The sequence below is a fragment of the Onishia taeanensis genome, assembly GCF_013349955.1.
Classification (GTDB): domain Bacteria; phylum Pseudomonadota; class Gammaproteobacteria; order Pseudomonadales; family Halomonadaceae; genus Onishia; species Onishia taeanensis_B.
The window spans coordinates 1-115,075 of the sequence record NZ_JABVXC010000009.1; the positions used below are offsets into that span (position 1 = coordinate 1).

Below are 115,075 nucleotides of genomic sequence, written 5' to 3' on the forward strand. Positions count from 1 at the left end.
TGGAAGACCCCGCCAACACCGGCCGCCTGTTGGCCACCGGCTATTCCTGCCGCAGCCAGGCCAAGCGACTCTCCGACGCGTCATTGCCTCACCCCCTGCAGGGGCTGCTGGAGACGCTGCGCGGCGCCTGACCGGATGGTGCTGCCCTGCAATACGCCCGGTCGCACAAGGCCGGGCGGCAGGATAGGCATTCTCCGACACTTATCCTTTTTCGTCCTATCCTTGGTCGCTGCATACATCGACGCAGGAGCCGCGTCATGCCGGGCATCATGGCCGGCCACTAAGCGCGCCGACAGCTTCGGTGTCATCGGGAACACATCGACACCGTTTAGTGTTTGCATGTGACTTGCTGCGAAGATAGGCTTCGCGGCTTTCTGACACTCACCGGAGCATCCTCATGGAGCATGCAGCCCTCCAACTGGCGGGAATCGGCCTGCTGGCCCTGATCTGCCAATGGATCGCCTGGCAGCTACGGTTACCGGCCATCCTCACGCTGCTGGTCGCCGGCATTGCCGCGGGCCCCGTCACCGGCGTACTCGCCCCGGACGCCCTGCTCGGCGAGCTACTCTTTCCGCTGGTCTCACTGGCAGTGGCGGTGATCCTCTTCGAGGGTGCGCTGACCCTTAGCTTTCGCGAACTGGGCGGCCATGGCCGCACCGTACGACGGCTGGTGACCTGGGGCGTGCTGATAACCGGGCTGATCGGCACCGGGGCCGCCTACCTGCTGCTGGACCTGTCCTGGCAGATGGCGAGCGTGCTCGGCGCGCTGCTGGTGGTCACCGGGCCCACCGTGGTGCTACCGCTGCTGCAGACGCTTCGCGCCAAGGAGAACCTGACCCAGATTCTACGCTGGGAAGGCATCCTGATTGATCCGGTGGGCGCCATCGGGGCGGTCCTGGTCTACGAGTTCGTGGCACTAGGGGGCTCGGTCGATGCCGGCAACGCCGCCGCGCATACGCTTCTGCTGTTCGGCAAGACGGCGCTGATCGGCTTCGGCCTGGGCATCACCGGTGGCTATCTGTGGGGCCTGGTGCTTCGTCACAACTGGCTGCCCCGCAAGCTTCACAGCTTCGGCACCCTGATGATGATGCTGACGCTGTACTCGATTTCCAACACCCTCTTCCACGAGTCGGGGCTGCTGACCGTCACCGTGATGGGGGTGTGGCTGGCCAACATGCGTGGCGTGCCGACACAGCCGATCATCGAGTTCAAAGAGACCCTCTCGATTCTGCTGATCTCGGGGCTATTCATCCTGCTCGCGGCACGCCTCACCACCGACCAGCTGTCGTTGCTGACTTGGCCGGCCTGGGCCTTTCTGGCCGTCCTGGTGGCGGTGGCACGCCCACTGACGGTCTGGCTATGCACCCTGGGCAGTGGACTCGACTGGCGCGAGAAGACACTACTGGCCTTCATCTCGCCTCGCGGGATCGTGGCCGCCGCCGTCGCCTCGCTGTTCTCACTGCGCCTGACGAGCATGAACATGCCTGGCGCCGAACTTCTGGTGCCGGTGACCTTCCTGGTGATCATCAGCACAGTGGTCATGCAGAGCCTGATGGCTCGCCCACTGGCCGGCCTGCTGAACCTGAGCCGCCCCACGCCGCGTGGCTTCCTGATCATCGGCGCCAACCCCGTGGCCCGGGCAGTGGCCAGCACACTGCAGGAGAACGGCTTCAAGGTATTGCTCACCGACAACAGCTGGGATGCCGTCCAGGAGGCTCGAGCCGTGGGGCTGCCGGTCTACTATGGCGACCCGCTTTCCGAGCATGCTGCCCAGCACCTGGAGCTGACCGGCATCGGCCACTTGCTGCCGCTGTCTCCCTATCGCGAACTCAACAACCTGGCGGCCCTGCACTTCGAACCCCAGGTCGGCGAAGGCAAGGTCTACCGGCTGGCCGTCAAGGCCGGCAAGAAGCCGCAGCCCCGCCACGACCAGGCACTGGGCCATTTGCCAGTAGCCTTCGGTGAAGACGTGACCTTTGCTCGCCTGTCGAGCCTGATCGCCCGCGGCGCGGCCATTCAGTGCATGCCGATCTCCACCACCATGAAGATCGAGGACTACCGCACCAGACACCGGGATCGACTCCTGCCGCTGTTTGCCTTCACTCCCGGGGGACGCATCCGTATCGCCACCGCCGAGGAAAGCTTCGTGCCGCGCAGCGGTGAAACCCTGATCGGGCTGACCTATGCCGAAACCGGCAGCGAGGTCATGGAAGCGCAGCGTACCGAACGCCGCCGCCCCGTCGCTTGAGGCAGCGTCGGTTACTCCCCGCCGCACGAAACAAAAGGGCTGCCAAATGGCAGCCCTTTTGTTTCGTGCGGACACTGTCTACCTGAACCCCTGATCCCCGCTGGACAGGCGCCATGAAGCTAGAAGTGCCACTGGGTCACTCAGTAGAACATCGCCTGCAGCCCGGCGCCGGGGTCCTCCACGCGCATGAAGGCCTCACCGACCAGGAAGCCATGCACGCCACGCTCGCGCATCCGCGCGACATCATCGCGACCATGGATACCGGACTCGGTGATGACCGTCACGCCCTTGGGAATTCGCTCGAGCAACTCGAAGGTGGTTTCAAGGCGGGTCTCGAAGGTGTGCAGGTCGCGGTTGTTGATGCCGACCAGGGTCAGATCCAGCGCCAGCGCTCGCTCCAGTTCATCGGCATCGTGCACTTCCACCAGCACATCCATGCCCAGCGCCACGGCCTGGTCATGCAGCATCTTCAAGCGGGCGTCATCCAGCGCCGCGACAATCAGCAGAATGCAGTCGGCACCGATGGCCCGGGCCTCGACGACCTGGTAGCCGTGGGTGATGAAGTCCTTGCGGATCACCGGCAAGCCACAGGCCTCCTGCGCTTCGGCCAAGTAATCCTCGTGGCCCTGGAAGAAGTCGGCATCGGTGAGTACCGACAGGCAGGCTGCGCCACCACGCTCATAAGAGCGGGCGATATCGGCGGGACGAAAGTCCTCACGCATGACGCCCTTTGAAGGTGAAGCCTTCTTGACCTCGGCGATCACCGCCGGATCTCCGACCGCGATACGCGCTTCCAGGGCGGCAACGAAGCCACGCGGCGGCGCCTGGCGAGCGGCCAGATCGTGAAGTTCATCCTCGCTGACGGCCCGCCGGCGCTCGGCGACCTCCTCGTCCTTACGCGCCAAGATGCGGGCCAGGATAGTCGGCAGGCCATCTTGAGACGCACAGCCTTGAGCATGCATATCTTGCGCTTGGGTCATAGCAGACGTTCCTAGGTTTCCAAAGGCCATATTCAAGAACCGTACCCAAAGGCCGCAGTCAGACGGCAAAGACTCGGGTGAAATCGGCGAGCTCCTTGAGTTTCTCCGCAGGCAGCTTCGAGGCCTGTGAGTCCTGTGCCATCAGGACACCTTCCTTGAGCGTATCGGCCACACCGGAGGCATACAGCGCTGCCCCGGCATTCAGGGCGACGATATCCGCCGCCGGCCCCTCGCCCACCAGCGACTGCTTGACCAGCGCCAGGCTCTCTTCGGCGGTCGACACCTTGAGCGAGTTAAGTGACTGACGCTGGATACCGAAATCTTCGGGAGTGATGGTGTACTCGGTGATTTCGCCATTCTTGAGCTCGGCCACATGCGTCGGGGCCGCAAGCGAAATCTCGTCGAGACCGTCTTCGGCGTGAACCACCAGCACGTGTTCGCTGCCCAGTCGCTTGAGCACCTCGGCCATCAACGGCAGCAGCTTCGCCGAATAGACGCCCAGCAGCTGATTCGGCGCGCTGGCCGGGTTAGTCAGCGGTCCCAGGATATTGAACAGGGTACGCACGCCCATCTCCCGACGCGGTCCCACCGCATAGCGCATGGCCGTGTGGTGATGGGGGGCAAACATGAAGCCGACCCCGACCTGATCGATACAGCGCGCCACCTGATCGGCGGCCAGGTCGAGATTGATCCCGGCGACGCTGAACAGGTCGGCACTGCCCGATGAGGAGGACACACCGCGATTGCCGTGCTTGGCGACGTGCGCTCCAGCCGCCGCGACCACGAAGCTCGACGCCGTCGAGACGTTGAACAGATTGGCGCCGTCTCCGCCGGTACCGACGATATCGACGATATTCTCGCCATGCACCGTCACCGGAATCATCAGCTCACGCATCACCTGAGCAGCGGCGCTGATTTCTTCGACGGTCTCGCCCTTCACGGCAAGCCCCACCAGGAAACCGCCGATCTGAGCGTCGGTTGCCTCGCCGGTCATGATGGCATGCATCACGCTGTGGGTCTGTTCATAGCTCAGGCTCTGGCCGCGCATCACGGCGTCGATCGCCTCTCGCATCTGCATCTTGTCTCTCCTTGCGATCCATGTCGTGGTGTGGCGATCAACGTTCAACCACGTTGCAGAAAAGTGGCCAGCAACTCGTGGCCCTGCCGGGTGAGAATCGATTCGGGATGGAACTGCACGCCCTCGATATCCAGTTCCTTGTGCCGCAGCCCCATGATCAGCCCCGGGGTGACATCGCCGTCATCGACCCAGGCAGTAACCTCGAGGCAGTCCGGCACGCTGTTCGCATCCACTACCAGCGAATGATAGCGCGTCACCTCCAGAGGGTTCTCGAGGCCAGTAAACACGCCGGTATTCAGATGACGCACCCTGGAGGTCTTGCCATGCATTACCTGGGGGGCGCGCACCACCTGGCCGCCGAATACTTGACCGATGGCCTGGTGACCCAGGCAAACGCCGAGGATGGGTACCCGCCCGGCGAAATGGCGAATCACCTCAAGCGAAATACCGGCTTCACTGGGCGTGCAGGGCCCCGGTGAAATCACGATATGGCTCGGCGCCATAGCTTCGATCTCTTCGATCGTAATAGCGTCGTTACGATGGGTATCGACCTTCGCCCCCAACTCGGCAAGATACTGCACCACGTTGTAGGTGAAGCTGTCGTAGTTATCGATCATCAGCACGGACATGGCTATAAGATCCTGTTTCTACTCGTCATCAGTGTGGCTATCAGCCTGCGTTACCCAGATTCTTACTCAGGTTGAAGCAAGTGCTCATATCCGCCGTGCAGGGAACCAGCAGACACAAAAATGCCGCCCTGACGGCGGCATTTTCTCCAAAACGTCAGCGTGCCGCCCCTTGTTTAGGACTGCCACCACTGCTGGTTCGGATGTGTGTGATCTGGTGATTTCATAGGGCAATAGTGCTGGGCAGGCGGCGCCCCTGTCAAGGCGCAACATCGGCCTAGCACCTCACGATAGGCACGGAGCCGGCATGCCCTGCCGGACCAGGCCGGGAATGTCCTCGGCCGGACGTGCGGCGCTCAGCAGAAACCCCTGGCCAAAATGACAGCCGATAGCGCCAAGCTGCTTGTTCTGTGCCTCGGTTTCGATCCCTTCCGCCACCGTTTTCAACGACAGGTGCCGCCCAAGCTCCGTGATCGCGCTGACAATGCGCCCGCCAGCGCCCTCTTCTTCCAAGCGATCAATAAACATCTTGTCGATCTTGAGGGTATCCAACGGCATCGACTGTAAACGTGCCAATGATGAATACCCCTGGCCAAAGTCATCCAATGACAGACGAAATCCCGCCTCGCTTAGCCAGTGCATCGCCTCGGACACCTCATTCGGCGCATGCATCAGGGTATCCTCGGTCAGCTCCAGCGACCACCAGCCTGGTTCCGTGCCTTCCGCCATCACCATGTCGCGAATATGCATCGCTGCCTTCTTGCCCTGCAACTGGCTAACCGATAAGTTGACCCCCATCCAGATATCGACTCCGTCCCGGCGCCAGTCAGCTATCTGCCGCGCCGCTGTGATCAGAACCCAGTCTCCAATGGAGTCGATCAACCCAATCTCTTCGGCCAAAGGAATAAAAGTCCCCGGAGAGACCATCTGTCCGTCGGGCTTTTTCCACCGGATCAGCGCCTCGACTCCCACGATGTTGCCACCGGCGATCTCCCAGATCGGCTGGTAATGGAGGAGGAACTGGTTGGCCTCTAACGCATCATAGAGCTCAGCCTCCAGGGTCAAGCGTTTCTGACGTTCGCTTCCCAGGTCGTCGGAGTAGAACACCAGCGGCAACCCGGACGACTTGGCCTGGTACATCGCCATGTCGGCCTGCTCGACCACGGTCTCTACCTCGGAGCCATAGTAGGGAAACAGGCTGACGCCGATGCTAGCACCAAGATGATGCCGGTATCCCTGAATATCGAACGGCCGTTGCAGGGCCTCATGAATCCTGCCGGCCAAGGCCTCGGCGCCTCGAGAAAGGCGCTCGATACCATCATTCTCCTCAAGCGATGGCTGATGCGGATCATCGACCATGACGACGATGAATTCATCGCCTCCCTGTCGGCCCACCAAGTCACCCTGCCGCAGCGTATGCTGAATGCGTTGTGCCACATGCTTGAGCACTTCATCGCCTGCCGCATGGCCGAGGGCGTCGTTGATCAGTTTGAAATCATTGAGATCGATGAACAGCACCGCCGCAATGCGATCACGCCCGTCATCGGCGGCAACCCGTTTGAGCAAGTGCATGAGAGAGCGCCGGTTCGGCAAGGAGGTCAGGGTGTCGTTGTAGGCGAGGCGTCGTATTTCCTGCCCTTGACGCTCACGCTCACGTCGCATCCGCAGCTTATCCAACCCGAAGGCAAGGTTGTCTGACAGGCGCTCAAGAAGCTCATGCACCTCGTCTTCAAAGTCGCTCAAGTTCCGGGAATACACGACCAAAATGCCAGTCGGCGCTGACTGGGTCCGTAGCGGCAACAAGATGGCACTTCTCAACCCCCAGGCCTCGATCTGAGGCCACCAGGGCGCCATGCGCCGGTCCATGATCAAGTCAGGGATGACCTGAGGGTGGCCACTGGAAAGTGCCGCACTGACGGCGGCACTACCTCGTGGGCTGTCTTCCCAGCGCACTTCAAGATTGTCGGCATAGCCTGCCGCCGGGCCCGATACCTCGGAAATAGCGATGGCCGTGGTCCCCTCTTGAACGAAGCCGACCCAAGCTAGGTCATACCCCTCCGACTGGGTGATCATCTGGCAAACGGCACTGACTAAGCCGCGCTCATCCGATTCCCGCAGCATTACCTCATTGCATGCATGCAGCGTCTTCAAGGCACGACTCACCCCAGCGAGGGCCTGGCGTGTAAGGTCATGTTCCCGGGACTGGCGGTGAGACAAGTCTCGCAGGCGCAACAAATTGCGGATTCGTGCGAGAATTTCCGGACCTGTCGTCGGCAGGCGCAGCACATCCTCTACGGCTTGTCCAAGCTCTTGCTTGATTGCGCCAGGCGATCCGCGTTGCGCCGGTGCCAGCAAGAGCACTGGCAATATCACCGGATGGGCATCGGCACGTAATTGGGCGACATGCTTGCGCTGGTGCTGCAGTGTCGAGGGGTCAAGGATGAGAAGATCCGCATCGCCGCTGAATGATCTTCCACGCTCGAGCCCGACAGGCTCCAGACCCTCATCTCCGCCGAGGGTCTGAATCAGAAGATCGCGGTCCGCGCTGGACTGAAGGGCGATTTCGACTCGCCACGGCTGGCTTTGCAGTGCGCTATCTTCCATTATCCGCCGGCCCTCGAAAAACTCCGCTAGCGCTCATCTCTGGGTCGCCCCGCAGGATACCGCGCAGACCGGCCAAGGGCTTACCCACCTTAAGCCCGTCTGCGGTAATATCGAACTCACGAAGCGTCTTCTCGAAGTCCCCCGTGCGTTTCTTCAACATGCCAATGGTCTTGCGTATTTCGCCATCGAATTCGATATAGCGCAGTATCAGCACGGCATCGGCCAGGTAGCTGATGCCGAGTTCGCTTACACGCATTTCCCCGCCAGCAATCGACCCGACCTCGTTGATGAGCAGCACGGTCACGCCCATATTGGCCAAGTAGCGGCACAGAGCATGGGCATGGGTGACCACGTCTTCGCCTCGCACCGACTGCCGATATCCCGAGAGGCTGTCGATCATGACCATCGTGGCTCCCCGTTCCTCGACTTCACGGCGAACACGCCAGGCAAATTCATCCGGTGTATAGCGCAGCGGCTCGACCGACTCCACCGCGAGTGAGTCGTCGCGCATCATCTTTCCCAGCGGTATGCCGACATGCTCACAGCGGTGACGAATCGTCGCCAGGCTTTCCTCGAAGCTGAAGATGACCGAACGCTCTCCGCGGCTTGCCGCCTCGCGCATGAACTGCACACCGAGCGAGGTCTTGCCTACGCCGGTGGGGCCAGAAATGATCGTGACCGTGCCTCGCCCGATGCCACCTCCAGAGAGAGCATCCAGTTCGGCCACCCCAGAGGGAATCGACTCGGCAACGAAGGGTTGGCCGTGCTCCCCCGGTACCAGGCGCTCGAAGATACTCATGCCATGATCGCTCAAGCGAACGGTATGCCGGCCCTCGGCGAAGCCGGAACCGCGAAACTTGACGACAGAAAGCGATCGACCGGACTCCGTGCGGTCAAGCTGCAAGATGCCATCACCGAGATACTGCAGGTCTTCGTCTGCCTGAGAGCCGCGCTCCGAGGTGAACAGCAGGGTCGAGCCGGCATGCGTCAGATACTCCAGCAGCGCCATCACCTGCTTGCGGAACTGAAAGGTATCCGGCACCAGGTGGCGAAACTGACTGAGTGCATCGATGAAAACGCGACGCGGAGGGCCTTCCGGAAACGCCTCTTCAATACGAGAGCGGATGTCGGGTGGTTCCGCTTCCCAGGGTTCAAGAAGGCTATAAGCCGATTGTCCACCGGTTTGCGCGGTGGGCGAGAGATCGATGGTGACCACTCCCTCGAGCGCCATGCCAATGCTCGCCGCATCATTGCGAATATTGCGGTCTGCCTCGCCGAGACTAACCAGCAAGGCCTGCTCTCCCTCCGGTTTGGCGGAAAGGAAATGCAGACCCAGCGTCGTCTTACCCGTACCGGGCCCACCTGACACCAGGTAGGAGCGTCCGGGCAGGAAGCCTCCGTAAAGGATTTTCTCCAGTCCCGGAATAGCTGTCGTGATGCGTGGCGACGAATGGCTTTTCATGATTCTCCCTAGCGTGATCTCTTCGCCTCGATAAAAGCTGCTGGACCGGCGGCACCTTATGTACTCAGGCTGATATGACCCTTGAAGCCGTGACGAAGTGATGTCAGCCATGGAGCCAACCTTTGCCCGGTGAGAGCTTAAACCATACGCAAGCGACTAGGGAAAGCAACTTGGCCAGTTTCACGGTCGACAAGGTGCGCCACGGCAATCTTTATGCGGACTGTCTCCATGAACCCAAAACCCCGCCACCGGCGGGGTTTCACAAACGAGATATGCGTCGCTAATCGCCAAAACTGGCGGCCTGAAAACTCCGTCCTACTCCAGGTTGTCCAGCCCCCGCTCGGCCATGGCCACAGCACGGAACAGGGCACGGCCCTTGTTGAGGGTCTCCTGCCACTCGAGCTCGGGCACCGAATCGGCGACCACCCCGGCCCCCGCCTGGACATGCAGCTGGCCGTCCTTGATGACGGCGGTGCGAATGGCGATGGCGGTATCCATGTTGCCGTGCCAGGAGAGATAGCCCACGGCGCCTGAATAGATGCCACGCTTGACCGGCTCCAGCTCGTCGATGATCTCCATGGCACGGATCTTGGGCGCCCCTGACAGCGTGCCCGCCGGGAAGGTCGCGCGCAGCACATCCATCGCCGACAGCCCCGGCTTCAGCTTGCCGGTAACGTTGGAGACGATATGCATGACGTGGGAATAACGCTCCACCGCCATTTGATCCGTGACCTTGACGGAGCCTGTTTCGCTGATCCGACCCACGTCGTTGCGGCCCAGATCGATCAGCATCAGGTGTTCGGCGATCTCCTTGGGATCGGCCATCAGGTCGGCTTCCAGCGCCTGGTCCTCAGCCTCGGTAGCACCACGCACACGGGTACCGGCGATCGGGCGCACGGTCACCTCGCCGTCTTCCAGGCGGGTCAGAATCTCTGGCGACGAGCCCACTACATGATGATCATCGAGATTGAAGAAAAACATGTACGGCGAGGGGTTAAGGCTACGCAGCGCCCGATACAGATCGAGTGGCGGTGCCTGGTAGGGAATCGACATGCGCTGCGATGGCACACATTGCATGACATCGCCGGCCAGCACGTATTCCTTGATCTTCTCGACGGCGGCCTTGAAGCCTTCTTCGGTGAAGCCAGAGTTGAAGTGGCCTTCCTCTACGGCGCGCCTGCCGGTGCCAGGGCTCTGCGTCGTGATGGTGGCGCTGCGCAGCTGAATCTCGAGGCGTTCGAGGCGCTCACGGGCCATGCCATAGGCCTCCTCGACAGCCGGATCGGCATGGGTCCAGAGGGTCAGGCGGCCGGAGAGATTGTCGAACACGACCAGGTCATCACAGACCATTAGCAGGATATCCGGCACCCCCAGAGGATCGGGCTTGTCGACGCCGGCAAGACGTGGTTCGGCATAGCGCACGGTGTCATAGCCAAAATATCCAACCAGGCCACCATCGAAGCGCGGCTGATCGTCGAGTCGAGGCACCTTGAAGCGCGCCTGGAACTGTTCGATCCACTCCAGAGGATCCTCGACCCGACTTGCGCCCAGTACCTCGTCACCCTTTAGGTGACGCACGTCGTAACCGCGTACTTCGATACGTTCGCGGCTAGGCAGTCCGATGATCGAATAGCGCCCCCACTTCTCTCCGCCCTGCACCGACTCGAGCAGAAAGGTCCAGGGTGCGTTGGCCAGCTTCAGATAAGTGGAAAGTGGGGTATCGAGATCGGCGAGGACCTCACGGGTTACCGGAATACGGTTATAGCCGGCATCGGCCAGCTCTGCGAAGTGTTCAGGGGTCATCATGCCCGGCAGTTCCTTCAGAATGAATCACTTGAGCGGGGGCGCTTATGCTAATAACAAGGGGCGTGGCTATCGCATTGCACTGAAGCATGCATACGCACCTCTCACGCGCCAGGTACAGATCGATATGCGAGTGTGTTAACGCGCTAGGCCGGCATCACCATCGCCAACGCTTGACGTCTCGCATCAGGCCCGCGAGGCCCTGGCAACGAACATCTTGAAGGAAATGACGGGTGTAGAGCGTCATGAGGGAATCCGTTATAGCAGGATCTTATTGATTCGGCAGGTTTTATACCGCCATGCTCGAATCACACTAAACGAGTTCGGAAAGCGATTCAACTACGGCATCGGGGCAGCTGGCGGTCACCGATTCGCCGTGATTATAGCCGTAAGGCACGGCCAGTGTTCGAAAGCCCGCGCGCTTGCCCGCTTCGATGTCATGACGCGAATCACCCACCATCAGGCAGACCTCTGGCGATACTCCAAAATGCGACGCCGCGTGCAGCAAGGGGGCGGGATCGGGCTTCTTTTCGTCCAGAGAGTCGCCCCCTAAACACAGGCCGAAGCAGCCTGTCAGATCAAAGTGCTCGAGGATCGGCGCGATGAAGGCCTTGGGCTTGTTGGTGATCAGTGCCAGTGACAGGCCCCGGGCAACTAGGCCATCGATGGCCTCCCGCGCACCGGGATACAGCTTAGTGAGCGCCACCGGTGAGGCATGGTAGTGCGCGAGAAAGCGTGCATGGCAGGCCTCTAGCTCGTCCTCATCGACCGGGCGCTTGAGCACATCGCCAAGGGCGCTCTCAACCAAACGCCGAGAGCCGTTACCGACCCAGTCTCGCACCCGCGCCTCGCCGACCGGGGCCATGTCCTGATCCCCCAAGGCGGCATCGAGCGCCGCAGCCAGATCGGGAACCGAGTCGATCAAGGTACCATCGAGATCGAAGGCCACCAGACGCATGTCGCGAACCAGGTCATGCATAACAAAGTCCTTTCTAATCAATGCGTTTTGCACGTATAGCCGATGAACATCCATTTCATGCATGTAATATTACGAAAAAACATGATCAAAACTCACCTTTGCCCATAGGCATCCGTCGAACAGAGGCATATCCTAGACACCAGCCGTCGCCGCTACCAGGTGGAGAGCCCTCGGGGATCGACGTTAGCGCATTGCCGCGTTCAGCGCCCCTCATGAGACGCCCTGCCTGACTCAGGCGATTCTCGCGTTTCTCAACCTTCACATTCATCAACGGAGTGTCTCATGTCTCTACCACGCATTGTGGTGGTCGGCGGTGGCGCCGGCGGGCTCGAACTCGTGACACGGCTCGGCCGCAAGCTGGGTAAACGCCAACGCGCCGAAATCGTACTGGTCGACCGAAACCCTACCCATATCTGGAAGCCGCTGCTTCATGAAGTGGCCACCGGGGTCCTCGACTCCGGCCTTGACGAGGTGTCCTACCAAGGCCATTCCAAGGCCCACGGCTATCGCTTTCAACGCGGCACCCTGAGCGATCTGGATCGCGACGCCAAGAAACTGACCCTGGCGCCGATTATCGATGACGACGGCGAGACGGTGGTACTGCCTTCCCGTGAGCTTGACTACGATTACCTGGTCATGGCCCTGGGTAGCGTATCCAACGATTTCGGCACGCCTGGCGTGGCCGAACATGCCCACTTCCTCGATAGTCCGCATCAGGCGGAAGCCTTCCGCCATGACATGCTCAATACCTTCCTGCGCTATAGCGACCCCGAACGCCGCATTCATCCCAAACTGGCGGTGGGTATCGTCGGGGCCGGCGCCACCGGCGTGGAGCTGGCAGCCGAGCTGTATGGCGCCTCGAAGATGCTCAACAGCTATGGCTTTACTTCCCTTGAGAGCACGCAGCTAGAGGTTCACCTGATCGAGGCGGCCCCGCGCATTCTGCCGGCCCTGCCCGAGCGCATCAGCCAAGCGGTGCACAAGGAGCTCGAAAACCTGGGCGTCAATCTGCACGTGGATACCAAGGTGACCTGTGCCGATGAAGAAGGCTTCATGACCGCCGACGGCACTCGCATAGAGACCGATCTCAACGTCTGGGCAGCAGGCATCAAGGCGCCGGCTTTTCTCTCCGAGCTGGGACTGTCGACTCAACGCAACCATCAGCTCAAGGTCGAACGAACCCTGCAGAGCGTCGATGATCCACATATCTTCGCCTTTGGCGATTGCGCCAGCTGCCCTCAGGAAGATGGCAAGACAGTGCCACCAAGGGCTCAGGCCGCTCACCAGCAGGCAGGCACGCTCTTCCATAACCTGGTCGCCACTCTCAATGGCAAACCGCTCAAGGACTTCACCTTCCATGACCGCGGCTCGCTGATCTCGCTTGCCCACTTCGACGCCGTGGGTTCGCTGATGCGTGGTGCCTCAGCTCGCTCGCTGTTTATCGAAGGGCGCCTGGCCAAGGTCTTCTATGCCTCGCTGTATCGCATGCACCAACTCGCCATCCACGGCACCGTGAAGACCGGCATGACGGTGGTCGTCGACGGCCTCAACCGCTTCCTCAAGCCCAAGATGAAGCTGCATTGACGCCACTGGTGGGAACAGACAGCCTGAGCATGAGATGACATCTTGAATATGCGATCACGCCTTTAAAGCAAGGCCGGGGGGGTAAGACATGGATCGTTTCTACAATGCGCCGGAAAACGTCGTCGATGAAATACTCGGCGGTGTCGCAACGACGGCCCCACTGCGCATGGCCGAGCCGGAAAGCGGTCTGCGCATCCTGGTCCGGAAGGAATGGGACAGACAGCAACAGGGCCGAGCGCAGGTCGCGGTGCTCTCCGGAGGGGGTGCCGGCCACGAACCCGCCCACGCAGGCTTTGTCGGCGAAGGCATGCTGACCGGCGTCATTTCCGGCAGCCTGTTCGCTTCCCCCAGCGTCGAGGCGGTGCTCGCGGCGATCCGTGAGGTCTGCGGTGATGCCGGCTGCCTACTCGTGGTCAAGAACTACACCGGCGACCGCCTGAACTTTGGCCTCGCCGCCGAACGCGCCCGTGGCGAGGGGCTGGATGTCGCCATGGTCATAGTGGGCGACGATGTTGCGATCGACGGGGCACCCCAGCCGCGCGGCATTGCCGGCACCCTGCTGGTCCACAAGCTAGCGGGCTACCTGGCAAGCCGGAAGGTCCCACTCGACGAGATTCGCGCCCAGGCCGAATCGCTGTGCGCTCACATGGGCTCGATGGGCATGGCGCTGCGACCGGCGGCTCAGCCGGGCCACGATCCGGCGGCGCGCTCTCCGGAACTGGGCCTGGGCATCCACAATGAGACCGGCACCCGTGAAGTCGCCCCTCAGAGCGCCGACGACGCCATGCGCCTGGTGCTGGATCCCCTACGCCAGCAGCTTACAGGACGCCAACTATCCGGGCCGTGGATCGTCATGCTCAACGACCTGGGCAGTTGCTCGACTCAGGAACTCGGGGTGTTGGCCGATAGCCTGTTACGTCAGTTGGGTATCGAGCAGATCACTCACTTGATCGGACCGGCACCGCTGATGACGTCGCTGGACATGCATGGTTTTTCCGTCACCCTGCTCTCGGCACAAGAGGCCTTCGTGACCGCGCTGACCGCACCGACCCAGGCACCTGCCTGGCCGGGGCTGAAGACTGTCGCCCCTCCCGAGTATTTCACGCCGGATAGCCGTCAGGAGCGAGATTCGCTGAGCGACAATGCCCCTCAGGACGACAGGGTTATCGCCTCGCTTAAGCGCGTGATCGACACCCTGCGCCAAGCACGCGAGGATCTGGACGCTCTGGATGCCAAGAGTGGTGATGGCGATGCTGGCGCCAGCATGCGCAGTGGCGCCGACGCCATTGCCGCGGCACTCGAGGCAAGGCGACTCAATACGCGGGCGCTGCCGTCACTGTTTGCCGGCATCGGACAGCTTCTGTCTCGCGACATGGGCGGCTCCAGCGGCGTGCTGCTGTCGATCCTGTTCACCGCCGCCGGCGCCGCATTGGATCAGCGCGGCGATCTCGGCACAGCCCTTGCCGCTGGTGTCGAGAAGATGCAGGCCTATGGCGGCGCCAAGCCCGGTGACCGCACCATGATCGATGCACTGGTGCCGGCCATTGAGGCCCTGCAGCGTGGCGAATCGCTCCAACAGGCGGCGCAAGCGGCCCGGAATGGGGCAGAGGCCACAGCAGCCCTGACCCAGGCCAATGCCGGACGTTCGGCCTATGTCCCGGAAAGCGCTCTAAGCGGTGTAGTCGACCCCGGCGCCGAAGCGGTCGCACGCGTTTTCGAGGCGCTGGCCGCTTCATAGCACCTGTTCATAGCACCTGACGGTCATCGCATGTTGCAGCACCAACACTAAAAGGCCGCCGAGCACCCTCGGCGGCCTTTTAGTGTAAAAAGAATGGTCAGACGCTTGCCATTGCCGTTGCTATTACCGTTATCAGGGCAATCGTCGTCAACCCGCCAAAGACGGAGCGACAACGCGGGCCTCAGAGACCGCCCTGCTCATCCTTTTGCTCATCATGGTGATAAACGTGCACGTCCCGCTGCGGGAAGGGAATGCTGATGCCCTCGGCATCGAATCGCCGCTTGATCTCCTCGGTCATCTCCCAGTAAACGTCCCAGTAATCACTGGCCTTGACCCAGGGCCGCACGATCCAGTTGACGCTGGAGTCCAGCATCGCGCTCATGCGGATATTGGGCGCAGGCGACGCCAGTACCCGGGCATCATTGGCCACCACCTCTTCCAGCACCCGGCGCACGACATCGATATCGGCGTCATAGCCGACACTTGCCACCAGATCGACCCGGCGCGTGTCGTGAGACGAGTAATTGGTAATCGCGCCACTCATCATCTGACCGTTGGGCACGATGATCTTGCGGTTGTCGCCGGTCTTGAGCTCGGTGGTAAAGATCTGCACGTCATCGATGGTGCCGGCCACGCCGCCGGCCTCGACGTAATCGCCGATCTTATAAGGCCGGAAGATGATCACCAGTACCCCGGCGGCGAAGTTGGCAAGCGAGCCCTGCAGCGCCAGACCGACGGCCAGACCGGCCGCGCCCAGCACCGCGATCAGCGAGGTGGTCTGGATGCCAAGCTGACTGATAGCGGCAAGGACCACCACGATCAGCAACAGGGTTCTCAGGATGTTGCCAAGAAACTTGACCAACAGTGGCTCGACCTTGGCCCGCTCCATGGCCTTGGTGCTTAGGCGGTGTACCAGCGAAATCACCCAACGGCCGATCACAAAGATGGCGAGTGCCGCCACCAGATCGACAGCAAAGCTGGTACCGGTGGTCTGCAGGTAGGTCATAAGGGAATCCATTTCCATTGCGGTTCCTCGACGAATCAGGCGGCATGCAAGCCGCTGGGGTTGGTCAGTGATCAATGAGCAGGCATCGGCGACATGACATCACCAACAGGCATGGCAATACGTCCGCTGCCCACCGCTCATCCTTGTTGTATAGAGCATCGCAGCCGTTATGGCAGCTTTTGCGGCACTCTATCAGTATCAGGCTGGCCCGAGCGGCGCGCCTCCAGCCAGGCGCGCTTGCCCGTCGCCGACAGACGCTTCACCTGTGCCTCGAGTCGCAGCGCATCGCCCTGCTCGCCGACGGCCTCATGGTGCAAAAGCGTCAGCGGCCCCTTGCCACGCAGCGCCTTGGCACCACGCACGCCGTCATGGTGTTCCTTGAAGCGCCTTGCCACATCGGTGGTAATGCCGGTGTAGAGGTGACCGGCGGCGGTTCTGAGTATGTAGAGATGCCAGCACGGCGATGCCGTCATGCCGATCAGACCGTTGCCAGTTCGTCGCGGAAGGCCTGCATCACGCTGTCATAGCGGTGCGGGTCGTCGTCGCTGCGCGCCTTGAATACAGCGGAACCGGCAACGAAGGTATCGGCCCCGGCACGGGCGATCTCGGCGATGTTGTCGACCTTCACCCCGCCGTCGATTTCCAGGCGGATATTGCGGCCGCTGGCATCGATTCGCTGGCGGGCCTCGCGCAGCTTGTCGAGGGTGCCGGGAATGAACGACTGGCCGCCGAAGCCTGGGTTGACGCTCATCAGCAGCACCATGTCGAGCCTGTCCATCACGTAGTCCAGATAGTGCAGTGGCGTAGCTGGGTTGAATACCAGGCCCGCCTGGCAGCCGCCGTCGCGGATCAGCTGCAGCGAGCGATCGATGTGATCGGAGGCCTCAGGATGGAAAGTGATATAGGTCGCCCCGGCATCGATGAACTGACGAATCAGGTCGTCCACCGGCTTGACCATCAGATGGGCATCGATGGGCGCGGTGACACCATGCTTGCGCAACGCTTCGCAGACCATTGGGCCGATGGTCAGGTTAGGCACGTAGTGGTTATCCATGACGTCGAAATGGACGATGTCGGCGCCGGAGGCGAGCACGTCATCGACCTCTGCGCCGAGGCGGGCGAAGTCGGCAGAAAGAATCGAGGGCGCGATCTTGAAGTCTGGCGTTGCGTCGCTCATGGGCAGGGCAGGCTCCTGAAAAACAAAAGAGTGGCAAGGTGACAGGCCGCCATTCTAGCAGCAAGCCAGCGTGTCGGCGTCCCTTACAGACTCGGACTGTCGGCGCCGTGTGCCGCTGCCTCGCCTGGTCGAGGTTTCATGCAGCCTTGCTTGCCCTCTCCTTGCGCCCTTCGCACATAGCAACAATAGTGGAGAACGACACATCACCAAGGAGACGGTCATGCCCCTGTTCCCCCTGCGACACTCACTCGCCTTCGGCCTACTGGCCGGCACCCTCTCATTCGCACCTGGCCTCTTCGCTCAGGAAGCGATTCTCGAGGGTGAACGCTTTCACCCTGAAGTCGGCACTCAGGGCATGGTCGCCACCAGCCATTTTCTCGCCTCCCAGGTGTCGCATGACGTGCTGGCGGCGGGCGGCAATGCGGTAGATGCAGCCGTCAGCGCCGGTTTCGCCCTGGCGGTCACCCAGCCCCGGTCGGGCAATATCGGTGGCGGGGGGTTCATGCTGATTTCGGATGAAACCAGCGGTGAGGTCATCGCTATCGACTACCGCGAGATGGCGCCATCCGCCGCCACCGAGACCATGTTCCAGGATGCCGACGGCAACGCGGTCACCGAGCGTTCACGCTTCACTCACCTGGCGGCCGGGGTGCCCGGCACCGTCGCCGGCCTGGCAATGGCCCTTGAGCAATACGGCACCATGAGTCTGGCAGAGGCCTTGGCACCGGCCATCGATCTAGCTGAAAACGGCTTCCCGCTGCCCCAGCGTTTTGTCGACGGCATCCGGGATGCACGCATGAACTTCGAGCCCTGGGAAGCATCGCGAGCAAAATTCTTCAAGGCAGATGGCAGTGACTATCAGGTGGGCGACATCTTCCGCCAGCCGGACCTCGCCGCCACCCTCAAGCGCATCGCCGAGAAGGGCGCCCGAGAATTCTATGAAGGCGAGACGGCGCAACTGATCGTCGCCGAGATGCAGGCCCACGACGGCCTGATCACCATGGAAGACCTAGCCGCCTACCAGCCGATCATTCGCGAACCCAGCCATGGCACCTATCGCGGCTATGACATTTACGCCATGAGCCCGCCCTCCTCCGGTGGTGCCCATATCGTGCAGATGCTCAATATTCTCGAGGACTATGATATCGGTGCAATGGGCTTCAACTCCGCCGCCACCATTCATGTGATGGCCGAAGCCATGAAACGCGCCTATGCCGACCGCTCCGAGTACCTGGGCGATACCGACTTCGTCGACGTGCCGCTTAAGGGCATCACCTCGAAGGCCTACGCCGACGAACTGCGCCAGGGCATCAGCATGGACGAAGCCACGCCCAGTAGCTCTCTGGCACCCGGCAACCCGCTGCCCTATGAGTCCAACGAGACCACCCACTTCTCGATCGTCGACGACAATGGCCTGGCGGTGTCCAACACCTACACCATCAACTTCAGCTACGGCTCGGGGATCGTAGTCGACGGAGCCGGCTTCCTGCTCAACAACGAGATGGATGATTTCTCGGCCAAGCCAGGCGTACCCAACGCCTATGGATTGATCGGCGGCGAGGCCAACAAGGTTGAGCCCGGCAAGCGCATGCTGTCGTCGATGACGCCTACCATCGTCAAGAAAGATGGCGATAACTTCCTGATTACCGGCAGCCCCGGCGGCTCACGGATCATCACCACCACCCTGCAGGTGCTGATGAACGTCATCGATCACGGCATGAACATCCAGTCGGCGGTCAGCGCCCCGCGCATCCACCACCAGTGGCTGCCGGACGAGATTCGCATCGAAGATGGCATCAGCCCGGATACGATCGCGCTACTCGAGGCCAAGGGCCATACCATCAGCCTGCAGGACGCCATGGGGGCTGCCCAGTCGATCATGATCCTCGATGGGGAGTATTTCGGCGGTGCCGATCCGCGGCGCTCGACCTCTTCGGCCATGGGGCTCTAATATTCCACGAGACCTTGCTCTAGGCTTTACCTTAGATTGACGGCCCGGCACCGCCGGGCCGTTTCATTTTCCCACTCGCTCTGGTGCTCATGCCCACCCTGATTCTTGCCATCGCCGAGCTGTTCGGCACCGCGCTATGGTTCACGCCCAACGCCGTGCTTCCGGAGCTGATGACCTTATGGTCATTGGCCCCATCGGACCTGGGCTGGTTGACCGGCGCCGTTCAAGGCGGGTTCCTGCTCGGCACCCTGACCATCGGCCTTACCGGTCTCGCCGACCGCCTCGATGCCAGCCGACTCTTCGCCGCCTGCTGTCTGCTCGGCGCGCTCTCCAATGCACTGCTGCCGATGGCCGGCGGCCTGGATATGGCGGTAACGCTCAGGGTGATCACCGGCCTGTGTCTAGCAGGCATCTATCCGGTCGGCATGAAGCTGATGGTGGGCTGGACGCCGGGACGTAGCGGCGTGGGTCTGGCCTGGCTGGTCGGCATGCTGGTATTGGGCACCGCCCTGCCCCACGGCCTGCGCACCCTTACCGCTCTCGATGAGATCACCCTATCCTGGCGAGGCGGCATCTGGAGCGCGTCGCTGCTAGCGGTGCTGGGTGGCGTCATGGTCTGGCGACTCGGCGAGGCACCGCGTCCGGCAGGTGCCAGTCCTGAGCCTGCGGCTAGCCCCAATGGTGGCACGAAGCCTGGCCTGCCCCTGGGTGGCCTCGCGGCCTTTCGCATCCGCAACTTCCGCCATGCTGCCGGTGCCTACTTCGGCCACATGTGGGAGCTCTACACCCTCTGGGCATTGTTACCCCTGATGCTCGCTGCACGCTGGCCTTCACTGACCACCGTGGAGCTTGCCTTCGGCGCCTTCACGCTAATCGCCATTGGTGGCCCCTGCTGCTGGATTGGCGGGGCCTTCAGCATCCGCTTGGGCAGCCGCCGCGTGGCACAGTTCGCCTTGGCAGGCTCAGGCCTGTGCTGTGCGCTCTACCCGCTGCTGGGCGGGTTACCAGGGGGCGTGCTGGTGGGCTTCCTGGCGCTATGGAGCGCGCTGGCGGTGGTCGATTCCCCGCAGTTTTCCGCGCTCTCGGCCAAGGCCTGCCCGGCCCATATCGTGGGCAGCGCACTCACGCTTCAAAACGCCACCGGTTTCGCGATCTCCATGCTATCGCTGCTGATCCTGATTCCGCTGTGGCAGCACACCGGCGCCTGGCTTGCCTGGCTGCTGTTACCGGGCCCCCTGCTCGGCCTTTGGTGCCTGCATGGATATACTCGGCAGCAAGACACGGCTTCCGCCTCTGCATAAGGACCTTGATCATGACACGACGCTTCCTCATGAAGACTCACCAATCGACTGCATGGCAGACAGCCTTGGGCCTGATGTTGATGGCTCTGCTGCTATCCATGGCCGGCTGTGCCAGCAGCCCGCAATACATCCAGGCCAACCCGAAGGTAAGCAGCGATCTGCCTGAAAGCGGCAGCGGGCAGGCGGTCACGCTGACGGTGATCGACGGCCGCGAAAGCGATGTATTGGGCAGCCGCAGTGGTGCCGTCATGGGCACCGACACCATCACCCTGCAGACTGCCGACGTACTCCCCCAGCTCGCCTCCCAGGCCGAATATGCGCTGCGCCAGATGGGCTTCACACCCACCGGCGACACTGATGCGCAGCGCCCACGGCTAACCCTGACACTCAAGCGCCTCGACTATGCCCACGGCAACAGCCAGCCGCTGCTCGGCGAGGCAGAGCTCGAGGCGGTATTCGAGGCCGAGGCCCAAAATGGGGGCGAAAGCTATGTTGGCCGTTACACCTCGAGGCGCAACCAGTCCTATGCATTGCGTCCAAGTCAGGAAGACAACACCCAGATGATCAACGAACTGCTGAGCGATGGCCTCGATAGGGCCTTCGGTGATCCGGCGATGGGACAGCTGCTGGCCCGCTAGACACTCGCCCTTTCAAACGAGAACAACAATGCCCGGCCATGGCCGGGCATTGTTGTGGGGACGGTCCTGTAGGGATCGATGAGAGAAAATGCGGCCAGCCCGCAATGACCGGAAATGGCCGCAATCTGGCGTCCATCAGCGAACCCACTGGATAACCTCGCCAAGCTTGCCTTGGCATTCAGACCTCTGCGGCTAGTGGAGCGTCACTGGGCCTGTTCCCGACCGGCCCTGGGGCCACGACGCTGAAGCGACCAAACGCTTTCCTGCCAGCCGTTGTCTTCCGGCTCGCCATCCTCGAGGTGGTTCACTTCGAAGTTGGCGCCAAACAGCTCTCTCACTTCATCGGCAGGCACGCTATAAGGCGGCCCGGCATCGTCACCGGGAGCGCGAGTCAAGCTGATCAAAAGCCCTCGGGCGCCGGGTGGCATCAACTGGGCGAGATGGAAGGCATAGCGTTGCCGGGTCGCGGGCGGCAGTGCAATCAGGGCCGCCCGGTCGTAGAAGGCACCCAGGTCGGCGGCCTGCTGGGTATGAAAGTGGAAGAAGTCACCACACCAGAGTTCAATGCTGCCCTGTCGCCATATCTCGAAATCGCCCTGACGATAGCGAGACGCCTCTCCGCCTCCCGCCACGAACTGCTCGATGGCAAGCGAGGCAAGCTCGATACCCAACACCGGATGCATCTGTGCCGCCAGCCAGCGCATGTCCAGACTCTTGCCGCACAGCGGCACCAGCACCTTGGTGCCCGGCTCGACGCCAAGCGTTGGCCAATGGCGGACCAAGGCCGGATGTTCGACGTCGCGATGAAAGCCGATCCTTCCCTCGCGCCAGCGCGAGATCCATTCATTGCTCATGTGCACTCCTGTTGCATCGGTCCGGGCATGGGCTAACCGCTTGCTATCCCACTACCTTCCATCAGCGCTTTAGCCTAGAACCAGCGATCGTTTTTCTTGCGACGCCTGGGCAGGTGGGGAATGATCAAACCAACCAGCAGGCCACCCCCGGCCACGCCGCCACCGTACATGAAGTAGCGCAACAGCAGGTCTTCTTCCTGGGTCTCCAACCGGGCCTGGAGGCCGCGCAGGTTTTCCTCAGACTCACTGTACTGATCCTGCAGCGCCTGGTTGCGACTTTCGAGATCACTGATTCGCGCCTCGCGCTGCTCAAGTGCCTCCGTCGTCGCGGCAAGCCGCCCTTCCCACTGCTCATTGATGCCTTCGAGCTCATTACTCAGCGTCTTGACCCGCTCCTGAAGAGCCGGCAACTGAGCGGTGGCGCTTTTTTCCTCCTGAAGATTGGAAGAAAGAATCCACACTTGATCGCCCCCCGGCCCCTGGACCAGCGAGTAATCCCCGCTGGTATCGAGCAGCTCGACCGGTTCACCGGCCGTCAGGGTACCCACGATGCGGTAGCCGTCTGTGGGGCCGCTGCGCACGAAGGTAGTGAGATCGTCCGATACCCAGAGATCCGGGTCGGTAGTCTCCTGGGCCTGGGCCCCAAGCGTCAAAGTGGCCAAGGAAATCCCCAGCATCACAGAGTTGAATGTTCGCATAAGTCTGCCGTCTTTCAGGGCGATGGAGGCTCGTCGATGCCTGCCCACGCGGAGTTGCTCAGGCCATCGCACGTCCTGTGTCGATGGCACTGCGATGAGACCTGATCCCATCCACACTTTCTGTGGATAAGTCTTGGGAAAACCGCTCGCGATCACGTGGCAATCGGCGCAAGGCCTGGAATCGCCACGGATTGTTCAATTTTTAACCTGGCTGTCATGCAAGGATGCCTGCACGATTTCCCAACGGCGGCCAGAATACCACAGCCTTGGTGCGCTGGCCGCGCCGCCACTGGATACGTATAATCTAGCCATCTACAGAAAGGGCCGCCCGGGCCAGGGCCGCCCGCCTCGGGCCTTGCCCGACCTCATTCCCAATTTCGGTGACGGACGCGCCGGGACTCCTGCAGTCTCGGCCCATTGTTATGACGAAGAAACTCTTCATCAAGACCCACGGCTGCCAGATGAACGAGTATGACTCTGCCCGCATGGCGGATCTGCTCGGCGATTCTCACAAACTGGAAATGACCGACGACGAGCGTGACGCCGACGTCATCCTGCTCAACACCTGCTCCATCCGTGAGAAGGCGCAGGAAAAGGTCTTTCACCAGCTTGGCCGCTGGAAGAAGCTCAAGGAAAAGAACCCGGACCTGGTGATCGGCGTCGGCGGCTGCGTGGCCAGCCAAGAAGGCGAGGCGCTGCGCAAGCGTGCGCCCTATGTCGATATGGTGTTTGGCCCCCAGACCCTGCACCGCCTGCCGACCATGCTCGATGCCCGCAACAAGAGCGCCGAGCCGATCTCGGTGGTCGACGTGACCTTCCCGGAAATCGAGAAGTTCGACCACCTGCCCAAGCCGAGTTCGGATGGTGCCACCGCCTTCGTTTCGATCATGGAAGGCTGCTCCAAGTACTGCACCTTCTGCGTAGTGCCCTACACCCGCGGCGAGGAAATCTCTCGACCGTTCGAGTCGGTCATGGACGAGGTCATTCACCTCGCCGACCAGGGCGTGCGCGAGATCAACCTGCTGGGGCAGAACGTCAACGCCTACCGAGGCGAGAACCAGCTCGGCGACGAAATCGACCTGGCCGAGCTGATCGCCTGCGTGGCCGCCGTCGAAGGCATCGACCGCATCCGCTTCACCACCTCGCATCCGGTGGAGTTCTCGGATTCGCTGATCGAAGCCTACGGCGAGATTCCCGAGCTGGTCAGCCACCTTCATCTGCCCGTCCAGGCAGGCTCGGATCGTATCCTCGCGGCCATGAAGCGTGGCCATACGGTCGAGGAATACGTCGACAAGCTCGAGCGTATCCGCGAGCTGCGTCCGGAGATCAGCTTCTCCTCGGACTTCATCATCGGCTTCCCGGGTGAGACCGAAGCCGACTTCGAGGCCACCATGGATCTGATCCATCGCATCGGCTTCGATCACTCCTTCAGCTTCGTTTATTCGGCGCGGCCCGGCACCCCAGCCACCGAGCTCGAAGACGAGACGCCGCAGTCGGTCAAGAAGGAGCGCCTGGCGATTCTTCAGGAGCGCCTCAACCAGAATGTGATGCAGATCAGCCGGCGCATGGTCGGCAACGTCGAGCGCATCCTGGTCACCGGCTTCTCGCCCCGGGACCCGGGACAGCTGACCGGGCGCACCGAGAACAACCGGGTGGTCAACTTCCGCGCCCCCAACCCGGCCGAGCTGATCGGTCACTTCGTCGACGTGGAAATCACCGAGGCACTGCCCAACTCGCTGCGCGGCGAACTGGCATCGCCCGCCTGCTACTAGGGCCAACAATCCGTTTAGGGCCACCCATCCGTTCCTAATGTTACCCGCTGACGACGCCCTGCCTCACACAGGCGTCGTCATGGGCATTGCCCCCAGCAGGCCCCGGGCAGTAAGCTGCCGTCATCCATCTCCAACGCACGGGACCCTCTCGACTTGAGCCAGACAACCTCTCAGGCCAATCGCATCATCACCCTGACCCTCGAGCCCAATGATCCGCGGCGCCTCGCCAACTTGAGCGGCCAGCGTGACGAACACTTCAAGCTGATCGAAGAGCGCCTGGGCGTGACCTTGCGCAACCGCGGCAACACCTTCCAGCTGGCCGGCCCCGGCGCCAGGTCCAAGGCGGCCGCCAACGTGCTCGAGCGTCTGTATCGGGAAACCGAGGCCAGCGACCTGACGCCGGACATGGTCCACCTTTTCCTGCAGGAATCCGGCCTCGAGGCCATCGAGGAAGAAGAGGATGCCATCGGTGATAGTGATCTGCTGATGCGCACTCCCAAGGCGCTGATCAAGCCGCGGGGACAGAACCAGCAGAGCTATGTCGCCAGCATCCGGGCTCACGACATCAACTTTGGCATCGGGCCGGCCGGTACCGGCAAGACCTATCTTGCCGTCGCCGCCGCCGTGGAAGCCCTCAACCGCCAGGAAGTGCGCCGCATTCTGCTGGTGCGTCCCGCCGTCGAAGCCGGCGAGAAACTCGGCTTCCTGCCCGGCGACCTGGCCCAGAAGATCGACCCCTACCTGCGGCCGCTCTACGACGCCCTGTACGAGATGATCGGTTTCGAGCAGGTCAACAAGCTGATCGAGCGCCAGGTGATCGAGATCGCCCCGCTTGCCTATATGCGCGGCCGTACCCTGAATAATGCCTACATTATTCTCGACGAGAGCCAGAACACCACTCGCGAACAGATGAAGATGTTCCTGACCCGTATCGGCTTCGGCTCGACGGCCGTCATTACCGGCGACGTGACCCAGGTCGACCTGCCCAGAGGGCAGAGTTCGGGGCTCATCCAGGTGCTCGACGTCCTCAAGGACACCCAGGGCATCGGCGTCACTCACTTCGCCGCCAAGGACGTGGTGCGCCACCCGCTGGTACAACGCATCATCGAGGCCTACGATCACTTCGAGGCCGAACAAGAAGACGCCGAGCGCGCGCGTCGTGAGCAGCGCGACGCCCGTCGCGAAGCCCAGGCCGAGGAGCGCCAGGTGCGCAAGAGTCAGAGTCAGGGCCCAGTCGACTACGGGGAATCATCATGATCAGTGAACCTCCGCCAGTCATCGTCGACCGACAGATCGCGCTCGAGGCCGACAGCGACATCGCGGCGCTGCCCTCCCAAGACGAGCTGGAGCACTGGATCAGCGCCACGCTTGACCAGCATGAGGGCGAAACGCGCCAGGAAGTGACGGTGCGTTTCGTCGAGGCCGAGGAGAGTCAGACCCTCAATCGCGACTATCGCAACCGCGACCGCCCGACCAATGTACTTTCCTTTCCCTTCGAATCACCGCCGGGCCTGACCTTGCCATTGCTCGGCGACCTGGTCATCTGCCATGCCGTCGTGGTCCGTGAAGCCCAAGAGCAGGAAAAGTCGCTGTCGGCTCACTACGCTCACATGGTGGTGCATGGCACCTTGCATCTGCTGGGGCATGACCATATCGAGGATGATGAAGCCGAGCGCATGGAGGACCTGGAGAGGGTCATCCTCGCTGGCTTTGCTATCCAAGATCCGTATGCCACCGACCATCTCGACCTTGGTTCCGAGGAAAAGAGACCCTACGCATGAGCGAAGATCGATCGAGTAGTCAGAGCAACAAATCCTGGCTCGAAAAACTGTTCACCGCTTTCAGCTCCGACTCCGAAGAACCCAGCTCACGCGATGAGCTGAGGGAATTCCTTCGCGAGGCCGGCCCACGCCTGCGTCTCGATCAGGACGCCCTGACCATTATCGAAGGCGCCCTGCAAATCAGCGATCAGCAGGTCCGAGAAGTGCTGATTCCCCGCTCCCAGGTCACGGCCATCGCCGCCGACCAGCCGCCGGAGGATTACCTGTCGGTGATTCTCGAGACCGGCCACTCGCGCTATCCGGTGATCGGCGAGAATCTGGACGAGGTGAAGGGCATCCTGCTGGCCAAGGATCTGCTGCCGCTACTCATGAAGAGCCAGGAGAATCGCGACAGCTTTGATCTCACCAATATCCTGCGCACGGCCATGTTCGTGCCCGAGTCCAAGCGCCTGAACAGCCTGCTCAAGGAATTCCGCGAGACCCATAACCATATGGCCGTGGTGGTCGACGAGTACGGCGGCACCGCCGGTATCGTCACCATCGAGGATATTCTCGAGCAGATCGTCGGCGATATCGAAGACGAGCATGATATCGACGAGGAAGAGGACATCCGCGACCTGGGAGACGGCTGCTACGCGATCCGCGCCCTGACCCCGATCGAGGATTTCAACGAGCGCTTCGATACCGATTTCTCCGATGAGGAATTCGATACCCTAGGCGGCCTGGTGATGCAGAGCTTCGGCCATCTCCCCAGGCGCGGTGAGTTCGCCGAGCTCGGCGAATGGCGCTTCACGGTGCTCAACGCCGACAATCGTCGCATCCGCTTGCTGCAAGCCGAACAGGCCGAGACGCAACAAGCCGAGGAGAGCCGCACCTGACGCAGGTCGAAACCGAGCCTGAAGGTGCGCCGCATGGACGCCATAAGAGACTGATAATGAGTGAACGACACCTGAGCCCCGCGATCGGCTATCTGCTCGCGGTGATTGCCGGCGGACTGACGACCCTGTCCGCCGCCCCCTTCTCCCTCTGGTGGCTAGCCCCGCTCGCGATTGGCCTGATGTACCTGGGCATACAGTCCTTAAGCCCCAGGCAAGCGGCTCTAAAGGGCTGGTGCTACGGCCTTGGCCTGTTCGGCAGCGGCACGACCTGGGTCTACATATCGATCCATGACTACGGCTACACCAGCATGCCGGTGGCGGCAATGCTGACCGTCCTCTTCGTTGCTGCCCTGGCCCTCTTTCCTGCCGTCGCGCTGTGGCTCTACCGGCGTCTCACCGGGCCGAGGCTTGCGGCGCTCAGCTTCGCCGGGGCCTGGGTGCTGGGCGAGGTACTGCGCACCTACCTGTTTACGGGCTTCCCCTGGCTGCTGAGCGGCACGTCCCTGGTGGACTCGCCCCTCGCCCCCTGGGCACCGGTGGGCGGTGTCTACCTGCTGTCGCTGATCACCGCCCTGACAGGCACCCTGGGTATCGAGGCGCTGCGCCGCCGCTTGGCGCCAGCAGCCATCCTTGCCGTGCTGTGGCTGGTGCCCCTGGCGCTACCCGGGCAGTGGACTCGCCCGGCTGAGGATTCCACGCGAGTGGCACTGCTGCAGGGTAACCTGCCACAGCTGACCAAATGGAGCCCCGAGGGCCAGCGGGATGCCTGGAATACCTATAGCACCATGACCTCAGGGCTCGCGGATGATACCGACCTGATCGTCTGGCCCGAAGCCGCCCTGCCCATGTTCGAAGACCAGGCGATGCCGCTGCTCGAACGCGTCCAGGCCGGTATTGCACCCGACACGGCGCTCCTCACCGGCATTCTGCAACGCGATCCGGATGGCTATTTCAATAGCGTGATTGGCCTTGGCAATGCCAGCGGCAACTACCGCAAGGCCCATCTGGTGCCCTTCGGTGAATACCTGCCGCTGGAGAGTCTGCTGAGAGGCGTGGTGGCCTTCTTCGATCTGCCAGCACCGACGATGACGCCGGCCAAGGGCTCGCAGGCGCCTATCCAGGCCGCCGGACTCTCCATCGGCAGCGCCATCTGCTATGAAATCGTCTATGCCGACCTGGTGGCTTCTCGTGCCCGGGATGCCGAGATACTGCTGACGGTCTCCAATGACACCTGGTTCGGCGACTCACTGGGACCGCTTCAGCACCTGCAGATGGCACGGCTCAGGGCGCTGGAGAATGGCCGCTACGTGATGCGCGCCACCAGCAACGGCGTTACCGCCATCATCGATGACCAGGGCCGCATCACCGCACGAGCCCCACAGTTCACCGCCACCGCCCTCAGCGGCGAAGTGCGCGCCATGCAGGGCACAACCCCCTTCACCCGCACTGGCAGCTGGCCAGCCTGGCTCGTCGCCACCCTGCTGGTGCTGCCGGGGCTGAGCTTATCGGGCCGACGCCGCAAGGCGTAAGCCCGAAGCCCGAAGCCCGAAGCCCGAAGCCCGAAGCCCGAAGCCCGAAGCCCGAAGCCCGAAGCAGTATGAGCCAACCGCCACCAACGCAAACGCCCCCACAGCTCAATCGCTGCGGGGGCGCTCTTTCAGCTTCAGCCCTGGTTCTGGCCTAACACCTCGGGAATGGTCTGACACACGTAGCGTCCCGGCGCCGGCTCGATGACCGATAACTCGCCCTCGCCGGGCTGTCTTGCCGGCACCATCTTCGCGGTATCCGCATAGCCGTTGTCGGTCATCCAAGCTTGCCAATGCGGCCACCAGGAACCCTCATTGAAGGTCGCACCCTCGAACCAGGCGTCCGGGTCGGCCGGCAGCTCCGGGTTGGTCCAGAAACCGTACTTGTTCTTGTGCGGCGGGTTGACGATACCGGCGATATGCCCTGAGCCGCCGAGCACGAAGGTCACCGGCCCCTTGGGAAGCTGGGTGCCGCCGTAGGTACTGTTCCACTTGGCGATATGATCTTCACGAGTGGATACGAAGTAGCTGGGCGTGGATATCTTGCGCAGGTCGATCTTGACACCGTCCAGTTCGATACCGCCGGGCTCTATCAGGCGATTCTCCAGATACATGTTACGCAAGTACCAACCATGCGTACCGGCCGGCAGGTTGGTGCCGTCGGTGTTCCAGTACAACAGATCGAAGGCCGCCGGCTGCTCGCCTTTCAGGTAGTTGCTGATATAGAACGACCAGAACAGATCGTTTTCTCGCAGTAGATTGAACGAGAAGGCCATGACTCGGCCATCCAGGTAGCCATCGGCTTCCAACTGGCGCTCGATGCCCTGTAGCACCGGCTCGTTGAGGAAGACACCGATCTCGCCGGGATCGCTGAAGTCCTGCAGCGTGGCCATGTAGGTCACCGAGCGAACCTTGCGCCCGCGGCGTGTGCTGGTCAGGTAGGCCACCGTCGAAGCAGCCAGTGTACCTCCGATGCAGTAACTCAGCAGGTTCACCGACTTCTCGCCGCACGCCTGCTCGATGGCACTCATGGCCTCGATAGGGCCCAATTGCATGTAGTCGGCCCAGGTCAGGTCACGCTGCTCGGGCCCCGGGTTACGCCAGGAAATCAGGAAGACGGTGTGTCCCTGATCGACCAGCCACTTGACCAGAGAGTTGTCCTGGCGCAGGTCCAATATGTAGTACTTATTGATCCAGGGCGGCACCATCAGCAGCGGCGTCTTGAACGTCTGTTCGGTGGTCGGGGCGTACTGAATCAGCTGCATCAACTCGTTTTCGAAGACCACCGAGCCCGGTGTCACCGCCACGTTTTCGCCGATGGTGAAAGCGCTGCGATCGGTCATCTTGACGTTGATGCCTTCCGCCGAGTTGGCCAGGTCCTCGCGCAGCTGTGCCAGCCCCTCGATAAGGTTCTGGCCCTTGGTCTCCATGGTCAGGCGCATCACCTCCGGGTTGGTGGAGGCGAAGTTCGACGGCGAGATGGCACTCACGTACTGGCGGGCATAGAACGCCAGGTTGCGCTTCTGGTCCGGCGGCAAATTGTCGAGGCTATCGATCATTTCCTCGACCAGGCGCGAGAATAACAGGTACTGCTCCAGCAGCCCTCGATAGAAGGGTTCATGCCGCCAGGCCTCGTCCTTGAAGCGACGATCATGGCGGGCAGGCTCGATCAAAAGCTCGGTTTCTTCGCCGCTCAGGTCACGCAGGCCCTGCTGCCAGAGCTGCATCTGATCCTGAGCGAGCTGCAATTGAGTGTTGACGAGCGTTTCGGGATCGCTGATCAGAGCCTCGACGCCGGCACGAAAACTTTCGCGCATGTCATCGTAAATGGTCTTGCCGGCTTCACCGGGCAACATCCGCGCCAACATATCCTGCATCAGCACCTGATATTGCTGCCCCATCACTTCCAGCTGTTCGGTCCATTCCTGAAGCTCGGACGCCGACGGCGTATGAAAACCTGACTGCATTGCCCACTCCTGTGATCGAAGCCCTATTACCGGAGCCCTATTATCAAAACCCTTTGCGCCCCCAAACCACTGGTCAAACTACCTTGCTGCCAACGTCCTGATAACCGAACGGTCGGCGACCGTCATTTTGTCTACCTTGGGCGGCTCATACTTAAATAACACCTACCTATATAACACGCCCGCTATGTATGACGGCCTACATATACGCCCATGGCCGGAAAACGCGTGCGTTTTCCGGCCATGGGCGATGGCTAGCCAGCAGGGGCTGACCGCAGGCTCAAATCAAGAACTCTTGCTGCCGCCAGTGCCGCCCGACTTGCCAGCTGCCGAACTCTTGGAGGCACTCGAGGCACTACGACGGCTGGTCGCGCTGGAAGACGGCTTGGTAGCTGCTGCCTGAGGCGTGGACTCTGTCGCCTGCTTTGCCGCTTGTGCCGCCTGCTGGGTGGCCTCTGTCGCCTGCTGGGAGGCCTTCTCGGCAAACTGCTGAGTGGACGCAACCGCCTGCTCTGTGGCAGCGGTCATCTGTTCACTGGCGGATTGTGTCGCAGAGGCTGCCTGTTTGCCCGCGGTCTCGGAGACCTCGGTCATGACCTTTTCCATCTCGCGCTTGAACTCGAGACTGAGCTCGGTCATGGCCTCGGCGTCCTTGAGCAGCTGGGTGGAGAGCTCATTCATCATCTCCGCCTGACGAGTGCCGAAATCGCGCATGGCCTCAGGGTCCTTGGCTTCGGTGGCATCCCGCAGCCGCTCGGTACCCAACTGGCTGTAGCGCTTCATGGACTCGAGCTGAAACTGGGTCAGCTTCTCCATGTTGTCGAGCATTAGGCCATTGAGCTTGCGCATCGGCGCAAAGAAGCTTTCGGCTTGCTCTGTGAACTCGGTAAACATCTTGTCCTGCATGGCATCACCCTCCCAGGGTCATGAATGTGGGCACGAGCCCCTTGCTGCACTGCACAAAGCGTAGTCTCGGACGCACGCCTATGCAATAGGTCGCGCTACTTGCGGTGCGACCGTGAGCTGGCACTGGCCGGTTCATCGGCCGGCTTGCCCTTACCGGCCTTTTCGCCGTCGTCGGTTTTTTGCGTCTTGCTGGCAGCAGCCTGGGCCTGACGCAGCATGTCGAGCATCATTTGCTGATAGTTACCGAAGCTGGTCATGCTCTGGGACAGGTTGTCCTGGAAATTGCCCTTGAGCGAATCCTGGAAAGCCGTCGGCATAAAGGGAGTCTTGAGGAAGGGCTGGAGCAGGCTCATGGGGTCATAGCCCTCGACGCCCGCGTCCATCTGCTGCTGGATGCGTGACATCAGCTCGTTATGGAATGCCTCAACATCGGGCAGGCCAAGAGACTGGCGAAATTCGGCAGGCGTGAGGTCAAATTCGAGGTTTATCTTCATGGGCATAGCCAGACTGAGGTATTTCACCTCAGTCTAGCAGCCAGGGGGGCAACACGCGGCCCCGTAAACTCAACGCAGGTGAGGCGTGGCGACGCTGACGTCGAGATTCTGCGCTCGGTGACGCAGCAGGTGATCCATCAGCGTCAGCGCCATCATGGCCTCGGCAATCGGGGTGGCACGAATGCCCACACAGGGATCATGGCGACCCTTGGTGATGACTTCCACCGGGTTGCCATGCACATCGATGGAGCGTCCAGCGAGGGTGATGCTGGAGGTCGGCTTGAGAGCCAGGTGTGCGATGACCGTCTGGCCCGAGGAAATACCGCCCAGCACGCCGCCGGCGTGGTTGGAAAGAAAGCCCTCAGGCGTCATCTCGTCCCGGTGCTCGCTGCCCCGCTGAGCGACGGCCGCAAAGCCATCACCTATTTCCACGCCTTTGACGGCATTGATGCTCATCAGGCCATGGGCGAGTTCAGCATCCAGGCGATCGAAGACCGGCTCGCCTAGCCCGGCCGGCACGCCCTCGGCCACTACGGTGATCTTGGCGCCCACCGAGTCCTGATCGCGGCGCAGCTGATCCATGTAGGCCTCGAGCTCCGGCACCCGATCAGGATCGGGGCAGAAGAAAGCGTTGTCTTCGACCGCCGCCCAGTCCTTGAACTCCATGGTCAGCGGACCGAGCTGGCTCATGTAGCCACGCACACTGATGCCCTGAGCCGCCAGGTAGGCCTTGGCAATGGCGCCGGCCGCCACGCGCATGGCGGTTTCCCGCGCGCTGGAGCGCCCGCCGCCCCGATAGTCCCGACGACCATACTTGTGATGGTAGGTGTAATCGGCATGGGCCGGACGAAACTGGTCCTTGATCTTGGAGTAGTCCTTGGAGCGCTGATCGGTATTCTCGATCATCAGGCCGATGGCGGTACCGGTGGTGACGCCCTCGAAGACGCCTGACAGGATCCGCACCTGGTCAGGCTCGCGACGCTGCGTGGTGTGCCGCGAGGTACCGGGGCGGCGACGATCGAGATCGCGCTGCAGGTCGGCCTCACTGAGGGGAATACCCGGCGGGCAGCCGTCGACGATGGCGCCCAGCGCCGGGCCGTGGCTCTCGCCGAAGGTAGTGACAGTAAACAGCTTGCCGAAGGTATTACCGGACATTGACGTTCCTCAGGGCTCTGGTATCAACAGTTCAGGCGAAGGTTGCCGCGTAGGCGTCGAGTTCCTGGGCGGTCAGCACGAAGACACCCTGCCCCCCGCGCTCGAACTCCAGCCACAGGAAGGGGACCTCGGGGAAGGCCGCCTCCAGATGATGATCGGAGTTCCCGACTTCGACGATCAACACGCCGTCATCGCTGAGCAGGCTTCTTGCCTCGCGCAGGATGCGGCGCACGATATCCAAGCCATCGTTCCCGGCCCCCAGGGCCAGGGTCGGCTCGTGGCCGAATTCGGCCGGCATGGTGGCCAAGTCACGCGCATCCACATAAGGGGGATTGGAGACGATCAGGTCATAGCGCTGCCCCACCAGGCCATCGAACACATCGGACGCCACAGCCCTCACTCGCGCACCAACGTCGTGACGCGTGATATTGGCCTTGGCCACCTCGAGCGCATCGGCACTGATGTCGGCCAGGTCGACCTCGGCGGTAGGCAGATGCAGAGCGGTGGCGATACCGATGCAGCCCGAGCCGCAGCAAAGATCCAGAACCCTCGCCGGTGGCTCCTCGGGGAACCAGGCGGCGAAACCGTCCTCGATCAACTCGGCGATCGGCGAGCGGGGAATCAGCACCCGTTCGTCGACGTTGAACGCTACGCCAGCAAAGAAGGCCTCTCCAAGCAGATAAGGCAACGGCCGTCGCGTCTCGATGCGGGAGCGCACCAGACCCACGATGCGAAGGCGCTCCATAGGAAGCAGCCGTGCCTCCAGCACTGAGGGGTCCACATCCCAGGGTAAGTGCAGGGCACCCAGCGTCAACGCCACCGCCTCGTCCCAGGGAGAGGCGGTGCCATGACCGAAATGGAGGCCATGGGTGTAAAATTCACTGGTCGCCCAGCGCAGACAGTCACGCAGGGTGAGGAGATCCTCGGCGATCTTAGTATCATCGAGAATCAGGGTCGAATCGGCATCGGGTCGGGAAGCGGCCACGCGTCGTCCTGTGGTTTATCGGATTGAGATTCAAATCCTTGATTGTACCCGGCCCGACGCCCGGTTCACAGCCGCTGCCAAGCCGCTATACTAGCTCGGCATTTACCCATTCAACGCAATCCACGGGGAGCAACATGAGCCAGCGCCGCGGACACCCGGATGATGATGAGGTTTCGCTGTTTCGCCAGGCCCTGGCCGACGCAGGCGTCAAGCCGATTTGCTCGAACCGGGCCGACCCGGGCAAGCCGAAACAGCGCCGCCGAGAGGCCCTGGCCGAACGTCGTGCCGCCGCCCTCGAAGCCGACAGCTATCAGCTGAGCAGCCGCACCAGCGATGGACGGGTCGAGCCCGTAAGACCTTCCGAGTGGCTCGACTTCACCGTCCCCGACCTGCCCCAGCGCACCCGCAGCCAGTTGAAGCGCGGCAGCATCGCCTGGGAGGCTGGGCTCGACCTGCACGGCTACACCGTCGACGAGGCCCGCGCAGAGCTCGAAAGCTTCATTGCCGAGGCCCGAGCTCAGCGCGCCCGCTGCGTGCTGGTGGTCCACGGCAAGGCACGCAGCATCAGCGGACCCGACGCCTACCCGGTGATCAAGAGCCATGTAAACGCCTGGCTTCGGGAATGGCCAAGCGTGCTGGCCTTCTGCTCGGCGCGGGAACTGGATGGCGGCAGCGGCGCCGTTTATGTGTTACTGCGCCGCCGCGGCGAGAGCCTCTAGTCGAATGTGCCCCTTGGATTTTCAGTGAAGCGCCAAACGAGAACCAGGCGACATCCGGGCCCTTATCCGGCCCTTATGGCGCGGCAGGCTCGCTGGCCTCGGATCTAGTTTGATCCGGCGAGGCCCCGATCACAGGCGAAACCACGGGGGTATCAACCAGCGACGCCCGTCGTGCCCCGGCTCGGCTTGCCGCGGGCCCCTCGAGCCGATCGATGGCCTGAGACGCCAGGTGCTGGCCCAGCTTGATCAGGGCCTCGGCGCGATGAAATTCATAGGCGCCACACACCGTCTTGGGTATCTCAATCAGCACGTCCGGCGGATAGCCCGCCACCTTGTACTTGGCCAATGCCGCCTGAGTGATATCGAAGGAAGCCAGCATCATGTCGAGCTTGCCCCAGGCCCGCTGGCTTGCCACCTGAGGGCTCTGGGGCTCTTCACCCTCGTCGGCGCCATTGCCGCTGTCGTTTCCGCTGCCTGAATTGAACAGCCGCTGAGCGCGTCCGCGCACCCCGGCCACCCAACCTGAAAAGCCACGCCCCTCAGCCTCCAGGGCCTCTTCACGAGCCAGCTCTTCAGCCACCTCCTCGGCCGGCAATAACTCTTCCAGGGTTACCGGCCTCGGGCTGTGCGCGGTGGCGTTGACCGCGACGACCAGGTCGGCCTGGGCAGAGACGGTGGGAATGATCGGCAGGGGGTTCATCAAACCACCATCGACCAGCACCTGATCGCCGACATGGACCGGCGTGATGATGCCGGGCACGGCAATCGACGCGCGGATGGCCTGCAACAATGAGCCGCTCTGGAACCACACCTCGCGCTGCCGAACCAGGTCGGTCGCCACGGTCGTCACCGGCAGCGGCAGGTCTTCGATGAGGGTATCGCCGATCAGGCTGGACAGCTTGCTCATCACCTTGTTGGCGCGCATGGCGCCCATCGGGCTCCAGGTGACATCAACCAGCTTGAGCACATCGAAATAATCCAGCTGGCACACCCAATCACGATAGGCCGATAGCTGACCGGCGGCATAGATACCGCCAACCAACGCGCCCATCGAGCAGCCCGAGATGGCGACAATCTCGTAGCCGCGCGCCTCGAGTTCCTCGATTACGCCGATATGCGCATAGCCTCTCGCACCGCCGCTGCCAAGCACCAGGGCGACACGCTTGCCTTCTTTCATCTTGCCGCTCATCACTCTCCCTCCTCACCAGGCGTTGGTCTGGTACGTCTCACTTCTCGACCACACCGGACGCAGCCACCTGCCACCATTGTGCGATGCTGCCGGCCACCGCGGCCAGCGCTTCGCGTTCAAGGTGTAGATGATGCCCCCCTTTCAACACCCGTCGTTCGAGCCCCTTCAGCGCTGCCCGACTCTGCTTGGCGCCCTTCCGCTCACCCAGGATGCCCCGCTCACCTTCGATCAATAGCGTGGGCGCCTCTATCGCAGCCAGCATGCCCACCACCTGCTCAGGACAGAAGCGCACCAGCGAAGGTCGCAGCAGGCGGCCATCGGTTCGCAGCCGGACATGGCCATCCTCCAACCGCTCCAGGTTACGCTCGACCAGCGGCCAGGCCGAGTCGGCATCGATAGGTGTCACGCCGCCCGCGACCCTGGCCGCCACAGCACTCTCTACATCAGCATAGCGCGGTGACGGTGAGCTGCGCCGCCGATGCCCCAGCAGGCCACGCCTCAGCTGCTGTGCGCTGTCGTCTGCCGGCGTACTGAGCGTGCCCAGACCATCAATCAGCATCAGCCGCTCGACCCGTTCAGGAAGCGCCGCCGCCAGCAGGCAGGCCACTCCTGCGCCCATCGAATGGGCCAGCAGCGGAGCTGACTCGAGCTCCAGGCTCGCCATGGCATCCAGCACGTCGTGGCAGTAATCCCAGATCGCATAGTCGACGCCGGGCGGGTGCCGCCGGGAGCAACCATGGCCGGCGAAATCCAGCGCCACGATTCGAATACCGAGTTGCTCGACCAACAAGGGCGCCAGCCGCGAAAAGCTCGCCGCATTGTCGAGCCAGCCATGCAAGGCAAGCCAAGTCGGCGCCCCGGGCGCTCCCCAGGCTAACGCCGCGAGACGGCCGTCAGCCAAGTGCAGTTCGGTCGGGCTCATCAGGAAGACTCCAAGAGGTGATCGAGAGTGGCACATAGGGCCCGACGGCAGGCCTCGGGGTGCTCCATGGGAAACATATGGCCTCCCGGCACCAACTTCACAGGCACCCCACGCGTTGCAAACCGCCGTCGGCGGCGTGCCGTCAGCAGGTCCGACTCGCGGCCCGCCAACAGTGCCAGCGGTACCTTTAGTCGCTTGGGAAGCCCCCGCAGGTGGTCGGGCAGATGGCGAAAGATCGCCACTTCGGTATCCGGGGAAAAGGCCAGCCCGACGCCGCCACCGTCATGCTGGCGGGCGGCACCTGCCAGATAGTCGCTGAAGGCTTCTGGGGTAAAGTCTCGGAAAAGGCTCTTGCACCGCAGGTCTTCGCTCATCGTCTGATGGTCCGGCCAATGTGCCCGACGCCCCAAGCTGCGCCCCGCCGGCGTGACACGATCGACAAGGCCAGTACGCTTGGCGACCTTGATGGCCAGCGCATCGAAACCCAGCATCAACGGGGGATCCATGGCGACCACGCAGCGAAAACGCTCTGGCGCCTTCTCCGCCGCCATCGCCATCAGCACTCCTCCCAGCGAGTGCCCGACGCCGATCACCCGGGTGTCGCCCTCAGGCAGACGTGACAGCAGCTCATCGCGCAGCGAAAGCCAGTTATGTCCTACCGGAAAATGCGGGTGATGACCGAGTTGCTCCAGAGGATGAAGGGCGAACCGCTCGCCCAGCGGTGCCAAGAGACTCTGGTAGCTGCGCCCGGTGAAGCCGTTGGCATGAGCGAAGACCAGCGGCGGCTTGGGGGCGCGCTCGTTTGAAGCGATGGGAGAGGCGTTGCCAGCCCAGTCGGAAGCATGTCGCTGGGGCATGAAATCATCCTAGTCAGTGGAAACTAGCAGGCTAACGGGATTACCATACTCCGCTTAGCCGCCACTGGGCCAGTATAAAACGACTGTTTGACTTTCAAACCATCCATTAGTCATGACTGGATAGCCAAGCGTGCTCGCCGCCCACCTCATTCTGGAGACCACCGTGTCAAAGCCGCGTCCCCCTCGCGACACCCGCCTACGCAATGCCCTTTTCTTTATCACCGTGGTCGCGGCAATCGTCGTCGGTCGCTGGCTGGCGATTTAGGGAGTACGTAAAGGTATGAACCTTCTCGCCGTCTTCCAGCACACCCTCAACGTCACCCTGCCGGTCTTTGCCATGGTGTTCATCGGCATTGGTCTGAAGCGCTGGGGATGGATCGATTCAGCCTTCGTTTCCACCGCATCAAAGCTGGTGTTCAAGGCCACATTGCCGACCCTGGTCTTCTTGAGCATCGTCCAGGCCGATCTCGAAGCGAGCCTGAATCCAGGCATGCTGGTTTTCTTCGCCCTCGCCACCCTGGCAAGCTTCGTACTTGCCTGGGGCTGGGCCAACTGGCGCGTGGCGCGAGCAGACCGTGGGGTCTATATCCAGGGCGCCTTTCGCGGCAACTGCGGCATCGTCGGCCTGGCGCTGGCGGCCAGCATGTACGGCGACTACGGCCTCTCGGCGGGCGGGTTGCTGCTGGGGGTGGTGATCATTAGCTATAACGCCCTTTCAGTAGTGGCGCTGAGCACCTTTCAGGACGGTCAAGCGGCGGACTGGCGCAGCATTCTCGGGCATATCGCCAAGAACCCTCTGATTCTTGCCGTGATGGCCGCCCTGCCAGTCGCGCTCTCGGGCCTGACGTTGCCGGGCTGGCTACTGACGACCGGCGACTACTTCGCTTCACTGACCCTGCCACTGGCCCTGATCTGCGTGGGAGCGACACTCTCGGTCAGCGCTCTACGCAACGACAGCACCACCGCCGTCAGCGCCAGCCTGATGAAGATGGCCATCCTGCCGGCGCTGGCCACAGCCGGTGCCTGGCTGGTGGGCTTCAGCGGACGCGAGCTGGGCGTGCTATTCCTGTTCTTCGCAAGCCCTACGGCGGCCGCCAGCTTCGTGATGGTCAAAGCGATGAACGGTAATGCCAAGCTCGCCGCCAACATCATCGCGATCAGTACCCTGCTGGCCAGCCTGACCATTACCGGTGGGGTATTTGGCCTGCGCGTCACCGGACTCATCTAGCTAAACGTATCCAGCGCCCTTAACTTGCCGCGGGCGCATCCGCGCGAATCACCACCTCGAACTGCTCGATGCCACCGCCCTCGCCGAAGGCCTCCTTCGGCATGGGGTTGGCGTGGGCGCGTTTGAAGTCGTCGCTGCCGACCCAGGCGCGAAAGGCCTCCTGGCTGTCCCATTCAGTCTCCACGACATAGGGCGCCTGATTGCCCTGAGGACGCAGCACGCGCATGGCGACGAACCCCGGCTGCTTGTCGATCTCGCCGGCCCGGGCGCGAAAGCGGGCCTCGAACTCCTCTTCATAACCCGAAGTCACGTGGATGCGATTATTGACCATATACGTCATGAGGACTCCTAAAGCACGGTAAGGGAAATATCCCGGCAATCCATGAGGCGTCGCGAACGATGGGGCATGCTGGGTAAGCCAGCGCTTGGCCTTCAGCGATACCCGGGCGCTTCCAGGCCGATCAGGCGCGCACAGCCAGCGGCGAAGACATCGCTCTCCAGCCGGGCGATGGCGCCAGTAGGAAATCCCAGCCCCAGCGCCCGAGGCCCATCGGTCAACTGTGTGGTCAGCAGGCCCACCAGGGGCATGTGGCTAACCAGCAACAGCGGCCCCGGCGACTGTTCCTGGGCGTCGATCAACCAGTCAAGGACCGGACCTACCGGGTCATCCGGGGTGATGATCGGCAGCGTCCCGACCGGCACGTCCAGCCGCTCGGCCATCAGGGCTGCGGTCTGCTGGGCACGACGATAAGGGCTTGCCAGTACCCGCGGGGTAGGTAGCCTCTCATCGGCGAGGCGTTGCGCCAGCCAGTCGGCCATGTCGCTGGCCTCGCATTTACCTTCATCGGTGAGCGAGCGCTCGGCATCCGGGCGGCCGGGAGCGGCCTGGCCGTGGCGCATGATCCAAAGAGTCTCGTGCATCTTGTTCAATCCTCCAGGCGCCGGGCGGCCTTGACGTCCTCGCGGGACAGAGTGAATTCCACATCGCTGCTCTGCTCGCCCTGCATGAGCAGCTTGGCCATGTCGCGGGCCGGCACCTGATTGAAGAGGACCTGATAGAGCCCCTCGGCGAGGGGCATATAAACGCCCTCCTCTGTCGCCTTGTCATGCACCAGATGCACGGTGTTGACGCCTTCGGCGACCTGCCCCAAGGCCTCAACAGCCTCTTCAAGCGTGCGCCCTTCGCCAAGGGCATAGCCGACGCGGTAATTGCGCGAGAGCTTCGATGAACAGGTGACGATCAGGTCACCGACACCGGAAAGGCCTAGAAAGGTCATGGGGTTGGCCCCCAGATGCACGGCAAAACGGCTCATCTCCGCCAGCGCCCGGGTCATCAGCATGCTGCGGGTGTTCTCGCCCATGCCGAGGGCCGCCGCCATGCCGGCGGCAATGGCATAGATGTTCTTCAGTGCACCGCCAAGCTCAACGCCGAAGCGATCATTGCTGGCATAGACCCGGAAATAATCGCAGCCCAGCAGGCTCTGTACGCGGGTGCGAGTCAAGGGGTCGTCACTGGCGATCACGGTGGCCGTGAGCTGCTTGTCGGCGACCTCGGAGGCAAGATTGGGGCCGGAGATCACACCGATGTGAGGAAAGCCAGTCTCCTCCTCGAGGATCTCGCTCATCAGCTTGAAGGCTTCTGCCTGAATGCCCTTGGTGGTGCTGACCAGTATCTGCTCGGAGGACAGCCAGGGCCGCGCCTGGCGCACCACGCTGCGGAAAGCCTGGGAAGGAATCGCCACCAGCACCAACTCCGCGCCGGCAAGCACCTCGCGCATATCGGTTGTGGCCGTCACAGCCGGGTTGATGGCGTAATCCGGCAGATAATGGCGATTGCGATGGTCCCGGTTGATTTCATTCGCCAGAGTGGCATCGCGCATCCACTGGTGCACCCGGGCCCCATTGTCGGCCGCAATACTGGCAAGGGCGGTACCGAAACTGCCGCCACCCAGCACCGCGACCTTCAAGCGATCATCAGACATTCTCGATCCATTGACGAGTGATAGACCCCTTCATTGTAACGAAAAGCGGAGAGGCCGAAATGCCTCTCCGCTATGGGCTACGGAGACGGGGCACGAGGCCCGTCGATCAAGGAACTCAGTCGATCATCGGCACCAGGCTGTCGATGCTCGAACGGGCGTCGCCAAACAGCATCCGCGTGTTTTCCTTGAAGAACAGTGGGTTCTCGATGCCGGAGTAGCCGGTACCCTGCCCGCGCTTGCAGACAAAGACCTGCTTGGCTTCCCACACCTTGAGCACCGGCATGCCGGCGATGGGACTGGCAGGATCTTCCTGCGCCGCGGGATTGACGATGTCGTTGGAGCCGATGACGATCACCACGTCGGTCTCGGCGAAATCATCATTGATCTCGTCCATCTCCATGACGATGTCATAGGGCACTCGCGCCTCCGCAAGCAACACATTCATGTGCCCCGGCAGTCGCCCCGCCACCGGATGGATGCCGAAGCGTACATTCTTGCCGGCGCTGCGCAGCTTGCGAGTCAGTTCGCTGACCGCGTTCTGCGCCTGGGCCACCGCCATGCCGTAACCCGGAACGATGATGACGCTGTCGGCATCGTTCAGCGCGCTGGCTACGCCGCCGGTATCGATGGCCACCTGCTCGCCCTCGATCTCGGCCGCCTCACCCTTGCTGCCCCCGAAACCGCCCAGAATCACATTGATGAAGTTACGGTTCATCGCCTTGCACATGATGTAGGACAGAATGGCCCCCGACGAGCCCACCAGGGCGCCGGTGACGATCAGCAGATCATTGGAAAGCGTGAAGCCGATGGCCGCCGCCGCCCAGCCGGAATAGCTGTTGAGCATCGAGACCACTACCGGCATATCGGCGCCACCGATGCCCATGATCAGGTGCCAGCCGATGAAGAAGGCCAGCAGCGCCAGCACCAGCAGGGTCCAGAAACCGGCCCCGTTGAGGTAGGCGATGGCCAGCAGCAGCGACAGGATCGCCGCTCCGGCATTCAACCAGTGCCCCCCCGGAAACTGACGGGGCTTGCCGTCGACCTTGCCGGCGAGCTTGCCGAAGGCGATCACCGAACCGGTAAAGGTCACCGCACCGATGAAGACCCCAAGCACCACCTCGACCTGCAGAAAGGTCAGCTCGGCCGGCGTCTTCGACGCCAGGGTGGCAGCGAAGGCGGAGAAGCCATCGGTGCCGGATTCGGCGAGCTGTGCCGCCAGCACGCGACGCCGCTCAAGATCGGCGTTCCAGCCGACGAACACCGCTGCCAAGCCGACAAAGGAATGCAGCGCTGCCACCAACTGCGGCATCTCGGTCATGTCGACCTTTCTGGCCACCACCGTGCCGATAGCGGCACCGATCAGCATCATCGGAATCATCCAGCCATAGCCACCGATGCCCGGACCGAACATGGTAGCGCCGACCCCCAACGCCATGCCGACGATGCCATACCACACCGCTCGCTTGGCCTTTTCCTGGTTGCTCAAGCCCCCAAGCGAGAGGATGAACAAAACACTTGCCGCGATCGCCGCGGCAGAAACGACTTCTTGACCCAGCATCTGGTATCTCCGCGATTCAGGATTTCTGGAACATGGCCAGCATCCGGCGTGTCACCTGGAAGCCACCCACGATATTGATGGAGGCGATCAACACCGAAATACTGGCGAGCAGTCCTACCAGCCAGTTGCCCGAGCCGATCTGTAACACAGCGCCGAGGATGACGATGCCGGAGATCGCATTGGTCACCGCCATCAGCGGGGTGTGCAGCGAGTGGCTGACGTTCCAGATCACCTGGAAACCGACGAAGCAGGCCAGAGCGAAGACAATAAAATGCTGCATGAAGGAAGCCGGCGCCACCTGGCCAAGCAGCCACATCAAGGCCCCGCCCACCACCAGCATGCCTACCTGGCGCTTGGTCTGGGAAACGAAAGCAGCATGCTCGGCGGCCTTCTTCTCCTCGTGAGTGGGCTCCTTTTCCTTCGGCTTGGGCTTGGATGCGCCGATCGCTTTGACCTTGGGCGGCGGCGGCGGGAAGGTGATTTCTCCGGCGTGAGTCACCGTGGAACCGCGGATGACATCATCTTCCATGTTGTGATTGACCACGCCATCCTTCTCAGGGGTCAGATCGGTCAACATATGGCGAATATTGGTGGCATAAAGCAGCGAGGACTGCGTCGCCATGCGCGACGGGAAGTCGGTATAGCCGACCACGATCACGCCGTTATCGGTGACGATGCGCTCATCCGGCACGGTCAGATCGCAGTTGCCGCCCTTCTCGGCGGCCAGGTCGACGACCACCGAGCCCGGCTTCATGGCATGAACCATATCCTCGAGCCATAGCTTGGGGGCCGGCTTGCCAGGAATCAGCGCGGTGGTGATGACGATGTCCACCTCCGGCGCCTGCTCGCGGAAACAGGCCAGCTGCTTTTCGCGAAACTCCGGACTGGAGGGAGCCGCATAGCCGCCGCTCTCGGAGCCGTCCTGGCTATCCTCAAAATCGAGAAACAGGAACTCCGCGCCCATGGACTCGATCTGCTCGGCCACTTCGGGCCGCACGTCGAAGGCCCGCACTACAGCGCCGAGGCTGGTGGCCGTGCCGATGGCGGCAAGTCCTGCCACCCCGGCGCCGACGACCAGCACCTTGGCCGGCGGCACCTTGCCGGCAGCGGTGACCTGGCCGGTGAAGAAGCGCCCGAACTGATTACCCGCCTCGATCACCGCGCGGTAGCCGGCGATATTGGCAGTACTCGACAGGGCATCCATCTTCTGTGCCCTGGAGATACGCGGCACCATATCCATGGCAACGACGGTGGCGCCACTAGCACGGCAACGCTCCAGCAGGGCTTCATTCTGGGCCGGCCAGAAGAACGAAATCAGCGTCTGGCCATCATGCAACCGACCAGCTTCCTCGTCGGAGGGCTCGCGTACCTTGATGACGGTATCGGCCTGCTTCCAGAGCATTTCGGCGTCGTCGACCACGCTGACGCCGACATCACGATAGGCCGCATCGGCAAAGCCTGCCGCCACGCCAGCCCCGGCCTCTATCAGGCACTCATGGCCAAGTTTCTGAATCTGCTGCGCGCTCTCCGGCGTCAGCGCCACTCGCGCCTCGCCCGGGGCTCGCTCCTTTGGTGCTCCGATCTTCACTCTGTGCCTCCCTGTCGCGACGCTCGCCGCGAAGCTGGCCGCCGTTCCAAAACGGCGGGAATGAGTCGATATCTATATGCATATCCGGGGGTAACACACCAACCTTGTCAGCCCATGGCCCCCCTTTGCGATACAGCAGTGTTTGGAGAAAATCACGCAAAGGCAAGGGTTTACAATAAAAAATCCTTTATAAATATACAGTTATGGCATCCATAATGTACTTGTTATATTAACGGAATGACTCAACTGATTGATAAATAATAGAAAACCTGTGACCTCATACCTGACATAATCGTTATGGGTGTCATAATGAAAGCGTTATTACTGGACTCCCCCTCACCGCTCGACGATTCGTCACCGCCCACCTGCGCTCGCAATACGCTGCCGCATCAAAACTGCTGCACGACTTCCTGCGTCGAGCTGATCCGCGCGTAATGGCTGCCCAGCAACGCCAAACTGAAACGCTGCACCTCCTCTGCGGTCAAGGGTTGCCCGTCGAGATCGTCGATGGCATAGCTCGCGCAGGCATCCGCGACCACGACCACGCCAAAATCCAGGCAGTGGGCATGGCGAGCGGCGGTCGACACGGCATGGCCGGTGGATACGCCCGCCACCACCAGGCGCGCTATGCCATGACGCCTCAACCAGATGTCCAGGTCAGTGCCGATGAAGGGACTTTCGACGTGCTTGGTAACGATACGCTCCCCGGCAAGAGGCATCGCTGAGGTTTTGAATTCGGCCCCGGCATGCCCGGATCGGTACAGAGACCCGGGCGTATGGGAGAAATGCCTGACATGAACGATATGGCCGTTGCCACCCCGCCAGCACCTCAACAGTTCATCCACTCGGTCGTCGAGCACTGGATTGCTATGGGTGCCATTGAGCTCGACATCATCGACGGCCTTCTGGAGATCGATCAGCAGCAGAGCCGCCGCATCATCCCGGGCATCATAAAGACGCAACCGTGCATTGCTTGACTGGCGCACCATCACCACCTCCGTCGCCTGTCCTGAAAGAAGCGCTCCCGACCCACATGCTCTGCCTTGAGCCGAACAAATACGCCTGAAGCGCATAAACCACCTTGCGCCGAAGCAGCCGACTTGAAACGAATACCTCATCCCACAACGAATGAGCGCTCGTGAACCGAATAACCACAGGCTTAGCTGCTCCGAATGAACATGTGCCGAAGGGCACGTACCCGGCAAGTATCATGCAAGCATAGGCGTTCGCGCGCCGTGCTGCCCTGCACCAAAGCACGCGACTCTCAACGCTCTACCGCACTGGGTGCTGAAACGACAACGCCTCCCGCGGCATCAGCCGGGGAGGCGTCATGGAGGTGCTCGTCATGCTGGCATCGGCAATATCTGGCCAATGGCCAAAGCGTCCAATCAGGCCGGTGTATCGCCCGCATAGCGACGAATTCGCTCCGCATTGGTGCGCAGAAGCGACAGTAATACATGCTGATAGTCGGCACGGGTGGCGTAGTCATCGAGCGTGGCGATCAAGGCCTCCGGGGGCACCTCGCCATGAGCCGCCAACTGGGCGCGTCGCGCCCGCAGTTCTGCATAGGCGCGATGGGTATTCAGGTTCTTGAGATAGGCCCGCACGGCGTCCTGAAGACTATCGAAGGAGCGGTAGCGGCCGCTGCTGGTGCGCATGCCAAACAGGTTGTTGTTCTGGCGTGCCAGTCGCGACGTTCCCCAGCCGGACTCTTCCACCGCCTGCACGGCGACCATTTCCAGCGGCAGCGGGGCGACCCGCTTGAGCAGCAGCGCATTGATCTCGCCGGGCGCGCAGTCCAGCGCATATTCCTTGCATAGCGCCGTTACCCGCTCACGCTCGGCGGAGGTCCAGGACGTATCTCGCTCGGCGAGCGCCAGCAGCCACTCACGACGGGCAGCGAGCCGCGAGTTTTCGGCCTCGACGATCGGCACCAGCACTTGCAGGAATGCATCCTTGCGCCGGGGGCCTGCCGGCAGTTGGCGCAGATCAGGCAGGGTCACGGCCGCGGCCGGTTCCGTATCGGGAATGGAACGAGCTTCAGCGGGCTGGGATACGGCTACCGGCGGCATGACCACCAGGGCAACAACAAGACTCATTGCCAGTAACGCTGCCGGCAAGCGCCGAGCGCGCGAGGGCGACGACAGGAAACACCAGGGGGGTAGACAGCGCATCATCAGGACTCCGCTAACGGGGGTGAGGGCCATCCTGCAATGAAGGTCGAACGAGGATGCCTCTCATCCACTATCAAGGCGCAAAAAAGGCCGTGTGCAGGTGTGCCTCAGGGCCCATTGATAACCGGCGGGCAAGAGTATCAGGCATTCACCGAATCACCGAGCTATTTTGCATCGCACAAACAGAAAACCCCGCCAGGCGAACCTGACGGGGTTGGCAGCGACTCACCGCGGGAAGCGCGGTTAGCCGATATCAGCGCGTGACGCTTATGCCATCAGCAGCGTGTTGAGACGCTTGACATAAGCAGCCGGGTCGTCGAGATGTCCGCCCTCGGCGATGATTGCCTGATCGAGCAGGATACGCGACAGGTCGCTGAAGGCCTCGCCATCGGCGCTCTCAAGACGACCGACCAGCGCATGATCGGGGTTGAGTTCAAGGATCGGCTTGACCTCCGGCATCGGCTGACCAGCGGCCTCCATGATGCGGCGCATCTGGAAGCCCATCTCGTGCTCCGGCAGCACCACGCAGGCCGGGGAATCGGTCAGACGATGAGTCACTTTCACCTCCTGAACCTCTTCACCCAGCGCTTCCTTGACGCGCTTGACCAGGTCTTCCTTGGACTTGGCGGTCTCTTCCTGGGCCTTCTTCTCGTCCTCGTCTTCGATCTCGCCCAGATCCAGGTCGCCCTTGGCGACGTCAACCATGGACTTGCCGTCGAACTCGGTGAGGTGGCTCATCAGCCATTCATCGATACGATCGGAAAGCAGCAGCACCTCGATGCCCTTCTTGCGGAAGATCTCGAGATGCGGGCTGTGCTTGGCCGCATTGAAGCTGTCGGCGACGATGTAATAGATCTTCTGCTGGCCTTCCTTCATGCGCTCGACGTAAGCCGCCAGTGACTGATCCTGAGTCGTGCTGTCGGTGTGGGTCGAGGCGAAGCGCAGCAGACCGGCGATCTTGTCGCGATTGGCGTGATCTTCGGCCGGGCCTTCCTTCAGCACCGTGCCGAAGGTATTCCAGAAGGTCTGATACTGCTCGTCGTCCTTGGCCAGCTTCTTGAGCATGTCCAGGCCGCGCTTGGTCAGGGCCGCCTTCATCTTGTCGACCTGCGGGTCCTGCTGCAACAGCTCGCGGGACACGTTCAGCGACAGATCCTTGGTGTCGACCACCCCCTTGATGAAGCGCAGGTACAGCGGCAGGAACTGCTCGGCGTCGTCCATGATGAAGACGCGCTGCACGTAGAGCTTGAGGCCGCGGGCACCGTCACGCTCGTAGAGATCGAAGGGCGCGCGGCCTGGTACATAGAGAAGGCTGGTGTAATCGAGCTTGCCCTCGACCCGGTTGTGGCTCCAGGTCAGCGGATCGCTGAAGTCGTGGGAGACGTGCTTGTAGAACGCCTTGTACTCATCGTCGCTGATCTCGGCCTTGGGGCGAACCCAAAGCGCGGTCGCTTCGTTGACGGTTTCCCAGGTCTCGACCTCGCTGCCTTCGATCTCGTTGCCCTCGTCGTCTTTGGCAGTCTCGACCTTGGGCATACGCACCGGCACTTCGATATGGTCGGAGTACTTGCGTACCAGGTTCTTGAGACGGAAGTCGTCGGCGTATTCCTGAGCGTCTTGCTTGAGGTGCAGCACGATCTCGGTGCCGCGCACCTCACGGTCGATGTCGGCGATGGTGAACTCGCCCTCGCCTTTCGAGCGCCACTCGACGCCGGCATCCTTGGGCAGGTCGGCGCGACGTGTGCGCACGGTGACCTCGTCGGCCACGATGAAGCCGGAATAGAAGCCGACACCAAACTGACCAATCAGGCGTGCATCTTTCTGCTGCTCGCCGGAGAGCTGCTGGAGAAAGTCGGCGGTACCACTCTTGGCGATGGTACCGAGGTTCTGGATCACGTCCTCACGGCTCATGCCAATGCCGTTGTCGCGCACGGTGACGGTGCCGGCCTTGGCATCGTGCTCGATCTCGATACGCAGTTCGCTGTCGCCCTCGTAGAGCGCATCGTTATCCAGCGCCTGATAGCGCAGCTTGTCGCAGGCATCGGCAGCGTTGGAAATCATCTCACGCAGGAAGATCTCCCGGTTGGAATACAGGGAGTGAATCATCAGATTCAACAGCTGTTTGACTTCGGTCTGGAAGCCCAGGGTTTCTTCATGGGTGACGGTAGACATGTAACGAGTCCCTCATCGATCTCAGCATTGGGGGCGGCTGCCAAGGCAACACGCCGGTATCGGGTGACGTGATCGGAATATGGGGACCTGTACGGGCTTTTCAAGCCTACCGAATCAACTGGATGGCATTGATGTGGCGAATGCGGGCGAATGGCGACAGGTCTTCTGCAGCCAGACCCATGGCTAGTCAGCGCGCTCTGCCCGCCAGGCATGATAGGGCGCCAGGTACCGATCGACCCGGGATAGCAGCCAGCCAACGATCAGCGCGTCATCAGCCAACCCCAAGACCAGAAAGACATCCGGGATCAGGTCCAAGGGTGACAGCAGATAGGCCACCGCCGCCGTCATGCACCCGATGGCTCGCCAGGGCACCGGCCGATAGCGCCCCGCCAGCACATCGCCCAGCATGGGGACGAACGAGCGCAGCGCGCGACCGATCCGTGCCAGTGATCGACCGCGCCGGCCAAGCCAGCCCTTGCCTCCTGACGATGATCCTGCCATGTTGCTCTCCCCTGACCGCCCCGGTTGCTGTTTGCGGCATACTTGGTGCGAATGCTAGCTCATTAGACCCCTTGCCCTCCCCGAGTGTCACCCGCTTAAACTGACGCCAGGGTTAGGCGGACTGTCAAAGCGCTTTCGCTCCTGGCAACGATGCCACGAGACACCTGAACCTTCATCACCTGTCGAAAGCTGGCGACACTACTCAACGAGTCATGCATCGGCGAAGATAAGTGACATGCACGGCGCGACTCTGGAGACCCCCCTAATGCGACGCTTCCTCCCCTCTCGGCATTGGCCGGCCCTGCTGGCAAGTCTGGCGCTCAGCCTGCCGCTGGGTCTATCGGTCGATGCGGCCAAGGCCGGTGAAACGCAGGACATGGCCATGCGTGATGCTCTGAAGGCCGCCAGGGCGCAGGAATTCTCGCGTATCGACCAGGCGGCCATCGATGGCCATGTCCTCGAGGGCTATGTGGACTACCACCGCCTGCTGTCACGCCTGCCAGATGCGCCGGCATCGCAGGTGCAAGACTTCATGACCCGCCACGACGACTCGCCGCTGGCCGACTGGATGCGCGGCGAAGCCATAAGCCGTTACGGCAAGGCCGGTCGCTTTGAAAGCCTGCGCGAGATAAGCGACGGTGAGCCCCGTGGCACCCAGCGACGCTGTTACTACTACACCGCTCTGCTGGATACCCGCCCGCAGGATGCCGCCGATGGCGGGCGCGCGTTGTGGCGTGTCGGTCACTCCCAGCCCGACGCCTGTGACCCGCTGTTTCGCACCCTTCGCGAACGTGGCGAGATCGGCGACCTCGAGACCTGGGAGCGCCTCACCCTGGCCTGGCAGGCCGGTGAGACAGGCATGGTGAGCTATCTTGGCCGTCAGTTAGGCAGCGCCTGGCAGCCCGGGCTAGACGCCCTGGACCGCCTGCAGCAGGACTTCTCGACCATTACCCAGGTACCCACGCGCATCGGCCCCCAGGGGCAAGGCACCGACGCCCTCTTCGAGGCTGCCATGCACGGCTTCACCCGAGCCGATACCGAGGCGGCGCTGGAAGCCTGGCGCAAGATCGCGCCGCACCTCGCTCTCGGCGCCGGTGCACGTCGGGCAATCGAGCACGACCTGCTGTTCTATTCGATGGTTCGCGAAGTCGCCAATAACCGCGGCTGGGTCGATGCCACCCTCCCCGATTTCCACGACACCGACCTGCTGAAGCTCAGAGTACGCCGGGCACTTGACCAACGTGACTGGAGCGGCGTGATCGACTGGGTGCACCGCATGCCGGACGAGCCACGCCGCGAAGCCCGCTGGCAATACTGGATAGGCCGCGCCCTCGAGCAGCTCGGCAATCCCAGCGGCGCCGCCGACGCCTTCCGCGCTGCCGCCGGCGACCGCAGCTTCTTCGGCTTCGCCGCCGCCGACCGCCTCGAGGTACCCTATGCCTTGAACCTGGAGCGTGTTAGCTACAACGCGGCCTACCGCGAGCGCATTGCCGAATGGCCGGTCGTGCAGCGCACCGAGGCCCTGATTCGCATCGATGAGCCCGGGCTTGCCAACAGCGAGTGGTACACCGCTGCAGCCCGTGCCGATGCTGACAAGGCCAGGGCACTGGCGGACTACGCCGCTTACCGGGGCTGGCATGCCCGCGCCGTGCAGACCACGATTGCCGCCGGCCTTTGGGATGCACTGGACTGGCGCTTCCCCGAGGCCTATCGCGACGATTTCCTCCAATGGGGCAATCGCCGCGGCGTCGACCCCTATCTCTTGATGGCCATCGCCCGCCGGGAAAGTGCCTACAACCCAACGGTGGTCTCACCGGCCGGTGCCCGTGGATTGATGCAACTGATGCCGGCCACCGCGCGCCATGTCAGCCGCCAACTGGGACTCGAGGATCCTGGCCTGTATGGCGTTCTGCAGCCGGAAATCAACATCCGCCTGGGAAGCCGCTATATCCAGGACATGATCGAGCGCTACCGTGGCAATCGGCTGGCCGCTACCGCTGCCTATAACGCCGGTCCTAACCGGGTCGATCGCTGGCTCAAGGATGCCCCGCGGGAGTTCGACCTGTTCGTGGAGAGCATTCCCTTCCACGAGACCCGCCAGTACGTTCAGGCCGTGATGGCCTATCGGGTGATCTTCGAGAGTCTCGCCAAGGGCGGCAACACCCAGGATGTGTCGCTGCTGACACAGGCGGAGCGCAGCGAGCGTTACGATACCTCGCTGCTAGCCCAGCAATAGCGCGCTTGCCGCGTTCCTACAGCCAACTCTGGCACAGAGACTGATATACCACGGGCCCGTTTAGCGGGCCCGTGGTGTTTTCAGGCGGGGGCTTTCAGGTGGAGCGCTTGTGTAACGCCGAGTTCATTAGGTGCGACTGGTCTTGCCCACATGCCCCGCAACCGATCGACTCGCCGCCGACAAGGCGGCATTCAGATGGGGCGCTGTGACAGCGCAAGCTTGAGGCCAAAGGCCACCATCACCACCCCGGTGGCGCCGTCCAGGGTGCGCGACACCGCCCGGCGCACCAGCCAGTGGCCGGCCCGGCCCAGCATCAGGACGATGCCAATCTGCCATATATTGGCGATCAGGAAGTGCACCCCGGCCAACCACAGCGACTTGGCCAACGCCGGGTCGCCCGGGGCGATGAACTGCGGAAGAAAGGCCATGTAGAACACGACCGTCTTGGGGTTGAGCACATTGGAGAGAAAGCCCTCGCGCAGCGGCACCCAGCACGATACCGCCTGCCGCTCAACGCCACAGCCGGCAACCGGCAGCGGCGTGCCCCGCCGCGCGCTCGCCAGGCTCTGCAGGCCAAGCCATATCAGGTAAGCCGCACCGGCAAGCTTCAGCGCCGAAAAGGCCCAGGCCGACTGCAGCAGGATGACCGAGATGCCCAGCGCCGAGACGGCGGCATGCACGAAGAGCCCCGAGCAGATCGCCAGGCTGGTCAGCACCCCATCACGCCGCCCCCCTCGCGTGGTGTTGCGGATCACCAACAGGGTATCCACCCCGGGACTCAGCGTCAGCAGCGTGATGGCCACCAGAAAGGGCCAGAACTGGGCATCGAAGAACATCAGCGGCAGGCCTCCTTGCCGTGCAGTATCGCCCGGTTAGAGCGAGTGGACGAAGGCCGGGCCTGCCCGGCCATGAATCAGTTGAAGATGCCACGTTTGGCATGTTTCATCGAGATCTGGTCGTTGAGGGTCCAGAAGTCATAGAGCACGCCCAGCAAGAAGAACCCGCCGGTCAGCAAATAAACAATACCGGTCAGCCACTTGCCCATATAGAAGCGATGCAGGCCAAACACCCCAAGGAAGGTCAACAGCACCCAGGCCAGTGAGTAATTGATCGGGCCAGCCTGGTAGCGAAAGTCCGCGTCACGGTCCATGCCAGGAATCAGAAACAGGTCGATCAGCCAGCCAACACCCAAGAGTCCCAGGGTGAAGAACCAGATGGTGCCGGTGACCGGCTTGCCATAATAGAAGCGATGGGCGCCGAGGAAACCGAAGATCCACAGCAGGTAGCCCATCAGCTTGCTGTGGGTGTCACTGGACGCACTGCTCATTGCTGTCATATCAAAAACCTCGTCTAGACGTGTAGCGAAGTGGAGTAGCGAAGAGCCCCGTCAGCGCTCCGCCGATACTGTTCTTCAGATGACGCCCAACTCGCGCAGGCGCTCCTTCAAATAGCTGTCAGCCGTATGGCGCTCGGACAGCACCACTTCCGGCCGCGGATGCAGAAACAGCGGCAACGACAGCCGCGAGTGAAAACGCGCCGGCCCACTGGGATTGACCACGCGATGAGACGTCGAAGGGAAGTGCCCGCCCGAAGCCTCCTGAAGCATATCGCCGACATTGATGATCAACTGGCCCGGATCACAGGGAACCGCCAGCCACTCTCCTTCACGGTCTTGGACTTCGAGCCCGGGCTCATTGGCCGCCGGCAGCACGGTAATCAAATTGATGTCTTCATGGGCAGCGGCACGCACTGCACCGGGCACCTCATCGCCGGACAGCGGCGGATAGTGCAGGACACGCAGCAGTGTCTGACCGCTATCGGCGATCATCTGCGACAGTGGCTCCCGGTAACGCTCGGCCACCTCCGGCGGCGTTTCGGCCTCGATCCAGCCGAGTAGCGTCGCCGCCAGTGCCTCGGCGCGGCGATAGTACTCCATGATGTCATCGGCCAGCGCATCCGGGATCCGGCCCCAGGGATAGACGTGGTAGTACTCCTTGAGGTCCTTGACCGACTGGCCCTTGGCGGTCTCGGAGACCGAAGGCGGAAAGTAACCATCCTGGCGCTCAGGATCGAAGCGAAACTCATGCTTGTCCTGCCCTTCGAAGAAGGCCTGCCATTGGCGGTAGATGGACTCCACCAATTCGGATGAAATCGGGTGGTTACGCAGCACGCCGAATCCCGTCTCGCGCAGCGAGGCAACGAAGCGTTGAGGGGCATCGGCGGCAGTGAAATCGACGTTCTGGACGACCATGATATTTCCATCTAAAGTGATTTTGCGGGCACTAAGGCATGCCAGTGCGGGTTATATTGACCCAACTCGGCTGCCGATGCATCTATCCGCCAAGTGGGTTAGCGAATGTGGTTTTTCTTATTGGCATAACCCATATACAGAGGGGACTTGCACCGGAAACGGGCATGATGTCCTCAGCTTGGTCATTACGTAAGGTAAGGAAAAAAAGATGGCAACTGGCACTGTCAAGTGGTTCAACGACACCAAGGGCTACGGCTTCATTTCTCCGGATGATGGCGGCGACGATCTCTTCGCCCACTTCTCCGAGATCCAGGCCGAGGGCTTCAAGTCTCTGCAGGACGGTCAGAAGGTCAGCTTCGACGTCACTCAGGGCAAGAAAGGCCTTCAGGCCGCCAATATCAAGGCCGTTAGCTGATCAGCTAGGATCAGACCAAATGGCGCGCCTGCCCCTCGCCAGTTGCTAGCGCTGCGATGGCAGACAGCAGCAGAGGGTTACAGCACCGAGTGTTCACATCGGCTTTTCACATAGACTGCTGGCGCAGTCTATGCAAAGACACTCAATGCCTAAGCGAAGGTCCACCGAGGTGGACCTTTTTCTTTGCCGCCGCACCTCGTTGAATCCGACGTTGCCTGGCGCTGGAAACGCCGGCTCATCCGCGGCCGCCGATGACGTTAGGACGAAACGTCAGGGCTGACCAAGTTCTTGATCGACCTCGTTCAGCATCTCGTCAGGCGTCTTGCTCTCCGCTTCCTTGAACTGCTGATCAATTTCCTGCTGGGCTTCTTCGAAGCGGCGCTCGGTCTCCGCCATGAAGGCTTCGATCTCGGACTCGCTGGTCTCGCCAGGCGTCACTTCCAGGTTATCGCCATCGCTGATCATGGAGTCAATCTCGGACTCGCTCGGCTCGCTGGGTGCCAGTTCAGCGGTGGAACTATTCTGGGGCTCGCTGAGCTGGGAGTCGTCGGCCATGGAACCCTGGCTCATCGCGCCAGTATCACCGCCCTCATCAGCTGTGGCTGCACCATCGCTTGTGGCCTCGGGGGCATTGGTGATCGAAGCTGCGCTACCATCCTCTGTCGCCGCTGCTCCATCAGAGCTTTCAGCTGCGGGCGCACCTTCAGCCGCAGGGGCGTTCGACGCCGTGTCGCTGGCCGCTTGGTCGCTGGTCGTCTGATCATTGGTCGCCGGGTCGCCGGCCGCCGGATCGCCGGCCGCCGGATCGTCACCATTGCCACATCCGGCCAGCCCAAGGCTCAGAACCAGAGCCAGCAGCAGGGCCCCGTATGGCGTCTTCATCATCTTGAATTTCCTCGCATCGTGTGTGGTGTCATTCCAGCAAAGCGCTGCCGCGCACGCAAGGCGCCGGCTCACTCGCCGATATCTTCGGCCCAGACTTCGGGGTGGCGATGAATGAAGGTATTCATCAGCTCACGGCACTGGACATCGTCGCGCACTTCGAGTTCGATGCCGGCCTGACGCAGAGTGTCTTCGGCGCCAACAAAGGTACGATGCTCGCCGATCACCACCTTGGGTATGCCATACAGCAGGATGGCGCCGCTACACATCGGACAGGGCGAGAGGGTGGTATAGAGCACTGAGTCCCGGTACACCGCCCCCGGCTGACGCCCAGCATTCTCGAGGGCATCCATCTCACCATGCAGCACGACGCTGCCACGCTGCTGGCGCTGGTTATGACCACGCCCGATGATGCGCCCGCGATGCACCAACACCGAGCCGATCGGCACCCCGCCTTCCGCGAGGCCCAACCTCGCCTCGTCAATCGCCGCCTGCATGAATTCATCCATTGTCTATCTCTCGTTGGGCTGTGGTAGGCGTATGCCTCAATCAGGTCGCGAACAGCTGACCGTCGATATCGCGAAAGGCCTTGAACTCCAGCGCGTTACCGCTGGGATCATAGAAAAACATGGTGGCCTGCTCGCCGGGTTGGCCCTGAAAGCGCACATAGGGCTCGATCTCGAAACGCACCCCGGCCTCGGTCAGGCGGTCGACAAGCGCCTCCCAGTCGGGCATCTGAAGCACCACCCCAAAATGCGGTACCGGCACGCCATGGCCGTCCACCGCATTATGATGGCGCTGCGGCGTCATGTCAGGATTGAGGTGACAGACGAACTGATGGCCGAAGAGGTTGAAGTCGATCCAGGTATCGCTCGAGCGACCTTCCGGGCAGCCCAGCAGGTCAGCGTAGAAACCGCGCGCCTCACCGAGATCGCGGACCTGAACGGCCAGGTGGAATGGGGTCAACATCGGACATCGCTCCTTTTCGTTGTCCTGGATCGTCATCATGAGTCGTGATCATGAATTGTCTTATTGCGTCGCCATGAACCGCCATCATGGTGCCGGCGCCGCATGCTCCAACAATGGACAGTCGTTTGGGGCCAGCAAGTCGATGGCCCCTGGCGCCAGTTCCACATCCAGATGATCCAGGCGGTGTGGCTCGCCATCCAAAGTCAGTGGCAGTGGCTTGTCGGCCGTCACTCGGATCTGATCAGTCTGCCAGTACTCCACGAACTCGCCGCTTGCAGGTAGTCGCCTGAGTTCGCCGAGCATCTGGCGCATCCCCGCAAGCGAAGAGAACTGCCGCACCGCCAGCACCTCCAAAAGGCCATCATCTAGACGGGCCATCGGGCTAAGCTGCTGCCCTCCACCGGCCTGGGCGCCATTGCCAATCGCCAGCAGGAAGAGTTCACGCCGCCCCTCGCCCCCCGGCCACTCGAGCCGGGCCGGGCAAGCGTGGAAACGCCAGGCCTTGAGGGCCCCCATCAGCGAATAGGCACCGCCACCGAGTAGACGCTTGAGTGACTTGGGCGTAGAGGCCGTAATCTCCGCCCCGAAGCCTGCCGACAGCATATTGAGGAAATGGTGGTCGCCGACTCGCAACACATCTACCGCTCGGGGAGACGCCGTGAGCGCCAAGCTCAGTGCTGCCTTGAGCTCTTCGGGGATGCCCAAGCCAGTGGCTAGGTCATTGGCCGTCCCCATCGGCAAGATGCCCAAGGCAGGCCGTGCCTCACGAGGCAGGCGCATCAGGCCATTGACCGCCTCGTTCACGGTGCCATCACCGCCGGCGACGATCAGCCGTGATGCGCCAGCTTCACCTGCCTGCTCAGTGAGCATGGCGGCATCCCCGGCTTCCCAGGTCACCTGAACCTCAAGCCGGACGCCTTGCTTGCGCACGGCTTCCACAGCCTCGCGCAGAGGCGGTGACTGGGCCGATTTGCCGTTTATCAGCAGGCGTAACATTGAGCGATTAGCATTCATATCGCTCATCTTACACCGTTGGCCCGGGTATCGGCGACGCATGGGCAGTGCAAAAGGTTGGCAAAGGCTGGCCGATAGGAAACCATGAGGCATAGGCAGTCACGCTCAGATAACGCGCCTGCCCCGAACAGGGACGTGCACACGAGGAGACATCATGATCGAACCGGCTTTTCTGCTGGTCGCTTTTCTGGGCGGCCTGGGCGCCATTGCACTCAGGCTTCCGCCACTGGTCGGTTTCCTTGCCGGCGGCTTCGTGCTCAATGCCCTGGGCTATGAAGAAACGCCGCTGCTGACCACACTGGCCAACATCGGCGTGACGCTTCTGCTGTTCACCATCGGCCTCAAGCTCGATGTGCGCACTCTGCTACGTAAAGAAGTGTGGGGCGGGGCTTCCCTGCATCTGGTCGCTTCGACGCTATTGCTCAGTGCGGCAATGGGCCTATACGAACTGGCAGGCTTCACGCTGCTCGAGGGCGTTCCTTGGCAAACGCTGGCCCTGTTGGGTTTCGCCCTGTCGTTCTCAAGCACGGTCTTTGTGATCAAGGTGCTGGACAAGCGTAGCGAGACCCAGACCGCCTATGGTCGCCTGGCGATCGGCGTGCTGATCATGCAGGACATCTTTGCGGTGGTGTTCCTTACCGCCTCCACCGGCGAACTGCCAAGCCCCTGGGCACTGTTGCTGTTGCTGCTGATTCCGGCGGCCCCCCTGCTGCAACGGTTACTCGACCGCATGGGCCACGGTGAGATGCAGATGCTGTGCGGCATGTTGATGGCGCTGGTAGTCGGCTACGGCCTCTTCGATGCGGTCGGTATCAAGGGCGACCTCGGCGCGCTGATCGTGGGCTTGTTATTGTCGCCTCATCCGGCTGCCCAGAACTTGGCGCGCTCGATGTTCAACCTCAAGGAGCTACTGCTGGTCGGCTTTTTCCTGACCATCGGCCTGACCGCCATGCCCGATGCCGAAATGCTCGGCCTGGCTCTGCTGCTGGTGGCCGTGGTGCCGCTCAAGGCGCTGCTCTATCAGATGATTTTCATGGGCTTCCGGCTTCGCCTGCGCACCTCAGTGCTGGCTTCATTGGGACTCGCCAACTACTCCGAGTTCGGCCTTATCGTCGGTGCCCTGGCGACCAGCCAGGGCTGGCTCGACGACAGATGGCTGGTGGTGATGTCGCTGGCGGTAGCAATCAGCTTCGTGCTTTCCTCATTGCTAAATAGCGCCAGCGAGACCCTCTATCGCCGCTTCGCCCAGCTGCTGCCCGCAGGAATGGCCAAGGGGCCGAACGCGGTCGAGCGCTCCATTGAGGTTGGCAATGCCGAAGCGGTCGTGATGGGCATGGGCCGTATCGGCCGTAGCACCTACAAGCGGCTGCAAAAGCAGTACGGCCTCAAGGTGCTGGGCATCGACAGCAACCCGCAAAGCGTCAAGCGCCTCAAGGAAGAAGGCTACAACCTGCTGGAAGGCGATGCTCTGGATTCAGACTTCTGGGACAAGCTGATGATGTCGCCGAGCCTGAAGCTCGTGGTGCTGGCGATGCCGCACCATGCCGGCAACCTCTTCGCCCTCAAGCAGTTGCATGATCGAGACGAGTTCAAGGGTCAGATCACCGCCATCGTCGAGTATCCCGATGAGATCAAGCCGATCCAGGCCTTGGGGGCGAATGCCGTCTACCACATCTACGACGAGGCCGGCCGGGCGCTGGCCGACAGCGCCGCCAAGGAGGCAGGCCTAGTCACCGATGTCGATCAGCTGGGCTGATGTCGATGGGGGCTGAAAGGCCTGGCGCCCTCGTCCCCTCCTCACTTGACTGCGCCTGTTTCCGAGAACGCTCTCGAAAAACGTTCTCGAAAAAAACGGGCCGCCCCGATGGGGCGGCCCGTTCCGTCTCTGGCGGTCATGCCAGTCACAAGATCAGCAAGCACGATCAAACTGGCACTTGCCTGAGGCGTAACCCCTGACCGGCAACGCCAAATACGTCACCGGTCGTGGCGTCAATCGGCCAGCGCCTTTTCAATCACTTCATAGACGTTCGGCGAGAGTTCCTCTGCGCGTATGCGCTCGAGCTCGGCTTTCATCAGCTCCTGACGAGCCTCGTCGAAGCGCTGCCAGCGGGTCAGCGGCGTGATCAGGCGCGCGGCGATTTCCGGGTTGAGCTTGTTGAGCTCGATCACCACATCGCTCAGCAGCTGGTAGCCGGCACCGTCGATGCGGTGGAAGTTGACCCGATTGCTGGCGAAGGCGCCGATCAGGGCACGCACCTTGTTGGGGTTCTTCAACGAGAACTTCGGATGTTTCATCAGGAACTTGACGCGATCCAGGGCATCGGCCTGTGGCCGGGTTACCTGAATGCTGAACCACTGATCCATGACCAGTGGATCGTGGGCCCACTTGTCACCGAAGGCACGCAGCGCCGGATCGGCCAGGTCATTGCGCGAGCTATGGGTGAGCAGCGTCAGAGCCGCACGCACGTCGGTCATGTTGTGGTCGGCGTTGAACTGGGCCGGCACAAGCTCCAGCGCCTCCTCGTCCTCGATCGCCACCAGGTAGGACAGTGCCACGTTCTTGAGGCTGCGCGCAGCGATCTGCCCAGGCTCAGGCGCATAGGGCTCATCGAGCTGGTTGGCACGATACACCGCCATGAACTCATCGCGCAGGGAAGCCGCCAGCGACTGCTTGACGAAAGTACGAGCGGCATGGATGGCATCGACATCGACCACGGGCTGCTGCTCGGCGATGTAGGCCTCCGAGGGCAGGGTCAACATCTCGGCGAGCACTGCCTTGTCATCGGTTTCGCTGGTCAACAGGGTACGGAAGGCGTCGATAACGCGCACGTCCATGACCTTCTCGACGCCATTGCGATGTGCCGCAATCAGGTCATCGAGGGCCAGCATCGCCAGCCGCTGGCCGGCATCCCAGCGGTTGAAACCATCGGAATCCTGCTGCAGCAGAAAGGCCAGGTCTTCACGGCTGTAAGGAAACCGCAGCTTGACCGGCGCCGAAAAACCGCGCAGCAGCGACGGCACAGGGGCTTCGGCCAGGTCGGTGAAGACGAAGTGCTGCTCGGATTCACGCAGATGAATCACGGTGTCAGTACCTACCGACTCGCCGTTGAGAGTCATCTTGAGGTCCTGGCCGGACTTGGTGCCGACCAGCCCCATACGAATCGGGATATGCAGCGCGACCTTGTCCGGCTGCCCCGGAGTCGGCGCCGTGCGCTGACGCAGGGTGAGGTGATACTCGGACTTGGCATAGTCGTATTCACCGTGGGCGTCGATCTCCGGCGTGCCGGCCTGAGAGTACCAGTGCATGAACTGGCTCAGGTCGAGACCCGATACTTCGCTCATGCAGCCGACGAAGTCCTCGATAGTGGCGGCCTGGCCGTCCATGCGTTCGAAGTACAGGTCCGAGCCACGACGGAACAGCTCCCAGCCCAGCAGGTTCTGCAGCATGCGAACCACTTCGGCACCCTTCTCATAGATGGTCAGGGTGTAGAAATTGCCAATCTCAATGTAATGGTCCGGGCGAATCGGGTGAGCGGTCGGCCCCGCATCCTCGGCGAACTGGGCAGTGCGGAACACCGCGACATCCTCGATGCGCTTGACCGGCGCCGAGTTGGTATCCGCCGAGAAGCTCTGGTCCCGGAACACCGTGAAGCCTTCCTTGAGCGACAGCTGGAACCAGTCGCGGCAGGTCACGCGATTGCCCGACCAGTTGTGGAAGTACTCGTGGGCAACGATGCTCTCGACGCGTTGGAAGGCCGCATCGGTAGCGGTATGCGGATGCGTCAATACCGCCGCCGAGTTGAAGATGTTGAGGCCCTTGTTCTCCATGGCGCCCATGTTGAAGTCGTTGACGGCCACGATCATGAACAGATCGAGGTCGTACTCGCGCCCATAGGTCTGTTCGTCCCACTTCATGGCCCGCTTCAGCGAGGCCATGGCGTGATCGGTCTTTGAGAGATTCTCTTCTTCGACCCACACCTGCAACGTGACGTCGCGTCCGCTCTGAGTGGTGAAACGATCCTCGACCTTCTTCAGGTCACCGGCCACCAGGGCGAACAGATAGCTGGGCTTGGGGTGCGGGTCTTCCCAGGTGACGAAATGGCGATCGCCCGGTAGCTCGCCGGATTCCACCGGGTTGCCGTTGGATAACAGCACCGGCAACGTCGCCCGGTCACCGATCACCGTGGTCGAGAAGGTTGCCATTACATCCGGACGGTCCGGATAGAAGGTGATGCGGCGAAAGCCTTCCGCCTCACACTGGGTGCAGAACATCTCGCTGGACTGGTAGAGACCTGACAGGGCCGTATTGGCCGCCGGGTTGATCTCTACCTCAGTGTCCAGCAGGAAGCTTGCCGGCACCTGATGCACGGTCAGCGAGGCATCGTCCTGCGCGTACTCATCGGCTTCGAGCTCCTCACCGTCGATGGCGATACGCTTGAGCAAGAGCTGTTCGCCGTTCAGCACCAGCGGCAGCGAGCCTGCCCCCTGGTGCGCGGGATGGCGCTCCACATGCAGGCGGGCAGTAACGCGGGTCGCCGACGACGACAGGTCGAATTTCAGCTCGGTATGAGTCACCCGGTACGCGGGAGGTTGGTAATCATGCAGGTAAGTCGGCTGCATCGCAGACATCGAGGAAGGCTCCTGTTCTGAAATCGCCGATCATTGTACGGCGCCAGTGGCAGCCATCTCAAAGTCGGCGCTGATTCGAGTGCATGGCCCGGGGCGAAAGAGCCTGGGAGGTAAGGGTGAATATCGGGAAAGCGCGAGGCTCTGGACGTGTGACGATCCAGGCCCCGAGGCACGCCAGAGAGACGATCACGACGAGCTTTATGCCCAGGGGAATCGGGCTAAACACCAGCACTCCGATAGAAAGTGCCAGCATCAGTACGGCCAGCCGCTTGGCATGACGCGGAATCGCTCGCTCACGCTCCCAGGCCGTCAAGGGCGGACCGAAACGCGGGTGGCGCCGAATCCAGGCAGCAAAACGAGGCGAGCTCTTTGAAGCGGCCCATACCGCCACCAGCATGAAGCAAGTGGTCGGCATCAGCGGCAGAAAGGCACCGACCACACCGAGCGCGAAGCTCACCATCGCCAACAGGCGATAGGCGGTGCGGGTCACGGTGGTTCGAGGCATCTCCGTTCTCCTGATAACGGCCGCGTCTAGATAAAGCTTAGCATCCATGCACTCATTGAACCGCAACAACGGATTGAACGGAAATCGCTTTGCGCTATTTGACGTCTAGCGCCGCTCAATGAGGCATCCTTGTACCAGCGAACACATGGCGCCGCCTCGTACTCACTTATGGTAACCCAAGCTAGGACCCATATTATTGCGTTGGGTCAATCGCGGAAATTGTTGTACTGCAGAGCCAGATCCGGCCCCTGCTCGCTCTTGAGCAAGGCGATGGTTTGCTGCAGGTCATCACGTTTCTTACCCGTCACGCGCACCTTGTCGCCTTGGATCTGGGCCTGGACCTTGAGCTTGGCATCCTTGATCTGCTTGACGATGGCCTTGCAGTCCGGCTGCTCGAGCCCCTGCTTCAGCTTGATTTCCTGGCGGGCTTTGACACCGCTCAACTCAGGGTCCTGTTCATCCATGCAGCGGGCATCGATACCCCGTGCGATCAGCTTGGCACGCAGCACATCGACCATCTGCTTGAGCTGAAAGTCGGCGTCGGCTTCGAGCGCGACAGTGTCGTCATTGAGCGTGAAGCTGGCATCGACGCCGCGGAAGTCGAAACGCGTCTGTACTTCGCGATTGGCCTGATCCACGGCATTCATGGCTTCGTGCTTGTCAAACTCAGAGACGATATCGAAGGAGGGCATGAGACGTTCCTGAAGAAGTGGAAATGGAGTGCGATTCTAGAGCACCGCGACGGGCATTTCACCCGTCGGCCTCGCTTCAATCATCAGGCGTTGACCACTTGCCTCTTGTCAGCAGCCAGCAACGACTTCTCCATCTGCCAGGCCGCGCAGCCATCGGCATAGTAGTCATCGAGCCAGCGCCGCAGCACGAAGCCCATTCGCCGATAGAGCGCCCGGGCACGTCGATTATCGGCCCGCACCTCGAGGGTTAGCCATTCACAACCAAGATCCCGCACCTCGCTTTCCAGCGTATCCAACAAACGCCGCCCAACGCCCTGCCCCTGAACCTCGGGATGCACGCAAAAGGAATAGAGCCTCGCCGCACGGCTGTTACGCCTCAACAGCAGGGTCGCATAGCCCACCAGTCGCTGTGCTTCATCCTCGGCCACCCAGGTGATGGCGTGAGCGCGGTTCAATAAGTGCCAAAGCTGGCGTCGGTTGAAGTGATCGGTCGTGAAACAGAGCTGTTCGAGCTGGCAGAGTGCTGCGAGGTCACCCGGCTGGGCCGGGCGCAACAGGGCGGTCATGTCGATGGGTACCTTGAGGATGTAACGAGGATTCTGCGATGCATGTAACCCAGTGTCACCGCCTTGCATGATGAATTTATTTCACCATATCCGCATATTGTCTTGATCTGCCTGCACGCGCATGCTGATCGCCAGGAATTGCCTTTTGGCCGAGCTCAAGGAGAGCCCTTCAATGCCTCTGCAAATCGTCGTCGACCGTCTCATCGACTGGCGCCCCTACTTTCCAAGCGACGACCTGATCACGGCCGATGACTACCTGGCAGAGGCGCGGCCAGCGCAGGCCCTGAACCAGACCCCGGAAAAGGAACAAGAGCAGGATGCGGCCACTCATGTCATCAACCTGTCCGGTGAACTCGACTACCTGGAGAGTGGCTATTATGTATCGCTGCTCGCGCAAGCCCGCGGCCAGCGAGTGCTACCCAGCGTCGAAACGCTCAACCAACTGTCGCGCAAGGCACTGGTCGATCTGCAGCTCGAAGCCCTGAGCCCCCTGCTCAATGAGCTGGCCCGGCGCGGCTCTCTGACCGGCGACAGTATCACCCTGCGCGTGATGTTTGGTGAGTGCCTGCAACCTGGGCTATCAAAGCTTGCCCGCAAGCTCTTCGAGCGCCTGCCCTGCCCGCTGCTCGAGGCGCGCTTCACGCGGCGCCAGGATCTGTGGCGGCTGTCACGGCTCAAGCCATTGCGGCTCACCGCGCTCAGTCAAGAAGAGCAAGATCTGTTCGCCAGCGCCTTGAATCGGCACTCGCGCAAGGTCTGGCGCACCCCTAAGGCCCGCCGGCGCTATCGCTTCGACCTGGCCATGCTGGTCGACCCCCAGGAGGCCCTGCCTCCCAGCAACCGCGGTGCGCTCAAGGAATTCATTCGTGCCGGACGCAAGCTGGGCATCGATGTCTCGCTGATCACCAAGCGTGACGCGGGCCGCCTGGCCGAGTTCGACGGGCTCTTCATCCGGGAAACCACCAGCCTCGACCACCACACCTATCGTATGGCGCGATGCGCCGAGCATGAGGGCCTGGTGGTCATCGATGACCCACGCTCGATCCTGCGCTGCACCAACAAGGTGTATTTGCATACCCTGCTGCGGGCAAGAGGCATCGCCACTCCCGAAGGCGTGCTGCTAAATCGCAGCGACCTTCCGCGGCTGGCGGAAAAAGCGGCGGGGCTCAGCTTCCCCATGGTACTCAAGGTGCCCGACGGCTCCTTCTCGCGGGGCATCGTCAAGATCGTTTCCGCCGAGGCGCTATTGCCCGAGGCCGAGCGGCTATTCGCCTCCTCGGCCCTGCTGTTGCTACAGGAATGGCTGCCCACCGACTTCGACTGGCGCATCGGCGTGCTCGACGGCCAGCCGCTGTTCGCCAGCCGCTACTACATGGCCCGAGGTCACTGGCAGATCTACGACCACTCCAAGGGCAAGGCCAGAAGCGGCGGCTTCAGCACGCACGCTCCCGAGGACGTGCCCGCCGCCGTCATCAAGGCGGCGCTCAAATCGACCCGGCTGATCGGCAACGGCCTGTATGGCGTCGACTTGAAGCAAGTCGGCGACCGGGTAGTCGTTATCGAGATCAACGACAACCCCAACATCGACACCGGCGTGGAAGATACCCTGCTGGGGCGAGCGCTCTATAGCCGAATCCTCGAGGTGTTCCTCAAGCGCATGGAGGCCAACCGTCGCGTCGGCGCTTGAGGCAACGGCTGCTAGAATGGGCGTCTTTTGCCCTAGACCCATATGTTTAAGGCCCGTCTACCAATCCCGTCAAGGAAAGCCCCGCATGACCGACACTTCGTCTACCCAGACGCTGCTACGTCATTACCTGGTGCAGGTCGCTCGCCAGGGCCAGACCGTCACCTACCGCCAGGCCTGTGAAGCCCTGGGGCTATCTCCACCCGGCATGATCCAGGCCCTGGCGCGGCTATTGGAAGACAGTATGCGTGATGACGCGGCGGCCGATCGCCCCTTCCTGGCCGTCCTGGTCGTCAGCCAATCCAGAGAGCGCCGAGGCATGCCGGCGCCTGGCTTTTTCGATGAGGCCCGCCGTTTGGGACGCCTCACAAGCGAGGTGCAAGGCGATGGGGAAACAGAGTCCAGCGACCCGGTGGGAAGTGAGGCCGCCAGGCGCTTTCACGAGCAGGAACTGGCGGCCGCGCTAGCGCACTATGGTTGAGTAGAGGCTGAAACAGGCTGGCAGTCGCATCACGCGACCTGGATTTCGTAGCCGGTAAACTTGCGCAGGTTGATGACGCCGGTATCGAGGATCAGGTACTGGCCCTTGAGCCCCATCAGGGTGCCTTCAACCTCGGCGACCTTGTCGAAGTTGTGGGACACGATCTTGCGCGGGAACTCGAGCACCGGGTAATCGAGGTGGCGAGGCGCATCATCCAGCACGCGGATGGCATCAGCGCCGAAACGCTCGCGCAAGCTGCCAAGCCCGCCCTCGAGCTTGGCCAACAGCCGATCACGCTCGCCGACCAGATCCATCGGCTCAACGTCGCCCTTGAGCATCGCGCGCCAGTTGGTGCGGTCGCTGACTTCTTCCTTGAACAGCATCTCGACGAAGCCGGACTGCTGGCGAGTGTCGACCTCGAGAATCGGCAGCGCCTGGATGGCGCCCTGATCGAGCCAACGAGTCGGCACCTGGGTACGCCGGGTGATGCCCACCTTGAGCCCCGATGAGTTGGCCAGATAGACCACATGGGGCTGGAAGCAGTGACGCTCGCCCCATTCCGGCTCGCGGCAGGTGCCGGCGAAGAAGTGGCAGGTCTCAGGCTTCATGATGCAGGTATCGCAGCTGGCCAGGCGCTTGAAGCAGGGGTAACAGTGGCCCTGGGCGAAGCTTTTCTTGGTGGCTCGGCCGCAGTTCGTGCAGGCAATGGCGCCGGTCCAGCTAAGCCGCAACGGCTGCCCCAAGCGCGCATTGAGGGGCAGGCGCCTCTCATCGAGGCACAATGCGTAATCCGCCGCCTCCCCCGCCTTTCCCGGCGAGATGGCCATCTTGCTCAGGCAACCGCGAGCGGCGGTGTCGATCAATTCACCCACTTGAGGCTTTCCTCGCCGTTGCTGGCACTCCCCTGAGCACTGTCGGCATCGCTGCCACAGCTGGTGCGATCCAGATAGCCGACCCGCTGGTCGGGAGACACGCCATGCTCGGCCTCGTACTTGATCACGGCCTCGAGGCACAGCTCGACCTGCTCGGCGCTCAGCACTCGCCCGTCGGGCCATTTGCGCAGCGACACCGCCTGCTTGAGGCTTTCGTAGATGGCCGGCGTCATCTGCTGGACCATCTTGTCGAAGGTCATCTCGCTCATTTCAGTCTTCCTTTAGTGACATGGGATGTCATCACCATCGCATCAGGCCCTGCGGGCACGGCGCGCATCATACCAGCCCAGCGCCAGGCCCACGACCAGGCCACCGAGATGGGCCTCATTGGCCACGTTGCCGAACCCGACCATGCCGGCCATCTCGGTCATGGTGAAGACCATCCAGCCCAGCATGAATACCACCAGCATCTGAGGGACGAAGAAGCCACTGCTGGGCGCGAGCCGCGACATCAGCCAGACGTAGCCAAGCAGCGCATAGACCACCCCGGACATACCGCCGAACAGCACCGTGCCGGTGGCGTACTGGGCCAGGTTGCCGACGATGGCGCTGACGATCGTCACGACCAGCATCAGCTTGCCGCCGCGCAGCGCCTCGATCTGGCGGCCGAAATACCACAGCCACAGCAAATTGAAGACCAAGTGCATCCAGCCGAAGTGCAAAAGAGCCGGCGAGAACAGTCGCCACACCTGCCCGGAGCCCAGGGTGTCGGCCAGGGTGCCCAGACTCAGGCTGCCGCCCGCCACGGCCACCGGCACGATGGTCAACATGGCCACCACGATATCGCCAAGTAGCGCCATCAGGCCAAACACGACCAGACAAGCCGCCAGCAAGCTGGCGGTCACCGGCGCCAGGGCGAAGGGGCGCAACAGCGGCGATGCATTGAGCTTAGTGCGGGCCACTTGGCCGCTTGGCATCAGCGACTCGCCGCGTTTCCAGCGCTCCAGCAGCTCCGTGAGCGCATCCAACTGAGCAGGGTCCGCAAGCCACAGGGTGTAGCCCTCTTCGTTTTCGGTGAAACGATGGCCGATGTGGTGAGCCCAAAGTGCTTGGCGCAGGTCACGGGTATCGGTGTCTCGGGGCAGCATGAGCACCTTCAACATGCGGGGTTCCTTTTCATGCCGATATGAATGGGGGCATACGCCACAAGAGGCGTCCAGGCGCCAGTGTAACGAATTCCACAAAGAAAAATCCGGCGGAGGGGGCCGCCGGATAAGAGCAAGGGATCATTCAAGGGAACACCATTGAGATGCGCCTGCCGGTAAGAAGTTCATGCGTTTTGCCTAAAATAATGTAAAAGTTTGTTTTCTTAGCGTGACGAATTGTTTGAAGTAATGATCTCGACCGTTCAATCGAAGTCAATCTCCCAGGGCCGCGGCATCGCCTGCTCATCCCTGGGTACCTTGAGCCAAACGAAGTGGTTGGCATCCAGTCGCGTTTCACCACTCCAGCGATAGGCCACCAGGCGGCCAAACTTCACCGCACTGTAATCGAGGCAGGCCACGTTGGGCGCCGGCAATGCCGGGATGCCCTCGCACCAGTAGTGGCCGATAAACAGCGGCGGCTCATCGGGCCCGTAGTAGCTCAGCCGATCACGCTCGCTCGCGCTCAACGCTCGGAGCTCCAGGTCGCCAGGCAGGTTATCCGGCTGGAAGACCACATCGCCATAGGTCTGAGGCTCCTTGGCCCAGAAGTGGGTGCGAAAGCTGCGGCGCCGGAAACCGTCTCCTGAGTGAATCTCCAGGTTATCGGGCAGCACGAGGTGGCTGCCACGGGTCAGTCGATCCATGATCGCAAACGCCTTGGTGCCCCGCACCGCCGACGCCTGCAGGAAGGCATCATCCATGCGCCCGTCTGGGTGGTCGCGGCGAAAGGCGTCGATCAACGCCTGATCCCAGCAGGCGTGAACCACTCGCAGGCCATCACGCTCGAGGAACAGCGGAATCTGCATGAACCAAGCCAAGGTATCGTCCCACTCGTTCAGGTGATCGCTGTACTGCTCGAGGGTGTCCTTGATGATGCGGTTATGACGGGGGGTATGGGCTCGCAGGAAACCACCCTCGGGGTCACGCCGGCAATACGCCAGGGCGTTGTATTCGTGATTGCCCAAGACAATATGCGCCTCGCCGGCCTCGACCATACGTCGAGCAATAGTCACCGCCAGGCGGATGCGCGGGCCTCGATCGATCAAATCGCCGAGGAAGATCACCCGCCGACGAGGATGGCGATAGACGCCCCGCCGCCGGTGATAGCCGAGTTTCTCGAGCAGCGCGGCCAGGGTGGCGCCGCAGCCGTGCACGTCGCCGATCAGGTCATAGCCTTCGATGCCATCGCTCATGGTCATCTCAATCCCCCAGCCGGCTGCTCCAGCCGAGCTTGCTGCGACAGACCTCGTAGAAATTGTGGCCCAGGGGATGTACCAGCTTCAGACGCTCGGGCTTCTTGCGCACATAGAGGATGTCGTCGGGTTTGGAAACCACTCGGGTCTGACCGTCGCAGCTGACGTGGGGGTAGGCCTCGTTGGTCTCGCCGATGTGAATGCGGATTTCGGAGCTGGCATCCACCACGATGGGGCGGCTGGACAGGGTATGGGGGAACATCGGCACCAAGGTAATGGCTTCAATGCTGGGATGCACGATAGGGCCACCGCCGGAGAGCGCGTAGGCGGTGGAGCCGGTCGGCGTGGCGATGATCAGGCCATCGCTGCGCTGGCTATAGACGAACTGGTCGTCGATGAAGAGTTCGAACTCGATCATACGCACCGCCTTGCCGGGGTGCATGACCACATCGTTGAGGGATTCGGCACTGCCGACCAGCGTATCGTTGCGATAGACCTCGGCATCGAGCAGGAAGCGCTCTTCGATCACGTAGTGGCCGGCCAGCACCTCGCCGACCTTGGCCTCTAGGTCGCTCGGCGAAATATCGGTCAAGAAACCCAGCCGGCCGCGGTTGACCCCCAGTACCGGCGTACCGCTCTTGCACAGCGCTCGCGCCGCGCCCAGCAAGCTGCCATCCCCTCCAATCACGATCACCAGGTCACAGATCTCGCCGAGCATCCGCCGACTGGCTTCCTGTTGGCCGTGATCCAGCATCACGGTGGCTGTGCGATCCTCGAGAATGACGTGATAGCCGCCTTCATCGAGAAAGCGAATCAGCCGCTTGAGCGTTTCCACCACCTTGGCACTGCCCATGCGGCCAATCAGGCCAATGTTCTTGAAGGTTGTCATGCGTGCTCCCGCCTCATCGAGCCGCCATTATGCGGACTCCCGTCGGGAGCGGCAAACCGGCCGGCAGCTGACCTCAAGCCAGCGGTGAGACCGGCAGGCGACGACGGCGCACCCACCACTCGTTGATGAACAGCGACGCCACGAGGATAGCCCCGCCCAGCGCCAGGCGCGACAGATCGGCATCCCGGTTCCAGAGCACCAGGTTGACTAGCAGCCCCGCCGGCACCAGCGCATTGTTCATGATGGCCAGCGCCCCCGCATCGACCCGGGTCGCTCCCTTGTTCCACAGGAAATAGCCGAGCCCGGAGGCGACCAGGCCAAGCCACGCCAGCACGCCCCACTGCAGACCGGTGGAAGGCAGCTTGGCAGGATTGCCGAACAGTGCGAAGGCCACGACCACCAGCGCCAGCGCGCCCAGATAGAACCAGCCGAAGATGCTGTATTGGGGCACATCATCTTCCAGACGCACCGCCAGGTGACGGTAGGCCACCTGACCCAGCGCGAAGCACAGGTTGGCGCCCTGCACCACCAGGAACCCCAGCCAGAAACCGCTATCCACCCCCTGGTAGCGAATCACCGCCGCACCGATCACGGCAAGCAAGGCACTGAGCAGGTAGAATGGGGTGAACCGCCCGGCCAGGACATCGTCGATCAGGGTGACGTAGAGCGGCGTAAAGATGGTGAACAGCAGCACCTCCGGCACCGACAGCAGCAGAAACGACTGATAGAAGAAGATGTACATCAGCCCCAGTTGCACGGCGCCGATCGCCATCAGCGCCAGCTTGTGGCGATTCGCCAGCAACCGGGGCTTGAGAAACGGCAAGAACACCAGCGTTGCCAGCACGATGCGCACCAGCACCGCGAAGTAGCTGTCGACCTGACCGGACAAATAGGCGCCGATCAACGAGAACGAAAACGCCCACAGGGCCGTGACGCCCACAAGATAGCCCATTGGTTAACTCCACAAGGATAGAAAGTTGACAAGCATTATACGCGTACGCGCCCTGCTACCAACCATCACTCGTCTGAAATTTTCCTCTCGCTCCGGCACGGCCTCGCAGTGCGATTGGTCCGGTGAAGGATCTGGTAGCGTCACGGTGAGCGAAGACGACCAGGCACGCTGCTTACATGTACGCTTCCATGAAGAGGGCCACTTCGCGCTCGCCGGACAATCCCAGGAATTGGCGTTTCGCAATGTCTATCGTTGGGAGTTGGAGGAGGACCGCTTGCGCCTCTTCCATGAGCGACGCGGTCGAGAAGCCGCCGTCTGGCTGTTCGACCTGGTCGAGGCCCAGGATGGCAACGGACTGGTGGCCGCCGAGGCGCATCTATGTGGCGAAGATCGCTACACGGCTCGGCTGGAGATCAACACCGACGGCTTCTCGCTCGACTGGCGCATCCAGGGCCCGCGCAAGGACGAAGCGATCGCCTACCGCTATTTCGTTAGCTGAGCCCATCCGCCCTCGCCGGCTATCTAGACTGGTTATCTAAAACGACTCTATAGACCAACTCACTACCCCGTTTGCTATGACGGTCTCAGCGCCATTTGAGTGACTCTGAACGGGCCGGGTTGTCGGAACTAGCGTCGGCATTGGCATCGGCACTCAGCACTTCGCCGACGCTTTGCGCGTGGGCGCTCGCCAAGTACTCCTCGAGCTTGGCTCCGGCTTCGTCGCCAAACAGGATCTCACAGGCTTCCCTGAGCCCCGGTGCCTGGCGAATCTCTTCGGCGCTTACCACCAGCGAGATCTTCGAGCGTCGGCGCAGGAAGTCCTCGAGACGGGTGATCATCTCGCGGCGCTGTGCCTGGCGAATCTCACAGCGCAGGTACTCGGTGCCTTCTATCAGCACCTCGGCCTGACGCGGGTCTTCGCGAATTTCTTCGAGCATGTCCAACGCCTGGGCGCCATAACGCCGCCAAAGCCGAGTGCTCAAGGCTTCGTGATGATGCGGCGCCATGGCGTCCAGCCCCATCAGGCACGCCTGATGGAAGAACTCCTCGCGCACCGCGCGCCCCGGCTCGCCATACCAGACGTAATCGGCATAGGGCACGTCCACGCCCAGCTCCTTGACCGCCGCGACGATCTCGTCACCGACATTGAGACAGTCGGTCAGCTTGCCGCCGAAGATACTCAGGTGATGGGTCGCGGCGTCGGTATCGATGACATGCTTGCGCGAGAGCTGCAGGAAGTCCCGGTCGCCCCCCGAACTCGCCTTGACCGCCAAGGGGCGAACGCCACAGCGCGTCGAAATGATGTCATCCTGGGTCAGCGGTGCATCCAGGGCTAGCCGCTTGTTGATGTTATCCAGCACGAAGCGAATGTCGTCTTCGGTGACCTGCACCTCAGGGCTATCGACCCGGGTATCGGTGGTGCCGATACAGGTTCTTCTGCCCATGGGAATGACGAAGAACAGCCGGCCATCATCGGCAAAGAAGGCCAGCACTCGCTGATGCTCGCTGAGCTGCGGCACGATCAGATGAATGCCCTTGGAATAGACGTGCTGGTGCTCGGTGCGCTCGCCGCTCAGGGAGTTGTGCTGATCCACATAGGGGCCGGCGGCATTGACCACCACCTGGGCGCGAATCTCGAAGGTATCGCCGGTCATCACGTCACGGGCCTGGGTGACCCAGCGTTGCCCTTCCCGCTTGGCACCCAGCGACTCGACGTAGTTGGTCGCCGCACAGCCTCGATCCATGGCGCTACGCACGAAATTGAAGACAAAGCGCGCATCATTGTCGTGCAGGTAGGCATCGGAGTATTCGAATCCGCCCACGCTGCCGGCGATATCGACGATCGGCTCCCGGGCCTTGATACCCGCCGGTGACAGATAATGCGGGATCTTGGTGAAGCCATTACCGATGAACCAATAGAGCCAGCTACCCGCCCACAGATAGCGTGGGTGATAGCGAAAACCGCTGGCGATGGTGGTCAGGAAACGAATCTCCTTCACCGTCGCCGGAAAGTGCTTGATCAGGTGGTTGCGACTCTTGCACAGCTTGCGGACCAGCGGAAAGTCATGGCTTTCCATGTACTTGATACCGCCCCACACCAGGTTCGAGGAATGCATGCTGGTGCTGCTGGCAAAGTCGCCGCGATCGATCAGCGCGACCTTGACCCCCTTGCCCGCTAACGCCGCCGCCGAGGCCGCGCCGTTGATGCCGCCCCCGATGACCAGGACATCGAAGTCCTCTTGCCGCTGACGGTCGAGATTGTGTTTGCGCAATTGCATGATGCCGTGCCTTTTTGGTAGACGGGCCTATGAAGTGACGACGCCATTAGGACGCGATAAATACCAAGAAGCCTTTCCACGCCCCGCCCTTTTTGCGATACCGCGTCATAGCGAGCAAGGTACCGACCTAGTCCAGCGGTGTATCCCAGGCCTTGGAGAGCGCCACCGCCCGATGCCAGCGCCGATAAAGGGCGGCGCGCTCCGCCTCAGGCATGCCCGGCTGATAGCACTGGGCGAGCTGCCACTTGGCGTCGATTTCGGCGCGATCCTTCCAGAAGCCGGTCGCCAGCCCCGCGAGATAGGCAGCGCCCAGCGCCGTGGTCTCGGTGATCCTCGGCACCTTGACCGGCACACCCAGAGTGTCGGCCTGGAACTGCATCAGGAAGGTGTTCACCGCTCCGCCGCCGTCGGCCCGCAGCTCCTTGAGGGGGATGCCCGACTCATCGACCATGATCTCGACGATATCCCGCGTCTGGTAGGCAATGCTCTCGAGCACTGCTCGGGCGATGTGCGCCTTGGTCGTGCCCCGGGTGACGCCAAGCAGGGTGCCGCGGGCATAAGGATCCCAATGCGGCGCGCCTAGCCCGGTCAGGGCCGGCACGAAATAGACGTTGTCATTGCCTGACAGCGACAATGCCATGCGCTCGGTGTCCGCGGCATCGTCAATGATATTGAGTTCGTCACGTAGCCACTGCACCGCCGCGCCAGTGACGAAGATCGCCCCTTCCAGGGCATATTCCACCGGCTCGTCGCCGATGCGCCAGGCGATGGTCGAGAGCAGTCCGTGCTGGCTGGCCACCGGCTGGGCGCCGGTGTTCATCAGCAAGAAGCTGCCAGTGCCATAGGTGTTCTTGGCCATGCCCTCGCCGTGACAGGCCTCGCCGAACAGCGCCGCCTGCTGATCGCCGGCGATACCGGCCACCGGCACGCGAGCGCCGAAGAAGGCCGCGGGGTCGGTTTCACCGAAGATCTCGGCGGAGGATTTGACCTCGGGCAGAATGGCCGCCGGCACCTTGAGCAGGTCCAGCAGCTCTTCGTCCCATTCGAGGCGATGAATGTTGTACATCAGGGTCCGCGAGGCATTGGACACATCGGTTGCATGCACTCGCCCGCCGGTCAGCTTGTGGACCAGCCAACTGTCGATGGTGCCGAAGGCGAGCTCGCCGCGCTCGGCGCGCTCACGCAGGCCGCTGACGTTATCTAGCAGCCAGCGCACCTTGGTACCGGAAAAGTAGGGGTCGCAGACTAACCCCGTTTTGGCGCGGAAGGTGGCCTCGAGCCCCTCCTCGCGTAGCGTCTCGCAAATACCTGCCGCACGGCGGTCCTGCCAGACGATGGCGCGGTGAACCGGCTCACCGGTCTCGCGATCCCACAGCAGCGTGGTCTCGCGTTGATTGGCGATGCCGATGCCGACGACTTGATCGGGAAGAATATCGGCGCGATTGAGCGCCTCCTGGACGACCTGGTGCGTTACGCTCCAGATCATCTGTGCATCGTGCTCGACCCAGCCAGGCTTGGGATAGTACTGACGAAACTCCCGATAGGCCCTGCCCCGGGCAATGCCGTCATGGTCGAAGACCAGCACTGTCGAGCCCGTGGTGCCCTGGTCGATGGCCAGGATATAGCCCTTGTTCATGCAATCACCTCGGCACTACCTCGCCCCGCGAACGGGACGAGGCAGCGTCATGCCGGTTGACGATAGTCCGATAATCCATGGTCCGGTAGAAATTGGGCGGCCGTTTTGGCCAGCCGCCCTCCGGCGATCAAGCCTTACTGCTGCCAGGACTGGATCAGTTCGTCATAGGGAACGGTGGTGCCCTGAGGCATCTCGTTGTCGAGCTTGGCCTTGGGCGAGCCGGGCTGGCTCAGCCAGTAATCCGGGTCACGCTCTTCATTGAGCTTGGGCTCGAAGGTAGCGAACACCTTGGCGCGAGCCAGACGCGACATGATGTTGTCGAGGTCGCCTGCCAGGTTATCCAGGGCTTCCTTGGGAGAAATATCGCCGCTGACTGCGGGGGCCAGGTTCTGCCACCACAGCGGTGCCATGCGCGGATAGTCAGGCACGTTGGTGCTCGACGGGGTCCACTTGGCCTGTTCCGGGCTGCGATAGAACTCCACCAGACCGCCCAGCTTGGGCGCCATTTCGGTCATCTCCTCGGAGAAGATGTCTGAACGGCGAATCGGCGTCAGGCCGGCCATCAGCTTCTCGAGCGATACCGTCTTGGAGGTAGTGAACTGGGCGTACAGCCAGGCCGCAGTGCGACGGTCCTCGGGGGTGGAATCGAAGAAGGTCCAAGAACCCACATCCTGATAGCCAACCTTCATGCCTTCCTCCCAGTACGGGCCGGTCGGCGAAGGCGCCATGCGCCACTTCGGGTTGCCCTCGGCATCGGTGACCGGCACATCGGGGCTGGTCATGTCGGCGGTGAAGCCGGTGTACCAGAATATCTGCTGGGCGATCTGGCCCTGGGCAGGTACCGGGCCGGCTTCACCGAAGGTCATGCCCTGGGCTTCGGGCGGCGCATAGTCACGCAGCCAGTCGACCATCTTGGTGACGGCGAATATCGAGGCCGGCGAGTTGGTGGCACCGCCGCGGCTGACACTGGCGCCCACCGGGCGGCTATCCTCGTCGACGCGGATACCCCAGTCATCCACCGGATTACCGAAGGGCACGCCGGGGCTGCCCATACCGGCCATCGACAGCCAGGAGTCATGGAAACGCCAGCCAAGCGACGGATCACGACGCCCGTAGTCCATGTGGCCATAGATCTTTTGGCCGTCGAGCTCACCTACCTCATTGGTGAAGAACTCGGCGATATCCTGATAAGCGGTCCAGTTGGTCGGTACGCCCAGGTCATATCCATAGCGTTCGCGGAATTGCTTGCGCAGGTCCTCGCGCTGGAACCAGTCATAGCGGAACCAGTACAGGTTGGCGAACTGCTGGTCTGGCAACTGATAGATATCGCCATCCGGCCCAGTGGTGTACTGGATGCCGATGAAGTCATCCAGATCCAGGGTCGGCAGGGTGTAATCGGCCCATTCGTTCTGCATCGCTTTGGACAGGTTGATAGTGGTGCCATAGCGAATATGCGTGCCGATGGAGTCCGAGTCGTTGACGTAGCCATCGTAGATGTTGCGACCCGATTGCATCTGGGTCTGCATGTTGTTGACGACGTCACCCTCGCCAATGATGTTGTGGGTGAGCTCGATGCCAGTCAGCTCCGAAAAGGCCTTGGCCAGCACGTCGCGCTCGTAGACGTGGGTGGTCAAGCCCTCGGAAACCACGTTGATCTCCATGCCACGGAAGGGCTCGGCGGCTTTGGCGAACCACTCGAGCTCGGCGGCCTGCTGCTCGCGGCTCAGCGTCGAGTGTTGGAAGTTCTCGTCTATCAGGCGGTCGATGACGGCCTGAGTATCGTGATTGTCGGCGTGCGCTGAGCCGCTGGCCAGCATCACGCCAGCCGCCAGCACAGAGAGTCGCATTCTTGTCGGTATCATAATGACCTCTTCTTATTGAAGTGCTTACTTGAAGGAGTGGCTCCTTCCACCCAGATCACCCCCAACGGATCAGTACCAGCAACCACAGTACCGACCCCGCAAGGGCCCACCAGATGCTCAGGGGCGTGAAGCCCACTACCATCAAGTGCAGATAGGCAGCGGACAACAGCCCGATAAAGAGACGATCACCGCGCGTGGTCGAGATCGGCAGAAAGCCCTTGCGCTCGACCGTTGGCTGCACCACCTCCCAGACCGTCATGCCGGCGAGCATCGCCGCAATGACGGAAAAGAAGACAGTGGTCGGCAGCGTCCATACCATCCATTCCATGACGCGCCCTCCTCAGGTGCGGCCCAGGGCGAAGCCCTTGGCGATATGATTGCGAACGAAGTAGACCACCAGGATGCCCGGCACGATGGTCAGCAGACCGGCGGCGGCCAGCGTGCCCCAGTCGATACCGGAGGCCGTCGAGGTACTGGTCATCACCGAGGCAATCGGCTGCGCGCCGGTCGAGGTCAGGGTGCTGGCCAGCAGCAGCTCGACCCACGAGAACATGAACAGGAAGAACAGCGTCACGCCGATCCCCGAGCGAATCATCGGAATGAAGATCCGCACGAAGAAGCGCGGGAAGCTGTAGCCATCGATGAAGGCGGTCTCGTCGATTTCCTTGGGCACGCTGCTCATGAAGCCCTCGAGAATCCAGATCGCCAGGGGAATGTTGAACAGACAGTGCGCCAGCGCCACCGCGATATGGGTATCGAACAGCCCAACGGTGTAATAGAGCTGGAAGTACGGCAGCAGGAAGACGGCGGGCGGCGCCATCAGGTTGGTCAGCAGCCAGAAGAACAGGTGCTTGTCGCCAATGAAATGATAGCGACTGAACGCATAGGCCGCGGGCAAGGCCACCAGGATGCTGATCACCATGTTCATCACCACATAGGTGATCGAGTTCACATAGCCCATATACCAAGCCTCAGTGGTAAAGATCTTGGTGTAGTGCTCGAGAGTGAAATTATCCGGCCACAGGGTTAGGCCACCGAGAATCTCGGTGTTGGACTGGAACGACATGTTCATCAGCCAGTAGATCGGCAGCAGGACGAAGAGCAGATAGAGTCCCAGCAGAAGCTTGGGCCTCAGCCGGCCCGGCACGGCCCGCGCCTTGCGGCGGCGGCGCTTGTCTTCGACGGCTGCCCGCTGGCGTACTTCCGTGGGCGTCGTGGGCTTGGACTGACTCATCTTAGGCGCCCCCCTCTTTGTCTTTCTGCATGTTCATGATCGCGGTGTAGAACACCCAGCTGACCAGCAGGATGATCAGGAAGTAGATCAGCGAGAAGGCGGCGGAAGGGCCGAGGTCCTGCTGGCCGATCGCCATGGTGGTCAGCGACTGGCTGAGGAAGGTCGTCGAGCTTCCTGGTCCCCCACCAGTCAGCACGAAAGGCTCGGCGTAGATCATGAAAGAGTGCATGAAGCGCAGCAGCACCCCGATCACCAGCACGTTGGTCAACTTGGGCAGTTGGATGAAGCGGAACACTGCCCAGCGAGAGGCGCGATCGATGCGTGCCGCCTGATAGTAAGCTTCGGGAATCGAGCGCAGGCCGCTGTAGCACAAAAGCGCGATCAGCGGCGTCCAGTGCCAGACATCCATGATGATGATGGTGCCCCAGGCATCCACGGCGCTGCGGGTGATGTTGTACTCATAGCCCAGCTCGCGAAGCCCCCAGCCCATCAGGCCGATATCGCCGCGGGTAAAGATCTGCCAGATGCTGCCCACCACGTTCCAGGGGATTAGCAGCGGCAGCGTCACCAGGATCAGCACCGCCGAGGCCTGCCAGCCCTTCTTGGGCATCAATAGGGCAATGCCGATACCCAGCGGCACCTCGATGCACAGCACCGTCAGCGAGAAGGCGAACTGGCGCAGCAACGCCGACTGCAGGGCCGGATCGTTGAGCATCTGCACGAACCATTCCGTGCCCGTGAAGAAGCGGGTATTGGCGTCGAAAACGTCCTGCACCGAATAGTTGACGACGGTCATCAACGGAATGATCGCCGAGAAGGCCACCAGCGCCAGCATCGGCAGGATCAGCAGCCAGGCCTTGTTGTCGTAGACCTTATTCATGGTCGGTCTCCACACGGTATTCGTCGATATAGACGCCCAGGCGCGCCTGCGGGAAGCGGATATAAGCCTTGCCCTTGGGCGTGGCCTGATCCTCGTCGATACGCGCCTTGAGGGTCACGTCGCCAAGCGCCAGCGTCAGGATCGAATAGGTTCCCAGGTCCTGGGCGTTCACCACCTCGACCGCCAGCGAGTCTTCCTGGGCGGTCTCGAAGACTTCCACGAAGTCCGGGCGGATACCGAGGCGAATATTGTCCGAGGAACTGCGAGCGATGATGTCCCGCACCCTGGGAAAGACCGGCACGACCACCTCGCCGCAGCGAACCTGGTCATCCTTCACCGAGACGTCGAGCAGGTTCATGCCGGGGCTGCCGATGAAGTAGCCCACGAAGGTATGCGCCGGGCGCTCGTAAAGCTCACGAGGAGTGCCGAACTGCACCACCTGGCCCTCATACATGACCGCTATCTTGTCGGCGAAGGTCGAGGCTTCCAGCTGATCGTGAGTTACATAGACCATGGTGATATTGAAGCGCCGGTGGATCTCCTTGAGCTTGCGGCGAAGCTTCCACTTGAGCTGCGGATCGATCACGGTCAGCGGCTCGTCGAAGAGAATCGCCGAGACGTCTTCGCGCACCAGGCCGCGGCCCATGGAAACCTTCTGCTTTTCATCGGCGGTAAGGTTCTTGGCCTTGCGCTTGAGCTGGGGCGTCAGCTCAAGCACGTCAGCCACCTCGAGCACCTTCTCGCGGATCTGCGTTTCACTCATGCCGGTGTTACGCAGCGGAAAGGCCAGGTTGTCGAACACCGTCATGGTGTCGTAGACCACCGGAAACTGGAAAACCTGGGCGATATTGCGCTGCTCTGGGGGAAGCGAATTGACGCGTTCGCCGTCGAACAGCACTTCACCGCTGGAAGGCTCGAGCAGACCCGAGATGATGTTGAGCAAGGTCGACTTGCCACAGCCGGATGGCCCCAGCAAGGCATAGGCGCCGCCCTGGTGCCAGACATGATCCATCTCGCGGATCGCATAATCTTCCGGCCCGGACGGCGACGGCAGATAGGAATGGGCGAGTTGCCGCAGGGTAATTTCCGCCATCTTAGAGGCCTCCCAAATGCGCCGGAATATGCACCACGCCGCCCTGCCGATCGAAGGCATAGACCTTGTGCGTGGGCACGTAGAGAGTGACGCGGTCGTCAGGGTCGAACTCGTGAACGCCCTCCAGCAGTACCGTCATCTCGAAACGCTCATTATGTACGTGAAGGAAGGTTTCCGAGCCGCTGAGCTCGGCCAGGTCGACACGCATCTCGAGCGCAAGATCATCACGGGCCTGAGGACTCAGCGCGATATGTGAGGCGCGGATGCCGAACCGAAAATCCCCTTCGCCCAGCGAGCGGAGGTCGTCATTGAGGGGAAACTGAATGCCACCATCGAGGTGCACCTCGCGCCCGGTGACGCGGCCATCGACGATATTGATCGGCGGCTCCGAAAACATCTCGGCAGCAAGGATGTCCTGGGGACGGTGATATACCTCATCGGTGGGACCGTACTGCAGCAATCGACCTTGATGCAGCACGGCGGTATTGCCCCCCAGCGCCAGCGCCTCGCCGGGCTCGGTGGTAGCGTAAACCGCGATGCAGTGGCGCTCACTGAACAGGGTGCGCAGTTCGTCCCGCAGCTCTTCACGCAGCTTGTAATCCAGGTTGACCAGGGGCTCGTCGAAGAGAATGACATCGGCTTCCTTGACCAGCGCCCGCCCCATGGCAGTGCGCTGCTGCTGGCCACCGGACAGTTCCAGCGGAAAGCGGTCCAGCAGGTGATCGATGCGCAGCATCTCGGCGGTCTCGCGCACCCGGCGGTCGATATCGGCGCTGGCCACCTTGGCCAACCTGAGCGGTGAGGCGATGTTCTCGAAGACGCTCAGCGCCGGATAGTTGATGAACTGCTGGTACACCATCGACACATTGCGACGGCGCACCGACACACCCGTCACATCACGACCGTCCATCATGATGCGCCCACGGGTCGGGACTTCCAGCCCCGCCATCAGGCGCATCAGCGTTGTCTTGCCTGCCAGGGTGCGTCCTAGCAGCACGTTGAACGACCCTGGGGCCAACTCCATATTCACGCCATCGATATGGGTGGCGCCGTTGACCACGTGGTCGATGTTCTCAAGGATCAGGGACATGTCGTTCTCATGGGCAGCAGGGGTGAATCAGCGCGAGACGATCTGCAAACAGATGTCGCGCGACATGGCAGCGGAGAGAGCACTAACACTAGGCGAGCTCCTGTTTGTTGTTGTAGAAAGCGATTCAGGAGGACAAGAGCACATCAGCGCATCTTGATGTTCGCTTGCAAACATACGAACACTCAAAGATGTTCGTTTCAGTGCTCAGACTAGTCGAGAGGGGGTATGGCGGCAACGCAAACTGGCCGGCCCTGGCTTATACCTTGGTCTACAAGACCCTAAAAATCAGTAAAATGATCGAAAAATGCGAGAAAACCCGGAGGGCGGCTCAATATTTTCGTTTTCGATCATGAAAAGGAAGGCGAAGCGAACATTCGACGACACATACAGCGCCGTCGAGGCGTTGGTGGGGAACGATGGGGAACTTAACATCGGGGAAAGAAGGCGGAAGGCAGCGCCTGCTCGGCGGGTGAGAGAGGCTAGCCAGCCCCCCAGTAGTCAGTTGAATAACAGTGATCGACTGGGCTCGTAGAGTCTTGTCATGTTTTGCCCTTCTCGCCAGCGCTTGGCTCGTCAGCCTTGCCTTCACCGGCCTGCCCCTTGCTGACAGGACTCTCTTCGCCTTGATCGCCTGACGGTTTCGACTGACTGTCGCGCGCCCATGACTTGCCGCCGTGCGCCTTGGGATCGATTTTCTGCCCAAGCTCCTCGGCGCCCTCGGCCAAGGATTCATGATAACGAGACCAGTCTTCCCAGTCGTGGGGAGTGCCACTGCGCGGGCGATGCTGCCCTGCCTCGATCGCCCTGGACCAGGCCAACTCCTCAAGAGTGTTGGGTTTTTCCTCATCCTTGTCCAGATCGATGCCTTTCTTGGCAAGATATTGGCGAGCGTCCATAGGGTCTCTCCTCTAGGCTCTTGTCGATGTTACGACTCTCGCGGCCAGCGCCGACAAACCAGTCAGCGCTGGCCGGCCTGTGACTATTCTACTCTTCATGACTCAAGTCGGTGATGGGTGTTTCATCAGCGAAAACTATCGCCAAGTTCAAATCAATCAAATTCCTCTCTCACTGACGTATCGGGATACTCAAAGGCGTTTCGCGTCAGACAGCGGCGCATGAAGCCTGAGATATCGTCGATGTTGCCGATCCAGGTCGTGGCAAACACGGTCTAGGCCAAGCTTCAAGTACGCCGTCGTCCGCTCACTCACTCGGATATGGAAGCTGGATATGCAAGAACGTCAGGTTGATGTCGCCATCATCGGTGCCGGTACCGCCGGGCTTGGCGCCTACCGCGCCGCCAAGCAGCACACCGACTCTGTGGTCATGATCGAAGGAGGCCCATACGGTACTACATGCGCTCGGGTGGGCTGCATGCCCTCGAAACTCTTGATCGCCGCTGCCGAGGCCGCCCACCAAGCCGCTGACACCGACGCCTTCGGCATCCGCCTCAATGGCGAGATCACCGTCGATGGTGCGGCGGTAATGGAGCGCGTAAAACGCGAACGTGACCGCTTCGTCGGCTTTGTCCTCGACTCGGTCGGACGCATCCCCGCTGGCGACAAACTTACTGGCTATGCCCGCTTTGAAGGCCCCAATACCCTGGTCGTCGATGATCACACCCGCGTACACGCCAAGCGGGTAGTGATCGCCAGCGGCTCACGACCCAGCTACCCAAGCTTCTTCGAGGCGGCCGGCGATCGTCTGATCATCAACGACGACGTCTTCGAGTGGGATGATCTACCGGAGTCGGTTGCCGTATTCGGCCCCGGCGTCATCGGCCTCGAACTCGGCCAAGCATTGCATCGCCTCGGTGTGCGCCTGAGAGTGTTCGGCGTCGGCGGCGCCTTGGGCCCTCTGCAGGATGAGGCCGTACGTAACGTCGCGGACCGCACCTTCAACCAAGAGTTCTACGTCGATCCCGATGCTCAGGTCGAGGCCATCGAACGTGACGGCGACAGCGTGGTGGTGACCTTCCTCGAGCGCGACAGCGGCGAGCGGCTGACCGAGCGCTTCGACTACCTGCTGGCGGCGACTGGGCGTCGCCCCAACGTCGACCGGCTCTCGATCGAGAACGCCAACCTGACGCTCAACGATAAGGGCGTGCCCACCTACAACAGCTTTACCCTGCAGTGTCGCAATACCGATGGCGGCCCCAGTCATATCTTCATTGCCGGAGACGCCGACCAGGACCTGCCCCTGCTGCATGAAGCCAGCGACGAAGGACGCATCGCCGGCGACAACGCCGGACGCTACCCGGAAATGCGTGCCGGCCAGCGCCGCACACCGTTGGCGGTAGTGTTTAGCGATCCACAGATAGCAACGGTAGGCCTCAGCTATGCTGAACTCGAAAGGCGTTACGGCGGATGTGACTGCCTGGCCAGCGGCGAGGTGTCTTTCGAAGGCCAGGGCCGCTCGCGGGTGATGCGAGTCAACAAGGGACTGATGCGGGTTTATGCCGAACAGGGCAGCGGACTCTTTCTTGGCGCCGAGATCTTTGGCCCCCGCGCCGAGCACCTGGCGCACTTGCTGGCCTGGGCACAACAGCAGCGCATGACCGTCGCCCAGATGCTGGAGATGCCGTTCTATCACCCGGTCATCGAAGAAGGCCTGCGTACTGCCCTTCGTGACCTGAACGCCAACCTGCAGCTCGGTTCTCGGATCATCGAGCGCTGCATGGAATGTGGACCGGGCGACTGACCCAGCCCGGGGCCAAGTGACGCAACGGGTCACTACCGTTGAAGCGAGGAGACTGACGATGCCACAGACCGCTCCCAGTATCGTACGCGATATCATGTCCCGCGATTGCTACCGGGTGACCGGTAACACCTCGGTCACCCAACTGGTCAAAGGCCTTGCACTGCACAGGCTGCCAGGTGTTCCGGTCGTGGATGGCCGGGACCACCTGATCGGCTTCATCTCCGAGCAGGACGTGCTCGGCAAGTTGCTGCAGAGTGCCTACCTCAACGACGAGGCGCCACTGGTCAGGGAACTGATGCGCCATGAAGTCCTGTCGGTGACGCCTGCCAAGAGCATCACCGACCTTGCCCAGGAAATGCTCGGCACCAAGCCCAAGGTCTACCCGGTCGTGGAGCAGGAGCGCTTGGTGGGCATCGTCACCCGTCGTGACATCCTCAGCGCCATTCTGCAAATGCGCGGCGGGCCCCACTAGGCAGCAGCGGCCAGTACCGCTCCAAGCCACCCCAGCATCAACCCAGAGATCCCGGCCCGGCCTTTATTCAAGGCCGGGCCGCGCTCGTCACGCTTGCGCCTGGATGGCCGAGCGAGCCAATCAACCGTACAGGCAAAAAAAACGCCATGTGTAGACACATGGCGGTAAGGATCGGAACCTGAGTAGTTCACTCCTCGCAGCGACTGCTATCGCCAAGGAATTTGTACTCACCATCTGTGACCACGCCCTAGCGAAAACTATCCTTCCCCAGGAAAAAATTCTGAGGCTGGCATTTCACGGCCCGAGGCTAGACGCTGTCTAACACATTGGTTACAGTGCGTATCGGCTCGCGGGTGTAGCTCAATGGTAGAGCAGAAGCTTCCCAAGCTTAAGACGAGGGTTCGATTCCCTTCACCCGCTCCATAAGCCCGCCTCATCCTGTCCAGATTGCACTCCCCCTCCTCGCAATCATCTGTTTTTCTTAACGCTACCGATCTCGCCGGCTGATCAGCATGCGCAGCGCTGAAAGCTGTGTATGGCTTAACGCATGGAGAGAATGAACCGTACCGGGATTCCCGGAGGCTCCAAACCTTGAGAGGATGGAGCCATGAACACTTCCAAACGATATGCCCCTGAGGTCCGTCAACGGGCTGTCCGCATGGTCTTCGACCACGAGGCCGACCACCCCTCCCAATGGGCGGCCATCGGCGCCATTGCCCCCAAGATCGGCTGCACTCCGGAGACGTTGCGCAGCTGGGTCCGGCAGGCCGAGCGTGATGCGGGTCGTCGTGAAGGCACCACCACCTCCGAGCGTGAGCGGATCAAGGCACTGCAGCGCGAGAACCGGGAGTTGAAGCAGGCCAACGAGATTCTGCGCAAGGCATCCGCCTATTTTGCCCAGGCGGAGCTCGACCGCCGCGGCAAGTGATGATCGAGTTCATCGATGATCACCGGGAGTCGTACGGGGTCGAGCCGATCTGCCGTGTCCTGCCGATCGCCCCGTCGACGTACTACGAGCACAGGGCCCGAGAAACCCAGCCTGACCGCGCACCGCCCCGAGAGCAGCGTGATCGCTGGCTGAGTGCTGAAATCCAGCGCGTCTGGGACGAGAACTTCGGCGTTTACGGCATCCGCAAGGTCTGGCGCCAATTGCATCGCGAAGCGATCCCCGCTGCTCGCTGCACCGTCGAGCGCCTGATGCGCCGGCTGGGGCTGCGTGGCGTGGTAAGAGGCAAGTCGGTCGGTCCGTACGACCGTACCGGATCCCAACAAGGCCTCTCCGGCGAACCTGGTGCGGCGGCAGTTTCAACCGGCTCAGCCGAACGCATTGTGGGTGTCGGATTTCACGTATGTCGCGACCTGGCAGGGGTTTGTCTATGTCGCCTTTGTCATCGACGCCTTTGCCCGCCGGATCATCGGCTGGCGAGTCTCCCACACGCCCCGCACCTACATGGTGCTGGATGCGCTGGAACAGGCGCTTCATGAACGCCCACAGCGCTCTGGCGGCGAGCTGGTCCATCACAGCGATAGAGGTGTGCAGTACGTGTCGATCCGCTATACAGAGCGCTTGGAGGAAGCCGGCATCGCTCCGTCTGTCGGCAGTGTCGGCGACTCATATGACAACGCGCTGGCCGAGACGGTGATCGGGTTGTTCAAGACGGAGATGATCCGCCGAAATGGGCCATGGCGGCACCTGGAAGCTGTTGAGTTCGCTACCCTGGAGTGGGTCGACTGGTTCAATCATCGGCGGCTCTTGGAGCCGGTCGGCAACATGCCACCGGCCGAGCGAGAAGCACTGTTTATGGGCAACAGGGTCAGGCCAAGAAGGCGGCCTGACTCAAACCAACAGGTCTCCGAGAAAGCCGGGACGGTTCACCTTCAGTCGACACCTGAGCGCTTGCGCCGTCTGGCCCTGCGTCGCAGCCCGAGTTTCTCGAGTTCCAGTACGGCGAAAAGGCCGACACCGATCAGAAGAATCTCGACGCCGTGGACGAAATCCACCGGCCGGGTGTCGAAGAAGCGTTCCATGAAGGGGGCGTAGGTGAACATCAGCTGCAATACGGCCACCACGGCGACGGCGATAATGGCGGCGCGGGAGTTAAACATGCGTTCCCAGGTCAGGGAGGGGGTTCTCAGGAAGCGCACGCTGAACAGGTAGAAGATTTCCATCAGCACCAAAGTGTTAACGGCATAGGTGCGCGCCTCTTCCAGGCTCGCCCCCTCAGACAGGGCCAGCCGAAAGATCCCGAACACGCCAGCCGCCATCAGCAATGCCACCAAGGCGATGCGCCACAGCAGGAACCCGGAGATCATGGCTTCATCGGCTGCCCGTGGCGGCTGACGCATGGCTTCCGGCTCGGTGGCCTCGAAGGCCAGCGCCATGGCCAGCGCCACGGAACTGACCATGTTGACCCATAGGATCTGCACCGGGGTGATCGGCAGGGTGAGACCGAACAGGACTGCGACCAGGATGCTCATGGCCTCCCCGCCGTTGATCGGCAGCAGGAAGACGATCGCTTTTTTCAGATTGTCATAGACGGTGCGGCCCTGTTCCACGGCGCGCACGATGGAGGCGAAGTTGTCATCTGCGATGACCATCTCCGAGGCCTCCTTCGCCGCTTCGGTTCCCTTGCGGCCCATGGCGATGCCCACGTCGGCACGCTTCAGCGCGGGGGCATCGTTTACGCCGTCACCGGTCATGGCGACGATCGCCTGCTGCGCCTGCAAGAGGGTGACCAAGCGCAGCTTGTGCTCAGGGCTGACGCGGGCGTACACGTCGACGCCGCCGATGCGCCGGGCCAGTTCCTCGTCGTCCATGCTTTCCAGTTGCTGCCCGGTAATCACCTCATCGCTGTTGGAAAGATCAAGCTGGGCGGAGATGGCCCGGGCGGTGCCGGCATGGTCCCCGGTAATCATCTTGACCCGGATCCCCGCCTCCCGGCAGTCGGCGACGGCCCGGATGGCCTCTTCGCGTGGCGGATCGATCAAGCCGAGCAATCCGAGCAACACCAGGCCCGATGCCACGTCGGGGAAATCCACCTCCTGCGCATGGGATGGCATGGCCTTGCAGGCCACCGCCAGCACGCGCTGCCCTTGCGCCGCCAGGGCCTCGATGTCTTGTTCCCAAGCCTCGAGGTCCAGCGGTTGTTCGCCTTGCTCGTCCCACACGGCATGGCAGGCCCGCAACACCTGTTCCGGCGCGCCCTTAACGAAGACACACGCCTCACCCTCGTGGCCTTGATGCAGGGTGGCCATGAACTTGTGCTGGGCATCGAAGGGAATGAGATCGATACGGGGATTGCCGGCGCGTTCGTCATCGGCATCCAATCCCCCCTTCAGGGCAGCGGCGATCAATGCCCCCTCCATGGGGTCGCCATGCACCTGCCAGCCGTCCTCCACCTGTTCCAGGGTGGTATCATTGCAGAGCAGGCCCGCGCGCAGGATCCGCTGCAACCATGGGTGCCTGGCCGGGTCGAGGGTTGCCTCGTCACACAGGAAGTCGCCGCGCGGGAGGTAGCCATCGCCTTCCACCCGGCAGCGGCCCGCGGCAGAAACCAGGCTTCGGACCATCATCTCGTTGCGGGTCAGGGTGCCGGTCTTGTCAGAGCAGATCACGCTGACCGAACCGAGCGTTTCCACGACCGGCAGGCGGCGGATGATGGCATGGCGACCGGCCAAGCGCTGAACGCCGATAGCTAAGGTCACGGTGAGGATCGCCGGCAGGCCTTCGGGGATAGCCGCGACGGCTAGGCCCACCACCGTCATGAACATCTCGGCGGGGGCCATACCGCGCCAGAGGATGCCGAACAGGAAGATCAACAGGGCCACCGCCAGGACGGCACCCGTCAGCCAACGCGAGAAAGTCGCCATCTGACGCAACAGCGGCGTGGTGAGGGTCTCGACCTGCGACACCAGGTGGCTGATGCGGCCGATTTCGGTATCCGCCCCCGTGCCCACCACGATCCCGGCTCCCTGGCCATGGGTCACCAAGGTCCCGGAGTAGGCCATGCCGATGCGATCGCCGAGCACCGCAGTGACCGGTACCGGATCAATCGACTTTTCCTGGGCAACCGATTCGCCGGTCAGCGCCGCCTCCTCGATCTGCAGGCCCCGGGCGCGCCACAGTCGCAGGTCGGCCGGCACCCGGTCACCGGCCTGCATCAGCACGACGTCGCCGGGCACCAGCTCCTCTGCCGGCAGCGTGTACTGCCGCCCGCCGCGAATGACCATGGCCCGGACTGAGAGCATGTCGCGAATCGCGCGCAAAGCGTCCTCGGCCTTACCCTCTTGGACGAAGCCGATGACCGCGTTCAACAGCACCACCCCCAGAATCACGGCCATATCCACCCAGTGGCCAAGCAGAGCCGTGATCAGGGCCGCGCCAATCAGCACGTAGATAAGCAGATTGCGGAATTGGGCCAAGAAGCGCATCAACGAACTATGGGGCTGGGCCTCGGGCAAGCGGTTTAAGCCGAAGCGTTCGCGGCGTCGGGTCACCTCCGCCTCATCCAGCCCCGACCCCGGCGCGACCTCCCAATGTTGCGCTACGGCATCGGCCGGCCGTGTATGCCAGTCCAGCAAGGCCGAGCCCGCTCGATCCCTCGCCGACTTATCATCCAACGCTGGCTTTATATCCGTATCTCCCTTGTTCATCGCATCCTTGGCTTGCTCTTACGCGACCGACGCCTGCTGACAGTCGGCGCCATTGCCCCCGGCCTGGTCTCGCTCGCTTTTCCATCGGGGGGTGACACTTGGATTGGATCAGGCTTTGGTCACGTCAGGGTGACCGGTGAGACGAAGCCCTGCGGCTTCAGCGCCAGCACCGAACACTTCAGTTGATAGAGCACCGCCTCAGCCGTGTTGCCGATGATGAAGCCAGGAATCCCGGTCCTGACCACCGTTCCCATTACCACCAGGTCCGCCTCCAGCCTATCGACCAGTTGAGGAAGCTGCTTGCGTGCCTGCCCCATGGGCATGTGGACCCGGGGAGACAGGTACTCATGGGTTTCCAGACCGATGCGCTCACGAAGCCGATGCGACAGTCTGTCCATCCCGGCCTTGTGACGATGATACTCACCCTCCAGCAAGTGTCGCTCCATCTTGTCAGGATCGTTGGACCAGATGCTCACGAAACCGGCTTCGGGCGCATCCCAGGCATGCACAAGATGAAGCTCAGCGAACTCCGACAGTGCCAGAGAGCTAGCAACATCCAAGATGCTATCGTTCAGCGCTTGTTCTTCGGGTTCGGCTTGATAAACGTCGATATCGACGGCCGCGACGATGCGCCGATAGCTGGTCGTTTCCTCTGGCTTCATCAGCCAGACCGGACAAGGACACTTGCGCATCAGGTGCATGTCATCGCTGCCAAACAGCAACCGGCTCCATTCCGGATTTTCCGCCGTCTTGATCACGAGATCATGGTGATCCCGTAAGACGGCACGAATGACCTCGATGAATGTGATCCCGGTCAGCAACGCGATATGCCAGTCGGCCTTGTCGATATAGGGAGCGATCAGCGACTCGATCAAGGCCCGGCGCTCTGCTGTCACTGCGTCCCTGAACTCGTGTGCTGATGGCTCCCCAGGCGCCAGGGACAGGTCCAGCATCTCCTCGGGGATGACGTTGATGAGGGTCAGCGTCGCCTGGTTGTTCTCAGCCAGAGAAAACGCCCGGGCAAGCCCCGTCTCTTGAGTGACCGCAGGGTCGATGACATAGAGAATGTTCCTGAAACCTTTCATGCGCTCTTCCCTCCTCGAGGTTCGGCCGTCATCAGCCGGATGGCTGCTTCCCTTGCGGCGTCTGCGTAGGGCACTAGCATCAGATCCACGCCACCTTGCTCGAATCTTTGGGCATCCCGAATATGGGAAACGGCGATCGCAACCTTGCCCGTGAAGCCCTGCTGACGAAGGCCGTGCAAGAGCATGCGGTTGATCGCGGAGTCCCTCAGGGTGCTGACCACCCAGCTCGCCTGGTGCAGCGGCAAGGTCGCCAGAAACTCCGGATCCTCGGCATCTCCGTAGCAAACCCGGTAATGATCGCGGGCATGTTGCTGAACGGCAGTGGGGTCGAAGTCCACCGCCAGCAGGCGACAGCCTCGCGCTCTGAGCTCTGCCGCAAGAGCCGCGCCGTAGCGCCCCAACCCGACCAGCAGGACATCCACTTCATTATTGTCCTCCTCCAGGCTGTCGAGTTCCCGATGCGCCACCCGGCGTTCGAAGGTCGACAGCCGCGGCGCTAGCCACTCGTAGAGAACATGCGAGTAGAGAATCATGTAAGTGGATACGCTAATGGTGATCAGACCCACGAGGGTGATCAGACCCACCGTCTCTTCCTGCAGGTGCCCTAGCGCCAGGCCCATCGCCGCCAGGATCAGAGAGAACTCACTGATCTGAGCCACCGTGAGGCCGGCGAGAAAGCCCGTACGCTTGCGATAGCCCATATAGCCCATGATAGCCATGACGATCAGCGGATTGCCGATCAGCACGAAGAGGGAAAGGGTTATCGAGGCACCGAGCTGTGCGCCAAGCATCCCGAGGTCCAGGGTCGCCCCCAACTCGATGAAGAAGAACAGCAGCAGGAAATCGCGAAGGCTCACCAGACGAGAGGCCACCTGTTCACGGTAAGGGGTCGAGGCGATGGACACCCCGGCGAGGAAGGCCCCCACCTCCTTACTGAAACCGAGGGCCTCGCCACTCATCGCACCGATGACCGCCCAAGCGATGGCGAAGAGCATCAGCAGCTCCGAAGAATGGGCCAGCCGATGGAGAAGCCTCGGCAGGACGTAGCGCATCAGCAGGGCCAGCCCCACCAGCATGGCGGCCCCCGTTAGCAGAACCCTCAGGGCCTCCCAGCCCATGTTGACGTCTCCGCCGGCCTGCCCGTAGGCGGTCAGGCCGATCATCACCAGAACCACCACAATGTCCTGCACGATCAAGAAGCCGACCGCAATCCGCCCGTGCAGAGCATCCACCTCCCGTTTATCGGATAGCAGCTTCACGATGATGATGGTGCTAGAGAATGTTAGAGCAACGGCCACATAGAGAGCGGTCACCGGCGACATGCCGAGCCAAAGGGCGATGACATAGCCCAGCGCCGAGGTGAAGACCACCTGCCCCAGGCCAGAGGCGAGCGCCACCGGCCCCACGGTGCGAATGATATGCAGGTCGAGCTTGAGCCCCACTACGAACAGCAGTAGCGCGATGCCGAGCCGGGCAAACAGCTCGATCTCAGTGCGCTGATCTACAAGGCTTAGGCCAGAGGGCCCGAGCAGGATGCCCACGCCAATGAAGGCGACGATCAAAGGCTGGCGCAGCCACTGCGCAAGCACACCTCCCAATACGGCGAGGCCGAGGACCATCCCGATCTGGGCAAATACGCTCTCTAGCATCATGGCCACCTGCGCAGCGGATTAAAGCCAATGCTGATCGTGCCGGTGCCTCATGACAGGCCTTGATCTGCACTCAAAAATACAATGTAGCCCGACGGGCAGGGTTTGGCGTGGTGGTCACGAAATACCATGGACACGAAAAGTGGCGACGCACTAGCTGAGAAAGTGGGCGTATCGGGTAACACGAGTATTCGACCCAGCCCGTCGCATTCGCTCAGTGTGGCCGCCTTACCGGCTAGAGGACTGAGCGCAGGGGAACGAGTGAGGCGCCATAAACACCAACGCCTCGGCACATGGCCAGGGCGTAGTAGTGGTAGCAGGCTAGGGAGTCGAACCTGGTATCTCTGGATTATGAGCCCAGCGATTTGCCGTCTGCCCCGCCTGCGTCAAAGCGAAATGCCCCGCCGAGAGGCCGGCGTAACACTCGCCTAGCTACACACAAGCCACTCAAGAGTGGATATTGTCCAGCGCTAAGGCAGCTCTCTTTGGAAGGTCTCGGCCAAGAGTTGGCTTTAAGACGACGCTGATATAACGCTTGAGCCATCGGGCGTCGTAAGGACGTGTTGATTTAAAGATAAATGATGTGAGCTTACTTATGGAAGTACTGGATCAATGACTGCCAACTACATTGCGTGACAAGGCGACAGTAAAAGTTTCCCAGAACCCGACGCCGGAAATGGCAGGTGCTGATTTCAGATGTCACTCTTGTCCGGTGATATGAGAGGAAGGGGAAGGCAACTTCCCCTCCTATACGGTGCGTGACCGAGCAGTTTAGAACTTGAACAATGCACCGATGGAAAACAGATCAATGTCATTGTCAATATCATACCACTCCCACTCACCGACAATACCGAGCTGGTCAGTGAACATATATTGACCGCCGAGGCCATACATGAGGTCAGTGCCATCGTCGTCAGTACCGGATGCAGCACCGCCCCCTTTAACATCCCACATAATCGTGCCGAACTTGCCGAAGACGCCGAACTGCTCGTTGAGTGGCAGAATGCCTTTCGCGGCGAGTGTCCAGCCGTCCGCTTCGGCGCTGACTGCCGAACCGCCTACGGATCCACTGATCTCACCAAAATCTACCCAGGCGGCCTCGAAGGCGATATTCGAATTCATCTCCCAACCGCCGAAGATCTTCCAGCTGGTATCATTATCGTCGCAACTGGTTACACCATCACACGCATCGATAGTTGCCTGCCCGATGCCTGCTCCACCATAAAAGCCATTCTCTGCGAGAGCATTGCCCGTCAGACCCAGCGTCAAAAAAATAGAACCAATGATTTTCGTTTTGTTCATGACCTGCTCCTAATAGCAGCCCCGCAAGAATCATCCGGACAAACCATTTATACCTGCTGTGCAACAGCATAGTGTAATTCGATTTACCTTCCCCTGTACCTGAATCCGGGAGACCGCCCCTGGAATGCATCTAACTCCCTGGCCTGCATAGTAATATAGTGGATATCGCCATTCGCCCAGACGGTACTATTCGGCGGCTCTTTCAGATCACCGGTGTCGACAGCATCGATAGCCGCTTCCCCACCACCTGTGCATGCGCACCAGCGACGTGGTCAAGAGCTACCTGAGCCTGCTGTGTCTGAGCATGAGCGACTATGGCGCTATCCTTCCGCCGCGACAAGCCCTTCCAGCAACTGCTGCCCCCTGCAAAAGGTGCCGAGCACGGCGACGCTTTGACAGCCAGGCGCACCTAGCGCTTCTGTAACAACAGCGGCTGGCCTTTGCCGGCATGTCAGCTTCGGGTCGGAAGCTGACAACTGCTGACTATCGCGGACACATCCACGAGAAAATGCAAATGAAAGGTAGCTTGATATGAATTGGCTGACCACTGAGCAGCATCCTTGCGCCATCGGGAATTCGTCCAGCCTAGCGGGCTAACCCCTGGCTGTTACAAGAACTAATAGTGATTGGTAGTCCAGATCGTGAGAAATGATTTATGCTTCTCTATCAAAATCACCGCAGCCCAATCGGCCTTCGCTGCATCATTGATTGACTGCCCCTGCGGACGAGCCCTGTCGCCATTATCGGCAGTCACCCTAGGGGCCAGGCATAGGGGCCAGCATTCATTGCGACCTGTTCCCGCCCTTCCCATTCGATAGGATTTTACACAACAAGCCGCTCTGGCTCATGCGGGGTTTGCGGACCAATAATGTCGGCGTATGGGTTGACGCCAGTTCACGTCACCACCTCCCGCGCCTCGATCACTGTCAGGCGGCCGGTCATAAAGGCGCCGGTGTCGATATAGTGAACATTGCCAAGGGTGGTCAGGGCACTAACGATGCTGTGCCCGACCACGACGGCATCGATACCGTCGACGGGTGTTGTGTCCCCTGCCTTGATGCGCGAACGGCGCCAAACAAGCCGCTCGTGGCCGGCGTCGTTGTCTTCAAGCTCGAGACGTGACCAGTCGTCAGGCGGTTCGGCATGCACGATGCCGATACGCTTACCGGCGACGCTGACTTCTCGGGCGTAGGGCAGATGGCGCATGGCCTCCTTGAGCACCATCTTCACCTCGTTGAGGTCTTCCCTCTGCACCCAGCTGCCGCCGTTGACCATCCACAACTCGCGTTTTCGCCACTCCTCCCCGGCGGTGCTGAACAGGGCATCGTAGGCCAGCATCTCGTGATTGCCGCGCACGCCGAAAAACCAGGGTTCGAACGGCAAAGACAGGCAATCTAACGATTGTGCACCTCGATCGATCAGGTCCCCTACGCTGAATAAGCGATCCCGGTCTCTGTCGAATGCCACGCTGGCCATGGCTTTCATCAGCAGGTCGTACTGGCCATGAATATCGCCAACAAAGAAGTCGCGGCCTTGTGTATTGGCGTCATGCTGCTCAAGAAAGCTCACGGCTCCGACTCCTTCTGACCTGCCCACATCGGCTACTGGGCAAGAATGGCACTATTCACCACCCCTTCTCTACCGAGTAACGCAGGAGACCGAGGGCAGATTCTTGATCAGGTAACGCAAGCCCTGTGGGGGTAGCCTGCGCCCTCTGCTCTCCTGCTCCTGCTCCTGCTCCTGCTCCTCTACTATAGGGCCGCCGAGCCATGGTAAGGTACAGTCAGGTTTGGGCACTGCCGGCAAGGACTTGCGTAATGCCGGGTAGAGCCGCAAGTGATAGTGACAGACAGCCCACCAACAGGGGCCGGTAAATGCTCTATAACCCGCATACCTGCCTTAGCCGCTTCACATCGCCCAGTATCTGATTGTCTTTTCCTACCTGTGAGTCTCTCGCATGACTACCTTTCTGCTGATCTTTGCTGTTTGCTTCCTGGTCATCGGCAGCATGGTCGGTGTCATGATGCTAACGCGCACGCCGCGCTACCGAACGGAGGCGCATGATCTCATTGCGCTCTTCGACAAGGCGCTCAGCGGCACTCTCAGCGAAACGGAATGGCATACCGTGATTGGCTATCCGGTGCGTCATGATGAATTCCTCGAAGGTGTTCGCCGCCGCGCCCAGCATCTGATGGATGAGCACGGTCGCCCCTGGCAGGCCGCTCAGGGTGGGTCGCTGTTTTCCCGAAGTGGGCGCGAAGACCTTCAGGCGCTACGCGACCACCTCGCTTCCAGAACGGCGCTACGCGAGACACGCGAGCGCCCACAGTAAGGCTCAGGCCGCTGTCTTTCGATTTGCAGCGGCGTACAATGGCCGCCTATCTGGTTTAATGTGCCGGGAGAGGCAAACCAATGCCCAGCGCCCTTCATCTTTTCCCGCTCGATACCACGACCAAACACCATGATCATGACTACCATCAGATCGTGATTGGGGTGGATGGTAATGCCGAGTTCGAGATCGAAGGCTTGGGAGGGTCGATTGCCCCTCTCTCGGGATGCATCGTGCCGGCCAATCACGTGCATTACTACGAAGGGGTGGGAATCAATCGCCACCTGATCATGAACCTGCCATCCGACGCTTTCCCCCTGGCAGGCCAGCACCATGAGTTTGCGAGGCTGTTCGACGCGCCACTGTTCTTCTCGTTGGATGCATCGCTCACCCGCTACCTCGACTTCCTGGTGCAAGAACTCAGCCATAGGGTAGACGGGGCGCCACAGCCGCTGGTGCATCACGAACTGATGGCGACCACCTTTCTATCCTGCCTGAGCGTGCGCCTGCAGCCTGCTCAAGAAGTGCCCAACGGGCAACAGCGCATCAACCTGGCCTCGTTGGACCGCTATATTCAGCAGCATTTGTCACAACGTCTCAGCGTTGCCGATTTGGCAAGATATGCCTGCTTGAGTGAGGCCCATTTCACGGACTGCTTTCGCCAGCAGGCAGGCGTAACTCCTTATCAATATCTGCTGAATAAGCGCCTGCGCACGGTCCAGCATCTACTCCTTTCAACGCGGCTCCCCTTGTCGGAAATTGCTGATCAGACTGGCTTTTCTTCACAAAGCTCGCTGTCACACGCCTTCCGCCGCAGCTTCGGCCACCCCCCCAGCGCCTTGCGTCGGCCTACGCAGCCAACCATTCTTAAGAACGCTCGTTAAGACGTTACCCAAAAGTCTAAATACTGACTTACTCTCGTCATCTTTCCGGTTTTTTGACAAATCAAGCCGGGAAATTCGCAAGACGCAAGCCGCGAGCATCACTACATTCATCCAGTCATGAAACGACGACGGGCAGTTCGCGCCTGCCCTGACGTTTCCTGGGCCACGCTTCACCAGCCGGGTTCCTGCCACCGCCGCAGGCCACTGACGTCATGTCGGCAATGTCGCCCGGTCACGCATTGTCATGGGGTATTCATAATGCTAGATGCTAACAACATGCTGGATAGCACCATTTGGAAGCAGGACCTGGATACGCTGTTTGCCCGTATCAGCGATCATTACGTCGTGGATGAAGAAACCTTCGTAGGTGAACTCGTCGACTTCCTGTCCGCCGACGAAGCAGAATTCAAGCGGACAGCAAACCAGGCGGCCGAACTGGTGCGCGAAGTCCGGGAAATGGATACAGCAGTAGATTCCATCGATGAGCTGCTCCAACAGTACAGCCTGGATACCAATGAAGGCCTGATGTTGATGTGCCTCGCCGAGGCCATGCTGCGCATTCCGGATAAGGCCACTGCAGACGCCCTGATCGAAGACAAGCTTGGCCCGGCAGACTGGAAGGCCCACGTCGGCAAGAGTGAGTCGTGGTTCGTCAATGCCTCAACCTGGGGCCTTTTGATGACCGGTCGCGTCATCAACCTGGACAAGCCCAAAGAAGGCAAGCCCGCCCACTTCATCAATAAGCTCGTCAATCGCATGGGGGAGCCGGTCATTCGTCGCGCCATGTACGAAGCGATGAAGATCATGGGCAAGCAGTTCGTGCTCGGCCGCGACATCGAAGAGGCACTCAAGCGCTCCAAGCCGCTTTTCGATAAAGGCTATACCTACTCCTACGACATGCTCGGTGAGGCGGCTCGGACTCGCGAAGACGCCAAGCGCTATTTCGATTCCTATGCCGACGCCATCAAGAGTGTGGGCAAGACCAGCAAGAACCTGTCGTCCAAGACACCCTCACCGTCGATTTCCATCAAGCTCTCGGCGCTGCATCCGCGCTATGAATTCGGCCGTCGCGAGCAGATCCTCGAAGAGCTGGTCGGCACCGTGTGCGAACTGGCGGCAATGGCCCGCGATCGCGATGTGGCCATGACCATCGACGCCGAAGAAGTCGATCGCCTGGAGCTGTCGCTGGAAGTCTTCCGCGCCGTCTATGAAAGCGATACCTGCCGTGGCTGGGGCCACTTCGGGCTGGTCGTACAGGCGTACGCCAAGCGTGCCCTGCCGGTGCTGCATTACATCAATCGCCTGGCCGACCAGCAGGGCGACGAAATCCCGATGCGACTGGTCAAGGGCGCCTACTGGGATACCGAAGTCAAGGAATGCCAGCAGATCGGCGTCGATGGCTATCCGGTCTATACCCGCAAAGCCAGCACTGATGTTGCCTACCTGGTCTGTGCCAACTTCCTGCTGTCGGAAAGCACCCGCGGACGCATCTTCCCGCAGTTCGCGACCCATAACGCGCATACCATCAGCACCATTCTTGAACTGGCCAACAACGCCGGCCGGCCCTTCGAGTTCCAGCGCCTGCACGGCATGGGCGAGGCGCTCTACGACGCGGCCCTCAAGCGTGCACCACAAGGCACTTACTGCCGTATCTATGCGCCGGTAGGGGCGCACAAGGATCTATTGCCTTATCTGGTTCGCCGACTGCTCGAGAACGGGGCCAACTCCTCCTTCGTTCACCAGCTGGTGGACCCGCGTGTCCCGGTCGAGTCGCTTTGTGTGCACCCGGTAGAGACGCTCAAGCAGTACAAGACTTACGCGAACAACCGAATTCCTTTGCCCAAGGATATCTATGGCCCTAACCGCGTGAACTCGAAGGGAGTGAACTTGAACATCAATAGCCAGTACCAGCCGCTCATGGATGAGATGGCGACATTCATGGACAAGGAGTACACCGCTAAACCGCTCCTGGCCTTCGATGTTGCCGATGACAGCAGTGCTCGCCATGACGTCCTCTGCCCGTTCGACCGCAAGGTCAAGGTGGGCAGCGTGCAGTGGACCAGCAAGGAACAGGCGTCCAAGGCCGTGGATGCCGCCTGGGCTGCCTTCCCGCGTTGGGAGAACACCCCAGTTGCCGAGCGTGCCGCCATCATTCGCCGCCTGGGCGACCTGATGGAAGAAAACCTCGCCGAGCTGATGGCGCTGTGCTCCCGCGAAGGTGGCAAACTGTTGACCGATGGCGTCGACGAGATCCGCGAGGCGGTCGACTTCTGCCGCTACTACGCGACCCGTGCCGAAGAGCTGTTCGGGGGTGCCACCACCCTGCCGGGCCCCACCGGGGAATCCAACGAGCTGATGCTGTCCGGCAAGGGCGTGTTTGCCGCCATCAGCCCCTGGAACTTCCCGATCGCCATCTTCTGCGGTCAGGTCGTTGCCGCAGCCGTTGCAGGCAACCCGGTACTGGCCAAGCCGGCCGAACAAACCTCGCTGGCAGCCAACCGCGTTATCGAACTGCTCTTTGAAGCCGGCATGCCGCGAGACGTCGTGCAGCTGCTGCCGGGCGATGGTCCCACCGTGGGCAGCGTGCTCAGCGGCGATCCGCGCATCACTGGGGTGGTCTTCACCGGCGGCACCGACACCGCGCAGATCATCAACCGTGCGCTGGCCGCCCGTGAAGGCGCCGCGCTGCCGACACTGATCGCTGAAACCGGTGGCATGAACGCCATGATCGTCGACTCCACCGCCCTGCCCGAGCAAGTCGTGGCCGATGTCGTGCAGTCCGCCTTCCAGAGCGCCGGTCAGCGTTGCTCCGCGCTACGCGTGCTTTACCTTCAGGAAGACGTGGCCGACCGGGTCATCGAGATCCTCAAGGGCGCCATGGCCGAACTGCATGTAGGCGATCCGCGCAATCTGGGTACCGATGTTGGCCCGGTAATCGATGAAGATGCACGCAAGGGCCTGATGGCGCATATCGAGAAGCTAAAGGGTGAAGGCCGCCTGGTCGCCGAAACCAAGCTCGATCCTACGCATACCGCCGAGGGCACTTTCGTCGCACCGGTCGCCTTCGAGATCGACAGCATCGATGCCCTGGAGCGTGAACAATTCGGCCCGATCCTGCATATCGTTCGCTATAAGGCCAGCGAGATTGACAAGGTGGTTCAATCCATTAACGATCGCCGCTACGGCCTGACCTTTGGTGTGCATAGCCGCAATGAATCTTTCGCCGAAGAAATCGCGCAGAAGATTCGGGTAGGCAATGTATACGTAAATCGTAATATCATAGGCGCCGTAGTCGGCGTTCAGCCCTTTGGTGGTCAGGGGCTTTCGGGCACCGGTCCTAAGGCAGGTGGACCGAACTATCTGTTGCGTTTCGCCACAGAGAAGACGCTGACCATCAATACCGCCGCACTCGGCGGCAACGCGTCGCTACTCGCGATGGGTGATGAATAACCCGGATTGAGTAGTCTGCCATGCGGGGTGATGACACCCCGCATAGCGGAAACGTACGAAAAGGCCTTGTCGATCGTCTATAAATGAAGCAGGGCCCTTTCGGCGTTGGACAACAATAACTGCAGAAGGACGACGCAACATGATGGAAAAAACCTAGCCCCCGGCTTTACCTTCGCGCTCTACCTGAAGCAGGTGAAGAGAAAAGCGTTACAAAAACAATGCGTGCGACTACCGGATTCTGTACGGTAAACGCACTAACCGGTCGGAACGAGTTCCGTCATAATAAATTGGAGATGTTCCATGGCTATTGGTGTTTGGATCAGCCTATTTGCTTACTTTGCGCTCATGGTTGCCATCGGCATTTATGCGATGCGCAAAGCCACGTCTTCGTCTGAAGACTACATGCTGGGTGGACGATCTCTCAGTCCGAAGGTGGCGGCGCTATCAGCCGGTGCGTCGGACATGAGCGGTTGGTTGCTTCTGGGGCTACCCGGTGCACTGTTTGCATCGGGTCTGGGCTCAGCTTGGATCGGTATCGGCCTGCTCGTTGGTGCGTTCTTCAACTGGACGCTGGTCGCACCCCGCCTTCGTGAACAGACAGTTCACTATGGCAACGCGATTACCATTCCGTCTTTCCTGGCCAACCGGTTTCCGACTCGGGCGCTGTCGCTGAGGACGGTATCCGCTATCGTCATCGTGATTTTCTTCGCGGTTTATACAGCATCAGGCCTGGTAGCAGGCGGCAAGCTGTTTGAAAGCGCGTTTTCCGGGATCTTCAACTTCGGCGGCTTGAGCGACTACGCGGTAGGTATCGTCATCACCTTGGGCGTGGTACTTGCCTACACGGTGGTCGGCGGCTTCCTGGCCGTGAGCATGACGGACTTCGTGCAAGGCTGCATCATGATGCTGGCCCTGGTGATCATGCCGGCGGTTGTGCTCTTTGGCGAAGGCGGCGGCGGTTTCGCCCAAGCCTCTCAGACCCTCAATGAGGTCGATCCGACCCTGCTCTCCTGGACCAACGGGCTGACCTTTATCGGCTGGCTGTCCGCGGTTACCTGGGGTCTCGGGTATTTCGGCCAGCCGCACATCATCGTGCGTTTCATGGCGATCCGCACGCTGAAGGAAGTGCCCGTTGCCCGTAACATCGGCATGGGTTGGATGGCTATTTCCCTGATCGGGGCGGTATCCCTGGGTATTTTCGGCCGCGCTTATGCGGTTCGCAACGGCCTGAACATTGAAGACCCGGAAACCATCTTCATTGTGCTGTCTAACCTGCTGTTCCACCCGCTGATCACTGGCTTCCTCTATGCGGCGCTGCTGGCGGCGATCATGAGCACCATCTCCAGTCAGTTGCTGGTGTCCTCCTCCTCGCTGACCGAGGACTTCTATCGCCTGTTCCTGCGCAAGGAAGCCAGCGACCGTGAGTGTGTGAACATTGGTCGTATCTGCGTGGTACTGGTTGGCCTGGTTGCTGCCGTCATTGCCTCCGACCCGAACTCTCAGGTTCTGGGGCTGGTCAGTAACGCCTGGGCAGGTTTTGGTTCGGCGTTTGGTCCTTTGATCATCCTGTCGCTGATGTGGCAGCGTACTAACGGCGCTGGCGCCATTGCGGGCATGGTGGTAGGTGCCCTCACCGTCATTATCTGGATTTCCCTGGGCTGGAATGGCTCGTTCATGGGTGGCCCGGGTATCTACGAGATCATTCCTGGCTTCATCGCTTCCATGATTGCCATTGTGGTGGTGAGCAGCGTTACCGCTGATGCCGGCGAATACCAGCACATCACTCGCTAACCGGGTGCGCATGATGCACTCAACGTAGCGAAGGCTGTAGTAAAAAGCGTCGTGAAAGGGCTCCTCAGGGAGCCCTTTTTATTACCCCCTGACCCTGGCCATTTGCCCCCAACAGGTGGCCACTCGCCTCTACCGCCCCCTCCTCAATTTGCGCTTTTTGGCTAATAAAAGCCCAAGCCGGTACCCAATAACTGGCGAGCTTGCAGGCAGCCAAGGTCATTTATTGAGGTGTCGTCATACCCATTGATCAACTGGTCTGCCACAGCATATGCCTGACCAACTTGATGATCCCACCCCATCCATCAGGTCGCTGCCATTCGGCCAAGCACGAACAGCGAAAAAATCACTAGCCCCCACCAGCAGACAGGCGCCGCTATCAACTGACGCATCCAACGACGAGGCACCGTCACCCCCACCCCGTGCATGAAACCTGCACCTATTGCCCAGAGCCCCAGCAGTATCATCGGCAAGCGCCATCCCCAGGACAAATCACTGAGCGCCTCGGGCCGCCACAGCAGCGCCACCGAGATAACCGACGATAGCACCAGGCCGGCAAAGGGCAGCCAAACGTGCCGTAACATGCGTGAATTCATATGCCCTCCTTGCCGACTCACCGTTATCGAGCAATCTCCCTGATAGCCAGTCAAGACCAATTCAGATGACTTGGCGAATCGACATCGCCCATATAGCGGCGCACAACCTTACAATTGCTATACAGGGCACCACCTGGAATAAGAGGTCATTAACCTCATAACCCCCATATCCTGGGGCAATCAGAACTATCAGCGTCATTGGAAAAATTGTGATGCAAAGAAAACAGCGTTTCCTATACTGCTTTTGTCCAACTAGGAACCGGCATCGGCCAGTGGCCGCTAACGTCGATCCACCAACAGCAATCAGGAGGCTTACATGAACAAGGCTACTCTTTTGTCCGCAGCTGTTATCGCCACCAGCGGTTTGATGGCCGCTCAGAGCGCCATGGCCTACCAGGCAGGTGATATTTTCGTGCGCGGCGGTATCGCCCAGGTCGAACCCAGGTCCGATAACGGCAAGCTCACTGGAGCCGACGTCGATGTATCCGACGAGAGTGGCTTCACCTATGGCTTTGGCTACCTGTTCACCGACAAGGTGGGGGTCGAGCTCAACAGCAGTGAGCCCTTCGAGCATGACCTGAGCCTGGGTGGAGCTGGCATCGGCAGCGTGGACCGCACCCCTGTCAACCTGCTGGCGAACTATTACCCGCTGGGCGGGACTGGCGGCAAGGTACAGCCGTACGTCGGTGTCGGTGTCAATTACACCACCTATTCCGATGAGGAGCTGAGCGGGCTGGATATCGATGATTCCTGGGGTGCGATTGGCCAGGTCGGCGTCGACCTCGCCCTTACCGACTATCTGCTGCTCAACGGTTCGGTGAGTTATTCCGATGTCGAAGCCGACGCCAGCCTGAATGGCAATGGTATCGGTACCGCAGATATCGACCCTGTAACCATCGGCGGCGGCATCACCCTGCGCTTCTAAGGAAGGACAAACTGCAACACGCTTTTGAGCAGCCACTGATCACCAAGCACAGAAGCATCCAGCGCCGGGCCTTTGGCCCGGCGTTTTTTTTGCTGCGAGAAGACGCATCGACGATAATACCGCGCCGAAAACCCCAGGTTCTTTCCAACCTCCCACTATCAACTCGCAGGTATTCCCCGTGAAAACGCGTCTTTCCGGCTTCGAGGTGCTCGCGATGGGCTTCATGACCTTCGCGCTGTTCCTCGGTGCCGGCAACATCATCTTCCCGCCGCAAGTCGGTCAGGGCGCTGGAATTGCCTTCTGGCCCGCGGCACTCGGCTTTCTAGTCACCGGCGTCGGCATGCCACTGCTGGGCATCGTCGCTGTGGCCATCGTCGGCGGCGGGCTGGACCGGCTAACCTCCCCCCTCCCCAAGGCGGCCGCGGCACTCTTCGGGCTGGGCATCTACCTGTCGATCGGCCCCTTGTTTGCGCTTCCTCGCACCGGCACCGTGGCCTTCGAGATGGGCATGGCGCCCTTCACCGACTCGGCTCCCAGCACCGGCCTGGCCATTCACTCGGTGCTTTTCTTTGGCCTCGCCACTTTGCTGGCATTATCGCCCGGTCGACTGGTAGATGTGATCGGCAAATGGATCACTCCGCTGCTGATATTCCTGCTGCTGATGATTGCCGGCGCCACCCTGCTCTTTCCTCAAGGACCGCTGGGGCCAATCAGCGAGACCTGGGCCGACGCCCCCTTCGCTCAGGGCTTCGAAAACGGCTACCTGACCATGGACACCCTGGCCTCGCTGGTCTTCGGCATCCTGATCGTCAGCGCCCTCCGCGAACGCGGCATCGAGGATCGGCGGGCCCTGATGCGCTACACCCTGATCACTGGCGTGATCGCCGCCACCTGCCTGGCCGCGGTATACCTGCCTCTGGCCTACATGGGCGCTACCAGCCATGAAGTCGCGCCCGGGGCAGACAATGGCACACTGATTCCCACCTATGTGCAGGCGCTATTCGGCCCGACCGGCCCTGTGTTGCTGGCGGTGATCATCACTCTGGCCTGTCTGACCACGGCGGTCGGCCTGCTGACCGCCTGCGGCGAATATTTCCATCGTCTCTTTGTCCGCCTGCCCTACCGGGTGATGGTCATCATTATGGGGGCTTTTGCCGCCCTGGTAGCCAATCAGGGGCTGGAGAGCCTGATCCGCGTCTCGGTGCCGGTACTGGTAGCCCTCTATCCACCGGCCATTGCCCTGATCGCCCTGTCGATGTTGCGCCGACAGTTGGCGGATGCGCCGCGGGTCTTCTCCTGCACGATGGGCCTGACCTTCGCCGCGAGCCTATTGGACGGCCTGGCTGCCAGCGGCATCGAGGCCCTGGTGAAACCAGCGAGCACCCTGCAAGCCATGCTGCCGCTCGGTGAGACAAGTTTCGGCTGGGTGCTGCCGGCCGCCGTTGGCCTGCTGCTGGGCCTGGTCATGAGTCGCCGACGCGGCACCTCGCTGGACCCCGCATTCGCCGACTGACCCCATCAAGTGGGCTTTAGGGGCTAGCGACATGTCCAACCATTAATATGCCATGACGCTACTGGTGCCCAACGCAAGACGCCCGCTTCCCATAGGACGCGGGCGTCGTCGTTTAGACAAGCCATTCAGCGATGCTTGCAGGCAATGGCCGGCGACTCAAAAGCGATAGCTCAGGCCCGCCATCAATACCACCGGATCGATTTCGACAGTGCCGGCATCGCTGCCACCAACCTTGGCATCGGTATCGATGTCCAGATACCAGGCCGCCGCGTTGAGCGCCCAATGATCATCGATCACCAGATCGACCCCAACCTGCCCCGCAGCCCCCCAGGAATCATCGAGCTCCAGGGTAGAACCATCGACCTTTTCATCGCTGAACCTAGTGTAATTGACGCCCAGCCCGGCATAAGGCTGCACGTGGGCCTCGGTGCCACCCAGCGGGTAGTACTGCAGGGTCAAGGTCGGAGGCAGGTGCTTGGTGGAGGCCTGATTGGCACCATTGAGCTCAATGTCATGCTCAAAGCGCTGAGCGGCCAGCAGCTCGACGCCCAGCTTGTCGGTAAACCGATAGCCCAGAGTGAAGGCGGCCCCACTGTCACTCTGCACGTCCACTTCGATGGCACCGTTGACGAGCCTGCCGTTATCACTCTTCGGTGTGACCTTGGCCACGCCGAATCGAGTGAAAATATCCCCGGCGCCATACTGGACACCGGCAGCGAGAGCATCACTTGAGTGGACAGCGCTGGCAGCGACCAGGCCAGAGGCGAGAACGGCAGTGAGGACAGAATGGCGCATGACTCGTTTCCTTTTGATGTCGAGGCAGACATGGCTGCCGGAAAAGACATCTCGAGTCTACTCAGCGCAAAAGGGGCAAATATTGACTTGGCGCAAGGCCGAACGGCTCACCGTCCCGCCTGCGACAATACGCCCCGCCATCGGCGCCAGGGCCTGAGCGGTGAACCTTGAACGAAAAAATGGAGCCAGTGAAATGATTGGGCAGCGCAAGTGCTCAATCAGTAACAGCATCCAGTAAGCAAGGTCAGTGAGCGTTGGCTGATATCAGCGTGGCGTGTGGCGATGTAGGCCGAGGTCCGCCAGGCTGGCATCGTCGAGTTCCTCAACGGCCTCGACCCGCGCCAGCTGCGCATGATACTGCGCCGACAGGAAGGCCTCTCCCGCCAACAGATGGGCAAGATACTCTCGCGCCGGCCGCAACGACTCGGCGGTGCGCTGCGGTTGGGCGACGTACACCCACGCCTCGATGAGGCCTTCATCGGTGAGCACCGATTCGCGTACACGGGTGTAATCGTGTGGATGCCCCTCGAAGGGATCCATCAGCGTGATCTGGTCAGGATGGGTCAGCTCGAAGAGCGCCCCCTCGACCCGCTGCCCCTGGGCCGGATGGACATTGGCATGTGCAACCCCGGGCACCCTGGAGGCTTTATCGAAGCTCAGCCGATAATCCTCCAGCACTCCGGCCATAGCTCGCCGGGTTTCGCCGATCCGTGCATCGACCCGGGCCACGTTCATGTTGCTGCCATAGGCAAAGTAATAGGGCATGGAAACCTCGCCGTGCGTGACGTTCAGGGGGCCTCGTTGATCACCTGATCGACTTCCTCGATGGCCTTGACCACCAGCAGGCGATCGCCGGCGCGGGCCTGCTCCTGCTTGAGATACAGATCGGCCGCCGGTGCCACATTGCAGGTGGCGGGGAGTGCCGCTTGTGCTGCAACCATGGTATCGAGGCGGGCGATGAACACGAAACGCAGCCATTGGGGCAATGACATGCTGTCGACACAGAACGGCTGCTGGCTGGCCATCGCCTCGGCTGAAGGCTCTTCCACCCGCCACAGGTCTGAGGCCTTGAGGGTCGCCTCCAGACGGCGAACCGCTTGGTCGAGTTGCTGGTGAACGCTCATAGTCTCTCCCCATCTAAACCAAAACGAACCATTATCCCGGCCAAGCCTCGCCTTGGCCAGTCGTGAGAGGCCTAGCTCTCCAATGGCGCCTGATTGGCCAGCACCTTGCGCAGGAAATCCCGAGTACGCGGGTCACGAGGCGCCGAGAACAGCTCAGAAGGCGGCCCCTGCTCGACAATGCGCCCGCCCTCCATGAAGATCACTCGATCGGCCACGTCGCGGGCAAACGCCATCTCGTGAGTCACCACCAGCATGGTCTGACGTTCCTCGGCCAGTTGCTTCATCAGGCCCAGCACCTCCTCAACCCATTCCGGGTCCAGCGACGAGGTCGGCTCATCGAACAGGATCACCTCAGCCTGGGCCGCCATGGCGCGCCCTATGCCGACGCGCTGCTGCTGCCCACCGGAGAGCGAGGCAGGATAGGCATCCGCCTTGTCGGCAAGACCGATACGCTCGAGAATCTCCCGCCCGCGAGCCTGCGCCTTAGCCTTGGGCCAGCGGTTGACCACGATCAGGCCCTCGATGATGTTCTCGAGCGCCGTCTTGTTGGCGAACAGGGCATAGTTCTGAAACACGAAAGCGGTCGCGCGACGCAGCGCCAGAATATCCGCCTTGCGCGGGCGGGCGGCGTCAACGTCGAGATTGCCGATACGAATCCGCCCGGCATCCGGCCGTTCGAGAAAGTTCAGGCAGCGCAGCAGCGTCGACTTCCCGGTACCGGACGGGCCGATCACCACGATGATTTCGCCCTGCTGAATCTGCAGATCGATACCACTGAGTACCGCGCTATCCTGAAAATGCTTGATCAGTCCTTCTACCACTATCATCGTTGATAGGCCTCGTTGAACCGTGCCTCCAGACGCCGCTGCAGCCAGGCCAGCAGCTCGACTATCCCCCAATAGATCACAGCGACCGTAATGAAGGCCTCGAAGTAGAGGAAACTGCCGGCGGCCTCCTTCTGGGTAGCCCCCATCAGTTCCGTGACGCCCAGGGTAAAGGCCAGCGAGGTGGCCTTGATCATGTCGATGAAATAGTTCATCAAGGTCGGCACGGCAATGCGGGTCGCCTGGGGCAGCACGATGCGCCGCATCAATTGCCCATTGGTCATGCCGATCGATAGCGCCGCCTCGGTCTGACTGCGGTCCACGCCGACGATGGCGGCACGGATCGATTCCGCCATGTAGGCAGAAAAATGCAAGGTCAGGCCGAGGATGGTCGCGGTAATGCCATTGATCTCGGTCAGCGCACTGAACAGCTGGGGCAGTCCGTAATAGAACAGGAACAACTGGACCAGCAGTGGCGTGCCGCGAAAGAACGAGATGAACAGCAGCGTGAGCGCATTCAAGCCGGGAATCGCCAGCACCCGAACCACGGCTAGCAGGCAGGCCAGTATCAGGGCCAGTACCATGCCGGCCCCGGCCATCTCCAAGGTCAGCGGCAGATAGCTGAGCAGGACCGGCACCAGCCCAAGCATGTAATCAACGTCGAGCACGTTCATCATGACTCCCGATTACGGGCGGGTGATATCGGTACCGAACCAGCGCTCGGAAATCGCGCTCAGCGTACCGTCGCTGCGCAACGCCGACAGCGCCGAGTTGACCCGATCACGAAGTTCGGCGTCGCTCTCACGGAACGGCAGCGCATTGCGGATCTGTGAGAACGGCTGGCCGGCCAGCGCCAGCGGCAGCGGTTTTTCCTTGATGACCTGGCTGGCACTGACCCGGTCCATGACAAAGGCATCGACCCGGCCCAGCGCCGTGTCCTGCTCGATATTGCTTTCGTAAGTGCGAATGTCGATCTCGTCGGCATAGGGCAGGTCTTCGAGCAACGCTTCGTAATTGGAGCCCAGGTTGACCGCCACCGACTTGCCGCGCAGGTCCTCGACGCCATGGATGCTGTCATTGCCGCGCTTGACCACCACCTGGGCACCGTCATAAACGTAGGGGTCGGTGAACAGGTACTTCGCCTCACGCTCGTCGGTAATGGTGATCTGGTTGGCAATGGTATCGATACGCCCTGACTCGAGCATGCCGAACAGGCCTGAGAAGTTAGCGGTGACGAATTCCACCTCGACGCCCATCTGGTCGGCGACCGCCTCCAGCACGTCGACCTCAAAGCCCTTGAGCTCATCCTGTTCGACGAAGGTGAAGGGGAAATATCCGCCGGACATGCCGACCTTGAGTGGATCGGCGGCCTGGGCCAACCCTGCAGTGGCGAGTGCCGCCGCACCCAGCAGGGAAAGAGTAAAGGAACGCAGCATACGGGCTCTCCTGAATCCAGTGTAGAAAGATCATTAAGTAATAAGTCATTATAAAGCTTATTACCCTTTGGAACATAGGGCAGGTAAGGCTTAGCGACTAAATTTCACTCCTGCGCATAGCGCGAGGCGTCCCCGCTTCCGCTTTCAACATCAACGCCACAACATCAACACCGCCGCATTATGCTTCCCTTGTAAGACAACAACCATGCCTTCCCCCTTTCCAGCTCAGATTGAAATCTATTCGTCACGCTATTGTCATGCACAGGAACACTGAAAAGAACTGTGGATAACCATTGGACAAGCGCGGCTTGCCGGGACGTCATGGGGCCTAGGGATGACTGGGTAATTTTTATACAACCCACGGTTTCTCCCCATCTCAGGACTGCCAAGGGAACCGGCTTAAGTGATAGAGTGACCGCTTGATTATGGGAAGGTGCCATGCAGCCAATTTTAACGCTTCACGACTTCTTCACGCGCAGCGGTGCCCGGGTTCGGCTCTATCACATGGGCCGGCGCCTGGCATCCTGTTCGCTCGACGAGCTGGCGGCCTTCGAGGCCCAACAGCAGCCTTGGCCGAGCCCCTGGCAGGGGCATGCCCGACTGGCTTGCATCTTCACACTTGGCGATGCCGAAGAGCCGCTGATCTGGTTTCTGTCACTGCCGCTGGACGAGCAGGGATACCTGGTGGCCGCGCCTCGGGATGCGTTCATCCAGCGCCTGCTCGAGACCCTTGGCCATAGCGTTTCGACGCTGGGCAAGGAACACCGGGTCGATAACCTGATGAAAGACAACCCGCTGGCCTTCACACCCTCTTTGCAGCTTCAGGCGATGCTGCATGCCCATGCCAACCAGGACATGGATCGCCCAGGCAGCCAGTATCTCGAGTTCGCTGAAGACTACTTGACCGGCGCCCAGGGTGATGTTGCACCAGAGCACCAGCGCGATCTTCAGGACATTCAGTGGCAGGCACTTGGCTTGCAGGGCCTGGCTGACTTCGCGACACGTCACGATAGCGATCAGGCCCATGCCCTGGCCCAGCGGCTGCCAGGGCTACCCAATCAGGTACTGCATTCGCTGTGCTATTGCCTCGAGCATGTCAGCCTTGATGCCGTACTGATTCAGGCGCTACGCGCCCGCGGTGAGCAGGCGGCCAGTGCTGGTGACATCGAGACCTTCTGCGCCTGCGTGCGCGCCATGGGCGCAAGTCCAGATGACAGCGTCGGCGCCTGGTATGGCAAGCTGCTTGACGACCCCGCCGCCTGTGGCCCGGACCTGCTCGCGGCGATCGCCGCTCGCGGATGGGAGCACCTGGAGGATGCCCAGCGTCTGCCGCGCTATCTCGAGCGCCTAGCCGAGCAGCCGTCGGTTGACTTCACCGCGATGGTCAAGGACCTGGCGCTGATTCCCCGGCTGCGCCTGCCGCTGCTGATGCAGTTGCGCGATGCGCCGGCCGACTCACCGGTCGGCCAACGGCTCGCCCACCTTCACCACTGACGCGGAGAGGTCATGAAAGCACTGCCCTACCAGGCCAAGGCGGTCATCGGTCGCCGCGAAATGGTCACGCTTCCAGAACTGGGGCTGACCCTCTGTTGCAAGGCCGACACCGGTGCCCGTACCTCGGCCCTGCATGCCGAAGACATCGAGACCTATGAAGAGGCTGGCCACGTCTGGGTCAGCTTCGTGACACGAGGCGGCGGACCCGAGAGTCCGGCCCATCCCGTGCGCCTGCACCTCCATGACCGTCGAATGGTCACCAGTTCCAACGGCCAATCCGAATGGCGCTATGTAGTGCGCACACGCTTGCAAATGGGTGAGCTCGACTTCATGGCAGAGTTGAGCCTGACGCACCGCGGCGATATGCGCCACCCGATGCTGCTCGGCCGTCGTGCCATGCGCCGCCTGCTGGTTGCGCCCGGCGCCGCCTTCCTTCACGGCGAGCCCTGATTTTTTGATAAGGACCCGATGCATGCATATCGCTCTGCTTTCCCGCAATCGCCACCTGTATTCCACCCGCCGACTGATCGAGGCGGCGGAGCAGCGTGGCCATAGTATTCGGGTTGTCGACACCCTGCGCTGTTACATGAACATCACCTCGCATCGGCCCTCGATCCACTACAAGGGGGCAGAGCTAGAACCGTTCGACGCGGTGATTCCGCGTATCGGCTCGTCGGTGACCTTCTATGGCTGCGCGGTGCTACGCCAGTTCGAGATGATGGGCACCTATGTGCTCAACGACAACGTGGCGATCACTCGCTCACGAGACAAGCTGCGCTCTCTGCAGCTACTGTCACGAAAGGGTGTGGGCCTGCCTGTCACCGGCTTTGCTCACTCTCCCGATGACATCCCGGACCTGATCACCATGGTCAAGGGGGCCCCTCTGGTCATCAAGCTGCTGGAAGGCACCCAGGGCATAGGCGTGGTGCTGGCTGAGACCAACCAGGCGGCCGAGAGCGTGATCCAGGCCTTCATGGGCATGAAGGCCAACATCATGGTTCAGGAATACATCAAGGAAGCCAAAGGGGCCGATATCCGCTGCCTGGTCATTGGCGACAAGGTGGTAGCCGCGATGAAGCGCCAAGCCGCGGAAGGCGAGTTTCGCTCCAATCTGCACCGGGGTGGTAGCGCCAGCGTGATTCGCATCACCCCGGAGGAGCGCTCCACGGCGATCCGCGCGGCCAAGGCCATGGGCCTGCATGTAGCTGGGGTCGACTTGCTGCGCTCCAATCACGGGCCCGTGATCATGGAGGTCAACTCATCACCAGGGCTTCAAGGCATCGAGACGGCCACCGGCAAGGACATCGCCGGTCAGATCATCGAGCACTTGGAAAAGCATGCCGCCCCGAAACTCAAGGCCCCGCCCAAGCCCAAGGGCTAGGGTGGCACTCTCGGGCTAGCCCGAGAGTTTTTTATCGCCCAGGGGTAGAAAAACACTGTTTCCCCACGCACAATCTGCGTCACCGGAGGAGGTGACTGCTCATGTTTCTCGATAATCGCCAAGTGGCGATGGACAGCCTGCTCGAAGCGCTGGCCGATAGCCTCGACTACTTTCAGGACAACATCGAACGCCTGCGTCCGTCGCTGCGCGAAGTACTGAAGCCACACTACGAGGCGCGCAGCAAGGACATGCAAAAGCTGCAGGCGCTGGCCAAGCGTCACCTCAACCTGCTGCCGAGGGACGCCGATGTCGAGCGCGACGACTACATGTGGTTATGGAGTCGGCTGAAGAGCTTCGTCGGCAACGACAGTCAGGTGTTGATTGGAGAGCTGCTCGAACAGGAGCGCGTGCTGATGCAGGCTCTCGCCACGCTGCACACTCACCCCCTGCCCGACTCCATCGAGCCGGTCATGGAGCGCTGCTGGAAGGGCTGTCGTAAGCTGATTCGCGAGCTTTATCAGCTGCAGAAAGAGAACCGCTAGCCTCCTCTTCGCCTTCGGGCCCCTCCCCGGGGGACGTCACCTCAGCGTCGACGTCCCCTGTCGTGCCGTTCTGCCCTGATGGCGCTTCCCGCAGGCGCTTTTGCTTCTGCAGATGCAGCGATGCCGCCACCGCCTGAGCCGATACCCGCGGCGGCTCGGCAATCACCAGCGGCTCTTCGGGCCCCAGAAAGTAGGCTTCCCGCCCCCAGAGATACAGATCGCCGAGCGTGGCCAGTCGCGCCAACCACTCCCGGGCGCGCAGCCGCCATATACCTTCAGCCTGTTCGTCCTGGACCGCGCAGCCCTCAACCTCGAGCCCCAGCGCATCGGCGATGAACATGGCCCTGGGCAGATGCCAGGCCTGACTGATCAGCAGCGCGCGCTCGACGTCGAAGACCGCCTGAGCGCGCACCAGGGTATCGAAGGTGCTGAAGCCGGCATAATCCAAGGTCATGTCGACATCTCGCACGCGCTGTGCACGCAGCTCTCGCCACATGCTCACAGGCTCGTTGTAGTAGCGAGTACGGTTGTCACCGGATAGCAGCAGATGCTCGACGCGTCGATCGCGCATCAAGCTGGCCGCGGCTTCGATCCGCGCAGCGAAATAGGGATTGCGCCCGCCCTGTCGGCTCCAAAGCGAGGTGCCGAAGACGATGCCTACCGGCGCTTCGACACACTGGGACAGCTGGTGATCGATACGGCCACGCGTGCGCTCGACCATCCACAGATTGGCCGCCACCCCTGCGATGATCAGGCACACCACCAGAGCACCCAGCGTCATCAGGAGAGCTCTGAGGCCCACCCCCCATTTCCGGTACATGCAAGCTTACCCTTTACTGTCCAGCACAATGGGCGCATGGCGTTTTGTTCCACCGCTTGGCCCGGCTCGCCAGTGGTGCTGTTTCCCCGCGTTCGGGGACGTCGTCTCACGGCACACGACACGCACGCTACTATGTCGACCGACATCAATCCATGGCAGTTAGCCTGGCACTTGTGCCCTGATCACTCAGGTCCGACCGTGAAGCCTCAGAACATGCCCAGCTCGAGCCGGGCCTCCTCGCTCATCATCTCGCGACTCCAGGGCGGGTCGAAGACGATGTCGACATGGACCTTGCTGATCTGCGGGGCGCCGAGGATCTTGTTGCGGGCGTCGGCGGCGATCACGTCGCCCATGCCGCAGCCCGGCGCGGTAAGGGTCATCCGAATGGTGACGAGGCGTTCGCCGGTCAGCAGCCGCTCGATGCGACAGCCATAGACCAGCCCCAGCTCGACGATATCGACCGGGATTTCCGGGTCGAAGCAGGTACGCAGCTGGTCCCAGACGAACTGCTCGATTTCCTCTTCGCTGGCATCTTCGGGCAGCGTCGGGCGCGGCAATGACTCGAGCCCCAGGGCATCCAGGTTGGCGCCCTCGATCAGAAACAGGCGGCCCTCGAAGGCCACGCTGACGGTGCTGCCCTTGGCCTGCATCACCGAGACGATGCTGTCCTCGGTCAGTGTCACGGTCTTGCCGAAGGGAATGGAGATGACCTCCACGTCCCGCTGCAGGGGCATTTCCTGGCCCTTATAGAGCGCATCCACTTGTTCCATGGCCGACATTTCACTCCTCCGGGGTCAGTTAGCGCACCATGCCGATCACCCGCTCCAGAGACTCGACGAAGATGTCGATCTCCTCGGGGGTGTTGTAGGCAGCAAATGAGGCGCGACAGGTAGCATCGACACCGAAGTGTGCAAGCAACGGCTGGGCACAGTGGTGGCCGGTACGAATCGCCACGCCGAGCTGATCGATCAGCAGACCGATGTCCTGACTGTGGGCGCCCTCGACCACGAAGGACATGACGGCCGCCTTGCCGGGCGCGGTGCCCAGAATCCGCAGGCCATCGATGCGCGAAAGCTCTCGCGTGGCATGTTCGGTGAGGCGGTGCTCCCAGGCCCGGATCAGCGGCAGACCGATGCCGGACACCCAGTCGAGCGCCGCGCCCAGGGCGATCACCTCGGCGATCGCCGGGGTGCCCGCCTCGAACTTGTGGGGAATGTCGGCGAAGGTACTGCCGGCCTCGAAGGACACGGTCTTGATCATCTCGCCACCGCCCTGCCAGGGCGGCATGGCTTCTAGCAGTGCGGCCTTGCCGTAAAGCACACCCACGCCTGTGGGCCCGTAGACCTTATGCCCGGAAAACGCATAGAAGTCGGCGTCCATGGCCGCGACGTCGACCTGCTCATGGGGAGCCGCCTGGGCGCCGTCGACCAGGATGAGGGCGCCATGGGAGTGCGCCACGCTTGCCATCTCGGACACCGGGTTAACGGTGCCGAAGGCATTGGACACCTGGTTCACCGCCACCAGGCGAGTCCGTTCGGTGAAGAGGTCGCGATAGGCGGCCTGATCGAGCACACCGCGCTCATCGACCGGGATCACCTTGATGGTGAAGCCGATCTCCTTGGCCAGCAGCTGCCAGGGCACGATATTCGAGTGGTGCTCGAGCTGCGAGACCAGCACCTCATCGCCGGCCTTGAGATTGGTCCGGCCCCAGGTGTTGACCACCAGATTGATGGCCTCGGTGGTACCCCGAGTAAAGATGATCTCGCGGATCTCGCGGGCATTGATGAAGGCCCGCACCTTGTCACGGGCACGCTCGAAGGCCGAGGTGGCCTCATCGGACAGGGTATGCAGCCCCCGATGAATATTGGCGTTGTAGTGCCGATAATAGTCGTCGAAGACCTCAATCACCTGCCGTGGCGTCTGGCAGGTGGCGGCGTTGTCCAGATACACCAGCGGCTTGCCGTGAACCTCCCGATCGAGGACCGGGAAGTCGCGGCGTACCTTGGCCACGTCCAGCATCAGGTCACTGAAGTCGGTCATGACTCACTCCTCATCCAGGGCGGCGGCAACCTCGACCAGCCCGGCCAGATTGAACCGCTCCGGCAGCTTGCCGGCCACCGTGCGCTCGACGCGTTCGGCCACGGCGTCCAGCACCACCTGCTCCATCACTTCGCCGGCAAAGGCCAGCGTCAGCAAGCCGCGGGCCGTCTCTTCACCGATACCCCGCGCCCGCAGGGCGAAGATGGCTTCTTCGTCGAGCTGGCCGGTGGTGGCGCCATGGGAGCACTTGACGTCATCGGCGTAGATCTCGAGCTCCGGCTTGGTGTCGATCTCGGCACGGTCGGAGAGCAGCAGGTTGGCGTTGCTCTGGTGTGCTTCGATCTTCTGGCTATCGCGGCGAACTACCACCTTGCCATTGAAGACACCGTGCGCCCGGTCGCCGAGGATGCCCTTGTAGTTCTCGTTGGAGAAGGTGTGGGGCGCGTTATGGTTGACCAGGGTGTGGTTATCGACATGCTGGCGACCCTGAGCAAAGAACAGACCGTAGTAGTTGGTCTCGGCGCCCTGAGCGTTGAGATCGGCGACGATGTCGTTGCGCACCAGCGAGCCGCCCAGGTTCAGGTTGAAGGACGTGAAGCGACTGTCGCGGCCCTGATCGATATGCAGGCTCGAGACATGCAGGTCCTTGAGCGAGGCTTCCTGCAGTTTGTAGTGCGTCAGGATAGCGC

103 protein-coding genes, 1 tRNA gene, 2 pseudogenes and 1 other annotated feature (1 of these 107 cut by a window edge) are annotated in these 115,075 nt (G+C 61.5%); of the genes and pseudogenes, 35 read left to right on the top strand and 71 right to left on the bottom strand.

Going from position 1 to position 115,075, the window contains the following annotated elements; all coding sequences use genetic code 11:
- The first annotated feature begins 397 nt into the window (after positions 1-397).
- Positions 398-2,248 carry a cation:proton antiporter gene (locus HUS66_RS11255; RefSeq protein WP_175071011.1) on the top strand — a complete coding sequence of 617 codons (1,851 nt, stop codon included), beginning with the start codon at positions 398-400 and terminating at the stop codon, positions 2,246-2,248.
- Between the two features lie 140 nt (positions 2,249-2,388).
- Here HUS66_RS11255 and trpC read toward each other — a convergent pair whose 3' ends face one another.
- The 7 genes from trpC to HUS66_RS11290 form a co-directional block, all read right to left on the bottom strand.
- Complete coding sequence (gene trpC / locus HUS66_RS11260; RefSeq protein WP_254628802.1) at positions 2,389-3,228, bottom strand: indole-3-glycerol phosphate synthase TrpC; 840 nt, start codon at positions 3,226-3,228, stop codon at positions 2,389-2,391.
- Between the two features lie 58 nt (positions 3,229-3,286).
- Positions 3,287-4,306 (bottom strand): anthranilate phosphoribosyltransferase, encoded by a 1,020-nt coding sequence (gene trpD, locus HUS66_RS11265; RefSeq protein WP_175071012.1) that lies wholly within the window; start codon positions 4,304-4,306, stop codon positions 3,287-3,289.
- 44 nt (positions 4,307-4,350) lie between these two features.
- Complete coding sequence (locus HUS66_RS11270; protein WP_175071013.1) at positions 4,351-4,935, bottom strand: anthranilate synthase component II; 585 nt, start codon at positions 4,933-4,935, stop codon at positions 4,351-4,353.
- 282 nt (positions 4,936-5,217) lie between these two features.
- Entirely contained in the window at positions 5,218-7,536 is a 2,319-nt protein-coding gene (locus HUS66_RS11275; protein WP_175071014.1) for a putative bifunctional diguanylate cyclase/phosphodiesterase, read from the bottom strand.
- On the bottom strand, positions 7,526-8,998 hold the full coding sequence (locus HUS66_RS11280) for an ATPase domain-containing protein (protein WP_175071015.1): 1,473 nt from the start codon (positions 8,996-8,998) through the stop codon (positions 7,526-7,528). The genes HUS66_RS11275 and HUS66_RS11280 overlap by 11 nt, the downstream gene beginning before the upstream one ends.
- 315 nt (positions 8,999-9,313) lie before the next feature.
- Positions 9,314-10,801 (bottom strand): anthranilate synthase component I, encoded by a 1,488-nt coding sequence (gene trpE, locus HUS66_RS11285; RefSeq protein ID WP_175071136.1) that lies wholly within the window; start codon positions 10,799-10,801, stop codon positions 9,314-9,316.
- Positions 10,802-11,114: 313 nt separating this feature from the next.
- The gene (locus HUS66_RS11290) at positions 11,115-11,780 is read right to left on the bottom strand and encodes a phosphoglycolate phosphatase (protein ID WP_175071016.1); all 666 of its coding nucleotides are present in this window, start codon (positions 11,778-11,780) and stop codon (positions 11,115-11,117) included.
- A gap of 282 nt (positions 11,781-12,062) precedes the next feature.
- Here HUS66_RS11290 and HUS66_RS11295 point away from each other — a divergent pair, with 282 nt between their 5' ends.
- Together HUS66_RS11295 and HUS66_RS11300 are read left to right on the top strand one after the other, a co-directional pair.
- Positions 12,063-13,364 (top strand): NAD(P)/FAD-dependent oxidoreductase, encoded by a 1,302-nt coding sequence (locus tag HUS66_RS11295; RefSeq protein ID WP_175071017.1) that lies wholly within the window; start codon positions 12,063-12,065, stop codon positions 13,362-13,364.
- Positions 13,365-13,452: 88 nt separating this feature from the next.
- On the top strand, positions 13,453-15,102 hold the full coding sequence (locus HUS66_RS11300; protein ID WP_175071018.1) for a dihydroxyacetone kinase subunit DhaK: 1,650 nt from the start codon (positions 13,453-13,455) through the stop codon (positions 15,100-15,102).
- Positions 15,103-15,283: 181 nt separating this feature from the next.
- Here HUS66_RS11300 and HUS66_RS11305 read toward each other — a convergent pair whose 3' ends face one another.
- From HUS66_RS11305 to rpe, 3 genes are all read right to left on the bottom strand, one after another.
- Positions 15,284-16,120 (bottom strand): mechanosensitive ion channel family protein, encoded by an 837-nt coding sequence (locus tag HUS66_RS11305; RefSeq protein ID WP_425340086.1) that lies wholly within the window; start codon positions 16,118-16,120, stop codon positions 15,284-15,286.
- A gap of 155 nt (positions 16,121-16,275) precedes the next feature.
- Positions 16,276-16,581 carry a GIY-YIG nuclease family protein gene (locus tag HUS66_RS11310; RefSeq protein ID WP_175071020.1) on the bottom strand — a complete coding sequence of 102 codons (306 nt, stop codon included), beginning with the start codon at positions 16,579-16,581 and terminating at the stop codon, positions 16,276-16,278.
- 5 nt (positions 16,582-16,586) lie between these two features.
- On the bottom strand, positions 16,587-17,285 hold the full coding sequence (rpe, locus tag HUS66_RS11315) for a ribulose-phosphate 3-epimerase (protein WP_175071021.1): 699 nt from the start codon (positions 17,283-17,285) through the stop codon (positions 16,587-16,589).
- Positions 17,286-17,505: 220 nt separating this feature from the next.
- On the opposite strand from rpe, the gene ggt reads away from it, so the two are divergent.
- From ggt to HUS66_RS11330, 3 genes are all read left to right on the top strand, one after another.
- Positions 17,506-19,236, top strand: coding sequence for a gamma-glutamyltransferase (gene ggt, locus HUS66_RS11320; RefSeq protein WP_175071022.1), 1,731 nt, complete (start codon positions 17,506-17,508; stop codon positions 19,234-19,236).
- Positions 19,237-19,325: 89 nt separating this feature from the next.
- Positions 19,326-20,537, top strand: a complete 1,212-nt coding sequence (locus HUS66_RS11325) for an MFS transporter (protein WP_175071023.1) — start codon at positions 19,326-19,328, stop codon at positions 20,535-20,537.
- Between the two features lie 11 nt (positions 20,538-20,548).
- Positions 20,549-21,175, top strand: coding sequence for a YajG family lipoprotein (locus HUS66_RS11330; RefSeq protein ID WP_254628803.1), 627 nt, complete (start codon positions 20,549-20,551; stop codon positions 21,173-21,175).
- A gap of 203 nt (positions 21,176-21,378) precedes the next feature.
- Here HUS66_RS11330 and HUS66_RS11335 read toward each other — a convergent pair whose 3' ends face one another.
- Positions 21,379-22,029, bottom strand: a complete 651-nt coding sequence (locus tag HUS66_RS11335) for a thiopurine S-methyltransferase (RefSeq protein ID WP_175071024.1) — start codon at positions 22,027-22,029, stop codon at positions 21,379-21,381.
- Positions 22,030-22,103: 74 nt separating this feature from the next.
- The gene (locus HUS66_RS11340) at positions 22,104-22,727 is read right to left on the bottom strand and encodes a TIGR04211 family SH3 domain-containing protein (protein WP_175071025.1); all 624 of its coding nucleotides are present in this window, start codon (positions 22,725-22,727) and stop codon (positions 22,104-22,106) included.
- A gap of 422 nt (positions 22,728-23,149) precedes the next feature.
- Here HUS66_RS11340 and miaB point away from each other — a divergent pair, with 422 nt between their 5' ends.
- The 5 genes from miaB to lnt all read left to right on the top strand — a co-directional run bounded on the left by miaB (position 23,150) and on the right by lnt (position 28,687).
- Positions 23,150-24,499: a tRNA (N6-isopentenyl adenosine(37)-C2)-methylthiotransferase MiaB gene (gene miaB / locus HUS66_RS11345; protein WP_175071026.1), complete on the top strand. Its 1,350-nt coding sequence runs from the start codon at positions 23,150-23,152 to the stop codon at positions 24,497-24,499.
- Positions 24,500-24,652: 153 nt separating this feature from the next.
- Positions 24,653-25,756 (top strand): PhoH family protein, encoded by a 1,104-nt coding sequence (locus HUS66_RS11350; protein ID WP_175071027.1) that lies wholly within the window; start codon positions 24,653-24,655, stop codon positions 25,754-25,756.
- Complete coding sequence (gene ybeY / locus HUS66_RS11355; protein ID WP_175071028.1) at positions 25,753-26,280, top strand: rRNA maturation RNase YbeY; 528 nt, start codon at positions 25,753-25,755, stop codon at positions 26,278-26,280. The genes HUS66_RS11350 and ybeY overlap by 4 nt, the downstream gene beginning before the upstream one ends.
- Positions 26,277-27,158 carry an HlyC/CorC family transporter gene (locus tag HUS66_RS11360; RefSeq protein ID WP_092522678.1) on the top strand — a complete coding sequence of 294 codons (882 nt, stop codon included), beginning with the start codon at positions 26,277-26,279 and terminating at the stop codon, positions 27,156-27,158. Before ybeY ends, HUS66_RS11360 begins: the two co-directional genes overlap by 4 nt.
- A gap of 56 nt (positions 27,159-27,214) precedes the next feature.
- Positions 27,215-28,687 (top strand): apolipoprotein N-acyltransferase, encoded by a 1,473-nt coding sequence (gene lnt, locus HUS66_RS11365; RefSeq protein WP_175071029.1) that lies wholly within the window; start codon positions 27,215-27,217, stop codon positions 28,685-28,687.
- 134 nt (positions 28,688-28,821) lie between these two features.
- Here lnt and phaC read toward each other — a convergent pair whose 3' ends face one another.
- From phaC to prmB, 5 genes are all read right to left on the bottom strand, one after another.
- Positions 28,822-30,651 (bottom strand): class I poly(R)-hydroxyalkanoic acid synthase, encoded by a 1,830-nt coding sequence (phaC, locus tag HUS66_RS11370; RefSeq protein ID WP_175071030.1) that lies wholly within the window; start codon positions 30,649-30,651, stop codon positions 28,822-28,824.
- Between the two features lie 282 nt (positions 30,652-30,933).
- Positions 30,934-31,554: a phasin family protein gene (locus tag HUS66_RS18015; protein WP_175071031.1), complete on the bottom strand. Its 621-nt coding sequence runs from the start codon at positions 31,552-31,554 to the stop codon at positions 30,934-30,936.
- A 95-nt stretch (positions 31,555-31,649) separates the two neighbouring features.
- Positions 31,650-32,048: a hypothetical protein gene (locus HUS66_RS11380; RefSeq protein WP_175071032.1), complete on the bottom strand. Its 399-nt coding sequence runs from the start codon at positions 32,046-32,048 to the stop codon at positions 31,650-31,652.
- Positions 32,049-32,117: 69 nt separating this feature from the next.
- Positions 32,118-33,203 (bottom strand): chorismate synthase, encoded by a 1,086-nt coding sequence (aroC, locus tag HUS66_RS11385; protein WP_175071033.1) that lies wholly within the window; start codon positions 33,201-33,203, stop codon positions 32,118-32,120.
- 31 nt (positions 33,204-33,234) lie between these two features.
- Positions 33,235-34,188 carry a 50S ribosomal protein L3 N(5)-glutamine methyltransferase gene (gene prmB, locus HUS66_RS11390; protein WP_175071034.1) on the bottom strand — a complete coding sequence of 318 codons (954 nt, stop codon included), beginning with the start codon at positions 34,186-34,188 and terminating at the stop codon, positions 33,235-33,237.
- A gap of 134 nt (positions 34,189-34,322) precedes the next feature.
- Here prmB and HUS66_RS11395 point away from each other — a divergent pair, with 134 nt between their 5' ends.
- On the top strand, positions 34,323-34,907 hold the full coding sequence (locus HUS66_RS11395) for a Smr/MutS family protein (protein WP_175071035.1): 585 nt from the start codon (positions 34,323-34,325) through the stop codon (positions 34,905-34,907).
- Between the two features lie 73 nt (positions 34,908-34,980).
- Here the strand turns inward: HUS66_RS11395 and HUS66_RS11400 are convergent, their stop codons facing one another.
- Genes HUS66_RS11400 through HUS66_RS11410 form a run of 3 tightly spaced genes read right to left on the bottom strand, consistent with a single transcriptional unit; the run spans position 34,981 to position 37,875 of the window.
- On the bottom strand, positions 34,981-36,096 hold the full coding sequence (locus tag HUS66_RS11400; protein WP_175071036.1) for a patatin-like phospholipase family protein: 1,116 nt from the start codon (positions 36,094-36,096) through the stop codon (positions 34,981-34,983).
- A 37-nt stretch (positions 36,097-36,133) separates the two neighbouring features.
- Positions 36,134-37,018, bottom strand: a complete 885-nt coding sequence (locus HUS66_RS11405; RefSeq protein WP_175071037.1) for an alpha/beta fold hydrolase — start codon at positions 37,016-37,018, stop codon at positions 36,134-36,136.
- Complete coding sequence (locus HUS66_RS11410) at positions 37,018-37,875, bottom strand: alpha/beta hydrolase (protein WP_175071038.1); 858 nt, start codon at positions 37,873-37,875, stop codon at positions 37,018-37,020. Before HUS66_RS11410 ends, HUS66_RS11405 begins: the two co-directional genes overlap by 1 nt.
- A 280-nt stretch (positions 37,876-38,155) precedes the next feature.
- Between HUS66_RS11410 and HUS66_RS11415 the strand changes: the two genes are divergently transcribed.
- A complete protein-coding gene (locus HUS66_RS11415) occupies positions 38,156-39,103 on the top strand; it encodes an AEC family transporter (RefSeq protein WP_175071039.1) in 948 nt (315 codons plus the stop codon).
- Between the two features lie 19 nt (positions 39,104-39,122).
- Here HUS66_RS11415 and HUS66_RS11420 read toward each other — a convergent pair whose 3' ends face one another.
- The 9 genes from HUS66_RS11420 to HUS66_RS11460 all read right to left on the bottom strand — a co-directional run bounded on the left by HUS66_RS11420 (position 39,123) and on the right by HUS66_RS11460 (position 49,078).
- Entirely contained in the window at positions 39,123-39,443 is a 321-nt protein-coding gene (locus tag HUS66_RS11420) for an antibiotic biosynthesis monooxygenase family protein (protein ID WP_175071040.1), read from the bottom strand.
- 92 nt (positions 39,444-39,535) lie between these two features.
- Positions 39,536-40,024 (bottom strand): phosphohistidine phosphatase SixA, encoded by a 489-nt coding sequence (gene sixA, locus HUS66_RS11425; RefSeq protein WP_175071041.1) that lies wholly within the window; start codon positions 40,022-40,024, stop codon positions 39,536-39,538.
- Between the two features lie 5 nt (positions 40,025-40,029).
- Positions 40,030-41,085: an NAD(P)H-dependent glycerol-3-phosphate dehydrogenase gene (locus HUS66_RS11430; RefSeq protein ID WP_175071042.1), complete on the bottom strand. Its 1,056-nt coding sequence runs from the start codon at positions 41,083-41,085 to the stop codon at positions 40,030-40,032.
- Between the two features lie 115 nt (positions 41,086-41,200).
- Positions 41,201-42,643, bottom strand: coding sequence for an NAD(P)(+) transhydrogenase (Re/Si-specific) subunit beta (locus HUS66_RS11435; protein WP_175071043.1), 1,443 nt, complete (start codon positions 42,641-42,643; stop codon positions 41,201-41,203).
- Between the two features lie 16 nt (positions 42,644-42,659).
- On the bottom strand, positions 42,660-44,231 hold the full coding sequence (locus HUS66_RS11440; RefSeq protein WP_175071044.1) for a Re/Si-specific NAD(P)(+) transhydrogenase subunit alpha: 1,572 nt from the start codon (positions 44,229-44,231) through the stop codon (positions 42,660-42,662).
- Positions 44,232-44,620: 389 nt separating this feature from the next.
- Positions 44,621-45,220, bottom strand: a complete 600-nt coding sequence (locus HUS66_RS11445) for an isochorismatase family protein (RefSeq protein WP_175071045.1) — start codon at positions 45,218-45,220, stop codon at positions 44,621-44,623.
- A gap of 399 nt (positions 45,221-45,619) precedes the next feature.
- Entirely contained in the window at positions 45,620-46,408 is a 789-nt protein-coding gene (locus tag HUS66_RS11450; protein ID WP_175071046.1) for a glucosaminidase domain-containing protein, read from the bottom strand.
- A gap of 264 nt (positions 46,409-46,672) precedes the next feature.
- Entirely contained in the window at positions 46,673-48,577 is a 1,905-nt protein-coding gene (htpG, locus tag HUS66_RS11455; RefSeq protein WP_175071047.1) for a molecular chaperone HtpG, read from the bottom strand.
- Positions 48,578-48,760: 183 nt separating this feature from the next.
- Positions 48,761-49,078 carry a YkvA family protein gene (locus tag HUS66_RS11460; RefSeq protein ID WP_175071048.1) on the bottom strand — a complete coding sequence of 106 codons (318 nt, stop codon included), beginning with the start codon at positions 49,076-49,078 and terminating at the stop codon, positions 48,761-48,763.
- A gap of 265 nt (positions 49,079-49,343) precedes the next feature.
- Between HUS66_RS11460 and HUS66_RS11465 the strand changes: the two genes are divergently transcribed.
- Positions 49,344-51,314: a transglycosylase SLT domain-containing protein gene (locus HUS66_RS11465; RefSeq protein ID WP_175071049.1), complete on the top strand. Its 1,971-nt coding sequence runs from the start codon at positions 49,344-49,346 to the stop codon at positions 51,312-51,314.
- Between the two features lie 191 nt (positions 51,315-51,505).
- On the opposite strand, the gene HUS66_RS11470 is transcribed toward HUS66_RS11465, so the two are convergent.
- From HUS66_RS11470 to HUS66_RS11480, 3 genes are all read right to left on the bottom strand, one after another.
- Positions 51,506-52,150, bottom strand: a complete 645-nt coding sequence (locus HUS66_RS11470) for a LysE family translocator (RefSeq protein WP_175071050.1) — start codon at positions 52,148-52,150, stop codon at positions 51,506-51,508.
- Positions 52,151-52,227: 77 nt separating this feature from the next.
- Positions 52,228-52,641: an NINE protein gene (locus tag HUS66_RS11475; RefSeq protein WP_175071138.1), complete on the bottom strand. Its 414-nt coding sequence runs from the start codon at positions 52,639-52,641 to the stop codon at positions 52,228-52,230.
- Positions 52,642-52,725: 84 nt separating this feature from the next.
- Positions 52,726-53,565, bottom strand: coding sequence for an isopenicillin N synthase family dioxygenase (locus HUS66_RS11480; protein ID WP_175071051.1), 840 nt, complete (start codon positions 53,563-53,565; stop codon positions 52,726-52,728).
- Between the two features lie 208 nt (positions 53,566-53,773).
- On the opposite strand from HUS66_RS11480, the gene HUS66_RS11485 reads away from it, so the two are divergent.
- Positions 53,774-53,980, top strand: coding sequence for a cold-shock protein (locus HUS66_RS11485; RefSeq protein ID WP_175071052.1), 207 nt, complete (start codon positions 53,774-53,776; stop codon positions 53,978-53,980).
- A 270-nt stretch (positions 53,981-54,250) separates the two neighbouring features.
- Here the strand turns inward: HUS66_RS11485 and HUS66_RS11490 are convergent, their stop codons facing one another.
- The 4 genes from HUS66_RS11490 to yegS all read right to left on the bottom strand — a co-directional run bounded on the left by HUS66_RS11490 (position 54,251) and on the right by yegS (position 56,854).
- Positions 54,251-54,865, bottom strand: a complete 615-nt coding sequence (locus tag HUS66_RS11490) for a hypothetical protein (RefSeq protein WP_175071053.1) — start codon at positions 54,863-54,865, stop codon at positions 54,251-54,253.
- A gap of 68 nt (positions 54,866-54,933) precedes the next feature.
- Positions 54,934-55,371 carry a nucleoside deaminase gene (locus tag HUS66_RS11495; protein ID WP_175071054.1) on the bottom strand — a complete coding sequence of 146 codons (438 nt, stop codon included), beginning with the start codon at positions 55,369-55,371 and terminating at the stop codon, positions 54,934-54,936.
- 40 nt (positions 55,372-55,411) lie between these two features.
- Positions 55,412-55,831: a VOC family protein gene (locus HUS66_RS11500; RefSeq protein ID WP_175071055.1), complete on the bottom strand. Its 420-nt coding sequence runs from the start codon at positions 55,829-55,831 to the stop codon at positions 55,412-55,414.
- 84 nt (positions 55,832-55,915) lie between these two features.
- Positions 55,916-56,854 carry a lipid kinase YegS gene (gene yegS, locus HUS66_RS11505; RefSeq protein ID WP_175071056.1) on the bottom strand — a complete coding sequence of 313 codons (939 nt, stop codon included), beginning with the start codon at positions 56,852-56,854 and terminating at the stop codon, positions 55,916-55,918.
- 145 nt (positions 56,855-56,999) lie between these two features.
- Here yegS and HUS66_RS11510 point away from each other — a divergent pair, with 145 nt between their 5' ends.
- Entirely contained in the window at positions 57,000-58,601 is a 1,602-nt protein-coding gene (locus HUS66_RS11510) for a cation:proton antiporter family protein (protein WP_175071057.1), read from the top strand.
- Between the two features lie 233 nt (positions 58,602-58,834).
- On the opposite strand, the gene pepN is transcribed toward HUS66_RS11510, so the two are convergent.
- The 4 genes from pepN to rimI all read right to left on the bottom strand — a co-directional run bounded on the left by pepN (position 58,835) and on the right by rimI (position 63,237).
- Entirely contained in the window at positions 58,835-61,474 is a 2,640-nt protein-coding gene (gene pepN, locus HUS66_RS11515) for an aminopeptidase N (protein WP_175071058.1), read from the bottom strand.
- 58 nt (positions 61,475-61,532) lie between these two features.
- Positions 61,533-61,979, bottom strand: a complete 447-nt coding sequence (locus tag HUS66_RS11520) for a YbaN family protein (protein WP_175071059.1) — start codon at positions 61,977-61,979, stop codon at positions 61,533-61,535.
- Positions 61,980-62,185: 206 nt separating this feature from the next.
- Positions 62,186-62,671, bottom strand: a complete 486-nt coding sequence (locus HUS66_RS11525; protein ID WP_092522623.1) for a YajQ family cyclic di-GMP-binding protein — start codon at positions 62,669-62,671, stop codon at positions 62,186-62,188.
- A gap of 83 nt (positions 62,672-62,754) precedes the next feature.
- On the bottom strand, positions 62,755-63,237 hold the full coding sequence (gene rimI, locus HUS66_RS11530) for a ribosomal protein S18-alanine N-acetyltransferase (RefSeq protein WP_175071060.1): 483 nt from the start codon (positions 63,235-63,237) through the stop codon (positions 62,755-62,757).
- Positions 63,238-63,409: 172 nt separating this feature from the next.
- Here rimI and HUS66_RS11535 point away from each other — a divergent pair, with 172 nt between their 5' ends.
- Positions 63,410-64,924, top strand: coding sequence for a RimK family protein (locus HUS66_RS11535; RefSeq protein ID WP_175071061.1), 1,515 nt, complete (start codon positions 63,410-63,412; stop codon positions 64,922-64,924).
- An 85-nt stretch (positions 64,925-65,009) separates the two neighbouring features.
- Positions 65,010-65,402 (top strand): hypothetical protein, encoded by a 393-nt coding sequence (locus HUS66_RS11540; RefSeq protein ID WP_175071062.1) that lies wholly within the window; start codon positions 65,010-65,012, stop codon positions 65,400-65,402.
- A gap of 29 nt (positions 65,403-65,431) precedes the next feature.
- On the opposite strand, the gene HUS66_RS11545 is transcribed toward HUS66_RS11540, so the two are convergent.
- The 6 genes from HUS66_RS11545 to HUS66_RS11570 form a co-directional block, all read right to left on the bottom strand.
- Complete coding sequence (locus tag HUS66_RS11545) at positions 65,432-66,229, bottom strand: DUF2797 domain-containing protein (protein WP_175071139.1); 798 nt, start codon at positions 66,227-66,229, stop codon at positions 65,432-65,434.
- A 32-nt stretch (positions 66,230-66,261) separates the two neighbouring features.
- Complete coding sequence (locus HUS66_RS11550) at positions 66,262-66,543, bottom strand: YeaC family protein (protein WP_175071063.1); 282 nt, start codon at positions 66,541-66,543, stop codon at positions 66,262-66,264.
- 42 nt (positions 66,544-66,585) lie between these two features.
- Positions 66,586-67,437, bottom strand: a complete 852-nt coding sequence (locus HUS66_RS11555; RefSeq protein WP_175071064.1) for a rhomboid family intramembrane serine protease — start codon at positions 67,435-67,437, stop codon at positions 66,586-66,588.
- A 245-nt stretch (positions 67,438-67,682) separates the two neighbouring features.
- The gene (locus HUS66_RS11560; protein ID WP_175071065.1) at positions 67,683-68,678 is read right to left on the bottom strand and encodes a metallophosphoesterase; all 996 of its coding nucleotides are present in this window, start codon (positions 68,676-68,678) and stop codon (positions 67,683-67,685) included.
- Position 68,679: 1 nt separating this feature from the next.
- On the bottom strand, positions 68,680-69,561 hold the full coding sequence (locus HUS66_RS11565) for an NAD(+) kinase (RefSeq protein ID WP_175071066.1): 882 nt from the start codon (positions 69,559-69,561) through the stop codon (positions 68,680-68,682).
- Positions 69,562-69,634: 73 nt separating this feature from the next.
- Entirely contained in the window at positions 69,635-70,513 is an 879-nt protein-coding gene (locus HUS66_RS11570) for a carboxylate/amino acid/amine transporter (protein ID WP_175071067.1), read from the bottom strand.
- A 25-nt stretch (positions 70,514-70,538) separates the two neighbouring features.
- On the opposite strand from HUS66_RS11570, the gene HUS66_RS11575 reads away from it, so the two are divergent.
- Positions 70,539-71,012 carry a DUF6314 family protein gene (locus HUS66_RS11575; RefSeq protein WP_175071068.1) on the top strand — a complete coding sequence of 158 codons (474 nt, stop codon included), beginning with the start codon at positions 70,539-70,541 and terminating at the stop codon, positions 71,010-71,012.
- 85 nt (positions 71,013-71,097) lie between these two features.
- Here HUS66_RS11575 and HUS66_RS11580 read toward each other — a convergent pair whose 3' ends face one another.
- From HUS66_RS11580 to HUS66_RS11615, 8 genes are all read right to left on the bottom strand, one after another.
- Complete coding sequence (locus HUS66_RS11580; protein ID WP_175071069.1) at positions 71,098-72,792, bottom strand: glycerol-3-phosphate dehydrogenase/oxidase; 1,695 nt, start codon at positions 72,790-72,792, stop codon at positions 71,098-71,100.
- 127 nt (positions 72,793-72,919) lie between these two features.
- Positions 72,920-74,428: a glycerol kinase GlpK gene (glpK, locus tag HUS66_RS11585; protein WP_175071070.1), complete on the bottom strand. Its 1,509-nt coding sequence runs from the start codon at positions 74,426-74,428 to the stop codon at positions 72,920-72,922.
- Between the two features lie 134 nt (positions 74,429-74,562).
- Positions 74,563-76,290 carry an ABC transporter substrate-binding protein gene (locus HUS66_RS11590; protein WP_175071071.1) on the bottom strand — a complete coding sequence of 576 codons (1,728 nt, stop codon included), beginning with the start codon at positions 76,288-76,290 and terminating at the stop codon, positions 74,563-74,565.
- A 55-nt stretch (positions 76,291-76,345) separates the two neighbouring features.
- On the bottom strand, positions 76,346-76,618 hold the full coding sequence (locus HUS66_RS11595) for a DUF2160 domain-containing protein (RefSeq protein ID WP_112054559.1): 273 nt from the start codon (positions 76,616-76,618) through the stop codon (positions 76,346-76,348).
- A 12-nt stretch (positions 76,619-76,630) separates the two neighbouring features.
- The gene (locus HUS66_RS11600; RefSeq protein ID WP_175071072.1) at positions 76,631-77,524 is read right to left on the bottom strand and encodes a carbohydrate ABC transporter permease; all 894 of its coding nucleotides are present in this window, start codon (positions 77,522-77,524) and stop codon (positions 76,631-76,633) included.
- Position 77,525: 1 nt separating this feature from the next.
- Positions 77,526-78,404 carry a carbohydrate ABC transporter permease gene (locus HUS66_RS11605; protein ID WP_092522596.1) on the bottom strand — a complete coding sequence of 293 codons (879 nt, stop codon included), beginning with the start codon at positions 78,402-78,404 and terminating at the stop codon, positions 77,526-77,528.
- A complete protein-coding gene (locus HUS66_RS11610) occupies positions 78,397-79,497 on the bottom strand; it encodes an ABC transporter ATP-binding protein (RefSeq protein ID WP_175071073.1) in 1,101 nt (366 codons plus the stop codon). The genes HUS66_RS11605 and HUS66_RS11610 overlap by 8 nt, the downstream gene beginning before the upstream one ends.
- 1 nt (position 79,498) lies before the next feature.
- Complete coding sequence (locus HUS66_RS11615; protein WP_175071074.1) at positions 79,499-80,587, bottom strand: ABC transporter ATP-binding protein; 1,089 nt, start codon at positions 80,585-80,587, stop codon at positions 79,499-79,501.
- Here HUS66_RS11615 and HUS66_RS17665 point away from each other — a divergent pair.
- The gene (locus tag HUS66_RS17665; protein ID WP_217487997.1) at positions 80,586-80,744 is read left to right on the top strand and encodes a hypothetical protein; all 159 of its coding nucleotides are present in this window, start codon (positions 80,586-80,588) and stop codon (positions 80,742-80,744) included. The genes HUS66_RS11615 and HUS66_RS17665 overlap by 2 nt on opposite strands.
- Positions 80,745-81,126: 382 nt before the next feature.
- Here the strand turns inward: HUS66_RS17665 and HUS66_RS18020 are convergent, their stop codons facing one another.
- Positions 81,127-81,483 carry a hypothetical protein gene (locus HUS66_RS18020; RefSeq protein ID WP_175071075.1) on the bottom strand — a complete coding sequence of 119 codons (357 nt, stop codon included), beginning with the start codon at positions 81,481-81,483 and terminating at the stop codon, positions 81,127-81,129.
- A 331-nt stretch (positions 81,484-81,814) separates the two neighbouring features.
- Here HUS66_RS18020 and HUS66_RS11625 point away from each other — a divergent pair, with 331 nt between their 5' ends.
- From HUS66_RS11625 to HUS66_RS11640, 4 genes and pseudogenes are all read left to right on the top strand, one after another.
- Positions 81,815-83,284: a dihydrolipoyl dehydrogenase gene (locus tag HUS66_RS11625; protein ID WP_175071076.1), complete on the top strand. Its 1,470-nt coding sequence runs from the start codon at positions 81,815-81,817 to the stop codon at positions 83,282-83,284.
- 58 nt (positions 83,285-83,342) lie between these two features.
- A complete protein-coding gene (locus tag HUS66_RS11630) occupies positions 83,343-83,756 on the top strand; it encodes a CBS domain-containing protein (RefSeq protein WP_175071077.1) in 414 nt (137 codons plus the stop codon).
- Between the two features lie 349 nt (positions 83,757-84,105).
- Positions 84,106-84,179: transfer RNA gene (locus HUS66_RS11635), tRNA-Gly, on the top strand.
- A gap of 184 nt (positions 84,180-84,363) precedes the next feature.
- Positions 84,364-85,557: pseudogene (locus HUS66_RS11640) on the top strand (IS3 family transposase); the annotation flags it as partial.
- Positions 84,642-84,758 (top strand) — a sequence feature (AL1L pseudoknot). Its footprint overlaps the pseudogene before it by 117 nt.
- Positions 85,558-85,634: 77 nt before the next feature.
- On the opposite strand, the gene HUS66_RS11645 reads toward HUS66_RS11640, so the two are convergent.
- The 4 genes from HUS66_RS11645 to HUS66_RS11660 form a co-directional block, all read right to left on the bottom strand.
- Positions 85,635-88,409 carry a cation-transporting P-type ATPase gene (locus tag HUS66_RS11645; RefSeq protein ID WP_175071078.1) on the bottom strand — a complete coding sequence of 925 codons (2,775 nt, stop codon included), beginning with the start codon at positions 88,407-88,409 and terminating at the stop codon, positions 85,635-85,637.
- A 119-nt stretch (positions 88,410-88,528) separates the two neighbouring features.
- Positions 88,529-89,494, bottom strand: a complete 966-nt coding sequence (locus tag HUS66_RS11650) for a universal stress protein (protein ID WP_175071079.1) — start codon at positions 89,492-89,494, stop codon at positions 88,529-88,531.
- On the bottom strand, positions 89,491-91,146 hold the full coding sequence (locus HUS66_RS11655; protein ID WP_254628804.1) for a cation:proton antiporter: 1,656 nt from the start codon (positions 91,144-91,146) through the stop codon (positions 89,491-89,493). The genes HUS66_RS11650 and HUS66_RS11655 overlap by 4 nt, the downstream gene beginning before the upstream one ends.
- Before the next feature lie 768 nt (positions 91,147-91,914).
- Complete coding sequence (locus HUS66_RS11660) at positions 91,915-92,445, bottom strand: outer membrane beta-barrel protein (RefSeq protein ID WP_175071080.1); 531 nt, start codon at positions 92,443-92,445, stop codon at positions 91,915-91,917.
- A gap of 200 nt (positions 92,446-92,645) precedes the next feature.
- On the opposite strand from HUS66_RS11660, the pseudogene HUS66_RS18125 reads away from it, so the two are divergent.
- A pseudogene (locus tag HUS66_RS18125) lies at positions 92,646-92,838 on the top strand (IS1380 family transposase); the annotation flags it as partial.
- A gap of 501 nt (positions 92,839-93,339) precedes the next feature.
- Here HUS66_RS18125 and HUS66_RS11665 read toward each other — a convergent pair.
- The gene (locus HUS66_RS11665; RefSeq protein ID WP_282848726.1) at positions 93,340-94,014 is read right to left on the bottom strand and encodes a metallophosphoesterase; all 675 of its coding nucleotides are present in this window, start codon (positions 94,012-94,014) and stop codon (positions 93,340-93,342) included.
- A 388-nt stretch (positions 94,015-94,402) separates the two neighbouring features.
- On the opposite strand from HUS66_RS11665, the gene HUS66_RS11670 reads away from it, so the two are divergent.
- The 4 genes from HUS66_RS11670 to putP all read left to right on the top strand — a co-directional run bounded on the left by HUS66_RS11670 (position 94,403) and on the right by putP (position 100,899).
- Positions 94,403-94,777 (top strand): hypothetical protein, encoded by a 375-nt coding sequence (locus HUS66_RS11670; protein WP_175071081.1) that lies wholly within the window; start codon positions 94,403-94,405, stop codon positions 94,775-94,777.
- Between the two features lie 80 nt (positions 94,778-94,857).
- Complete coding sequence (locus HUS66_RS11675; protein ID WP_175071082.1) at positions 94,858-95,658, top strand: helix-turn-helix domain-containing protein; 801 nt, start codon at positions 94,858-94,860, stop codon at positions 95,656-95,658.
- A gap of 258 nt (positions 95,659-95,916) precedes the next feature.
- A complete protein-coding gene (gene putA / locus HUS66_RS11680; RefSeq protein WP_175071083.1) occupies positions 95,917-99,108 on the top strand; it encodes a bifunctional proline dehydrogenase/L-glutamate gamma-semialdehyde dehydrogenase PutA in 3,192 nt (1,063 codons plus the stop codon).
- 300 nt (positions 99,109-99,408) lie between these two features.
- Positions 99,409-100,899 carry a sodium/proline symporter PutP gene (gene putP, locus HUS66_RS11685; RefSeq protein WP_175071084.1) on the top strand — a complete coding sequence of 497 codons (1,491 nt, stop codon included), beginning with the start codon at positions 99,409-99,411 and terminating at the stop codon, positions 100,897-100,899.
- A 302-nt stretch (positions 100,900-101,201) separates the two neighbouring features.
- On the opposite strand, the gene HUS66_RS11690 is transcribed toward putP, so the two are convergent.
- Positions 101,202-101,492, bottom strand: a complete 291-nt coding sequence (locus tag HUS66_RS11690; RefSeq protein WP_175071085.1) for a cyd operon YbgE family protein — start codon at positions 101,490-101,492, stop codon at positions 101,202-101,204.
- Positions 101,493-101,808: 316 nt separating this feature from the next.
- Here HUS66_RS11690 and HUS66_RS11695 point away from each other — a divergent pair, with 316 nt between their 5' ends.
- A complete protein-coding gene (locus HUS66_RS11695; RefSeq protein ID WP_175071086.1) occupies positions 101,809-102,417 on the top strand; it encodes an OmpW/AlkL family protein in 609 nt (202 codons plus the stop codon).
- A gap of 178 nt (positions 102,418-102,595) precedes the next feature.
- Positions 102,596-103,930 carry a branched-chain amino acid transport system II carrier protein gene (gene brnQ / locus HUS66_RS11700; RefSeq protein WP_217487998.1) on the top strand — a complete coding sequence of 445 codons (1,335 nt, stop codon included), beginning with the start codon at positions 102,596-102,598 and terminating at the stop codon, positions 103,928-103,930.
- A 156-nt stretch (positions 103,931-104,086) separates the two neighbouring features.
- Here the strand turns inward: brnQ and HUS66_RS11705 are convergent, their stop codons facing one another.
- The 6 genes from HUS66_RS11705 to HUS66_RS11730 form a co-directional block, all read right to left on the bottom strand.
- The gene (locus HUS66_RS11705) at positions 104,087-104,725 is read right to left on the bottom strand and encodes an OmpW/AlkL family protein (protein ID WP_175071087.1); all 639 of its coding nucleotides are present in this window, start codon (positions 104,723-104,725) and stop codon (positions 104,087-104,089) included.
- A 264-nt stretch (positions 104,726-104,989) separates the two neighbouring features.
- Positions 104,990-105,490, bottom strand: a complete 501-nt coding sequence (locus tag HUS66_RS11710) for a gamma-glutamylcyclotransferase family protein (RefSeq protein ID WP_175071088.1) — start codon at positions 105,488-105,490, stop codon at positions 104,990-104,992.
- Positions 105,491-105,513: 23 nt separating this feature from the next.
- Positions 105,514-105,849 carry a YqcC family protein gene (locus HUS66_RS11715; protein WP_175071089.1) on the bottom strand — a complete coding sequence of 112 codons (336 nt, stop codon included), beginning with the start codon at positions 105,847-105,849 and terminating at the stop codon, positions 105,514-105,516.
- Positions 105,850-105,920: 71 nt separating this feature from the next.
- Entirely contained in the window at positions 105,921-106,676 is a 756-nt protein-coding gene (locus tag HUS66_RS11720; protein ID WP_175071090.1) for an amino acid ABC transporter ATP-binding protein, read from the bottom strand.
- On the bottom strand, positions 106,673-107,347 hold the full coding sequence (locus HUS66_RS11725; protein WP_175071091.1) for an amino acid ABC transporter permease: 675 nt from the start codon (positions 107,345-107,347) through the stop codon (positions 106,673-106,675). Before HUS66_RS11725 ends, HUS66_RS11720 begins: the two co-directional genes overlap by 4 nt.
- A 12-nt stretch (positions 107,348-107,359) precedes the next feature.
- Positions 107,360-108,109, bottom strand: a complete 750-nt coding sequence (locus HUS66_RS11730; RefSeq protein ID WP_175071092.1) for an amino acid ABC transporter substrate-binding protein — start codon at positions 108,107-108,109, stop codon at positions 107,360-107,362.
- A gap of 438 nt (positions 108,110-108,547) precedes the next feature.
- Here HUS66_RS11730 and HUS66_RS11735 point away from each other — a divergent pair, with 438 nt between their 5' ends.
- The 4 genes from HUS66_RS11735 (at position 108,548) to HUS66_RS11750 (ending at position 111,526) form a co-directional block, all read left to right on the top strand.
- Positions 108,548-109,603, top strand: coding sequence for a DUF3549 family protein (locus HUS66_RS11735; RefSeq protein ID WP_175071093.1), 1,056 nt, complete (start codon positions 108,548-108,550; stop codon positions 109,601-109,603).
- A gap of 12 nt (positions 109,604-109,615) precedes the next feature.
- The gene (locus HUS66_RS11740; RefSeq protein WP_175071094.1) at positions 109,616-110,053 is read left to right on the top strand and encodes an ATP-dependent zinc protease family protein; all 438 of its coding nucleotides are present in this window, start codon (positions 109,616-109,618) and stop codon (positions 110,051-110,053) included.
- A gap of 22 nt (positions 110,054-110,075) precedes the next feature.
- Positions 110,076-110,984 (top strand): 30S ribosomal protein S6--L-glutamate ligase, encoded by a 909-nt coding sequence (gene rimK / locus HUS66_RS11745; RefSeq protein WP_175071095.1) that lies wholly within the window; start codon positions 110,076-110,078, stop codon positions 110,982-110,984.
- A 101-nt stretch (positions 110,985-111,085) separates the two neighbouring features.
- Entirely contained in the window at positions 111,086-111,526 is a 441-nt protein-coding gene (locus tag HUS66_RS11750) for a hypothetical protein (protein ID WP_175071096.1), read from the top strand.
- Here HUS66_RS11750 and HUS66_RS11755 read toward each other — a convergent pair.
- The 4 genes from HUS66_RS11755 to sufD form a co-directional block, all read right to left on the bottom strand.
- On the bottom strand, positions 111,453-112,307 hold the full coding sequence (locus HUS66_RS11755; protein ID WP_175071097.1) for a SanA/YdcF family protein: 855 nt from the start codon (positions 112,305-112,307) through the stop codon (positions 111,453-111,455). The two genes, HUS66_RS11750 and HUS66_RS11755, sit on opposite strands and share 74 nt — an antisense overlap.
- Before the next feature lie 245 nt (positions 112,308-112,552).
- Positions 112,553-113,116 carry a putative Fe-S cluster assembly protein SufT gene (sufT, locus tag HUS66_RS11760; RefSeq protein WP_175071098.1) on the bottom strand — a complete coding sequence of 188 codons (564 nt, stop codon included), beginning with the start codon at positions 113,114-113,116 and terminating at the stop codon, positions 112,553-112,555.
- 28 nt (positions 113,117-113,144) lie between these two features.
- Positions 113,145-114,386, bottom strand: coding sequence for a cysteine desulfurase (locus HUS66_RS11765; protein WP_282848735.1), 1,242 nt, complete (start codon positions 114,384-114,386; stop codon positions 113,145-113,147).
- Between the two features lie 3 nt (positions 114,387-114,389).
- A protein-coding gene (sufD, locus tag HUS66_RS11770) for a Fe-S cluster assembly protein SufD (protein WP_175071099.1) crosses the window boundary here: on the bottom strand, positions 114,390-115,075 show its 3' portion. Its footprint extends 673 nt past the window's final position; the window shows 686 of its 1,359 coding nt (coding positions 674-1,359); its start codon lies beyond the right edge, outside the window; the stop codon is at positions 114,390-114,392.

Coding starts and splice junctions, on each gene's coding strand:
- HUS66_RS11255 (WP_175071011.1), top strand. CDS start 398: ATGGAGCATGCAGCCCTCCAACTGGCGGGAATCGGCCTGCTGGCCCTG.
- trpC (WP_254628802.1), bottom strand. CDS start 3,228: ATGACCCAAGCGCAAGATATGCATGCTCAAGGCTGTGCGTCTCAAGAT.
- trpD (WP_175071012.1), bottom strand. CDS start 4,306: ATGCAGATGCGAGAGGCGATCGACGCCGTGATGCGCGGCCAGAGCCTG.
- HUS66_RS11270 (WP_175071013.1), bottom strand. CDS start 4,935: ATGTCCGTGCTGATGATCGATAACTACGACAGCTTCACCTACAACGTG.
- HUS66_RS11275 (WP_175071014.1), bottom strand. CDS start 7,536: ATGGAAGATAGCGCACTGCAAAGCCAGCCGTGGCGAGTCGAAATCGCC.
- HUS66_RS11280 (WP_175071015.1), bottom strand. CDS start 8,998: ATGAAAAGCCATTCGTCGCCACGCATCACGACAGCTATTCCGGGACTG.
- trpE (WP_175071136.1), bottom strand. CDS start 10,801: ATGACCCCTGAACACTTCGCAGAGCTGGCCGATGCCGGCTATAACCGT.
- HUS66_RS11290 (WP_175071016.1), bottom strand. CDS start 11,780: ATGCATGACCTGGTTCGCGACATGCGTCTGGTGGCCTTCGATCTCGAT.
- HUS66_RS11295 (WP_175071017.1), top strand. CDS start 12,063: ATGTCTCTACCACGCATTGTGGTGGTCGGCGGTGGCGCCGGCGGGCTC.
- HUS66_RS11300 (WP_175071018.1), top strand. CDS start 13,453: ATGGATCGTTTCTACAATGCGCCGGAAAACGTCGTCGATGAAATACTC.
- HUS66_RS11305 (WP_425340086.1), bottom strand. CDS start 16,120: ATGGATTCCCTTATGACCTACCTGCAGACCACCGGTACCAGCTTTGCT.
- HUS66_RS11310 (WP_175071020.1), bottom strand. CDS start 16,581: ATGACGGCATCGCCGTGCTGGCATCTCTACATACTCAGAACCGCCGCC.
- rpe (WP_175071021.1), bottom strand. CDS start 17,285: ATGAGCGACGCAACGCCAGACTTCAAGATCGCGCCCTCGATTCTTTCT.
- ggt (WP_175071022.1), top strand. CDS start 17,506: ATGCCCCTGTTCCCCCTGCGACACTCACTCGCCTTCGGCCTACTGGCC.
- HUS66_RS11325 (WP_175071023.1), top strand. CDS start 19,326: ATGCCCACCCTGATTCTTGCCATCGCCGAGCTGTTCGGCACCGCGCTA.
- HUS66_RS11330 (WP_254628803.1), top strand. CDS start 20,549: ATGACACGACGCTTCCTCATGAAGACTCACCAATCGACTGCATGGCAG.
- HUS66_RS11335 (WP_175071024.1), bottom strand. CDS start 22,029: ATGAGCAATGAATGGATCTCGCGCTGGCGCGAGGGAAGGATCGGCTTT.
- HUS66_RS11340 (WP_175071025.1), bottom strand. CDS start 22,727: ATGCGAACATTCAACTCTGTGATGCTGGGGATTTCCTTGGCCACTTTG.
- miaB (WP_175071026.1), top strand. CDS start 23,150: ATGACGAAGAAACTCTTCATCAAGACCCACGGCTGCCAGATGAACGAG.
- ybeY (WP_175071028.1), top strand. CDS start 25,753: ATGATCAGTGAACCTCCGCCAGTCATCGTCGACCGACAGATCGCGCTC.
- HUS66_RS11360 (WP_092522678.1), top strand. CDS start 26,277: ATGAGCGAAGATCGATCGAGTAGTCAGAGCAACAAATCCTGGCTCGAA.
- lnt (WP_175071029.1), top strand. CDS start 27,215: ATGAGTGAACGACACCTGAGCCCCGCGATCGGCTATCTGCTCGCGGTG.
- phaC (WP_175071030.1), bottom strand. CDS start 30,651: ATGCAGTCAGGTTTTCATACGCCGTCGGCGTCCGAGCTTCAGGAATGG.
- HUS66_RS18015 (WP_175071031.1), bottom strand. CDS start 31,554: ATGCAGGACAAGATGTTTACCGAGTTCACAGAGCAAGCCGAAAGCTTC.
- HUS66_RS11380 (WP_175071032.1), bottom strand. CDS start 32,048: ATGAAGATAAACCTCGAATTTGACCTCACGCCTGCCGAATTTCGCCAG.
- aroC (WP_175071033.1), bottom strand. CDS start 33,203: ATGTCCGGTAATACCTTCGGCAAGCTGTTTACTGTCACTACCTTCGGC.
- HUS66_RS11395 (WP_175071035.1), top strand. CDS start 34,323: ATGAGCCAGCGCCGCGGACACCCGGATGATGATGAGGTTTCGCTGTTT.
- HUS66_RS11400 (WP_175071036.1), bottom strand. CDS start 36,096: ATGAGCGGCAAGATGAAAGAAGGCAAGCGTGTCGCCCTGGTGCTTGGC.
- HUS66_RS11405 (WP_175071037.1), bottom strand. CDS start 37,018: ATGAGCCCGACCGAACTGCACTTGGCTGACGGCCGTCTCGCGGCGTTA.
- HUS66_RS11410 (WP_175071038.1), bottom strand. CDS start 37,875: ATGCCCCAGCGACATGCTTCCGACTGGGCTGGCAACGCCTCTCCCATC.
- HUS66_RS11415 (WP_175071039.1), top strand. CDS start 38,156: ATGAACCTTCTCGCCGTCTTCCAGCACACCCTCAACGTCACCCTGCCG.
- HUS66_RS11420 (WP_175071040.1), bottom strand. CDS start 39,443: ATGACGTATATGGTCAATAATCGCATCCACGTGACTTCGGGTTATGAA.
- sixA (WP_175071041.1), bottom strand. CDS start 40,024: ATGCACGAGACTCTTTGGATCATGCGCCACGGCCAGGCCGCTCCCGGC.
- HUS66_RS11430 (WP_175071042.1), bottom strand. CDS start 41,085: ATGTCTGATGATCGCTTGAAGGTCGCGGTGCTGGGTGGCGGCAGTTTC.
- HUS66_RS11435 (WP_175071043.1), bottom strand. CDS start 42,643: ATGCTGGGTCAAGAAGTCGTTTCTGCCGCGGCGATCGCGGCAAGTGTT.
- HUS66_RS11445 (WP_175071045.1), bottom strand. CDS start 45,220: ATGGTGCGCCAGTCAAGCAATGCACGGTTGCGTCTTTATGATGCCCGG.
- HUS66_RS11450 (WP_175071046.1), bottom strand. CDS start 46,408: ATGATGCGCTGTCTACCCCCCTGGTGTTTCCTGTCGTCGCCCTCGCGC.
- htpG (WP_175071047.1), bottom strand. CDS start 48,577: ATGTCTACCGTCACCCATGAAGAAACCCTGGGCTTCCAGACCGAAGTC.
- HUS66_RS11460 (WP_175071048.1), bottom strand. CDS start 49,078: ATGGCAGGATCATCGTCAGGAGGCAAGGGCTGGCTTGGCCGGCGCGGT.
- HUS66_RS11465 (WP_175071049.1), top strand. CDS start 49,344: ATGCGACGCTTCCTCCCCTCTCGGCATTGGCCGGCCCTGCTGGCAAGT.
- HUS66_RS11470 (WP_175071050.1), bottom strand. CDS start 52,150: ATGTTCTTCGATGCCCAGTTCTGGCCCTTTCTGGTGGCCATCACGCTG.
- HUS66_RS11475 (WP_175071138.1), bottom strand. CDS start 52,641: ATGAGCAGTGCGTCCAGTGACACCCACAGCAAGCTGATGGGCTACCTG.
- HUS66_RS11480 (WP_175071051.1), bottom strand. CDS start 53,565: ATGGTCGTCCAGAACGTCGATTTCACTGCCGCCGATGCCCCTCAACGC.
- HUS66_RS11485 (WP_175071052.1), top strand. CDS start 53,774: ATGGCAACTGGCACTGTCAAGTGGTTCAACGACACCAAGGGCTACGGC.
- HUS66_RS11490 (WP_175071053.1), bottom strand. CDS start 54,865: ATGATGAAGACGCCATACGGGGCCCTGCTGCTGGCTCTGGTTCTGAGC.
- HUS66_RS11495 (WP_175071054.1), bottom strand. CDS start 55,371: ATGGATGAATTCATGCAGGCGGCGATTGACGAGGCGAGGTTGGGCCTC.
- HUS66_RS11500 (WP_175071055.1), bottom strand. CDS start 55,831: ATGTTGACCCCATTCCACCTGGCCGTTCAGGTCCGCGATCTCGGTGAG.
- yegS (WP_175071056.1), bottom strand. CDS start 56,854: ATGAGCGATATGAATGCTAATCGCTCAATGTTACGCCTGCTGATAAAC.
- HUS66_RS11510 (WP_175071057.1), top strand. CDS start 57,000: ATGATCGAACCGGCTTTTCTGCTGGTCGCTTTTCTGGGCGGCCTGGGC.
- pepN (WP_175071058.1), bottom strand. CDS start 61,474: ATGTCTGCGATGCAGCCGACTTACCTGCATGATTACCAACCTCCCGCG.
- HUS66_RS11520 (WP_175071059.1), bottom strand. CDS start 61,979: ATGCCTCGAACCACCGTGACCCGCACCGCCTATCGCCTGTTGGCGATG.
- HUS66_RS11525 (WP_092522623.1), bottom strand. CDS start 62,671: ATGCCCTCCTTCGATATCGTCTCTGAGTTTGACAAGCACGAAGCCATG.
- rimI (WP_175071060.1), bottom strand. CDS start 63,237: ATGACCGCCCTGTTGCGCCCGGCCCAGCCGGGTGACCTCGCAGCACTC.
- HUS66_RS11535 (WP_175071061.1), top strand. CDS start 63,410: ATGCCTCTGCAAATCGTCGTCGACCGTCTCATCGACTGGCGCCCCTAC.
- HUS66_RS11540 (WP_175071062.1), top strand. CDS start 65,010: ATGACCGACACTTCGTCTACCCAGACGCTGCTACGTCATTACCTGGTG.
- HUS66_RS11545 (WP_175071139.1), bottom strand. CDS start 66,229: ATGGCCATCTCGCCGGGAAAGGCGGGGGAGGCGGCGGATTACGCATTG.
- HUS66_RS11550 (WP_175071063.1), bottom strand. CDS start 66,543: ATGAGCGAGATGACCTTCGACAAGATGGTCCAGCAGATGACGCCGGCC.
- HUS66_RS11555 (WP_175071064.1), bottom strand. CDS start 67,437: ATGTTGAAGGTGCTCATGCTGCCCCGAGACACCGATACCCGTGACCTG.
- HUS66_RS11560 (WP_175071065.1), bottom strand. CDS start 68,678: ATGACCATGAGCGATGGCATCGAAGGCTATGACCTGATCGGCGACGTG.
- HUS66_RS11565 (WP_175071066.1), bottom strand. CDS start 69,561: ATGACAACCTTCAAGAACATTGGCCTGATTGGCCGCATGGGCAGTGCC.
- HUS66_RS11570 (WP_175071067.1), bottom strand. CDS start 70,513: ATGGGCTATCTTGTGGGCGTCACGGCCCTGTGGGCGTTTTCGTTCTCG.
- HUS66_RS11580 (WP_175071069.1), bottom strand. CDS start 72,792: ATGCAATTGCGCAAACACAATCTCGACCGTCAGCGGCAAGAGGACTTC.
- glpK (WP_175071070.1), bottom strand. CDS start 74,428: ATGAACAAGGGCTATATCCTGGCCATCGACCAGGGCACCACGGGCTCG.
- HUS66_RS11590 (WP_175071071.1), bottom strand. CDS start 76,290: ATGATACCGACAAGAATGCGACTCTCTGTGCTGGCGGCTGGCGTGATG.
- HUS66_RS11595 (WP_112054559.1), bottom strand. CDS start 76,618: ATGGAATGGATGGTATGGACGCTGCCGACCACTGTCTTCTTTTCCGTC.
- HUS66_RS11600 (WP_175071072.1), bottom strand. CDS start 77,524: ATGAGTCAGTCCAAGCCCACGACGCCCACGGAAGTACGCCAGCGGGCA.
- HUS66_RS11605 (WP_092522596.1), bottom strand. CDS start 78,404: ATGAATAAGGTCTACGACAACAAGGCCTGGCTGCTGATCCTGCCGATG.
- HUS66_RS11610 (WP_175071073.1), bottom strand. CDS start 79,497: ATGGCGGAAATTACCCTGCGGCAACTCGCCCATTCCTATCTGCCGTCG.
- HUS66_RS17665 (WP_217487997.1), top strand. CDS start 80,586: ATGTCGTTCTCATGGGCAGCAGGGGTGAATCAGCGCGAGACGATCTGC.
- HUS66_RS11615 (WP_175071074.1), bottom strand. CDS start 80,587: ATGTCCCTGATCCTTGAGAACATCGACCACGTGGTCAACGGCGCCACC.
- HUS66_RS18020 (WP_175071075.1), bottom strand. CDS start 81,483: ATGGACGCTCGCCAATATCTTGCCAAGAAAGGCATCGATCTGGACAAG.
- HUS66_RS11625 (WP_175071076.1), top strand. CDS start 81,815: ATGCAAGAACGTCAGGTTGATGTCGCCATCATCGGTGCCGGTACCGCC.
- HUS66_RS11630 (WP_175071077.1), top strand. CDS start 83,343: ATGCCACAGACCGCTCCCAGTATCGTACGCGATATCATGTCCCGCGAT.
- HUS66_RS11645 (WP_175071078.1), bottom strand. CDS start 88,409: ATGAACAAGGGAGATACGGATATAAAGCCAGCGTTGGATGATAAGTCG.
- HUS66_RS11650 (WP_175071079.1), bottom strand. CDS start 89,494: ATGAAAGGTTTCAGGAACATTCTCTATGTCATCGACCCTGCGGTCACT.
- HUS66_RS11655 (WP_254628804.1), bottom strand. CDS start 91,146: ATGATGCTAGAGAGCGTATTTGCCCAGATCGGGATGGTCCTCGGCCTC.
- HUS66_RS11660 (WP_175071080.1), bottom strand. CDS start 92,445: ATGAACAAAACGAAAATCATTGGTTCTATTTTTTTGACGCTGGGTCTG.
- HUS66_RS11670 (WP_175071081.1), top strand. CDS start 94,403: ATGACTACCTTTCTGCTGATCTTTGCTGTTTGCTTCCTGGTCATCGGC.
- HUS66_RS11675 (WP_175071082.1), top strand. CDS start 94,858: ATGCCCAGCGCCCTTCATCTTTTCCCGCTCGATACCACGACCAAACAC.
- putA (WP_175071083.1), top strand. CDS start 95,917: ATGCTAGATGCTAACAACATGCTGGATAGCACCATTTGGAAGCAGGAC.
- putP (WP_175071084.1), top strand. CDS start 99,409: ATGGCTATTGGTGTTTGGATCAGCCTATTTGCTTACTTTGCGCTCATG.
- HUS66_RS11690 (WP_175071085.1), bottom strand. CDS start 101,492: ATGAATTCACGCATGTTACGGCACGTTTGGCTGCCCTTTGCCGGCCTG.
- HUS66_RS11695 (WP_175071086.1), top strand. CDS start 101,809: ATGAACAAGGCTACTCTTTTGTCCGCAGCTGTTATCGCCACCAGCGGT.
- HUS66_RS11705 (WP_175071087.1), bottom strand. CDS start 104,725: ATGCGCCATTCTGTCCTCACTGCCGTTCTCGCCTCTGGCCTGGTCGCT.
- HUS66_RS11710 (WP_175071088.1), bottom strand. CDS start 105,490: ATGCCCTATTACTTTGCCTATGGCAGCAACATGAACGTGGCCCGGGTC.
- HUS66_RS11715 (WP_175071089.1), bottom strand. CDS start 105,849: ATGAGCGTTCACCAGCAACTCGACCAAGCGGTTCGCCGTCTGGAGGCG.
- HUS66_RS11720 (WP_175071090.1), bottom strand. CDS start 106,676: ATGATAGTGGTAGAAGGACTGATCAAGCATTTTCAGGATAGCGCGGTA.
- HUS66_RS11725 (WP_175071091.1), bottom strand. CDS start 107,347: ATGAACGTGCTCGACGTTGATTACATGCTTGGGCTGGTGCCGGTCCTG.
- HUS66_RS11730 (WP_175071092.1), bottom strand. CDS start 108,109: ATGCTGCGTTCCTTTACTCTTTCCCTGCTGGGTGCGGCGGCACTCGCC.
- HUS66_RS11735 (WP_175071093.1), top strand. CDS start 108,548: ATGCAGCCAATTTTAACGCTTCACGACTTCTTCACGCGCAGCGGTGCC.
- HUS66_RS11740 (WP_175071094.1), top strand. CDS start 109,616: ATGAAAGCACTGCCCTACCAGGCCAAGGCGGTCATCGGTCGCCGCGAA.
- rimK (WP_175071095.1), top strand. CDS start 110,076: ATGCATATCGCTCTGCTTTCCCGCAATCGCCACCTGTATTCCACCCGC.
- HUS66_RS11750 (WP_175071096.1), top strand. CDS start 111,086: ATGTTTCTCGATAATCGCCAAGTGGCGATGGACAGCCTGCTCGAAGCG.
- HUS66_RS11755 (WP_175071097.1), bottom strand. CDS start 112,307: ATGACGCTGGGTGCTCTGGTGGTGTGCCTGATCATCGCAGGGGTGGCG.
- sufT (WP_175071098.1), bottom strand. CDS start 113,116: ATGGAACAAGTGGATGCGCTCTATAAGGGCCAGGAAATGCCCCTGCAG.
- HUS66_RS11765 (WP_282848735.1), bottom strand. CDS start 114,386: ATGACCGACTTCAGTGACCTGATGCTGGACGTGGCCAAGGTACGCCGC.